This window comes from Acinetobacter sp. CAU_H_56, assembly GCF_058599425.1.
On sequence record NZ_CM178654.1, the window covers coordinates 1,498,614 to 1,613,956 of the forward strand.

Here is a 115,343-nt window from a genome sequence, read left to right on the forward strand (position 1 = left end):
TCTTGGTCATGTTTAGGTATTAGAGAAATTGGATCGTTATCAAAAAAATATTGACTTAATTTTGCTTCATAATTTTTAATTAAATCACGTTGTTCAGGTTCACCTAATAGATGAATTTTAAGTTCATGGTATAGACATTCACCTGTAATAATATTTTGGGAAGTAAATTTACTTAAATTGGTGAAATAATCTTTTTTAGCACGTTCTATGTAGGGCTGCTTATTTTCTAAGTCTGTTACAGGACGCATACCACGTAGAATAGGAATATAGAATTTTTCTTTGAAAAAACCAGAGATAATTTTTAAATCTTCATCATTAAGTTCAAATAAACTATAATTATCTAAATAATTATGTATTTTTGAATTTCTTTCTAGATGCCCCTTTATGGAAGAATTAAGATAAATCAATTGATCAACTCTTTTTTCAGAAAGATTTTTAATTAAATCTTTGTATAAAGATTTAATGTCTGAATGAGTTGTACTGTATCCCAAAACATCATCTATTTGAGGAAGTTTATTTTTTAAAATTATTAAATTCTTTAATAGTTCTTTATATTTATATATTCCACATGGATAGTTATTTACGAAAAGACTTCTAAGAAACCTACTTTTTCCAGAATTATTTTTTCCAATAAAAAAATTCAACCGTTTAACTTCTACAACTTCAGAATAATCTGCAGCATTATCAGAACTATAATTCTCTATATTTTCAGCCCAATAATATAATTTTTCTGTCATAAAAAAGCCCCCGAATTATGGAGGCTAATTTATCAGTAATAGTACACTTTTAAAACTCTTTCAAATCCTTATAGACTTACTTTTACAATTTCACCAACTCTACCCGACGATTCTTTGCCTTACCATCTTCATTCGAATTATTTGCAACAGGCTGAGTATCCCCAAAACCTTTAGCGGTTAAACGGTTGCTTTCAATACCCGCTTTGGTTAGGGCAGAAACCACACTTTGCGCACGCTGATCAGACAACTTTAAATTATGTGCTGCATCACCGGTATTGTCGGTATGACCATAAATACCCAGTTTTAAATCCGGGTTATCTTTTAATAAAGCAACAATCTGTTCAATTTGCGCTTGAGAGTCCGGTAAAATCTCAGCTCTATTCGTTGCGAAGTTAATCTGTACGCTCACTTTATTGTCTTGATCCAGACTTTGTTTTAGTGCGCTTGAAGTCAGGGCTTTGGCAGTGACATTTAAAGGTTTGGATTCAGCCACCATCAGCGAAATATAATTGCCAGATTGGGTCAGCTGGAACCATGCAGACTTATCTTCTTGGCGAAGTACATAAGTCTTGGTCGGGTAGTTAAAAATATCACCCAGGCCAGCATAATACTGCACCTGAAAATCCTTAGGAATTTTCTCAATGATATCTTTGGGAATCTGGCTATTGGCAATTTCTACACCGCCCAAATCCTTGATCACACTCTCCAGATTACGCTGAATTTCTAAAAAATTGCCTTCTTTATATTCCGGTTTCGAGGTAATGCCTGAACTGAATAATTTGCCTTCAACCCATTCCAGTTGCTGTCCTGTCCAGAATGGAACGCGCTCAAAATTGCGCTGCTCAGTATTTTGATAGATATAATCGTCTGGCAGGGAAATATAAGGAAAGTCACCGAGTGTCGCTGTGCTGAGTGGAATTTTACTGATGTCAAAAGCTTGTGCCGGTGCCGTTTCGGCAGCTTGCGTGGTATCTTCCTGCTGGATTTCGGTTTTGGAGGTTTCTGCTTGCTCGGTTTTGCTACATGCCGCAAAAATAAAAGGCATACAAAGAATGGCAGTACGAAGGAGAGTGGAAGTCTTCATTAAATTTCCTTATTGTTCGGGCATTTTTATGGAATTTATTGTATAGAAATTCACCTGTAGTGCAAATTTTAATCAAAACCTAAATCTGAGCGGCTTTAGTATTCATAATTAAAGCCAGAGAAGAGTAATTGGTGAAGATTCCATTATCAAAAACTGTACCATAAAACCCCATTTTGATATCGTTTTGGTGCAAGTTTGATCACTCTTGGCGCATAAATATTTTAGACACATTTTGTAGCATTTATTAAGTTTCAACTAACTGTTTTAAATCAATTTTTTAATAATAAAAAACTCTTTATATTTGGCATATTTTCTGCTTTTATTTATATACCGAATTAAAAGAGGAGAGCATATTACTTGAAGAACCAGACGCAATTCTCGATCAATCCATCATGTCTAAAAATAATTACAGTACATGATTAATTTAACGGCCTCTTGGTGAATTAATTCACTCATTTTGATTCCAAATAAGCCCCATAACCGTTGATGGGGCTTTTTTTGAGCTGCATTTCTGCCTTTTCTCCTCGTAATTAGCAAATTTCCCTACCTAAAACTGGCACGTTTTCTGCATTTCCCTAAGTAATACGAAATTTACATTCAGTAATACCGAGGAGATGCGCATGAATAATCAAAGCAAAAAAGCCAAGCTGCATCCATTTGCCCAATTTTTAATTGAACTTCTCAGCGTTCGCGCCGGGCTTTATGTCAAACAGGATTCACTCAAGGAAAGCAGACGTGTCTAAACCGAAATTGGCACGAATCAGTATCACCGTGCCGGAAACCACATTACAGGCCATGGATCAGAAAATTGTCGAGCAGCACTATGAAAGCCGCTCGCAGGCCATTGTCGACATGATTAACCGCCACCTGATTGATGAGCTGGTTTCTCGTGATGAAGTCATGGTCGGCACGTTGACCTTGGTCTATGACGTCAGCCTGAAACCGTTACGTTCCCAGCTGGTCGATTTGCAACAGCAATATCTGGAACAGGTAATCAGCTCGCTGCATATCCAGCTGGATGATCAGAAAGTCCTGCAAGTGATGCTGATGCAGGGTGTAAGCAGTGATTTAAAAGAAATTAGTGAGCAATTTATTGCATTAAAAGGTGTGCTGAAAGGACACCTGGAACTGATGGATGCCGTGATGCCTCCCATTCCCCAAAATACCAATAAAGGAGTATTGTCATGAATACTTTATGGACAATTCAAGACTGGCAGAACGCCTACCAACAGCAGCAGATTCAGTTACAGGATCTGATCGATTATGTAGCATCATTTCAGAATGATGATCATGCCTGGATTTCAATTGCATCTGCAGAACAATTACAAGCACAAATTGATGCCTTAACAGGAAAATCACCAGCCGAATTGCCACTCTACGGCATTCCATTCGCAGTCAAAGACAATATTGATGTTGCCGGTTTCTATACCACTGCAGCCTGTAAAGAAGCTTCTTATCTCGCAACCAGCGATGCAACGGTTGTGGCTAAATTAAAAGCTGCCGGTGCTGTTGTCGTAGGTAAAACTAACCTAGACCAGTTTGCGACTGGCCTGGTCGGTGTACGTTCACCCTACGGCGCAGTGAAAAACAGCTTTAATCCGGAATATATCAGTGGCGGTTCAAGTTCGGGTTCATCTGTAGTCGTGGCCAATGGTCAAGTGCCATTTAGCTTAGGCACGGATACCGCTGGCTCTGGCCGTGTACCGGCAGGACATAACAATATTGTTGGCTTGAAACCCACCAAAGGCTGGTTTTCCACTATGGGTTTGGTGCCAGCATGCCGCACCATTGATGTGATTTCAATTTTTGCCCTGACTGTCGATGATGCGTGGCAAGTTGCTCAAATCATGCAAGGCTATGATGCGACAGATGAATATTCACGCCAGCATCCAGCCAATGTGCCAACCCAATTTTCCAAAGGCAAAATCGCGATTCCGGCACAATTGGAATTCTATGGCGATGCTGAAACTGAAAAAGCCTTTGAATTGGCAATTGCCCGTATCAAACAGCTTGGTTATGCAGTTGAAGCGATTGATTTCAGCATTTTCAACCAGTTGGCATCCGCACTTTATAACAAGGCTTGGGTGGCTGAACGGACCAATGCTGTTGAAAAACTGGTTTCTCGTGATGTAACGCATCCGGTGATTAACCAGATTATCAGTCAGGCAGACAACTTTAATGCTGTCGATATGATGCAGGCGGAATATGAACGAGCGCAATTGGCTCGTCAGATCAATCTAGCCCTGGCTGACTTTGATGCCTTGATGGTGCCAACGGCTCCAACCATCTACAAGATTGCTGATGTGGAAGCGGATCCATTAGTCAAAAACAGCCACATGGGCGCTTATACCAACTTTGTGAATTTTGCGGATTTATCGGCTTTGGCACTGCCTAATGCAATTCGTGCTGATGGTTTGCCAAGTGGGGTGACCTTTATTGCACCCGCCTGGATGGATCAGGCACTGGCGAACTTTGGTCAGAGCTGGCAGCAGGCAACAGCTTTAACACTGGGCACTTCGCAAAAAACTTATGAACAAACAAGCCAGATTCAGTCACAGCATGCAGTAAAACTGGCAGTCGTCGGTGCGCATCTGACTGGTATGCCATTGAACTTCCAGCTCACCACACGTGGTGGCACTTTAGTGCAAAAAACCAAAACCGCAGCCAGCTACAAACTGTTTGCACTGAAAAATACCACACCACCAAAACCAGGTTTGCAGCATCACAATAAAGGTCAAGAAATCGAAGTGGAAGTCTGGGAGATTCCGTTTGCCAACTTTGGCCAGATCGTGGCGGAAGTTCCAGCACCGCTGGGCATTGGCAATGTACAGCTGGCAGATGGCAGTTGGGTTAAAGGTTTTATCTGCGAAGGCTATGCGCTTGAAGATGCAACTGACATCAGTCATTTTGGTGGCTGGCGAGACTTTATTAAATCAAAACAACTTTCAAATACACGTTTTAAATGTAATTGCATAGGGGAAATCGCACAATGATCAAGAAAGTAACTTTAGCAGCATCTGTTTGCTGCGCAATTTTTATGAGCGGTTGTGACAATACGGCGAAAGTTCCAGAATCATCTGGTCAGGCCAAAGGCAGTGTAAATACTCAGCCGATTCGTATCGGCTATAGCGACTGGCCAGGTTGGGTAGCTTGGCAAGTGGCGATTGAAAAAGGCTGGTTAAAAGAAGCAGGCGTGAATGTCGATTTTAAATGGTTTGACTATTCAGCTTCATTGTCTGCCTTTGCCGCAAATCAGCTGGATGCAGTCATGGTAACCAATGGTGATAATCTGGTGACTGGCTCTGGTGGTACTAAAGGCGTGATGATTCTGGCGACGGATTATTCAGCTGGAAATGACGTGATCATTGCCAAGAATGGAATTAACTCGATTCAGGATCTACGCGGTAAAACTGTTGCCACTGAAAAAGGTCTGGTCGATCACTTGCTGCTATCGACTGCTCTGGATGATGCAAAGGTTAAACTGAATGAAGTGAAACTGGTTAACACCATGACCAATGAACTGCCACAGGTCTTTGCAACAGCGGATATTGATGCGATTGCAGTATGGCAGCCAGTCGCGAATCAGGCCTTATCTGCGGTTGCCGGGTCAAAAATTATTTTCAGCTCTAAAGATAAAGCTGGTCTGATTTATGACACTTTAACTGTGAATCCTGCGCATTTGGAAGCCAATAAAGAGCAATGGAAAAAGGTCATTCAAGTTTGGGATAAAACCGTTAAATATATCAATGACCCGGCAACTCGTGCAGATGCTGTAGAAATCATGTCGAAACGTGTCGGTGTGGATGCAAAAGCCTATATGCAGTTTGTAGATGGCACACACTTGCTGGATCTGGAAGCCAACAAGAAAGTCTTTACCAAAGGTGATGGTTTCGATTCAATCTATGGTTCAAGCTATCACGTCAACAAGTTCAACGTCACCAACGGCATTTATAGCACTGAAATGAATGTGGATAGTGTGATTGTTCCAACGCTGGTACAAGAGCTGAAATAAGTCGTAATGCAGACAATAAAAATCCCCAGGTTCGGGGATTTTTTATTATTAGATGAGTAGATATCTTTTATAAATCGAAAAATGATCGTTAATATTCATATTCAATGGATATTGAAAGTTCCTTCTCCCTCTGGGATGAGAAGCATAGCTTCGCAAGAGGATGAGGGTATTTATTAGAAAGAACCTCTCCCTGAGGAGCATGCTTCGCAAGTCTCCTACAAGGAGAGGGAATCTACTTCTTAGTAATTAAAAATGACTGATGAAAAAACGCTAATATTAAAAAATTAAAGCTCAACACTTTTGGAAAAGACATTAATAAAAATAATTCCCACAATCATGAATGACAGACCAATCAGTGCCGGAATATCCAGATGCTGCTTGAACACCAGCAGTCCGACAGTAGAAATCAGGATAATGCCTGCACCAGACCAGATCGCATAAGCAATGCCCATTGGAATGGTTTTCATGGCCATGGAAAGAAAGAAAATGGCAATCGCATAACCAACAAATGTGGTAATTGACGGCCAGAGTACGCTAAAGCCATTGGATGCCTTTAGTGCAGAAGTCGCGATGACTTCTGCAATAATAGCAACGGATAGATATAAAAAAGCCATATTCCTCCTTATAACACCCGTTCTGTATGATGGAGCAGGTGATCCTGTTCTGCGCTCATCCACTGTGCTGCTTCTGCAGTGGTGGTAGTCGTGTGCTGAAACTCATATCCAGGTTGATAGATATCAATCTCAAAAATCAGATCAATTGCACGACCATCCAGAACCACATGCTGGACCAGACGGGTTACATCCAGAATTTCAAAATTGTCCAGGTCAAAGGCGTTGCCTGTTTCACCGGTACGGGTGCTGTAGGTTTTACTTAAACCTTGGGTGCCAATAGAGACTTCGAAGCTTTGCAGCAGATCAAATGAAGTAGTATCGGCTGACTTGATATCTAGTGCTGCAACCTGAGTTTGTATTTCTGGCAAGCGGGTCAGGGCATAAGCAATATGATCATCACAAATAATCAGACCGCCATCCATTTCCAGTTTTTCATTTGATTGAGCATCTACCGCAGATTCTAAACGTAGGCCTAAGAACAGACCTTTTTTCACTTGCTGACGCCAGTCTTCGACATAGACATTGCTCGGTGAAAATTCCAGAATACAGTTCCCGATCGCATGCAATTTTGCGGGTTCAGGCCACTGCACATGGTTCTGATAATTGGCGTAGTGTTCAACTTCCCAGGACAAGAGCTGCGGTGCCTCATCCCATATCGTATTGCCAATCCAGCCCTGACGTTCTATCACTGGCGTGTCGTTCTGACTTTTCAGGCGCAGATCAATGGTAAAGCTGCGTGACTGGAACCAGTACACAATGGTGTTTTGATCGGTCAGGCCATTAAAGAAACTGATGCTTTTTCTGCGAAATGCCCCGTATAAAAAGCTCGGAACAACTTCAGGTTGAGCAGTGGTTGGCGTTAAGGTTTTTATGGCTGCTAACAGGTTCATGATGCCGCCTCCGCTTTTTCATTCAGCCCAAAGGAAGACAGCGGAACGGCATTTTTTAGGACAAGCTCACCACTGGCAATTCGCTGTTTTAAATACTGGAACGTTTGTGCGGTCTGGTTAAACAGGTGTTCACCACCAATCAAAGGTTTATATTTGGAATCATTGGTGTGCACCACCGGTTCAATCACGGTGTCATAGTTACAGGTACAGAACAGCGGGAAGGAGTAACGCTCTTCAGAGACTTTTTTTACGCGGTGTTTGGTTGCCAAGTATTTGCCATTGGACAGGATTTCCATCATGTCCCCAATGTTCATCACTAGCGTATTTTCGATGAGTGGAATATCGATCCATTCACCAGCTTTGTTCAGCACCTGCAAACCTGGTGCGGTAGGCAGCAGCAGGGTAAAGCATTCATAGTCGGTATGTGCACCGATGCCTTCGGCATCTTTGATATCCGGATTGTAAGGATAATGAATCAAGCGCAATTGACTTGGCGCATCATTAATTTTATCGGCAAAGAAATCTTCTTTGACACCGAGAGTCAGTGCAAAAGCAGCAAAGATCTGTTCGCTGATGGTGCGCAAGTGGCCGTAATATTGGCTAACAATAGTTTTAAAATTTGGATGATCAGGCCATAAGGTTGGGCCTAGCAATGGGCAGTCTGTTCTAGAACCCTGATAATCATAATTCACATCATAGGCTTCTTTGAGGTCATAACTGTTGCCCGCGAACTGTTCTTCACCAATTGGCACATAACCGCTATGGTTACTGGATTTGCCAATATAGTGCTGCATTTTGGTGTCCAGATTCTGCTCAAAATAGGATTTGGCCAGTTCGACTAATGACTTGGCATAATCAAAATTAAACTGATCCCCTTTAAGATAAAGGAATCCGACATCTTTACAGGCCTGGTCTAAAGCTGCCGCAACTTCAAGACGATCGGCCAGATGTGGACTTTGCATTTTAGAAATATCGACGAGTGGGAGTACGTATTGGTCTTGCATTGCAATCACCTTATTGTTGGTCGTCCAACACAGCGATTAAAACCTTTGGGTCGTCCCAAAGGCTCTTTTTTAAAAGGATTATTTAATCGTGCTGACCTTGGTCAAGCGTGGAATCTCTGGAAGATCGGCTAGTGCAGGATCCAGCTCATCCTCCTGAGCATGTACCAGATGATTGACGTGCTCGCGAAGCTGTTTAAATTTCGGAGTCAGCATTAGATCTGGATGGCGTGGACGTGGTAAATCCACTTCAATAATTTCCTTAATTTCACCTGGATTGGCTTTCAACGCCACAATCCGGTCTGCCAGCAAGATCGCTTCATCCATATCGTGGGTCACGAAAATGATGGTGATGTCGATGTTTTGCCACAGATCCATCAGATGACGCTGCATTTTTTGGCGTGTATGCGGATCCAGTGCACCAAAAGGTTCATCCATCAGCAATACTTTAGGTTCATTGACCAAGGCGCGGGCAATCGCCACACGTTGTTTCATTCCGCCTGAAAGTTGATGCGGATACTGATCCTGATATTTTTCCAGGCCAATGATGTTGATCCATTCACGTGCCTGCGCTTCAGCAGAAGCATTACTTTGGCCTTTCATTTTCGGGCCAAACATGATGTTTTCTTTCACGGTCTTCCATGGGAACAGGGTATAGCCCTGAAACACCATGCCACGCTCCGGACTTGGGCCAGTAATCGGCTTGCCATCCACCAGAATTTCACCGCTGGTATAAGGATCAAGTCCAGCAACAACGCGGCTAAAGGTCGATTTACCGCAACCCGATGGACCAATCACACAGATAAACTCACGTTTATGAATTTTCAGGTCAATGCCATTTAAAATGGTGCGTTCAGTTTTGCCATGCTTGAAAGATTGGGTGAGCTGTTTGGCTTCCAGAATGACCGGACGGCTATAAATCTTGTCAAAGTATTCGCGGGTATTAAATTTAGTGTTTTGCATCAGTTGGCTCCCGGTTTCCATTTAAATAAGCGTTGTCCCAATTTCATTAAAATCACGTCACAGAGCAGACCAATTACCCCAATGATCAAGATTGCTGCAAAAACATTGTCAAAATTCTGATAACGGGCCTGCTGGGTGATAAACCAGGTAATACCGGAAGTACTGCCGATCAGTTCAGCCACGATCAGGTAAGTCCATGCCCATCCCAGTAGTACGCGTAAGTTACGATAAATTTCAGGAAGGGCTGCTGGAATGACCACATGAAACAGGCTTTTTAATTTATTAGTACCCAGGGTAAAACCGGCTTCAATCAGACTGCGATCTACCAGTCGTGTAGTATTGGCAATGATCAGGATTTGCTGGAACAGGGTTCCAATCACAATGATGGCTACTTTTGGTGCATCATTGATGCCTAAAATAGCCACCGCAAGGGCACCAAAAGCTGGGGCTGGCAGATAACGGAAAAACTCAACAAATGGCTCCGTGAGTTGGGAAATTTTGTTAGAGAAGCCACATAAAATACCGAGTGGAATACCGATCAGAGAAGAAATAAAGAAGGCAGTAAACACCAGTTTGATACTATGCCACAGGCTTTCATGAAACCATGGGGCATTGGCTTGAGCAGGTTCTGTGGTAAATGCAGTGACCAATGCGATCGCCACTTCATGCGGGGCAGGCAGATAGATCGGATTGACCAGAATACCTTGGGGCGGCGCCAGGCCTTGATCCACGGCGGATTGCGCAGCAGAGAAAAAGATATCCTTATCAATACGACTACCGGCCTGTAAATAGCTAACGCTGCCTGAATCGGCAATCTGGACTTGTGGATGCCAGATAAATGGCAAATAACTGACTGCACACCAAATCAAAATCGGTATTAAAAAAGAGCCAAAGCCAAACAGTATTTTATTTCTTTGACTGAGTTCACGTGCAACGTAACTCATAGTGTTGCCCCTCAATATTACAATTTTTATAAAACGTAATACTGATCAAGCAAAATGGATGCCATGATAAGCAGAAATATTCAAAATGATAAAATAACCTGATATTTCAAAAGAGAAATTTAAACTGATAGGCAGGATCAACAACTTACCCAAGTTAACAGTTTGCTTACATCTAGAAACATAAATAATCTTATTTTAGTCTTTATTGATCAATTTATAGTCAGAACTATTTCATATCTTTACATTAGTTTATTTAATCTCTTATTTTCCTTAAGGTATTGTTCACTTCTTAACTCATTGAATTATAAAAGGGGAGCAATGCTAGAATTTAAAAATCAAATTGTACACGGCGCAATTTTCGATATGGATGGAACCATGTTTGATACTGAACGTTTGCGCTTTCAAACCTTGCAACAAGCTTCGCGTGAGCTGATCGGTGTCGAATTTTCTGAAAACTATTTAATGCAGTGCTTGGGCTTAAGTGCCCGTAGTGCCGAGCAGCTGGCCAAAGAGCGTTATGGACAAGATGTTCCTTATGCCGAGATCCGCCAGCGTGCTGATGTACTGGAACTAGAACATGTACGCAATTATGGTGTTCCAATTAAAAAAGGTTTATTACAGGTGTTGGAACGCCTACGCAAGGCAGGCCTAAAAATGGCTGTGGCGACTTCGAGTCGACGCGCGATCGCAGAAGAATATCTGATCAATGCCAATGTCTATAAATTTTTTGATGTGCTGGTGTGTGGCGATGAGATTAAACAGGGGAAACCTCATCCAGAAATTTTTATCAGCGCAGCCGAAAAAATCAATTTAAGTCCGGCTCAATGCCTGATGTTCGAAGATTCTGAAAATGGCCTGCGATCTGCCTATGATGCAGGCGGTATGACGGTACTTTTTAAAGATATTAAAACGCCGAATGAATCAATGCTGGCACAAGCGCAGTATTATTATGAAACGATGGAAGATTTTCTGATAGATCTGAACCAGTTTGTTCCGGTGCTAGAAATGCCAGAACTTGAGACTGCATTTCCGCAAACGCTGAATCAGTTAACAGTTGGGATTCACGGCTTCGGTGCAATTGGCGGTGGTTATCTGGCTCAGGTGTTATCACACTGGGATGGCTATACGCGTCCACGCAAAATTATTGCCTCGACCCGTAATCCACTCTATCAGTCTGCCGTAAATGCATTTGGCACCTATTGCATTCGTTATGGTCAGAACTCTTTTGACCAGCGTATTGAGAATATGAGTGTGATTGATGCGCATGATCTGGAGCAAATGCAGAACATGTATATTGAATCCAGTCTGCTCGCAGTCTGTGTCCCTGAGGAAGCGCTGGTTTCTGAAGCAGAGGTGATTGCACAGGGTTTATATGCGCGATACCTGGCTTATGAGCAACAGGAGCAGCCGCTGACGCTGTTAATTATCCTGAATAAAATCGGAGCCAAACAGCTGGTGATGCAGCAGATTCTGAGCCGTCTGCAACAGATTACGGATGAACAGACAGCGCAGCACATTATGGATCAGCATTATTTCTGTGACACAGTGGTGAACCGTATGGTCTCCAAACTGTCGGACCAGAAACTGTATCGTCAGCTGCGCATCAAATACAACATGTTCAAGCAGTATCAGCTGGATGAAGATCTGTCCGTAGTGGATCTGGATGATTCTACAGCCCTGAATGCAGAGCAGGAACATCAGGCGGGCTTATATATTGAAGACCTGCGCCGTAATTTCCAGCCGAGTCATATTCTGCAGTCGATGGACCTGATTCTATTTAATGCCGAAACGGATATGCCAATCTATGTAGAAAATAACAGTCCATTATTGGCTAAAATGCGCCAAATGATTCTGGTAGATGATATTGCGAATATCCAGCTGATTAAAAATCGCTTATGGAATGGTGTGCATGCGATGATGGCCTGGTATGCCAGCCTGCGCGGTCATCAGACTATTGGCGTGGCCATGTCAGATCATGCAGTTAGAAAATTCATGCAGCAGGCTTTAGCGCAGGTGAAGCATAGTCTCTGCTACCAGATTCCTAAGCATGCTTCAGATCTGGAACGTCTGGCGCAAAGTTTCACTGAATCCTGTGCCTATGCTTATCAGGACCCATGTGCCCGTGTAGGGCGTGAACCTTTAAGAAAGCTGGAACACAATGAACGGGTTATGGGTTCATTATCGACCTTGCTTAAATATAGTTTGCCATTTGATGTGGTTTTAAAAGGCGCAGTGTTGGGCTATATCTATGCTCTGGAACAGGGTGAATGCGAACAGCAGGAACTGTTGATGCATTTACAGATCCAGTTAAGACATATGGCATTAGAACCGCAGCTATATGAGACTTTGTATGATGAAATGTCACAATTCATCAATCAGATTATCGCTGGAAAATTGTCCTTGCAAAAATTCATGCAACTGGATTTGCAGCAAGCGTTCAGCTAAATCACATAGTAAATAAAAAAGACCCAGAACAATTCTGGGTTTTTTATTGCAATAATTTTAAATCACCACTGAATCTTGCTGATAAATACACTGCTGGGCAATTTGCTGTTGGTCTTCTTGAGAAAGTTCAACATCATCCCATTTCTGGATCTGATCCAGCAGCCAGATAAAATCTGCTAATTTCGGTTCAGCACTTTCACCATGCATATTACGGATAATCTTCTGGATTTTATGGAAGTCATACACATGTTGCTGCGCAGAACATTCAAACTGGATGATCTGATAATCCATCAGCATGTCCCAAACTTCAGAAAGATTGGTAGTATGCTTTAAATCTATCTGGGCTTTTTTTACAGCAGCGACTAAGGCCTCTACAGTCAGTGGATGCAACTCGCCCCATTCCTGAGTTATTGCCAACACTTTGTCTGCCACTTTAGGAATGACATTCTGACTAGCTGCAACAATCAGGCTATAACCTTCAAGCTTGGCCTGAATATTCCATGGCTCACCCACACAAAAACCATCAAAAATCTGTGCTGCAATTCCTTTAACCATCAAAGGGGGTGGTGAGGTCTTGAGCAATATATTTTTGGCATATTGCGCATCAGTTAAAGCCAGCCATTCTCTTAAACAGTAATGATGAATGGAGTATTTATAAACATGTGCCAGGCCTACTTTGTGTTGCTGCTTTAAGGCACTGACCAGCTTTTGTGACGTGATCCGTTCATTATCTTCAGGCTGAATGCCGAGTTCATAGCAGAGATCCTGTCTTAAACTGATAAATGCCTGATTGATACTGAGTACTAATGGAGTCTGCAAAGCGACTTGTAACTGGTCTGCGCCCAAAGCAGCCGCGGGAAGCATGGCAGATAGGCAATGGGCAGCATCCAGAAAGCCATAGGCCAGACGGTCGCGTAAGCTGGACCAGGAGGCTTCACGGATCAGATTTACCTTTAAACCCTGTTCAGTAAAATAACCTTGACGCTCCGCCCAGAGAATGGCAACACAATCAAGCAGTGGAATATAGCCAATATTGAGTTCTGTTTTTTCTAATGTTGTCATTGAATGCTCCTTATTGGCCGGATAACAGTTTTTGTGCATCAAGTAAGCGCCTTGCCATATCGCCAATGGTAATCCGGTGACTCATGGCATTTTTGCGCAACAGGGCAAATGCTTCTTCTTCGCTCAGTCCATGCAGCTGGATCAGCAGGACTTTGGCTTTATCAATATCCCTGCGATCACTTAATTTTTCCTGAGTTTCCTTCAGGTCATGTAACAGTTTTTTATGTTTCTGGAATTGTTCAATCGATATTTCCAGAATATTTTCCAGTTTGGTTGGATCGATCCCGTCCACAATATATGCCGTGACTCCGGCATCAATGGCATTTCTGATGGTGTCCTTGTTGGAATTTTGGGTAAATAGAACCGTAGGTAATTCATACTGACTCACGCAGCTTTCGATAATATCGCGATGAGGATGATCCATATTTAACAGAATGACATCGGCATGCAGACTTTTGATATCAACAATATTGAGGTCATTCAGAATGACACAGGCCACCACATGAAAATCATGCGCAAGCAAAGAAGCCTGAATAAATTCAGCGCGTTCTGGATCATCATCAATCAGGGCAATTCGTAATTTAGACATGCAAGATTTTTAGCTAGTACATCGGGGAATATTCCATAAGGACTTATGCAAAAAACATACCATGCAATTTGGTGCAAAAAATTAAGAGATTAGGTTAAAAGTGTCATAAAAATAGTGCAGAGGAACTTAAAAGGCCGAATTAACCTAACTAAAATAAGGCGTTGTTGAAATAATCGCACTAAAATAAGGAGTTTTAAGGCAATAAAGAATATAAAAATTACCGCTTAGATCAATTTTAATTTCATCCAGATGATCGGGAAAAATAAAAAATCAAATATAGATAAAAATATTGGAATAATAATTGCTTATTTTTAATCCACTATAAAATAAAAAGGTGGAATAGACATGAAATTACAATTTATACCATCCCTGCTAGTAATAAGCAGTCTTTTGATGGCGGGTAATGTGATGGCAGAAGACGGTGGTTTACGCTTTACCGAGAAAACTCTGGCCAAAGTGGCAGAAATGAAAACCAAGAAAAAATCAGCCGAAACCCGGCAAGCTGCACCATTACAAGCGCAAGTAATTGAAAATGCCTCTAAATAATAATAGCCAAAATACATGAAGAAACTCTCCAGCAGGAGGGTTTCTTTTTTGGGGCTAAAATTTATAAGCCATAGTTCAAAAAGTAAGAGTTTTATTTTCTGATCATCACTTAGGTTTTAGTCTGTAAACCTGTCTATTAAACTGATCTTTATGAATCAGAATATTGTTTATATCTTCAAAATTTTTAATTTAAATCACTTTTTGCCAACTCAAATAAGATGGTTGCAAGAAAAAAATACATATCTATAAATTACAAATACTTAATAAATTAGATGTCAGAACTTGTTTAAATCTGTCTGTGATCTTGCAAAGTACTGACAGATTATTTGTATAGAATAAATTAAAAATATTGCCGCACCAGTCAGATATTTTGGCAGAAAATATCTGCTTAATTTTGCATGCTTCATTTATGCTACAGCTTAAATTTTAAGCCAAGTCCTAAAGCAGATCAGGATCACTTATACAGGATTGTATAAATTCGCCATGAATATGACAAAAATTCCTCTCAAGAAAAATCCGCTTAGCCTGATGATACTGTCGGCATTTTCAGGCCATCTTTATGCTGAAACTACGCTAGCGCAGGATAGTGTTCAGCAACTGGACACTATTGTGGTGACCACGGAGCAAAATACAAATTCCCAGCAACAGACTGTGGCCGAACTTGCCAGCGTTTCGGGAGGAACCAATTTTATTTCAGATCAGCAGTTAGAACATCAGCGTCTGGGAACCACTGCTGACGTCTTTCGTCTCCAGCCCGGTATTTATGCCCAGTCTCCGGGCAATGAAGGAGCCAAAATTTCTATCCGTGGTTCTGGCATTAACCGTACTTCTGGTGCACATGCATCCGGAACTTATGTCATGATCGATGATATTCCCTTTACCGGACCGGGTGGTACAGCTTATGAACTGCTTGAACCGTGGTGGATTGATCATGTTGGGGTGTACCGTGGTGCCAATGGTTTAAAACAGGGCGGATTGTCCTTAGGTGGAACAGTTAACTATAAAAGTAAGACTGGTGCAGAGCAGAATGGCTCTGAATTAAAATATGAAGCGGGTAGCCATGGCTATCAGAAATACCAGTTTAGTACTGGCCGACAACTCGACAAGTTAGATTATTATCTGGCAGTGACGGGTTCGCAGTTTGATGGGATTCAGGATCATGCCGAAAGTGATGGTAAAGGTCTGGCTTTTAATCTGGGTTATCAGATCAGTCCCGATATTGAGACCCGCTTTTATGCCCGTTACCGTGAAAGCAAACATTTAACGCCGGGGCGCATTACCCAGGAACAGCTCAAGAATAATCCTGGAGCAGCCAATGATTTTAATCTGGCTGTAGATGCCAAGCGGATTCAGCCGGGCAGTACCTGGCTGGCAAATACTACCACCTGGAACTTGCAGGATGATGCCAAACTGACCGGTAGTCTGGCTTATCATCATTATCCATTGGATCTACGTGAAAGTAGTTATCGTACCAATGTCGATTATGAAGATATTAGTGCACGGATTCAGTATGAAAAGCCTTATCAGTTGTTCGGTCTTGAACATCAAGGACGAGTTGCTTTTCGAAGTACCACGCACCGTCCAAACAGTGGGGTTACCGAAAGTTTAAGAACTGATCGGGTTATAAACGGGGAGGAGTATCCAGCAGGTACCGTAACACGCCGTTATACCTATCGTGGTTCAGACAATGTGCTGCAATTTGATCAGGAAACCCAGTTGAATGATCAGTTTAAGCTTGATCTAGGATTGGCAGCAGCCTATACCCACCGTGAGAGTGAAGTGACTTATCCTGTGGCTAGTCCTGAAGTTAGCCGCTATGAATGGAATTTCGCCCCGCGTATTGGCCTGACTTATCAGCCAAGTGAGATGCTGCAATGGTTTGCCAATTTAAGTCGTAGTATTGAACCGGCACATCCATGGGCAATGGCATGGTCTTCACCTTATTATTTTGATAGTGGTGTCGCTTCAGGGCGGGTACGTGAACCTATTTATCTGGACACGCAAACTGCAAATACTTTAGAACTGGGTGGCAGGGGCCAATCAGATTGGGGTGAATGGGCACTGAGCTATTATTATTCCAAAGTTAAAAACGAGTTATTAACCTCAGAGTTGATCAAAACCTATGAGGATGGATCGGAACGACCTTCTGAGCCAATTGCTGTTGAATCCAATGCAACTCCAACCCTTCATCAAGGTGTAGAACTCAGTCTGGATACACCATTGTATGTATCGCAGCAGGGTGAGCTTCGTCTACGTCAAGCTTATACCTTGAGTGATTTCCAGTATAAGAATGATCCTTTATTTGGCAAAAACCAGTTGCCGGGAATTCCAAAACATCTTTATCAGGCACAGCTCAGTTATGCCTTGAATAACGGTCTTTATGTGGGGCTAAATACTGAATATGCATCGAAGATGGCACATGACTATGCCAATAGCCGCTTCAGTGATGATTATCAGATCTGGGGTATTGATCTAGGATATGCGCCAGAAGATCAGTCATGGAGTGCCTGGGTTAACTTCAAGAACATCACCGATGAAAAATATGCAGCAGTGGTAATTCCAGGCTATGACGACAAAGGTGCAGATCGAGCACGATCTTCACCGGGTGAAGGCTTCTCGACTTATGCAGGCGTGTCGTTTAAATTTTAAAATCATCACTGCATAAAAAAGCGGGCATTTTTGCCCGCTTTTTTTATTGTCAGCTTATATAAAACTAGCCTTCCAGAATTCCACTGACACCTGTCACAATCATATCAATGGCGATGGTTCCGATTAATAGTGCTGCGACACGACCAACGATATCGACATAAAGGTCAATATAATTAGAATATTTGTGCTGCATATGATCATGCAGATACTTCATCAGGATCAGTAAGCTACAGGTTAAAAATAAAGTGAAAAAGATCACCAGAATGGTTTGCATTAAACTGAGCTGAATCCCGGTAATCACGGAAGCCGAAATGGTGCCGGGACCGATCATAAACGGCATGGCAATCGTACCCGCCAGATGACTGGGCGCTCCACGCATCACACCAATCGTATCAGCACCTTCAAAGACATAACGATAGCCAATCACCAGAAAAATAATACCGCCAAAAATCTGGAAGGACTCAAACCGTACATGCAAGACTTCATTAAAGAAGGCTTCACCGGTTTTTGCAAAAATGATGAACACAATAAAGCTGATCAGACTGCCATGAATCAATGCCATGTTGAATACTTTTGCGTCGGAATTACGGATAATTCCGAGCATATAGATACTCATCAGAAAAGGGTTGAGCAGGGAGAAAAACAGGGCAAATGCATTCAAACTTTCTGACATCATTCAGTCCTTCCGTAGTTGAGATATCCTAGATTTCACGGTCCGGGAACAGCGGACGTTTACCTGGGCTGATCCGGTTAATATGCAGATACATCATATGGCGTTCATATTTATCCAGGATGTCATTGATCACCTGTTCCTTACTATAACCGACCAGATCGTTGCCCTGAGAGCCTTCAAACAGATAACTTTCCAGACGATAGTAATAACGTTTGGTTCGTTTACCCCGTGAACTGAAATTTGGCGTGTCATAGCGTACCGGCCATATTTCATAGACAAAGTTTTCTTCTTCATCCAGCTGAATGGTGAGATCCAGATGATACAGTTCAGGTTCTTCCTCAAGCGGTTTTTCCTGAATATTTACTTGAATGCCTTTGTCAATTAACTCGGTTGCAACGGCCTCAATGGCTGGTTTGCAAACATTATCCAGCATGGTTCGGGTCTGGGATAGGCTTGGATGCAGCATGACCCGGCTCAGACGCTTCTTCCAGTTCAGGATGTCCACATTACCGACCACAGGCGCAGCATTCAGACTGGTACTGGCCTGCCGAAAATCCTCCAGACGCAAGGACTTATACAGTCCGGCCATCACAAAGAAAATCACGAAACTAAAAGGCAGACCCATAATAATCGTGGTGTTCTGTAATGCTGTCACGCCATTCGCCATGAGCATTGCCAAAGTTAGCAAACCGATAGCAATGGCCCAGAACACACTGAGCCAGCGCGGTGAATCATGCTCAATATTAGTGAATTTAGTGGTGAAGTTCCCCAATACCAATGCCCCTGAATCCGCTGAAGTCACATAGAACAGCAAACCTGTAATGGTGGCGACACCTGCGAGAAATGTGAAACCTGGATACTGTGCTAGCAGGTCATAAAAACCATGCGCTGGATTTTCTAAAACAGTTGTCGCAAGCTGAGTATTACCATCAAAAATCACGCTGTATAAAGCACTGTTACCGAAAATAGACAACCAGGTCAGGGTAAATAACAGAGGAATAACTAAAGTCCCGGTGACAAATTCACGAATAGTACGACCACGGGAAATACGTGCCAGGAACAGACCGACAAAAGGCGACCAGGCAATCCACCATGCCCAGAAGAACAGGGTCCAGCTATTCATCCATTCTTTAGGCTGCTCAAAAGGAAAACTGCTTAAAGAGAGTTTCGGGAACTGGCTGAGATAATCACCAAAATTCTGAATTAGAGCCGCTAATAAAAACTCTGTATTTCCCATAAAGAGAATAAAGAGCAGCAACCCGATTGATACATAGATATTAATTTCAGACAGAACCCGAATACCTTTATTGACACCCGCAGTGACTGAAATAATAGTAATAATGACTGCAACACCAATTAATGCAGTTTGAATCCAGATATTTTCCGGCAAGCCAAACAGGACATGCAGACCGTAATTTAGCTGAACCACACCAATACCGCAGGTTGTGGCAATACCAAAAATCGTACCGAGTACTGCAGCGGTATCTACTGTATGGCCAATTGGGCCATTAATTCTTTTTCCAAAAATAGGATAAAGCGCAGAGCGAATTGTCAGTGGTAAATTATAGCGATAACTGAAATATCCCAACGCAACCCCAATCAGCGCATACATGCTCCAGCCGGTCAGACCATAGTGAAACAGGGTCCAGACCATAGACTGGCGTGCAGCTTCAAAGGTTTCAGCTTCACCGACTGGAGGACTCATATAATGAGACAGGGGTTCAGCGACCGAGAAGAACATCAAGTCAATCCCGATCCCGGCTGAGAACAACATGGCCGACCAGCTCAGCAGGCTGAATTCGGGTTTAGAATGTTTTGGACCAAGCTTGATTTCGCCATAACGTGAGCAGGCGATAAAGACAATAAAAACCAGATACAGCGTTGCCGCCAGCAGGTAATACCAGCTAAAGGTACTACTCACCCAGTTTAAAATATTAATAATGACTAGATTGGCTTGTTCATTAAATAAAATTGTGATGATAGAAAACAGCAGAATAAGCGTCGCCGAACAATAAAAGACTACCTTATTCAGACTATCTTGCACCTCTTCGTTTTTCTTTTGCATAAATCTCTGACCATCGTTTTTGTTGCCGGATGATCTACAGTGCAGTGTGATTTAAAAGCAAAAACTGGCCCTAAAGCTTCCTTGTTTTCGTGAATTACAAACTTTTGCAAATCCAAAACAAACTGCGCTGTACATCAAGGGTGAGCTGGCACTATAATTTTTATTAATTGAACGTTCAATTAAAAAAGCGTTTATGAATTGTTACATCATTCAGCTATTTGCTTTAGCAGAATGATTTTTTATTGCTACATCCGTTATTCAGGTTAGTCCTATGCCAAAAGTTGGTATGCAACCGATCCGTCGTCAGCAACTGATCGATGCCACCTTAGCTGCAGTGAATGAGCTAGGTTTTGCAGAAGCTTCAATTAGTCAGATTGCTCAGAGGGCAGGTGTCTCAACCGGCATCATAAGTCATTATTTTCAAGGTAAAAATGGGTTAATTGAAGCCACAATGCGTTACTTATTGCAGCAATTAGGTAAATCTGTTGCTGAAATCAAGTCACAGGTGAATGACGCCCCTGAACAACGCTTACTGGCGATTGTGCGTGGCAATTTTACTGCTCCACAAACGGATAAAGCGGCCATGAAGGTGTGGTTGGCTTTTTGGGCCAGCAGTTTGCATCAGCCTGATTTACATCGTTTACAGCAAATAAACCATTACCGCTTACATTCCAATCTTAAATATGAATTCATGAAAAAGCTGAGTAAGGATCAAGCTGAGAAGGCAGCACAAGGTCTGGCTGCACTCATTGATGGATTCTGGCTAAGAGGTGCTTTAGTAAGTGGCGAAATTGATCCAGAACTGCCGATTGAACTGTGTAGTGAATATATCCGGCAACAACTCAAATAACCAATCTGCGAGGGAATTCCATTGACAACATTCAAACTGCAACGTCCTTATATCCATGGACAATATGTCGATGCAACGTCCAATAGCACGTTTCAAACTATTAACCCTGCAACAGGCGAAGTCCTGGCTGAAGTGCAGGTCTGTTCAAAAAACGATATTGATCGTGCGGTTGAATCTGCACAACAAGGGCAAAAAGTCTGGGCAGAAATGACCGCGATTCAACGTTCGCGCATCTTGAACAAGGCAGTCGCCATTTTACGCGAGCGCAACGATGAGCTGGCAAAATTAGAAAGCCTGGACAGCGGTAAAGCCTTTAGTGAAACATCGACTGTTGATATTACGACAGGTGCAGATGTACTCGAATATTATGCGGGGATTCTACCGGTTCTTGAAGGCCAGCAAATCCCGCTGAGAAGCAGTTCCTTTGTCTATACCCGCCGTGAACCTTTGGGTGTGGTTGCCGGGATTGGCGCATGGAATTATCCGATTCAGATCGCATTGTGGAAATCTGCACCGGCACTCGCTGCAGGCAATGCCATGATTTTCAAAGCCAGTGAAGTTACGCCTTTAACTGCGCTGAAACTGGCAGAAATTTATACTGAAGCTGGTGTACCGCATGGTGTCTTTAATGTGGTTACCGGCAGTGGTGAAATTGGTGGTTATCTGACTTCGCATCCTGATATTGCCAAAGTATCGTTTACTGGTGGCGTTTCAACCGGTAAAAAAGTCATGGCGCAAGCTGCTAATTCTAGTTTGAAAGAAGTCACCATGGAGCTGGGTGGTAAGTCTCCGCTGATTATCTGTGAAGATGCCGATCTGGATCTGGCGGCTGATATTGCCATGATGGCGAATTTCTATAGCTCCGGTCAGGTGTGTACTAACGGTACTCGCGTTTTTGTACCTTTGGCATTGAAAGCAGAATTTGAAGAAAAGATTTTGCAGCGTGTTGAACATATCCGTATGGGTGATCCTCTCGATCCTGAAACCAATTTCGGTCCGGTTTCCAGCTTTGAACATATGGAAAAAGTACTGGGTTATATCGAGAAAGGCAAGATAGAAGGGGCACGCCTATTATGTGGCGGCGGCCGTGCTGAGGATGAACAGTTTGCCCAAGGGGCGTATGTCCTGCCAACCGTGTTTACCGACTGCCGCGATGACATGACCATTGTACGTGAAGAAATCTTCGGTCCAGTCATGAGCATCTTGAGTTATGACACCGAGCAAGAAGCGATTCGCCGTGCCAATGATACCGATTATGGTCTGGCTGCAGGTGTCGTCACACCAGACTTAGCCCGTGCCCACCGAATTATTCATCAGGTAGAAGCGGGTATCTGCTGGATCAATACCTGGGGTGAATCGCCTGCAGAAATGCCGGTCGGTGGTTATAAGCACTCCGGTGTCGGACGTGAAAATGGGCTTGTGACCTTACAGCACTACACCCAGACCAAATCGGTTCAGGTCGAACTCAGTCCTTTCCAGTCTGTATTTAGCGCATAAGGGGGATTTGATGAATTACGACTATATTATTATCGGTGCGGGTTCTGCGGGGAATGTTCTAGCAGCGCGTTTAACTGAAGATCCAGATACTAAAGTGCTATTACTTGAGGCGGGTGGCCCGGACTATCGTCTGGATTTTAGAACCCAGATGCCGGCTGCTTTGGCTTATCCTTTACAAGGACGCCGTTATAACTGGGCCTACCTGACTGATCCAGAACCCCACATGAACAATCGCCGTATGGAATGTGGTCGTGGTAAAGGTCTGGGCGGATCTTCACTGATTAATGGCATGTGCTATATCCGTGGTAATGCTATGGATCTGGAACAGTGGGCCAGCCTTAAAGGTCTGGAACACTGGAACTATGCGCAGTGTCTACCCTATTACAAAAAAGCTGAAACCCGCGATATTGGCGGCAATGACTATCATGGCGATTCAGGTCCGGTTTCGGTGGCAACGCCTAAACAGGGCAATAATGAACTGTTTCATGCCATGATCGAAGCTGGGGTTCAAGCCGGTTATCCACGTACCGATGACTTGAATGGCTACCAACAGGAAGGCTTCGGGCCAATGGATCGTACTGTGACACCACAAGGTCGTCGCTCCAGTACGGCACGTGGTTATCTGGATATGGCCAAAGGCCGGGATAATCTCACTATTATTACCCATGCCATGACCAACCGAATTCTGTTCAATCGTAATCAGGCGATTGGCGTAGAATATTTTGAAGGTCAAAATACCTTGCAGCCGATTCAGGTCTTTGCGGATCGTGAAGTTCTACTATGTGCAGGTGCAATTGCATCTCCACAAATCCTGCAACGCTCTGGTGTAGGTCCGGCTGAGTTATTAAAAAGTCTGGATATTCCCGTGGTTCAGGATCTGCCGGGTGTGGGTGAAAACCTGCAAGACCATCTGGAAATGTACTTACAATATAAGTGCAAAAAACCGGTCAGTTTATATCCGGCATTGAAATGGTATAACCAGCCCATGATTGGCGCAGAATGGCTATTCCTGGGCAAAGGCATTGGCGCCAGCAACCAGTTTGAAGCCGGAGGCTTTATCCGTTCTTCGGATGAGTTTGAATGGCCAAACATCCAATACCACTTCCTGCCAGTGGCGATTAACTATAATGGGACCAATGCTATTCATGAGCACGGTTTCCAGGCCCATGTCGGTTCTATGCGTTCACCATCTCGTGGTCGGGTTCACCTGAAATCCAAAGATCCATTTGAACATCCAAGCATTCTGTTCAACTATATGAGCACTGAACAGGACTGGCGCGAATTCCGGGATGCTATCCGTATTACCCGTGAAATTATGCATCAGCCCGCCCTGGATCCCTATCGTGGTGAGGAAATCAGTCCGGGCAAAAATCTGCAAACTGATGCAGAAATTGATGAATTTGTTCGTAATCATGCAGAAACAGCGTATCATCCGTCCTGTAGCTGTAAAATGGGTGAGGATGATATGGCAGTTGTCGATGGTTATGGGCGTGTGCATGAGATGCAAGGCCTACGTGTCATCGATGCTTCAATTATGCCGCTTATTATTACAGGCAACCTCAATGCAACCACGATCATGATGGCTGAAAAGCTTGCAGATCATATCCGTGGCAAGCAGGCATTACCTGCTTCTACAGCGCCTTTCTACCGGGCCCCACGCGCTTAAGTCATGGCTATATTCCTGTTGCTTGTTGCATCAAGGAATATAGCGAAATTTATTTTTACCCAAAGCTGGATAGGGCTGTCATCGGTTTCAGTGTTATCCATTCTTTGCTTAATATAATTTATATTTTATGAGAATTTTCAAACAAACAGTCCTTTTCGGCTGTGCTGCTGTTTCTAGTGTTTATTGTTTTGCAGATGATGCAGAAGCAAAAAAAATTGAAACCAGTGGAAACATCAGTGTAGTTTCTAAATACATCTCCCGTGGTCTGACCAATGCGCCAGAAAATGATGACGTTGCCTTACAGGCAGCGCTGAATCTGGCTTATGGTAATTTTTATGTCGGTTACTGGGGCTCAACCTTAGGTTATTCCTATCCGGAACTGGAAGGCAAGAAGTCACATCGTCGCGATAAAGTCGAACATGATTTTATCGTGGGCTATACCTATAGCAGTGAAAACTACGACTGGAATTTTTGGGATGCGACCTACTATTATCCGGGTGGCAGCCATACCACTTCAAATGAATTAGGTTTGAATGTAAGTCGTGCACTGAATGACAAGACCAGCGTCACAGCGGGTGTATCGACCTATTTATATGATGTCGCCTATGCCAATCAAGGTGATACTTTTTATACCCTGGATTTAACCCATCAGATTAATAACAAGTTTGGTGCGCATGTCGGTGCAGCAGGTGGTTATTTTAATGATGAAGGTAAATATGAAGGTAATGAGCTAGGTAATACCACAAAACAGCATGCTTTCCGTTATGCAACTGCTGGATTAAGTTATGAAGTTGCGCCGAAATTGACCTTGTCTGGTGATTATATCTTCGGTGGTTACGACCGTTTTGGTGATAAACAGCGCGATCTCGCTGTGTTTGGTATTGGCTATGACTTTTAAGTTGGATCTTGATCTGATTTAAAAGACGCATTTCGCAGTCCATAAAATCCAGTCGGGAACAGCATGTATCAATAAAAACAGCCTGTTCCCGGCTTAAAGCCAGATTTCCTGAATATTTAATTAACAGATATTTTGATAAATCTGCAGGAAATTCGAGCAAACATTATCAATTTCATAAAATGATTCTATAATAGCGCCCATTCTTACTCGAGCTAATCCTCAAACTAACTAGTTGAAGGTTTAACCCGGGTTATTTTTATTTTTGAGTCAAATTCTCCTCCGTGATTCGGCTTGTATATTCAGATTTAGCATCTTATCTGTCCGTGGCGGCACATAAGAATATTTAGGTATCCACATGGAAATTAAGGTCAATTATCTCGATAATCTTCGTCAAGAAGCCAAGTTCGATGACTTCACGGTAATCGCCGATCAGCCGATTCGCTATAAAGGTGATGGTTCTGCGCCAGGTCCATTTGATTATTTTCTGGCTTCATCTGCGCTGTGTGCAGCTTATTTTGTTAAAGTCTATTGTGCAGCGCGTGACATTCCGACCGACAATATCCGTCTGTCCCAAAACAATATCGTCGATCCTGAAAACCGTTACAAACAGATTTTTAAAATTCAGGTTGAGTTACCAGCTGATATCTCTGAAAAAGACCGTCAGGGGATTTTGCGTTCGATTGACCGCTGTACTGTTAAAAAAGTGATTCAGACCGGTCCCGAATTTGTCATAGAAGAAGTTGAAAGTATTGATGCCGATGCGCAGGCATTATTAATGCCTAATCTGGCTTCAGACAGCCTGACCTGTATTCCGGGTAAAGACCTGCCACTTGAAGAAACCATTGCCAATATGTCTGCGATTCTGGCAGGCCTCGGCATGAAGATTGAAATTGCGTCTTGGCGTAATATCGTACCGAATGTCTGGTCACTGCATATTCGTGATGCTCAGTCACCAATGTGCTTTACCAATGGTAAAGGTTCAACCAAAGAAAGTGCGCTGGCGTCTGCACTGGGTGAATTCATTGAACGTCTGAACTGTAACTTCTTCTATAACGATCAGTTCTGGGGTGAAGATATTGCCAATGCAGAATTTGTGCATTATCCGGATGAAAAATGGTTCCAGCCAGGTCCAAATGGTGAATTGCCAGAAGAAGTTTTAGACGAACATACCCGTGAAATTTATGATCCTGAAGATGAATTACTAGGCACTCATCTTTATGATACTAACTCAGGTAATAAAGCACGCGGTATCTGTTCATTGCCATTTGTACGTCAGTCTGATGGTGAAACTGTATATTTCCCATCGAATCTGATTGAAAACCTGTATCTCAGTAATGGTATGAGCGCGGGCAATACCTTGGCTGAAGCTCAAGTACAATGTCTGTCTGAAATTTTCGAACGTGCGGTTAAGCGTGAAATTCTGGAAGGTGAACTGGCACTGCCGGATGTACCTGAACACGTACTGGCAAAATATCCGAAAATTGTTGAAGGCATTAAAGGCTTAGAAGAGCAAGGCTTTCCAGTACTGGTCAAAGATGCTTCTTTAGGCGGTCAGTTCCCGGTGATGTGCGTGACCTTGATGAACCCGCGTACGGGTGGTGTCTTTGCCTCATTTGGTGCACATCCAAACTTTGAAGTGGCTTTAGAGCGCAGTCTGACTGAACTGTTACAAGGCCGTAGTTTTGAAGGCCTGAATGATCTGCCAAAACCCACCTTTAGCTCAAATGCAGTCACTGAACCGAATAACTTTGTTGAGCACTTTATTGACTCTAGTGGTGTGGTGTCTTGGCGTTTCTTCAGTGCAAAATCTGATTATGATTTTGTCGAGTGGGATTTCACCAATAATGGTCAAAACTCAAATGCCGATGAAGCGCAGGAATTGTTTACCATTCTGGAAGAGATGGGCCACGAAGTTTATATGGCGGTCTATCAGCATTTAGGTGCAACCGCTTGTCGTATTCTGGTGCCGGGTTATTCTGAAATTTATCTGGTTGAAGATCTAGTTTGGGACAATACCAACAAGGCGTTGTTATATCGTGAAGATATCCTGAACCTGCATCGTCTGGATGATGAACAGCTGGAAGCTCTGGTTGAACGTCTGGAAGAAGCAGATGAAGATGATTACACCGAGATTCGTACCCTGATCGGGATTGAATTTGACGAAAATACCGAATGGGGTCAGCTGACCATTCTGGAACTAAAACTGCTGATCTATCTGGCTCTACAGCAATTTGAAGAAGCTAAAGATCTGGTTGAGCAGTTCCTGCAATACAATACCAACACGGTTGAACGTGGCCTGTTCTATCAATGCATGAATGTAGTGCTTGAAGTCATTCTGGATGATGAAATGGAACTGGAAGACTATGAACATAACTTCCGCCGTATGTTTGGCGATGCCCGTATGGATGCAGTCCTCGGTTCAGTAGAAGGTACAGTACGTTTCTACGGTTTAGCTGAAACCAATATGCAGCTTGAAGGTCTGGATCGTCATCTACGTTTAATTGATAGCTATAAGAAACTGCATGCAGCGCGTGCCAAGTTTGTAGCACAATAAGCTGAGAAGATCATCAGCCAAATTTGTTGATCTTTAAATCTTATAAAAAATAGCTCATCTTAGAATGGGCTATTTTTTATATTGCTCTAACATCTTACGAGTAGTCTCAAAAAGAAAAAAATAAAGGGCGATCATTGCCGCCCATTTAAATCTTAAATAACAGCTTAAATATTATTTAAAGTCAGGGAAATATTATTGACCATATGAATCAGGCGAGGACCGATTTCATTTTCCAGTTTTTCCTGATTGAGTAAATAAGTTGGGGCACCACAGTTAAAGGTCAAAATACCATGTTTAGGATGAATCAATGGCACTGCAACAGAGTTCACATCTTTGGCCCAGTCACCCAGAGATAGGCAATAGCCATAATCCTGATAATCACGGATAGCACGTTCTAAATTACGCTTAATGGTTGGCCATTGATCTTCATTTCTTTTCTTGATCGCATCAAACAGATACTCACGTTCTTTAACTTCCATCGCAGCCAGACAGGCACGGCCCATCGCACTACTATGAATAGGCAAGGTAGAGCCAACTGGACGACGCATGGTTAAAGTAGACTCTGTGTGAACGACTTCCAGATAAATCATGCTCAGACGATCACGTGTTGCCATGGCGACAGGGGCTTGGGCATAACGTGACATTTCTTCCATAAATGGATATGCCTGGGTACGGGCAGAAATATTGCTGAGCGCCGCATAACCCAAAGCCAATACGCCAACATCCAATAGGTATTTGGTCGTATTAGGTAGCTGTTTTAGATAACCTAAAGAAACCAGCGTGCTGGTGATCCGGGCAACAGTCGGTTTTGGCAGATTAGTCAGCTGTGCAATTTCCTGGTTACCCAGTAATTGATTCGTTGCAGAAAAACATCTCAGGATTTCTAAACCACGTGCAATAGACGCGATAAATTGTGGGTTATTTTCTCTATGAATATGTGAAATCGGATCTAAACGGATCTCATCAAAATTAGGTATTTCGCCAGTTTTATTTTTTGTCATGGTCAGAGCAATTAAAGGTAAATTAATAAATATGATAGCAATTAAATTTCACGATACAAAATAAAACACTTCTATTAATGATAAAAATAAATAAAAAAGTGCTCACTTTATCTGTATTTAGGTCAATTAACGCTATTTAGCTAAAAACAATGCAGAATTTATAGGTTTTTGAGACCTGTAATGATTTTTAAGTATCTTTAGAAAATTTAAAGTTCGCCAGATAAAATTTTAGGAAAATGGACCCAATCAAAACGAGAATCATCAGCACGATTTAATTGAAACATTCTTATTTCGATGCGCTTTTATAGAAGGAATTATGATCTGATTCAAATCATCTAACTCTTTTCTAAATCTATTAACAATCTAAAAATTTCGCATTGTGAAATAAAATTCTAACTATAATTTTTAAGTAAAGCCAGAAAAATTTGCTTTTTTGCTTAAAAAATAAAATTTTTAATAATTTTTCTTGCTCAAAATGAATTTTTATGATTATTTATTTCGTATTACGAAACTAAAATTAAAGGGTAAAGGAATTTACCCAGATGAACTAAATAACATGGAGATTCCTATGATTCGCGATCCGGAAATGCTTGAGCAACTTCTTTCGACTATTCGTAACTTTGTCAAAAATGAACTAGTCCCTTTAGAACATGAAGTTGAAGAAAGTAACGCGATTCCTGAGCGTATTGTCGAGCAGATGAAAGAATTGGGTCTGTTTGGCTTAACCATTCCAGAGGAGTACGGCGGTTTAGGTATCACCATGGAAGAGGAAATTCTGGTCGCAATGGAATTAGGCCGTACATCGGCTGCATTCCGTTCTTTGATCGGGACCAATAACGGGATCGGTTCAAGCGGGATCGTGATTGATGGTACAGAAGAGCAAAAACAGAAATACCTGCCACGTTATGCGACTGGTGAAATCATTGGTTCATTCTGTTTAACTGAGCCGGATTCAGGTTCAGATGCAGCATCTTTAAAAACCAGCGCAGTCAAGGATGGCGATTACTATATTTTAAACGGTACCAAACGTTTTATTACTAATGCGCCGCGTGCAACGACATTTACGGTGATGGCGCGTACCAATCCTGATATCAAAGGTGCAAGCGGCATTTCTGCATTCCTGGTAGAGGCGAATACTCCGGGTCTAAGTCTGGGCAAAATTGACAAAAAAATGGGCCAACACGGTTCATACACTTGTGATGTGATTTTTGATAACTGTAAAGTTCATAAAGATCAGCTGATCGGTGGTGTTGAAGGCATTGGCTTCAAAACTGCAATGCGTGTCCTAGATAAAGGCCGTCTGCACATTGCTGGCTATAGTGTAGGTATGGCAGAGCGTATGCTGGAAGACGCTTTAAATTATGCAGTGGAACGTAAGCAGTTCGGTCAACCGATTGCCAATTTCCAGCTCATCCAAGGCATGCTGGCAGACTCTAAAGCTGAGATTTATGCAGCGAAATGTATGGTGCTAGATGCTGCTCGTCTGCGTGACGAAGGCAAGAATGTGACCACTGAATCTTCATGCGCGAAAATGTTTGCGACTGAAATGTGTGGCCGTGTAGCGGATCGCTGTCTGCAAATTCATGGTGGCGCAGGCTATATCAGTGAATATTCAATTGAACGTTTCTACCGTGATGTGCGTTTGTTCCGTCTGTATGAAGGTACAACCCAAATCCAGCAAATCATCATCGCACGTGAAATGATTAAACAAGCGACCGCTTAAGCAGCAGATTTTAGAATATTGGAAATATTAAAATGAGCACAAGAATTAGATTTGACTGGCAAGATCCATTTTTACTGGAACAGCAACTGACTGAAGAAGAACGCATGATCCGTGACAGCGCGCATGCGTACTGTCAGGATAAGCTGATGCCACGTGTACTAGAACAGTTCCGTCATGAAAAAACCGATCCAACGATTTTCCGTGAAATGGGTGAGTTAGGTTTACTTGGTCCAACCATTCCAGAACAGTACGGCGGTGCAGGTTTAAATTATGTTAGCTATGGTCTGATTGCCCGTGAAGTAGAACGTGTGGATTCCGGTTACCGTTCAATGGCCAGTGTACAAAGCTCGCTAGTGATGGTGCCAATCAATGAATTTGGTTCTGAAGCACAGAAACAGAAATATTTGCCAAAACTGGCGACCGGTGAATACATCGGTTGTTTCGGCCTGACTGAGCCTGATCATGGTTCTGATCCGGGCAGCATGATTACACGTGCCAAAAAAGTCGATGGTGGTTACCGTCTGACTGGCGCGAAAATGTGGATTACCAACAGTCCGATTGCGGATGTCTTTGTGGTTTGGGCAAAAGAAGTGTCTCCTGAAGGCAATGTCGGTGACATTCGTGGCTTTATTCTAGAAAAAGGCTGGGAAGGGCTTTCTGCACCAGCGATTCACGGTAAAGTTGGCTTACGTGCTTCGATCACCGGTGAAATCGTGATGGACAACGTTTTTGTTCCAGAAGAAAACGCGTTCCCGGAAATTCGTGGTCTAAAAGGTCCATTTACCTGTCTGAACAGTGCGCGTTATGGTATTGCCTGGGGTGCGATGGGTGCAGCTGAATTCTGTTGGCATACAGCGCATCAATACACCATGGATCGTAAACAGTTTGGTCGTCCATTGGCTGCGAATCAGCTGGTTCAGAAAAAACTGGCGGACATGCAAACTGAAATTGCGTTGGGTCTGCAAGTGGCTTTACGTTTTGGTCGTATGAAAGATGAAGGCATTGCATCAGTTGAAGGCACTTCACTGATCAAACGTAATAACTGTGGTAAAGCTTTAGACATTGCCCGTTTAGCGCGTGACATGATGGGTGGTAACGGGATCTCTGATGAATTTGGTGTAGCTCGTCATTTGGTGAACCTGGAAGTGGTCAATACTTACGAAGGTACACACGATGTACACGCCTTGATTCTAGGTCGTGCTCAAACAGGTATTGCTGCATTCTCCAACTAAATGCAGATCAACTTCTAGCCAGCATTGCTGGCTAGTTTGTTTTGGCTGACTCTAATTGAAGTCAGCCAATCCAGTTCTGGGATGGATTTTAAAAATCTAGTCAGATTCAGAATTAAAGATCAATTCAACATTCTATATTTCATTTAATTAATTAGGTGAAACATAAACTTCTAAAGGGCACAGGAGTGCCAGCAAAGTGTAAAGGACATTATGAATACGCTTAATTCACAACAAAACCTTCCACCAGAAGAAAATATGCCTAAGAAAAAGGTCTGGATTCTGGCTTTTATCTTTTCATTTTTAGCGTTATTGGTAGATGGTGCAGATCTTGCACTATTAGCCTACAGTCTAACCAGCCTTAAACAAGAATTTTCTTTAAGTAGTATTCAGGCAGGTGCACTCGGTAGCTGGACACTTGCTGGTATGGCCATTGGTGGCTTTTTGGGTGGCTGGGCTTGTGACCGCTTCGGACGAGTGCGGGTGATTGTTGTTGCGATCGCTTTATTCTCTTCATTAACCTTCTGGCTGGGCTTCACTCAAAGCTATGAAGAATTCAAATGGTTGCGATTCTTTTCAGCGATTGGCTTAGGTGCCCTCTATATTGCCTGTAATACGCTTATGGCAGAGTATGTACCAACAAAATATCGTTCTACAGTACTTGCTGCTTTAATGACAGGTTGGACATTAGGCTCAGTGGTTGCCACTGTACTTGCAGGATGGTTACTTCCAGAACTAGGCTGGCGCTACCTTTACTATATTGCCATTGTTCCGATTGTTCTTGCCATTGGCATGTTCTTCCTGGTACCAGAACCACAAGCTTGGTTAAAGGCACGTCAAGAAAGATTGGCAGCCAAAGCCAGTGGCGTAGTGCAGGAAAAACCGAAGAATACGTTTAAAATGATCTTTGCCGATGCTTTAAGCCGTCGCATGTTCATCCTCTGGTCGTTCAGTACCGCATTTTTACAGTTTGGTTATTACGGTGTAAGTAACTGGTTACCGGCTTATCTGGAATCAGATCTCGGTATTAAATTTAAAGAAATGACCACCTATATGATTGGGACCTTCCTGATCATGATGTGTACCAAAGTGATCGCGGGCATTATTGCGGATAAAATTGGTCGTCGCGCAGTATTTGCTTTCGGTACCATGGGCACCGCCATCTTTATTCCCATCATTGTCTTTGGCAACACACCGGACAATATCTTATGGCTAATGCTGTTTTTCGGATTCCTTTACGGTATTCCATATGGCATTAACGCGACTTATATGACTGAAAGTTTCTCTACCAAAGTCCGTGGTACAGCTACAGGTGGCGCTTATAACATTGGCCGTCTAGGCGCAGTATTGGCACCTTTAACCATCGGTTATTTTGCGCAAGGTGGCTCAATTGGTACAGGTCTACTTATCATGAGTGTGGCTTATTTTATTTGTGGTTTGATCCCAGCGATTTTCATTAAAAACCGTTTATTTGACCCACAAAAAGCTGACTAATTGATGAATCAAACATTTATAAAGACAGGAAGATGCTAGGAAGCAATTAAATGAATAAAATCACACAGGATATCGAAACCATACTCAAGCAGATTCCAGATGGTGCGCATATTATGACCAGTGGCTTCGGTCTGGCAGGACAGCCAATCGAACTGATTGAAGCCCTGATCGATATTGGTCCTAAAGATCTGACCATCATCAACAATAATGCAGCTTCTGGTGATCGTGGCCTAACCAACCTGTTATTGTCTGGACTGGTAAAGAAAATGATCTGTTCATTTCCTCGTGCCAATAACTCCAAGGTGTTTGAAGAGCTGTATAAAGCTGGAAAGGTTGAACTAGAGTTGGTACCACAAGGCAACTTGGCTTGCCGTATCCAGGCAGCGGGTGCAGGTCTGGGCGCTATTTTTACGCCTACAGGTTACGGCACCAAGATTGCTGAAGGCAAAGAAACCCGTCATATCAATGGTAAGGATTATGTGCTGGAATATCCAATTCATGCGGACTATGCCTTGGTTTATGGCAATCAGGCTGATCAATGGGGCAACTTGACCTACCGTAAAGCAGCGCGAAACTTTGGCCCGTTAATGGCAAAAGCAGCCAAAACCACGATTGCTCAAGTACATGAAATTGTAGAGCTAGGCGAGCTTGATCCAGAGATTATCGTAACACCAGGTATTTTTGTGCAGCATGTGGTGAAGGTAGGAGATATTAAATAATGACAATTCAAAAACGTACACGTGAACAAATTGTAGAAAAAGTTGCACAAGATATTCCAACCGGTTCTTATGTGAATTTAGGTATTGGTTTACCAACACGCGTTGCCGGTTATTTAAAACCTGAACAGGATATTATTCTGCATTCTGAAAATGGCGTTCTGGGTTTTACCGCTTTAACTGATCCTGAACAGGCTGATGATGATCTGATTAATGCTGGTAAAGAACTGGTCAGCATGCTCGATGGCGGCAGTTTTATGAACTCTGCGGATTCCTTCGATATTATGCGTGGCGGCCATTTAGATTTCTGTATTATGGGCGCCTTTCAGGTTGCCGTTAATGGTGATCTCGCTAACTGGCATACCGGTGCATTGGATGCAGTTCCAGCAGTGGGTGGTGCCATGGATCTGGCGGTTGGTGCTCGTTGTGTCTATGTTTGCATGGAACATGTCACTAAAAATGGCGAACCACGAATTGTAGAAGAGTTGACTTATCCAATTACCGGCAAAAACTGCGTTGACCGCATTTATACCGATTTGTGCATTATTGAACTCAAAAATAATCAGGCTTGGGTGCTAGAAATGGTGGATGGCTTGAGTTTCGAAGAACTTCAGCAACAGACCGGCTGCAAATTACTTGATGGCCGTGCAGCCGCACAGTTAAAAGCATCAGTATAATGACCTAAACCATTTAAATATCGTTAAAAATCGCAGCTTAGGCTGCGATTTTTTTATGTGTTGTATTTTTTGCGCTAAGTTATGCATTCTAAAAGTGGACATTTCTATTTTGGGCTTACACTTTAGTGTTATTCACCAATTAAAATGTCTATGCGATAAACCATTTAAAATGTCCTGTTTTTAACCACAAGAGTCAAGCACAGGATTTAACTTTCTTTGTTCAATATCGGCTTTCTGAGCTTTACGGCTCGGCATACTTTTCTTGGCACGGGAACGTTTATTCTGTTTCTCCAATTCTTCATGTTGTTGCTGGATATGCGCCAGGACTGAACCTAACCGTTTATTCTCAACAATCTCATTTTGCTGCAGCCCAGCCAATTTATTGAAGATGCTGTAGTTGAGCTTTCGTCCTTCATGCATGAGGGCCACAGTGCCATCCGGATACTCCAGAAATGAAATGTATTGCCCAGCAAGCTTATGATTCAGCTCTGTCGGTTCAAGCAGATAAATACATTTGTCATAGGTAATCGTCAGGTTCTTGGTGACCTTACGCGGTTCCTGCCAGGTAAAAATATCATCCAGTTCAAGATGAGATTCGGTTAATGGCCGATGCAGGTTCTTTGAGTTTCGCGCACATTTGGCGAACTTCTGATTGAACTGCTCAATAAAGCAGGGCAACCAGGCATTTGCTTCTGCAATCGAACAGATGCCTTCCAGGCGCATCTCCTTGATCAAACGGTCCTGAAGGGTTCTATTCGCTCGCTCTACGCGACCTTTGGCCTGGGGTGAATTGGCGAAGATAATATCAATGTTTAACTCATTCAGAATCCGCCCAAATTGCGTGATCTGGCTGTCTTGCCTGGATTTCTGGTTGACTCTAAATACCGAGTGTTTATCGCTATAAAAGGCCAAGGGCTTGCCGTATTGCTCAATGTAGGCTCGGGTTGAAAGCATATAGTCAAAGGTCGTTTCAGCCTCACAAAAGCGTAGATGCAACAGCTTGCCGGTAGCATCATCGATATAAACCAGCAAACAGCATTTGGTGGCTCTTCCTTCAAACCAGTCATGATATGAGCCATCAATCTGGATCAGCTCACCGAAGCAATCACGGTTATAGCGTGGCTGGTATGGGCGTTTTAGACGTTTGGATCGCGGAATCCAAAGGTCATTTGCAGTCATCCAGCGCCGAACCGTTTCTACCGGGATATTCAGGTCAAACATGCTGCTGAGCTTCTCATGCGCCAAGGTAGGTCCAAAGCCCAGCAGATGTTCAGAAATAATGGAAAGACATTGCGATTTTAATAAATCGTCATGGCGATGATGGCCCGGTTGACCACGACTGGCATGCGTCATGCCTGAAACACCATCTTGATTGAGCTTCTGCAATAACCGGGTAATTTGACGGGTGGAAAGATTCAGGATTTCAGCAGCACGGACTTGGGTAATACGATGATCTCGAACGTCTTGCAGAACTGTAAGACGTTGAATTTCTTTGTCAGACATAGTGATCAGCATCTATATTTTATATCCAGTCCATGGTGATAAAAACCATCATAAACCAGACATTTTTATTGGTGAGAATATAGACACTTTAAATGGGTTCTAACATTTAGAGTTCGTATAACAGCCATTATGTTAAATAAAGATGTTTTTTAATGATGTAAAAGTGATTTTTTTTCATAAAAAACCCCATACGAAATTTTTTCTTTACTTTTTACTAAGCTCTTTTTTCTTATAAATGTCACTAGAGATAAAGAACATGAAAAAAATTGTAGCTGAAGTCGTTATATATACTTTACCCCTAGGGATCGGCTTAATATTTAGTAAGGTAACAAAGATGGCATATCTAGAGATATGCGGTTGGTTTGGGTGGGAACAAAGTTACTTAGTAAGTTTTGTATTAACAGTAATTTATATTGGTTTTATGGGATACGCTTTTTCTCTTGCTATTGATGAACTAAAAAAGCCAGAACAGTTAAAGAAAATACAAAAGCCTTTCAATATGGTAATAGCTATTTTGGTTAGCCTTTTCATTTTTGGAGTACAAGCTTTTGTAGATATGCATACACATCCTCTTCAATAGAGTGAAAAATCTCAAAAGAAATAAGTTAACTTTTTCTAAAATTAATATAATACACCTTACATGAACCGATTTCGTAGTTGAGATTTTTGTTAAATAACCGAAATCTAGTTTAAGCCGAAGTTTCCATAATCCAGTGCTATAGAGCATAAGAACTAGGGTTGTAAGTTTTGTGTAGTAACTCAACTGATAGCTCTAGTCCTTTTTTCAAATCACTTTATTATCCACGATTAAGGTTCAATAAAATATAATTATTCTATTTTTTAAAATAAATTTTATTACAAAAGCAAATCAGTTTTTTAAATAAAACAATATTTTTTAAATGATATATTATAGTTAAACTACAAGATAGCAATGTCACTAAAAAATAAACAATAACTAACTCATCAATTGTTTTTAAATTAATGTAATTATTAACTAAAAATATAAAAGTGTAATACATAGAAGATATAAATATTAATTGATACACATATAAGTTTTTAATAGCAATTGAAATAGCTGTAGTGCCGATCGTTATGAAAGATGATAACATTAATAAAAATAAGGATATTTTATGATTGCTTATATATAGTAAAATCTCAAAATTAAAATCTAGAAAAGATATAATTTCAAACAATAAGTAAAAAATAAAAAGTAAAACAAAACAAACTTTCACATAGATAACTAAAACTGTATAAATTTCTTCTATAAATTCATATCCCTTTTTATTAATTTTAGGCTTTGTTGCACAAAGATTTGAAATGCAAAGCGCCCCTAATTGAGCCAAATTTAAGGCGTAATTTGGGTAAGTGGTCGACCTAATTCCGTAAATCGGTTGAGGACTGCTACACGTGCATGAATTTCATTCACCTGACTAGGAAAGCTTCTTGCCATTAATTTATCGCCTAATAATTTGATGCAATGCATCTTGGTTTCCACCAAACTGCGGCGATGATAGCCTGACCATTTTTTCCATAATGTCCTGCCTAAACGTTTAACTGTTCGAAGTAATTCATTTCGCTCTAGCGAGCTACTCTTTCTATCTTTCCATGGTTTCGCATTTTTTCTAGGTGGAATCACCGCATGTGCTTGCCGATCTGCAATGACCTGACGGCATTGCTTGGTGTCATAAGCTCCATCGGTATAAACAGAGTCAATCTGCTCATCTTGTGGAATCTGATTAAGTAAATCACCAAGCACCTGTGAATCACTGACATTATTGGTTGTGAGCTGAATAGCGCGTATTTGTAGGGTTTTGGCATCTATACCAATATGTAGTTTACGCCATTGGCGACGATATTCAGCTCCATGTTTCTTGCGTTTCCATTCGCCCTCACCTAGAAACTTCATGCCTGTAGAGTCTACAAGTAGATGCAGCCCCTCGCTACTTTTTTGGTAGCTGATTGCAATATCAATATGCTTTTGTCTTCTACAAAGCGTACTGTAATCTGGTGCGGTCCAATTTAATCCGCAAAGTTCAATCAGACTTTGCACAAAGCCAGTGACCATACGTAAAGATAGACGGAATAAGGATTTAATCATTAAGCAGCATTGGATAGCTGCGTCGGAGTAGGTTTGATTTCGCCCTTGTTTGCCTTTTGATGGAGCATACCATTGCGTAGCAGGATCAAACCAAATGGCAATATTTCCGCGACTCATGAGTACTCGGTTATATGCGGGCCAATTGGTTGTGCGGTAGATTTTATGTGTAGGCTTCTTCATTTGAAAATTATATCGCTGAAAAAGCCTTTACAGATAGGTTTGTGCAACAAAGCCTAAAATAAGTAATGATAAAAATTTGATAGCATTTTTTGCGGCATCTACCTATCCTGCGTTAGAAAATCTACACCGAATTCAGAATAAAACAGCTTTTCTGCCAATAAAAATGTTAATTACACGTTAAACCGTATCAAACATTATCAAAGCGTATCAAATATAAAAATATTACTCATAAAGCGTATCAAACGTTATCAAAGCGTATCAGTGAAGCAAGATTTAGTTACCGATCTATATATTGAATATGGACAAAAATTCAGTATTTAGAATAATACATGGGATTATGGCTAGAGCTTTAGAGAACAGTTAGAAAACACTACATTTAAACCTTCTATTTCAGCCATAGTAGTTCATTTCAGCTTTCCGTACTGGGGATCACTTAAAAATGAAAAAGTCTTTGCTAAACGCAAATAGAAGCAAATTATAGAGTGTTTATCTTATGCTAGAAAATATTAATTAAGCGAGTGTCTACGAGCGACATCACCAAAATTTGCGTTTAGGTTCTCTGAAAAACCGCTTTTTTAGGCTGTAGATCTTAAAAAACTTTAGATTAGTTGCAGAAATTTGCTACTAGATCGAGCGAAGCGAGCATAAAGCTTTATGAGCGAAGCGAATTCCAAATTGTTTTTACTTAAATTCACAATGAAAATAACCAAAAAATTGCCCCTCGAATCGAGCGAAAGCGAGATTCAATAGAGTTTGAGCGAAGCGAAAACCAAGGGCAATTTTGACTAGCCTAAGCTTTTAAATACTTTTAAATACTTTTAGACCTGCTGTAGGCCTTTATAAATAAGGGATTAAAAGCTTATATCACTACGTTTATCGACCCATATCACTACGTTTATCGACCATTTGACTACTTCGATGTTTCATGTAGTAATAAGAATAATGAAAGATTTAGTTGTCAAAGATAATGCTTTAATTAATGCAAGTTATAACCTTGATTTAGTTGAGCAAAGGTTAGTTCTATTAGCAATAATTGAAGCCAGACAAACAGGTAAAGGAATCAATGCTAATGATGCGTTGGTAATTCATGCATCAAGCTATAGTACCAATCTCTATAAAGTCTGTTTCTTCCATTACCCATCCTTAATATTTTCTAAAATTAACATAATACACCTTATACGAAACGTGAAAAATTTTTCTTTGAAAAACAATTGTTTATGTTGATGTGAAAAGCCCAATCCTCACCGATTGGGCTTTTTTGTGGATTTTTCATGTTCCACGCTTTATAAATAAGCAATGTTCCGCGGTTTTATGTAGTCTCATTTAACTTTAAACGGAAAAAAATGTCCCGATGAAATAAGAATAGATATCCAAGTAATTATGGTTTAGTAACATTCTCTATTTAAGTGAAAAAAGAATTCAATACTTGGCCTAAAAATGATGCTGGCAGGAGTGAGTTCTTTTTAAACTGGGGAGCAGTCCTAAATTTCACAGTAAAGAATTCAAAATAGAAATGCAGAGATAATGTGTCATGCACTTCGCACTCAACCTCATATTTTATGAGTGCGTAGTTTTTAGTTTAGATCGATTAGGATTGGGACTGGATATTGACCAGATTGCGTTCGCGGCTTAGGTCGTAGCGGTTAATACTAAAGATTAGCAGGGCAAAGACAAAGCCTAATGCAACGCAGGCTGACCAGCCATACATTTTCCATAGGTTGAGTGATAGAAACGCACCAATCCCGGCACCTGAAAAGTAACAGGTCATATAAATGGCATTAATACGGGAACGGGCCTGCACCGAGATACGGTAAACCAGATTTTGGTTTAAGACGTGCAGTGAAGAAATCCCAAAATAGGCAGGAATTAAACCAATGATATATACCCATAAATAGCTCTGCGCAAAAAATAGGGGAATCCAGGCCAGAATTAATCCTGTGGTAGCGAGTTGTGCGACCCATTTTTCTCGGTGCCGTCCAATCATTTTACCGGTCCATTGTGATGACCAGATGCCGACTATACCAACGATGCCCATCAAGCCAATCTGGAAATCATTAAAATGATAGGGTGCTTCCGCCAGCACAAAAGTCATGGTGGTAAAAATAATACTCAGCATACCAAAGCCCAAACCACCAATGATGCTGCGTCGAATCAGCATCGGTTCGGTTTTAGCAAAGGTAAATAGTGAGCGATAAATCTGCAAGATGCTCATCTGTAGCTGACTTTTCGCCTTAGGTAACTGATACCACATGGCAATGCTGAGCAAGAGAATAGAACAGCCACTCAATAAGTATACGGCGTGCCAAGACCATAAGGTAGAAATCAGTCCTGATACAGTTCGGGCAAACAGGATACCGACCAAAACACCACTCATCAGCAGACCGACCACTTCAGCACTTTTTTCTCTTTGAGATAGGTTGGCCGCAAAAGGAATTAGAATCTGGGTGGTAATCGAACAGAAAGAGGCGAGCAGAGTAAAACCATACAGCATATGCAGATTGGTACTGGCAGAAAGTCCGATTAGCGCCAGACCGGTACACAGCATCAAACTACAAATGTAGAGACGTTTTTCAAATAAATCGCCTAGAGGCACAAACAAAAATAACCCAGTGGCATAACCAATCTGAGTTAAAACGACAGTCCAGCCAGACTCGGCTACACTGATATGCAGATCTTCTGCAATAGAATAAATTAATGGCTGGTTAAAATAGTTACAACCCGCGCAAAGTGCGCAGGTCATAGCCATCATAAACATAAACTTTCTTGAAATTTGCCCTTGGGCTGACATCCTTGTCTCCTAAGGCTTTAGAAACTATAAGTCGCTGATAAGTTCACACGAGAAACATCCGCTTCTCGATTATCAAAAGTTTCACGCTTACCGTGGTGATATTCTGCGCCCAGATTAATCTTTGGAACTGGAGAATAAATCACGTTAGCCACATAGTCGGTTAAACGTTTATTGGTTTCAGGATTCGCGCGTGCATAGTCGCTGGAATCATCAAAATCAACAACGCTGGCATTAATGCTACTACGTAGTTTTGGCGTAAATTTATGCGTAAAGCCGATATTTAAGCTATTAAATTCATTGAGTAAAAGTTCATTATTGATTGGGTCGACTGAATAATCACCACCCCAGGCAGCACCATCAGTTGTTGAACCTTGAGTCAAGAAAGCTGCAATACGCTGGTCGCCGACCATATGGAAATAGTTACCCTGGATCGAGTTTTGATCATCGAGATGATAACGACCACCAAGACCTACACCCCAACCAACTTTTTCAATATCACCTGTATCTGTTTGCGCTTGCTTTTGATTGACAAAGCCTTGAGCTAATAAATGTAGCGGTCCTGATTGATGAACATATTTAGTGGTTAAAGCAGGCAAAGCAGAAGAACGATCACCACCGGCCATATACTCCAGACCTACATTCCAGGTATTTTCCGGATCAAGTTTGAAAGCATAGCTGACTTGAGGCGTACGTAGAACTGACCCACCCAGCAATAAACTGTAATCGACAGCTTCAGTGCTAATTTCTGGTGTAGACATCAATGACCAGGCCTGACCAAATGTCCAGTTATAGTATTTTAAGTGGGCATGACGAACTCGTAATCCACCATCACCTTTACCATTATTGGTCCAGAAGTCCGCTTCTAAACGAGCAGAAACATTTGGGTTTCCACCGAGGTCTTTTGCCAGGAAACCAATTCGGCTGGCAGCTGCAGTAAAATCTGAACGGGTAGAGTCAGGTTCAGTGAAAGGGACTTTATTGATCTGGTTAATGGTACGGCCACGAGCTTCAGTGGTACTTTTGAAATCGACTGCGCCATCAAAGCGAATCAATCCATAAACATCGACATTATCCACCATCGAACTTAAAGTTTTAGAATCTTGTGCTTTGGCTTCTTCCTGCTGATTCTTTAACGCAAGTTGCGCGGCTTTTTGCTGTTCCAGTTCGGCCTGGATTTGCTTTAACTGTGATTCTAAGAACTGCATCCGGTCTTCAGATGCTTCTGCTGAAAATGTCTGTGCTGAAGCAATGCCACATAGTGTCGCTAAAACTAATTTTTTCATTTCTTAATCCCTAAAGAAATTTTCTGATATCTAAAAAGGAAAATCTTTCCTTGTCGTTGCTCTTATTGCGCAATGCAGAGTTTTTGACTTTTAAATAGTGAATACGCGATCTGTTCAACCCGACACATCCTGTTCAGGTCAAAGCATATGGATTCGATATTAAAGTTATGAAATTTGGATTCAGGAGAGCTGTTTATTTACAGCTCTCCTGAGTTAAAACTTATTCAGCTTTTTGCGGATCGTATAAACGGTCTTTAATAAACAGGGCAGGAATCAAACCGCATAAGAAGTATGCTGCACCCATCACCAATAGACCTGTACCGATCGAACCATGCATCGCAAGATAACCAATGGTAATAGGAGCAAAGATTGCACCGATACGACCAATATTGAATGCACCGCCCACTGCTGTACCACGAACACCAGTTGGGAAACTTTCAGTTAAATAGGTTGCATTAATCGCATATGGAATACCGTACAGGAAGCCGAAGATCAGCATCAGTACGCCAATGTTATCGGCATTATGCATATACACCACGACAGGAATAAATAGCGCTGTTCCCATGGTGCCGAAAGCAAACACAATACGGCGACCAATTTTGTCAGCAACATAACCTGCAATGATTTTGGCAAACATCATGGTGACAAAAGTACCCACCATGTATAGCGCCATTTCTTTAAATTTAATGCCTAATTCAGCTTCAAGATAACTTGGTAACCAGTTACTTACACCGAAATAACCGAATAGCAGAAAACCAGAGCTGAAAGACCACAAGATGAACATCTTGCCATGGGTTTTGTCTTTAAGAATGGTGATGTACGGATTACCTTTTTTGGCATCATTATCCACGATTTGACCAGTTCTTTTCATTTCACGGACACGTTTCCATGATTCTGGCTCTGGCACCATAAAGTGCATCAGGATACCCAAAGCTAATGGAGCAATTGTGATCCAGTACAGCATACGCCAGCCGAATTCAGGAATGATCCAGCCCGAAATCATGGTAATCACCAATGAACCTAAAGTGAAACCAGTCATCAATGTTGCCAGTACAGTAGTACGGTATTTGGTTGGTACGTATTCTGACATCAAGGTATTACAGGCAATATATAAACAGCCTAAACCCAAGCAAGAAAGGGTACGTAGAATTGAGAATTCAGTATAAGACTGGGCAAAACCTGAATAAGCAGACAATATCGAGAAAGCAATAGTTGCTAATACGATGACACGTACGCGACCAAACTTGTCACAAGCCCATCCACCGACAAAGCCACCAATTCCCATACCCAAAAGAGAATAACTTCCCAAGGCGCCAGCCTGTACAGAAGTCAGTCCCCATTCCGCTTTCAGACTGGTCAAACTGAAAGCCAGAATACCAATGTCTGCACCGTCACATAGTAAAATCAAAAAAGCAAAGACAAAGGCCGTCATCCACAGACGTTTAGGTGCCTGTTTAACGGTGCCGTCAGAGGAGACTCCCGTTTTGGTTTCCTCAGCTACGATGGTATCGCTTGTCATTCTTATATCCTCTATAAATTAAAAGTAGCATTTCCTCTGCTACCGCTAAATCCATTTTCTTCCTCACGGAAAAGCATTTTCCTTATCTACGGTCTAAGCGTCTGTGCGCATTCGCTCTGTTAAGATCAGGTTGGATCTGATCTTTGCGTTTTATCCGGGATGAAAAATCACTGAACAACGTAGTATCCTTATGACGGAAATTAATTCTTTTATTTTGCATTGTGGTTAATATTTGCATAAATGAATAACCAAAATTCGAATTAAATAATTAATTCCGTATTGCGAAATCAATTAATCATAAAATAGCCAACTGAACAAGAGTTTTTACTCTAATTTTTATTAAAAAATAACTTTTTTGAGTTTTTGAGAGAAAAAATCTTGATTTATGGGTTTAGAAACCGTAGTTTTATATAAAATAAAATTTCGCTATACAAAATAAATGGAGATTTTTGATGGAACAGGTAGTTCAAGTAGAGCAAATCTCGACACATGTGGCGATGGTCAAGATCCATCGTCCAGAAGCTAAAAATGCCCTGAATACAGAAGTACGTCAGAAACTGGCTGCGGCTTTTCTGCAATTGAATGATGATGAAAATATCCGCGCCATTATTCTCACTGGTGGTGAAACTGACTTCGCAGCAGGTGCTGACCTTAAAGAACTGGCAAATGCTGAAACCATCCAGATGATGCAACGTCGTACTGAGCGTTACTGGCAAGCCATTGCACAGTGTTCAAAGCCGGTGATTGCAGCAGTAAACGGTTATGCATTGGGCGGCGGTTGTGAACTGGCGATGCATGCAGACATTATTATTGCCGGAAAAAGTGCCCAGTTTGGTCAGCCTGAAGTCAAAGTAGGGGTAATGCCGGGTGCTGGTGGTACACAGCGTTTATTCCGTGCCGTGGGTAAATTCCATGCGATGCGCATCATTATGACGGGTTGTCTGGTACCAGCGCCGGAAGCGTATCAGATTGGTCTGGTGTCTCAAGTAACGGAAGACAGCGAAACCCTGGCAACCGCAATCAAAATGGCAGAAGGTCTGGCAAAAATGCCACCAATCGCACTGGAACAAATTAAGGAAGTGGCTTTATTGGCTGAAGATGTGCCGCTTAATGCCGGACTTACCCTGGAACGTAAATCCTTCCAGATGCTGTTTTCTTCAGAAGATCAAAAAGAAGGTATGCAAGCCTTTATTGAAAAACGTAAACCAAATTATCAGGGACGATAAGCATGAGCATTCAAATTCAGAAAATCGGTATTATTGGCGTAGGTACCATGGGTGCGGGCATTGCCCAGATCGCAATTCAGTCTGGCCATGATGTCATATTGTTTGATGCCAAAGCGGGTGCTGCTGAACAGGCACAGGAAAAGCTGGCTAAAACATTAAATACCCTGGCTGATAAAGGTAAATTCAGCCATGAAAAAGCTGCTGAAGATCTTGCTCATTTATCCATTGCCCAGCAGATCGAAGACCTGAAAGATTGCGATTTAATTGTTGAAGCGATTATTGAAAATCTGGAAATCAAACAAAAGCTGATGCAGCAACTGGAAGGTATCGTAAAACCGGAAGCAATTCTGGCATCCAATACATCTTCACTGTCTATCAGTGCGATTGCCGCCAATTGCAGCCAACCGGAACGTGTTGCTGGTTATCATTTCTTTAACCCGGTTCCACTGATGAAAGTGGTTGAGGTCATTGAAGGCTTTAATACCCGTGCCGATATTGTTGATGCACTTACTCAGCTATCCACGAAAATGGGACATCGCCCAGTAAAAGCCAAAGATACCCCAGGGTTTATTATCAACCATGCTGGCCGTGCTTTTGGTAGTGAAGCCTATGCGATTCTGAATGAAAATGTCACTCCATTTTATGACATTGACCGCATCTATCGTGACGGCATCGGTTTCAAGATGGGACCATTCGAGTTAGGCGATCTGACCGGGATGGATGTATCTCATCCGGTAAGTGAATCGATTTATCACCAATATTATGAAGAAACACGTTACCGCCCAAGCGTGATTACCCGCCAGCGTTTTATTGCTAAACAGCTAGGCCGTAAAACTGGTAAAGGTTTTTACGATTATACCTCGGGGAGCAAAGTAGGTGATGTGGCTCCAACCTTGGTTGAAAAGCTGGATCAATATCCATCGGTTTGGCTGGGTACAGAATATAGCGAAGACCGTCAAGCGCTTGAGCAATATCTACAGCAGTTCAACATCCAGATCGAGCAGACTGACGCACCTTCAGCAGATGCTTTAATTTTAATTGCGACTTATGGTGAAGATGCCACTTCAGCAGCAGTCCGTTATCAAGTGTCTCCGCAGCAAGTAGTCTGTATCGATCTGCTTTATGGCCTGAATAAACACCGTACTTTAATGCCAACGTTTGTGACCAAAGCTGAACTGGTAAATGCAGCACAATCGATTTTCAATCTGGATGGTGTGACTGCGAGCACAATTCAGGAAAGCGTCGGCTTTGTGGCGCAACGTGCTTTAGCAATGATTGTGAATCTTGGCTGTGATATTGCCCAGCAAGGTGTTGCCACTGTAGAAGATATCAACGTTGCCGTGAAGTTAGGCCTTGGTTATCCATACGGCCCAATTGAATGGGGCGATGTATTAGGCGCTGAAAAAATTCTGAAAATTCTAGACCGTATGACGGCGATTACCCGTGACCAGCGTTACCGTCCAAGTCCTTGGTTACGCCGCCGCGTTCAACTCGGTTTACCTCTTGTTCATACTACACATTAATTAAAAAGTTAAAGGAATAACACTCATGTTAAATGCTTATATTTATGATGGTTTACGTTCTCCAATCGGTCGCCATGCAGGAAGCCTGGCCACTGTGCGTCCAGATGATCTGGCAGCAACAGTCATTAAAAATCTGCTAGAAAAAACCGGTATTCCAGCAGCTGACGTAGAAGATGTGATCTTTGGTAGCACGAACCAAGCCGGTGAAGACAGCCGTAATGTGGCTCGATTTGCAGCATTGCTTGCTGGTATGCCAGTGACCGTTCCAGGTCAAACAGTTAACCGTCTATGTGCGTCGGGCCTGGGTGCTGTGATCGATTCAGCACGTGCCATTACCGCAGGTGAAGGCGAACTGTATATTGCAGGTGGTGTAGAGAGCATGACACGTGCACCGTTTGTAATGGCTAAAGCTGAAAGCGCGTATTCACGTGATGCCAAAATCTATGACACCACGATTGGTACACGTTTCCCGAACCGTAAATTCACCGATCAGTTTGGCGCGCACAGCATGCCGGAAACAGGTGATAACGTCGCTGAAGAGTTTGGCATTACGCGTGAACAGGCAGATACTTTTGCTGCTGCATCACAAGCGAAATATCAAGCTGCAAAAGAAGCAGGTTTCTTTGAAGGTGAAATTACCCCGATTGAAGTTTCACAAGGGCGTAAATTGCCGCCTAAATTAGTGACTGAAGATGAACATCCACGTCCATCTTCAACATTTGAAGCATTATCCAAGCTAAAACCGCTTTTCGAAGGTGGTGTAGTGACTGCGGGTAACGCATCAGGTATCAATGACGGCGCTGCAGCACTGATTATCGGCAGTGAAAAAGTTCAGGAACAGTATGGCTTAAAACCTTTAGCACGTATCCTGTCTTCTGCAGCCGCTGGCATTGAGCCACGCATCATGGGCGCGGGTCCAATCGAAGCAATCAAAAAAGCCGTAAAACGTGCAGGTTTGACGCTAGATGATATGGACATTATCGAGATCAATGAAGCATTTGCCAGCCAGGTATTATCTTGCTTGAAAGGCCTGGATGTTGCATTTGATGATCCGCGTGTGAATCCAAATGGTGGTGGTATTGCGATTGGCCATCCATTGGGCTGTTCAGGTGCTCGTTTGGCTTTAACTGTTGCGCGTCAATTACAGCGTACGGGTAAAAAATATGCCGTGATCAGCTTATGTATCGGTCTGGGTCAAGGTCTTGCGATGGTGATTGAAAACCCTGAAGCTGCATAACCACTTTAGTCATCGTATTAATGCCATGTATAGCTGATATACATGGCATTTTTTATTGGACTATTTATATAGAAATAAAAATCCCTGCATATCGCAGGGATTAATTAAATCAGCGTAAGGATTATTTGCGGCCAGTGACCAATAAAGTTGCTGAACCAAAGGCATAAATTTTACCGTCTTTGTCGATAATTCGTCCTTCTGAAGTCAGTACATTGCGCCCAATCCGGATCACTTCACCAATCGCAGTATAAGTTTCACCATTTTTCATGGCTTTGAGCATTTTGACATTCAGGTCAATAGTAGAAAAACTGACACCAGCATCAACTGTGGTATGAACCGCTGCACCTGTTACGCTGTCCAGAACAGTAGCGCAAAATCCACCATGAATGCCACCTTGTAGGTTGAAATGACGTTCATCTGGATAAACTTCATATTCCACGTAGTTTTCACGGACGACACTGAGTTTCATGGGAATCAGTTGTCCCATCGCTGAACCAGGCAATTCGCCATTTTTAATTGCAGTTAGATATTCAAGTCCATTCATTTGAGCTGTAGTCATATAACTTCCCTTTAATAAAATATTTCGCTTTATGAAATAATATTCTGTTTTTCTAAAATTATGATATAACAGATAGTGATCGAAATGCTATATTTTTCCAGGATGGAATGATGACAATAAAAAATCTCGTCACAGATGCTGAATGGCAGGCACGCTGTGAACTCGCAGCGCTTTATCGCATTATTGCGCATTATCGGATGACTGACCTGATTGATACCCACATCAGTTTAAGAGTCCCAGATCAACCAGACTGTTTTCTGATTAACCAATATGGTGTCGCATTTGAAAAAATGCGTGCCTCGACGCTGGTGAAGATTAATCATGAAGGGCAGGTGGTAGAAAGCTATGAACAAGACAAGCCAGTAAATATGGCTGGTTTCGTGATTCACTCTGCGATTCATGAAGCGCATCCTCATCTGAACTGTGTCATTCATACGCATACCGCGGATGGAATTGCTGTTTCTGCTCAGAAACACGGGCTTCTCCCAATTTCCCAGCACGCCATGAAATTTTATCAGCATGTGGCCTATCACGAATATGAAGGCGTTGCGCTTTCAACTGATGAACAAGAACGCTTAATTCAGGACTTAGGCAGTCATCGTGCCATGATTTTACGTAATCATGGCCTATTAACGGCTGGAGAGACTATTGCACGGGCTTTTCATGAAATCTATTTCCTAGAACGCGCCTGTCAGGCACAGGTCAAGGCCTTAAGTGGCGGTGCTGAATTGCATTATCCAGCAGAAGAAGTCCGAATTAAAACAGCGAAGCAGTTCGCCAGTCCTCTCATTGAACCGATATTACAGCGTGCCTGGCAGGCCGCTTTGTCCCTGATTGAGCATCAATATACGGAGTATGCATCATGATTGTTATTTCCAGTTCTGTACCAAATATTGAAGCCATTCTGGTCAAGTCTTTTCAAAAATATGCGCCTGCTGGCAGTTTCTGTACAGTGGACAGTCCTGAAGCTAAGCAGGCAACCACAGTTGCTGCCTGGTTTCCAGATCTGGAAAAAGTGCAGCAGCTACCAAAGCTTGGCCTGATTCATTCGATTGCTGCTGGGGTAGAACATTTAAACTTAAATGCTGTACGCCCCGATCAAGCCGTTTGCCGGGTGCTGGATCCGCATCATCAAAAGGGCATGTTTGATTATCTGCTTTGGGGTGTACTGTATTTTCAACGTTATTTTGACCGCATGATCCAGCAGCAAAATCAGCAGCTCTGGAAGCAGTATCGCCAGAGCTATAGCCATCATATCCAGATCGGGATTATGGGACTGGGGCATATGGGCGGATATGTAGCTGAACGTTTTGCCGACATGGGCTATCAAGTCTCTGGTTGGTCGAATTCCCCAAAAGACATTAATCAAGTTAAAAGTTATGTGGGCCAAGAACAGCTTTCCGACTTCCTGGCTCAAACTCAGATTCTAATTAACCTGCTACCCCTTACCGAAGAAAACGCCGGGATTCTTTCTTCTGAATTATTTCAGCAACTGCCTGAACAGGCAGCTTTGATTCATGTCGGGCGTGGCCAGCATTTAATCGAGCAGGATTTATTGGATGCACTGGATTCTGGCCATCTACGTGGTGCGATTGTTGATGTCTTTGAGCAGGAGCCATTACCTGCGGATCATCAGTTTTGGCAGCACGAAAAAATTGTGGTGACACCACATGTGGCCTCACATGCCCCAATGTCTGTGGTGGTAGAGCAGATACTGGAAAATGACCGTCGTTTAAATCAGGGTCTGGATTTGTGTCATCAAGTGGATGTCAATAAAGGCTATTAATTGTAGGGATACAGACAAAAAATAAGGAAATTGATGATGTGGGAAATGATTCAGACCCAGATTCAGCAAGGTGTCGCCACTTTAAGTTTTAACCGCCCAGATTCACTCAACAGTTTCAACCGGCAAATGCATGAAGAAGTCCAGCAGGTACTGAACAGTTGGAATACGAATCCAGACATTCGGGTAATTGTGATTCGTGGTAATGGCCGGGCATTTTCAGCAGGACAGGATCTAAAAGAACGTGCTGGGCAGCTCGGCAATGTGCCTTTACCACCAGAGGGTTCGCTGGCCAAATATTATAATCCTTTGATTAATCTGATCCGCAAAAGTCCCAAACCGGTGATTGCAGCGGTAAATGGTGTGGCTGCCGGTGCAGGGGCTAATATCGCGTTGGCTTGTGATCTGGTCATTGCCAAGGAAAGTGCCAAATTTATTCAAGCCTTTTCTAAAATTGGCTTGATTCCCGATGCCGGCGGTACCTGGATGTTGCCGCGTTTAATTGGTTATGCACGCGCTATGGCACTGACTTTACTCGGTGAACCTGTGTATGCCAAAGACGCGGCTGAAATGGGCATGATCTGGAAAATGATCCCTGATGCAGAATTTGATGCTTATATCGATGACCTTGCACAGCGACTAGCACAACAGCCAACTTATGCGCTGGCTTTAACTAAACAGGCGCTGCAACGCAGTGCGGAAAATAGCATAGACCAGCAACTGGAGCTGGAACAAAACCTGCAATATCTAGCCTTGAGTAGTCAGGACTACAAAGAAGGTGTACAGGCCTTTGTTGAAAAACGCCCCGCACAATTTACCGGACGCTAAGGAGAGCATTCATGAACATTCAAACGCGTATTACCGAGCTTTTAGGCATTCGCTATCCGATTATTCAAGGCGGCATGATGTGGGTCGGTACCGCAGAAATGGCCAGTGCAGTCTCCAATGCAGGTGGTTTGGGAACCCTGACAGCATTGACTCAACTGACGCCTGAAGCCTTGGTCAAGGAAATTGCACGCTGCCGAGAAATGACGGATCAGCCTTTTGCTGTGAATCTGACTTTATTGCCCGCTGTAAACCCACCGCCGTATGCCGAATATCGACAGGCCATTATTGAAAGTGGGATCAAGATAGTAGAAACGGCAGGCAACAAGCCGCATGAACATATTGAAGCCTTTAAACAGCATGGCATCATTGTGATTCATAAATGTACCTCGGTTCGTCATGCACTTTCAGCACAAAGAATCGGCGCGGATGTGATCTCGATTGATGGTTTTGAATGTGCCGGCCATCCGGGTGAAGATGATATTCCCGGACTGATTCTGATTCCAGCAGCCGCTGATCAACTCACTGTACCGATTGTAGCCAGTGGTGGTTTTGCGGATGGTCGTGGTTTGGTGGCAGCACTTGCTTTAGGTGCAGAAGGCATCAATATGGGAACACGTTTCTGTGCCACACAAGAAGCGCCGATCCATCCAAATATCAAGCAGTTTTATGTCGACAATGATGAAAGGGCAACGCATCTACTTTACCGCCAGTTCAGAAATACTGCACGTGTTGCGAAGAATGCAGTATCTGATCTCGTCGTTAAAATGGGTGAAGATCCAAATCTGGAATTTGAACAGATTCGACCTTATGTCAGTGGCTTAAAAGGTAAGCTGGCTTTGGAAAATGGCGATGTAGATGCAGGCGTACTGACAGCAGGTCAAGTGATGGGGTTGATCCATGACATTCCAACCTGTCAAACGCTGATTGACACTATCATGCAAGAAGCAGAACAGATTGTTCAGCAACGTTTGGCTCAGTTTTTCCCGCGCTAGATCGCTTTATTTTAATCATTTAATCAAAAGCCATTCATTACCGAATGGCTTTTTTATACCAAAGTTTTAATTTTTAAATGTGATTTTTTATGTCATGACTAGATTTTATCCATGAACTTATATTATATTCGATCTAAAACATAATTTCGTATTATGAAATTAATTGTCATAAATATACAAATTAGAACTCATACAAGGGAATTACGATGAGAAATTATATTGCGCCATTAAAAGACATGAAGTTTGTGCTGAAAGATCTGCTCAATGTTGAACAGAAATATGAAGGCTATGCAAAGTTCGCAGACAAAGTTTCTATGGATATTATGGAACAATATCTGGAAGTCGCTGCGGACTTTTGCCAAAACGAACTTCTACCGATTAATGCAACAGGCGACCAGCAAGGCTGCCGTTTGCAGGATGGCGTCGTAACTACACCGGATGGTTTTAAAGCGGCTTATGACAAATATGTAGAACTCGGCTTTACCTCATTAACTGGCGATGAAAAATATGGTGGCCAAGGCTTCCCGACCTTATACCGTATTGCCATTTCTGAAATTATTACGGCGACCAACTGGTCTTGGGGTATGTACCCAGGCCTGTCTCATGGTGCGATGCGTACTTTAGAACATCACGGTAGTGATGAACAAAAACAGAAATTCCTGGTGCCTTTAATTGCAGGACGCTGGACCGGAACCATGTGTTTAACTGAATCACATGCCGGTTCTGATTTGGGTCTAATCCGTACCAAAGCGGTGCCAAATGAAGATGGCAGCTACAGTATCAGCGGTGAGAAAATCTTTATTTCTGCAGGTGAACATGACCTGGCTGAAAATATCGTGCATATCGTATTGGCTCGTTTACCGGATGCGCCTGCAGGTACTAAAGGTATTTCGCTGTTTATCGTGCCTAAATTCAATCTGGATGAAGCTGGAAATGTGGCTTCACGTAATGGCGTGGTGTGTAGTGCGATTGAACACAAGATGGGTATTCATGGCAATGCGACCTGTGTACTGAATTTTGACAATGCCAAAGGTTTCCTGATCGGGCCTGAAAACCGCGGTTTGAACTGCATGTTTACCTTTATGAACTCTGCGCGTATTGGTACAGCCATTCAAGGTTTGGCTGCAGCTGAATCTTCTTATCAAGGTGCATTGGCTTATGCCAAAGACCGTCTGGCCATGCGTTCACTCGAAGGTGCGAAAGAGCCAAACCTGCCTGCGGATCCAATCATTGTGCATCCGGCAGTGCGTAATATGCTACTGACTCAGAAAGTATTTGCTGAAGGTTCACGTGCCTTGGCTTATTATCTGGCGACTTATGCTGATATTGCTGAAGCAACAGATAATCCTGAAGAGAAGAAAGCCGCAGAAGATCGTCTGGCATTATTAACCCCAATTGCTAAAGCATTAATGACCGAAACAGGTGTAGAAGCGGCCAAACATGGTATGCAGGTTTTTGGTGGACACGGCTATATTGCTGAACATGGCATGGAACAGATTGCCCGTGATGCACGTATTGCCAGCCTCTATGAAGGCACTACTGAAATTCAATCAATCGACTTACTGGCACGTAAAGTACTAGGTTCAAAACTAGGTTTGTTGACTGCCTTAACTGATGAAATCCAAGGTTTTGTGAAAGAGCATCAGCAACATGCCCAGTTTAACCAGCAAGTGGCACAAGTGAGTCAGTTGACTGAGCAATGGCTAGAATTAACCAAAACGATTCAGGCTCAGGCACAACAGTCTGCAAATGAAATCGGTGCGGCATCAGTCGATTACTTATACTTCTCTGGTTATGTGGTGTCTTCGTATTTATGGCTGAAAATGGCGATTACGGCGCAGCAAAAAATTGAAGAGGGCAATACCGATCCGTTCTATGCAGCGAAGATCAAAACCGCGCAATTCTTCTTTGCACGTATTCTGCCAAGAACTTCAACTCACGTTGCCAATATTCAGGTCGGTGGTGAGAGCCTGTTCCTGCTGACTCCTGAAGAGTTTAAATTCGATTAATCCTTTTACCCACGATCAATCTCTCGATCGTGGGTCTTTTTTTCTTACTACTTTTTTTATCCTGCACAAAACTCGATATCGATGGGTACTTTTCAGTATTACATCGGCCATAAAACAACAAGATCAGGAGTCTATATGGATTTAGACACGATTACACGACAATGTCCTTATGGTGATCAACAACTCACTTATTATGAAGTCGGACAGAAATCCTCATATCCCACCATTATTCTGATTCATGGCACAGGTGGAAATACCGACAAACATTTCAGTTATATTTTCCCCATGCTCGGTATTCATCAGCGGGTTTTATCCATTGATTTGTATACCCCGGATAAAGCCGATCTGGCAGTGACTGATTTTAGCCAGCAAGTTGAAGCACTGATCCAGCATGCAGTTGCAGAAGGTGAAACAATTACTGTGGTAGGTTATTCACTTGGTGCCGTGATTGCTGCACAAGTAGCCGCGAGTCTTAAACAACGTGTGGCACGTTTGATTCTTTTAGCTGGTTGGGCAAAAACCAGTTCAGTCCAACAACTGCGAACCACGATCTGGCAACAGTTATTTAATGATCAATCTGCAGCATTGCCGCATTTCGTGAATTATTGCCTATATAGCGATGACTATCTGTCAGCTCGTACTGAAAAACAGGTGCTTGATCTGGCACGTTTCGTCAAACCTTCTCAAGATGCAGCTAAACAGCGTGAACTGAATTATCGCATTGATATCACCGCCATTTTGCCGGACATCTCTGCTGAGACCTTGATCGTGGCCTGTCGTGAAGATCGTATGGTGCCTTTAGCGCAAGCAAAATTACTCTTTGCTTCGATTCAGAATAGCCGTTATATCGAAATTTCTTCGGGACATGCGATTCATATTGAAGCACCAGCGGAAGTGGTGCAATTGATCAACCTGTTTAGCCAGCATCCAGAGCAGTATCCGGCGAATCAAAAAATCCAGCCCATGATGCCTTAAAAAAGGAGAAAAATAATGCAAGCTCAAGGACAGCGCAGCAAGATTTTAATTGTAGGCAGCGGTTTTGGTGGCCTAGGAATGGCGATCCGTCTTAAACAGCAGGGCATTCACGATTTTAAAATCATTGAACGTGCAGCAGAAGTAGGTGGCACATGGCGGGATAATACTTATCCCGGAGTCGCCTGTGATGTACCGTCACATTTATATTCTTTCTCGTTTATTAAAAATCCCAACTGGTCACGTGTCTTTCCGCAAGGGGCAGAAATTCAGCGCTATTTGATTCAATGCTGTGATCAGGAAAATATCCGGCCACATATTGATTTTCATACACAACTGGAAAAAGCCAGCTGGAATACCGAAAAACGTAGCTGGAATATTCAGACCTCTAAAGGTGTTTATGAAGCGGAATTTTTAATTACCGCTACTGGGCATCTGGCAGATGAACATCTCCCGCAAATTCCGGGACTAGAAGAATTCCAAGGTCAGGTGATGCATTCTGCACGCTGGAATCACGAAGTTAATCTGGATAATCAGCGCGTCGTTGTCGTAGGTTCAGGGGCTTCTGCTATTCAGCTTGTACCGGAAATTGCCAAAACAGCAAAAAGTCTGACCGTATTGCAACGCAGTGCACCGTATATTTTGCCGCGACCAGACCGACCTTATTCTGAGTCAGAAAAACAGCTCTTCCGCAAAGATCCGGACAGCATGTCAGCGTTAAGACATTCCTTGTTCTGGGGTAATGAATACAATTTTGCCCAGCGCCGTAATCTGAAAAGCCAGATCGAGCGGGTCAAGAAAAATTGTCTGCAATTTTTAAAACATCAGATTTCAGATCCTGAATTACAGCAGAAACTCACACCGAATTATGAACCGGGCTGCAAGCGTTTATTGCTGTCCAATGATTATTATCCGACTTTTCTAAAACCCAATGTCACGCTTGAAAATTCAGCTTTGGCTGAAATTACGAAAGACGGTGTAATCAGTAAGTCCGGCAATGAATTCCCTGCAGATATCATCGTATTCGCCACCGGGTTTGAAGCGGCACGTCCACCCTATGCGGCAAAGGTGGTAGGTAAACAGGGTTTAAGCCTGGAGCAGCAATGGTCTAGTGGTATGCAGGGTTATCAATCTACGACCGTCCATAACTTTCCAAACTTGTTTATTCTGAATGGTCCAAATACCGGAAGTGGGCATAACTCAGCACTTTATTTCTTGGAGACCCAATTTGATCTGGTACTGGACGCCTTGCAGTTTTTTGAACAGGAACAGATTCAGGTCTTTGAAGCTGATCAAGATGCTGAAAATGCCTATATGCAGGAGTTACAGCAGCTTTCCCAAGGCAGTGTCTGGTTATCAGAAAGCTGTAAAAGCTGGTATCTGGACCCGCTGAGTCGCAAGCTGACTTTGGTCTGGCCAGATTATGCGCATTCATTCAGAGACAAAAACCAGCATTTTATTCGCAGCGGTTATCACTACCAGTACATCGAAGCAATGCAGCAGAAAGTGGTGTAAAGATCAATCAGGAATAATCGGAACTTCAGAGTTTCAACATACAAAATAGAATCAAATTAAAAGAAAGGAGTGTTGTCATGAACAGCCAGCCATGGATGGAAGAATATAAAAAATGGAACGTCAATCCGGAATTTACCCGGCCTGACCCTGATAAAACTTTGAGCACGACAATTGCTGAGAATCTACTTAAGTTCAAAGATAAGACTGCTTTCTTTTATCTGGATCGAAAGTTCAGCTATCAGGAGATTGATGTTTATAGCCAGAAGCTGGCTACTTACCTACAGAATCTAGGCTTGGCGTCCGGTAGCCGAATCGCGGTGATGTTACCGAATATTATTCAATATCCAATTGCGACTTTTGCGATTATTCGTGCGGGTTATATTCTGGTCAATGTAAACCCGATGTATACCCAACGCGAGCTGTATCATCAAGTACAGGATTCAGGGGCAGAGGCCTTGATTATTCTGGGTTCAACTTTGGAGCAATTGAATCAATTAGATGAATGTCCTGCGCTGAAATATGTGATTTCTACCCATCCACTTGATTTCATTCAGGATCAGCCGATATCAATTTATAGCCAAACGGCGCAATATCCAGAAAAACAGTTTTCTGACTTTAAGCAGGCCATTGACCAGGTACAGGTGATTGATTTTGAAGCCCCTGTACAGCAGCAGGAAGATACCGTTATTCTGCAATATACCGGTGGAACTACAGGGGTTTCCAAAGGGGCTGAGCTCAGTCATCGCAATATCTTATTTAATATCGCCCAGAACAGTACGGTGTTTATCAGTCATTTTGGGGACCGCTATGCGACTGAAGATGAATATGTGTTTTGTGCCTTGCCGCTGTATCACATTTATGGTTTTACCATCTGCCTGTTCAGTTATGGTCTGAGTCGCGGTTTTGCCAATGTCCTGATTCCAAATCCAAGAGATCTGGATGCACTGGTAGATCAATATCATAAGCATCCTCCGACGGTGTTTCCGGGCGTGAATACCATGTTTAATGCATTGGCTCATCATCCACGTTTCCGCGAGCTGGATCACTCACGCCTAAAAACCACGACAGGCGGCGGTGCATCTGTTTTAAAAAACACGGCAGAATTATGGTGCGAAGTCACAGGCTGTCATATCTATGAAGGCTACGGTCTTTCTGAAACCTCACCAACGGCAACATTTAACCCGCCTTTAAGCAAGCGCTTTAGCGGTAGTATTGGCTTGCCATTGGCAGGCACAGAAATTCAGATTCTGGATGATGAAGGAAAACCTGTAGCACTTCATCAGGCTGGAGAAATTGCTATTCGCGGCCCTCAGGTGATGAAAGGTTACTGGAAGCAACCGGAAGCAACAGCACAGGTATTTACCAAAGATGGTTTCTTCCTGACAGGTGATATCGGCTGTATGGATGAGCAGGGTTATATCACCATTCTGGACCGTAAAAAGGACATGATTCTGGTCTCGGGCTTTAATGTCTATCCAAATGAGTTGGAAGGCGTTTTATCCAAACATCCGAAAATTCTGGAATGTGCCGTCATTGGAGTGGATGATGAAAAATCTGGACAAGTTCCGAAAGCCTTTATTGTAAAACAGGATACCAGTCTGACCGAGAATGAAGTTATGACCTATCTGAGACTACAACTGACCAGTTATAAGCTGCCAAAATATATTGAATTTGTGTCTGGATTGCCGAAATCCGCAGTCGGTAAAATTCTACGTCGTGAGTTGCCTAAAACCGTGCAGCCGGATGCCAAAGCCTGTTAAGGAATGACATAGTCAAAATAAAAAAGGAATCGAAAGATTCCTTTTTTTATTGCTGAGCAGTTTAGCGCTGCTGAATGACTTTTTTGTTTTTCAATTCTTGCATTTCATCAGGGCTTAAATACTGGCTCAAGATGGCGTCGGTATCTTCACCCAGACACGGTGGTGCTTTTTTATATTCTACCGGGGTCTTGGAAAGTTTAATTGGCGAACCAATCGAGGTGTAATCGTCACGTAGAGTATGCGGCATATGAATGACCATTTCACGCGCCAGAACCTGTTCTTCTTCCAAAGCCTGTTTCAGGTTATTGATCATGCCCACTGGAACTTTGACTGCATGAATCAGATCTACCCAGTGTTTTGCCGGTTGAGAGTAGAAATGAGCCTGTAAAAGGGTGGTCAGTTCTTCACGATGTGTAACCCGGCCTGAATTCTTCAGGAAACGCGGATCTTCTGCCACTTTGGTCAAACCTACAGCCTGACACAGTGCTTGAAATTGCAGATCATTCCCGCAGGCAATAATAAATTCACCTTCCTGTGCTTTAAAAACCTGATAAGGCACGATATTGGCATGAGCATTACCGAAGCGGCCCGGGACTTTACCTGAGGTCAGATAATTCATGGCCAAAACAGAGAGGGAAGCGACTTGGGTGTCTAGCAGTGCCATATCAATGTGCTGACCTTCACCAGTTTTTTCACGGGACAATAAAGCAGCTTGGATCGCAATTGCGGCATATAAGCCAGTAGTCAGATCAGCAAAGGCCAGACCTGCTTTTTGCGGGCCACCCCCTGGCAGGTCATCACGTTCCCCCGTAACACTCATCATGCCACCCATACCCTGAACAATGAAGTCATAGCCAGGTTCTTGAGCACGAGGACCATTTTGCCCAAAGCCGGTAATGGAACAGTACACCAGCCGCGGATTTATCTGGCTCAGACTTTCATAGTCCAGACCATATCTTTTCAACGAACCCGCTTTATAGTTCTCAATAACTACATCGCTTTGTTCTGCGAGTTTCTTGATAATGCTTTGACCTTCCGGGGTAGATAAATCTACGGCAACCGAATGCTTACCACGATTGGCTGAAAGATAGTAAGCCGATTCATGGGTATCTTCCTGCTGATTATTTTTAAGCCAAGGTGGTCCCCAGATGCGTGTGTCATCTCCATGATCAGGCTTTTCAATTTTAATCACTTCTGCACCCAGATCAGCCAAAATCTGGCTACACCAAGGACCAGCCAAAATCCGGCTTAAATCCAGTACACGAAAGCCTGTTAAAGCACCCATCGTTACGCTCCTTGTTCGATGTTATTTAGATTGCATGTCATTCTAATAATCGCTTTAAAGCTATAGGAAAATGGAAAAACAATCAACTTTATGATACTTAATTTCGCCTAACAAAATAAAACATCTAAAATGATTGAAAAATCATCCTAACTTCTTTAGCCTGATGACGAGAATAAATACGATTCAAAAATAACAGGAGAGGGAAAAGTCTCGGGAATGAGACTACAAGAACAGGAGTAAGTACTGTGCTTTGAAAACGGATCGCGCTTAAAGCGCATGCATACAGAAGTGTGCATACACAAGATCAGAATGAAAAAACCTAAGGATAGGAATAGAGATTTAAATATGACGGAATTAGTAAGAGAACAAGTTTTAGAAAGAGAACTCGCAAAGATAAAACCCACCACCAAGCGAACCCAGCAGATTGCCTTTGTCTTTGCCTTTTTGGCACTCTTGGTCGATGGCGCAGACATGCTACTGCTATCCTTCAGCTTAAACAGCCTGAAAGCAGAATTTGGTTTAAGTAATTTACAAGCCGGTACCTTGGGCAGTTTTACACTGGCAGGTATGGCGATTGGCGGTTTTATTGGTGGATGGGCGTGAGACCGTTTAGGCCGGGTACGTACAGTCGTTATTTCAATTCTGATCTTTTCAGTATTAACTGCAGCCTTAGGCTTTACCCAAAACTATGAACAGTTCGCCGTACTACGTTTCCTGTCTGCGTTTGGGATCGGGTCTTTATATATTGCAGCCAGTACACTGATGGCTGAATATGTACCAACCAAATACCGGACTACAATTTTAGGCACATTACAGGCAGGTTGGACCGTTGGCTATATCGTAGCTACTGTATTGGCAGGTTGGATTATTCCTGAATATGGCTGGCGTACACTGTTTTTTGTCGCGATTATCCCATCCGTTATGGCGATTTTTATCCAGAAACTGGTTCCTGAACCAGAATCGTGGCAGCGTGCAAGATTACTGCGTTTATATGCACCCGCTGAAGTCACTACCAAACAACCTGTTAAGAAAAGTACCGTCAAAGAAATCTTTGCAGATCCTGCAAATCGCAAGATGTTTATTTTATGGATTTTCACGGCTGGTTTTCTGCAGTTTGGCTATTACGGTGTAAATAACTGGATGCCAGCTTATCTAGAATCTGAATTACATATGAACTTTAAATCAATGGCGGGCTATATGATCGGGACTTATGTCGCCATGATTTTTGGTAAAGTTCTGGCCGGTTTTGCTGCAGACCGTTTAGGTCGACGCGCCGTTTTCTCGTTTGGCGCGATTGGTACAGCGATTTTCTTACCGGTAATTGTGCTGTTCAACACCCCGGATAATATTGCCTATCTGCTGATTTTCTTTGGCTTCCTCTATGGTATTCCGTATGCAATTAATGCCACTTATATGACCGAAAGCTTTGCCACTTCGATCCGCGGTACAGCCGTCGATGGTGCTTATAATGCAGGGCGTATTGGGGCCATGTTTGCACCTGCGATTATTGGTGCAGCAGCGAGTGGTGGTTCAATTGGTTTGGGCTTCTTGATTATGGGCGGTGCCTATTTCTTGTGTGGTGCAGTATCCGGGATCTTTATCAAAGATCGTCAATACGACCCACAAAAAGCATAATGATCTTTTAAACAATGATGTTAAAAATGAGCCTCATAAGGGCTCATTTTTTTTCTATTTAATTTAAAAATAAGATGTCTATTTTTTATTGATCCGGCTCTTTTTGCAGATGAATACTTTTTAGTCCATCATTTACTTTATTGAGTAAATGAATCAGGGTAATCACATCATCAAAAGCCAGTTTATTTAAGGCCTGTCCATAAAACTCAAAAAAATCATCCTGCAGGCTATCCCAGGTCTGAAAACCTTCAGTGGTGAGCGCAACAATTTTGGCACGGCGATCCTGTTCATTGATAACACGCTCTACCAGTCCATCACGTTCCAGTCGTTTTAAGACAGCATCCAGATTTTGGCGACTCACACCCAGATATTCGGTCAGATCTGAAAAAGACATACCAGATTTAACTTTAGGACGAGACAGGGCACCCAGCACAGCCCAATGCACAGGAGATATTTTTAGCTCATTTAAGCACTTTCGATCCAGACTGTTTCCCACCTGAAACAGACGGAAAAACAGCCGGTTATGAGCGGAATATAAGGATTGATCATATTTTTTTGACAAAGTATCACTCACTATATGCAACATCCTCAAAACTGAAATAGCTAAACGGCGCAAAGTATAACCTATCGCTTTTTCGCATAATTCAATTTCTTTTATAATTTGTTTTAAAAATCATAGTGTTTTAGCAGAAATCTGCACCTTTAAATTCTGTACTAAGCAGTTGAATCATTCCAAATATCTCTCTTGATATTCACGGTCTCAGTTCGTTCCCTAGCTGAATATCAAGGCAGCCATCTAGCAATCTAAAGAAATAAAACATCCTTCATGAAACAGAAATAGCTTAGTTATAAGCTGGGGCTAGATATGGGCTACTCTAAAGAAAAAAGTTAATATAGGTCAATACATTGAATAAATAAAATTATTAAGTAGTTGTTATATATATATTTATAGAAATATAAATATTATTTTATGTAAATATATTGACATAAATCTAATCTCTTTCTATTTTAGATAAAACACACCGAATTAGAACAACAGCCGATTAAATTCGACAACAAATAGCGTAGGGATAAAACAATGAAAGGATTAAAAGATAAGGTCGTGATTGTGACAGGTGGTGCTGGCGGAATTGGTTCCGCAACCTGCCGACGTCTGGCTGAAGAAGGCGCAAAAGTTGCCATTTTTGATATGAATCTGGAAGCTGCCGAGAAGCTGGCAAATGAAATTAATCAATACGGTCAGGCGTTAGCAATTCAGTGTGATATTACCCAAAGTGACATCGTTGAACAGGCGGTTCAAAAAACAGAAGATGAATTGGGTCCGATCGATGGACTGGTGAATAATGCCGGATGGGACATTTTCAAACCTTTCATCAAAAGTACGCCTGATGAATGGCAAAAACTCATCCAGATCAATCTGGTTGGTATGCTGAATATGCACTTTGCTGTGCTGAAAGGCATGGTCGAGCGTAATGCTGGCAGCATCGTTAATATTGCCTCAGATGCGGCTCGTGTCGGCTCTTCAGGCGAAGCAGTTTATGCAGCTTGTAAGGGAGGATTGCTATCTTTCTCCAAAACTCTGGCACGCGAACATTCACGCCACAACATCAAAATTAATGTGATTTGCCCAGGACCGACGGATACGGCCTTACTGGCAGGTGTAACTGAAGGTGCATCAAATCCGGAAAAATTACGTGAAGCCTTTATTCGTGCTATTCCACTGGGCCGTTTGGGTCAACCAGATGATTTAGCCTCTGCGATTGCCTTTTTCTTGAGTGAAGATGCCAACTTTATTACCGGACAGGTGCTTAGTGTCTCTGGCGGTCTGACCATGAACGGTTAAAGCATCAAATTAATTAACACTAAATTAGATAGATAAAAACAGTACAGGACGTAATGAACATGAATTTTGAAGATATCTTATATGAAGTTAAAAACGGTGTAGCCTGGATCACGATTAACCGTCCAGAAAAAATGAATGCCTTTCGTGGTACAACCTGTGACGAACTGATTAAGGCCTTAAACAAAGCTGGTTATGACCGTAACGTTGGTGTGATTGTATTGGCTGGCGCAGGTGAAAAAGCCTTCTGTACTGGTGGTGATCAGTCTGCGCATGATGGCAATTATGACGGTCGCGGTACCATTGGTTTACCGATGGAAGAATTGCATACCGCCATTCGTGATGTTCCAAAACCGGTAATTGCGCGCGTACAAGGTTATGCTATTGGGGGGGGTAATGTACTGGCCACCATTTGTGATCTGACGATCTGTTCAGACAAAGCTATTTTCGGTCAGGTCGGACCAAAGATGGGTTCAGTTGATCCAGGCTATGGCACAGCATTTTTAGCGCGCGTCGTGGGTGAGAAGAAAGCCCGTGAAATTTGGTATATGTGCCGCCGTTATTCTGGTCAAGAAGCGGTTGAAATTGGCTTGGCCAATAAATGTGTGCCGGCAGATCAACTCGATGCAGAAGTTCAGGCATGGGGCGAAGAAATCTGTCAGCGTAGTCCGACCGCAATCGCGATTGCCAAACGCAGTTTCAATATGGATACCGCACATCAGGCAGGGATCGCTGGCATGGGCATGTATGCGCTAAAACTTTATTACGATACTGAAGAGTCTCGTGAAGGCGTGAATGCATTGAAGGAAAAACGTCAGCCTGAATTCCGTAAATATGCCAAATAAGGAGACTCATTAATGAAAAAGAATCCTTATATCACCGAAGATCTAGAATTTTTAGCTGAAACAGCAGAAAAATTTGCCCAGAAATATGTGGCTCCGGGATTTCTAGAGCGTGATCAAAGCCGAGTCTTTGATCGTGATCTGGTGAAAAAGATGGGTGAAATGGGCTTTATTGCACCAGAGCTCCCAGAACAATATGGCGGTCAGGGTATGGGTCGACTGGCAGCAGGAATTATCCATGAAGCCATTGCCAAGGCTGATTTAAGTTTTTCCTATATCAACCTGCTTGCATCGTTAAATGGTCAGATTCTGGCAGAACATGGACAGCCTGAAGTGGTGGAGCCATGGTTAAAAAAACTGACCGCTGGTGAAGCGATTTTCTCAATTGCGCTGACCGAACCGCGTGGTGGTTCAGATGCTGCCAACTTACGTTTAAAGATCGAACGTGATGGCGATGAATATGTCATTAACGGTGAAAAGACTTCGATTTCAGCAGCCGATCAGGCCGATGCTTCAGTGGTCTTCGGTCGCACTGGTTCAAATGAAAGTGGCGCACATGGCGTAACCGCCTTACTGGTGCCAATGAATTTACCGGGCATCAGCACCACACGATTTGACTGTCACGGCCAGCGTGCGATTGGTCGTGGTTCGATCTTCTTTGACAATGTCCGTGTACCGGTAAACCACCGTCTAGGGGATGAAAACAAAGGTTTCGTTCAAGTCATGCAAGGCTTTGATTTCTCGCGTGCCCTGATTGGTTTGCAAGTTTTGGCGGTTGCACGCGTCAGTCTGGATGAGGCTTGGGAATATGCGGCGCAACGCGAAGCCTTTGGTCAGCCACTCACCGCTTTCCAAGGCGTTTCGCATCCACTGGCAGAATATGAAACGCAGGTTGAAGCTGCGCGCTTACTTTGTCTGCAAACCTTATGGCTCAAAGACAATCATCTGCCACATACCTCTGAAGCTGGCATGTGTAAATGGTGGGGACCAAAGCTGGCCTATGATGTGATTCATCAATGCCTGCTGACCTTTGGTCATGCCGGTTATGACCGTGGGGTGATGGAACAGCGCATGCGTGATGTGCTGGGCTTCCAGATTGGTGATGGCACAGCACAGATCATGAAAACAATTATCGCTCGGCATAAGGCAGGACGTAAGGCTGTACCAGCTTAAGAAAAGTACGCCCCAGCCTGAATAAGACTATTATAAAAAATGAGGAGTAAGCGAATGGATTTCGATGCGGTTCTGATCCCGACAAGAAAAGAGGCCATGCTCAAACAGGGACACTGGCTCAATCAAACAATTCTCGATTTTTTACGCAGTGCGGTAGAAAAAAATCCGGACAAAACAGCTTTAGTGAGTTTTAAGGTCGAGAATCAAACTGAACAGACCTTCAGCTACCAGCAGCTTTGGGACATGACCAATAAAATTGCGTTGGGCTTGAAACAGTTGGGCGTCGGGAAAAATGATGTTGTGTCTTGTCAGTTGCCGAACTGGTGGGAATTTACTTTGCTGTATCTGGCTTGTAGTCGTATTGGCGCCGTATTGAATCCACTCATGCCGATATTCCGTGAGCGTGAACTCGAATTCATGCTTAAACATGGTGAATCTAAAGTATTTGTTGTGCCTAAGAATTTCCGCAATTTTAGCCATGAACAGTTGGCCAATCACCTACACAACAAGCTGGACACCCTAAAACACGTAGTTGTAGTGAATGGGGAAGGCGAGAATAATTTTGATCGCCTGTTACTCAATCATGGTCTGGAACAGAATGTTGCAGCCGTTTCTGCACTAGATGGGCTGGAATCTGGCCCCAATGATATTACCCAGCTGATCTTTACCTCGGGCACCACAGGTGAACCCAAAGGCGTGATGCATACGGCCAATACCTTATTTTCCAATATTGTGCCTTATGCCGAGCGACTGCATTTAACCGAAAATGATGTGGTATTAATGGCATCACCGATGGCGCACCAGACCGGTTTTATGTATGGCCTGATGATGCCGATTCAGCTCAATACCAAAGTGGTGTTACAGGATGTCTGGGATGTATCCAAAGCCGTGGATCTGATTCATCAGCATCAGGTGAATTTCACCATGGCTTCAACACCATTCCTGAATGACCTGTCCAATACTGTGGCTGAACAGCATGACAAAGTCGATTCACTGAAAATTTTCCTTTGTGCTGGTGCGCCAATTCCAGGACCACTGGTACAAAAAGCTCGGGAGATTTTAGGGGTCAAAGTGATTTCAGCTTGGGGGATGACCGAATGTGGCGCGGTCACTACTACCTGTCCAGAAGATGACGATGAACGTTCTTTTAATACTGATGGCATCGCCTTGCCGGGTGTAGACGTCAAAATTGTCGATAAAACAGGGAAGACCAAGCCGGTGAATGAGTCTGGCCGCTTGATGATTCGTGCTTGTTCTGGATTCGGTGGCTACCTCAAACGTGCTCATTTAAATGATACCGATGCAGATGGCTGGTTTGATACGGGCGATATTGCCTATCAGGATGAGAAAGGTTATATCCGGATTTGTGGCCGTAAAAAGGATGTAATCATTCGTGGCGGTGAAAATATTCCGGTCGCAGAAATTGAATCACTTTTATATAAACATCCCAATGTGGCGGTGGTCGCTTTAGTGGCTTATGCAGATGAACGGCTAGGTGAGCGTGCCTGTGCGATTATCAAGTTGAAAGATCCTTCACAGTCTTTAAGTTTTAATGATTTGGTCGATTTCCTGAAAACCCATAATCTGGCAGTGCAATATATTCCAGAACGTTTGGAAATTTGGGACGAGATTCCAATGACGCCATCGGGGAAAATCCAGAAATTTAAACTCAGAGAGTTACTGGCCCAGCATATTGCATCAACAGCAGCAGTAGCGAATTAGAATCTCGGCATAAAACGAATAAACCCTGATGTGACATGACATCAGGGTTTTTTACCAGCAAATAAGTAACTGGTCTCCAATGACTTATATCTGGATGAAATTATTTTAATAACTTTAACAGCGCCTCAGCCGTTGCAGCAGAAGATGCTGGATTTTGTCCGGTAATTAACAGGCCATCTTGCTGTACATGCACCTGCCAGTCCTCAGCCTTGGAATACTGTCCGCCTTGTTCTTTCAGCGTATCTTCAACTAAAAATGGCACGATATCAGTCAGGCCAACACCATCTTCTTCAGTGTTACTAAAACCAGTTACCGACTTACCTTCAACGATAGGTCGGCCTTCTGCATTCTTAACATCGCGAAGTACACCCGGTGCATGACAGACGAGTGCCACAGGTTTATTGGCCTGTAGAGTCTGTTCAATTAAGGAAATAGAATTCTGGTCATTTGCCAGATCCCATAACGGTCCATGGCCGCCCGGATAAAAGACCGCATCAAAATCCTGATTTAGTACTTCACTTAATTTATGTGTATTGGCAAGAGCCTGCATGGCCACTTCATCTGCTTCAAAACGTTTGGTCGTTTCGGTTTGCGCATCAGGTTCATTACTTTTTGGATCAAGTGGTGGCTGGCCACCGGCTGGAGAGGCTAACGTTACGTCTGCGCCTGCATCAATAAAAGTGTAATAAGGAGCAGCCAGTTCTTCGAGCCAGAATCCGGTTTTTTTACCCGTTTCGCCAAGTTGATCATGGGAGGTTAATACAATCAGAATTTTCATATTTTTCCTTAAAATTATCTTGAATGACTTGATGAAATAACGAAACAAAGGAAAGAATCTGACTTCCTAACGCTATCAGACTTTTTCGATTGTTTAAAAATAAAAAGAATAGAATCTAGATAGTTGGAATGATGCTAAATCAATAGCATCATTTTCTTTGAATTTTAGACAGTTCAGTCTTTCTTTTTCTTACCACCGCCGTCCTGCTTATTCACAGTCGACCAGGCAATACGTTCTGCTTCGTCTTCAGAACGGCCACGATCTTTTTCACTGTCTTCAATATGCTTAGCTTGCCGTTTTTGCTTTTCGGTATAAGCTGATTTATCACCTCTAGGCATTTTAGAATCCTCATCAGGTAGGGTCTGAAATCACTATAACAAGGGATGATTTTTACGCGGGTAATCATCTGTCAGGATTTGTTTGAATTGTTTTATAGCTTTAAGATGAATTTTATAGATATCCATCAAATTCTTTTTTTTAAAGATGTCTAAACTAAAACGTATTAAATATTTTAGAAGAAAGTAGATAACGGCTAGAAAGACCGCAATCTACTTTCAAACTTTGATTAGCCGTTAATAATACTGCCACCATTTACGTGAATGACCTGACCTGAAATATAGCTGGCTTCTTCACTGGCCAGAAATAAATAGGCAGGAGCGACTTCACTCGGTTGTCCCATACGTCCCATTGGTGTCTGTTTACCAAAATCTTCCAGTTGTTCTTCATCAAAGCTGCTTGGAATGAGTGGTGTCCAGATTGGGCCGGGTGCAACACCATTCACACGAATTCCGGTTTTATTCTTCGCCAGATTGGTAGATAAGCTGCGGGTGAATGAAGTAATTGCGCCTTTGGTGCTCGAATAGTCTATCAACGTGTCATGCCCATGATAGCTGGTGATACTGGTGGTATTGATAATACTGTCACCTGCCTGCATATGCGGAAGCACCGCCTGAGTCAGATGAAACATGGACAGGATATTGACATTGAAGGTTTTGAATAACTGATCTGGAGAAATATCAGTAATACTGTCCTGCGGATATTGCACACCTGCATTATTCACCAGAATATTAATGGTTTTAAATTCCTGAAGGGTTGGTTTGCTCAACCATTTTTTTGATTTCATCAGGATGCTGTAAATCGCATTGAATCAACAGGCAACGGCGTCCTTCTGCTTCAACCATTTTTTTGGTATCAAGCGCATCCCGGTCTTCATCCAGATAGCAAATGGCAATATCAGCACCTTCGCGGGCAAACAATACTGATACAGAGCGACCGATCCCGCTGTCACCACCTGTAATGAGTGCTACTTTGCCTTTTAATTTATCGCTACCTTTATAATTCTCTTTAATGACTTCCGGGGTAGGATCCATTTTGGTCTGATCACCGGGTTGATGAGCTTGGGTTTCAGTTGAAGCTGGAGTTTCAGGATAGTTATTCATATTTTTTCCTTGATTGCTCTTGAGGAAAAAATATATTAGGAGCTTTTAGTTGGGATTAAATTAGACTCAACATTTCATAACAGAACCTCTGCAGGATTTAGCATTTATTCATTTAGCTTAAATTGACACTTTAGAACTGCCTGTTTTAGTTATTTAAAGTCGACTTCTAGAATGAAATATCGGGTTTCTTTTTAAGGAAAAGAGCGATAAGCAGGAATATACCTTCAGTGGATTACAGAAGAGTTAAGTCGATTTAAGAACCAATCTGCAAAATAAAACCAATAACTTATTTACAACCAAATAAATCTAAAATATACAGCTAGATAAGCTACAAGTATTTCTTTACAACTGCGCTTTTAACCAGAATGGAGAAGCACATTGCGCGCTATCCGCTATAAATATATTGTCCTGATTCTTCTACTTCTGCTCGTTGCATTTGGCGTATTTCGCTGGTGGCAAGGGTCACAGGTTATACCTTGGAACCGATGCCGCTGGTGCAATCAGTCGTTGCTACCGGGCAGGTAATTACCGTTTCGCGTGCTCAAGTCGGTAGTGAAGTAACCGGCGTGGTGTTGGAACGTCGGGTCAAGGAAGGCGATCGGGTCAAACCGGGCGATTTGCTGGTTGTACTTAAATCGGATGAACTGGCAGCCCAAGTTCGTCAGGCAGAAGTCGCATTGAATGAACTGACAACCAATCGCCGTCCACAAGCCTCAGCAGAATTAGCTTCAGCAAAAGCTCAGCTGGAACAGGCCAGCCGTGAAGCGACGCGTCGTCGCAATGCCGAAGCAGGCATCCTTTCGGCAGAAGAAATTGAACAGGCTGTAGAGGCGGAAAGGGTAGCACGCAATAATTATGAAACCGTGCGTTTAAAAGCAGCTGCACTGGCACCGGGTCAGGTAGAAGAGGCTTCATTACGTGAGCAGCTTTCGGTGGCACAGGCTCAACTGGCTAAAACCAAAATCCGGGCAACTATTGCTGGAACGGTGCTGACCCGTGATGTTGAGCCTGGTGATCTGGTTCAGCCAGGACGTACCTTATTTACCATTGCAATGGATGGCAATACCGAAATCCGTGTACCACTGGATGAACGTAATCTGTCACGGCTGGCGTTGTCCCAGAAAGCGACTGCAATTGCCGATGCTTACCCGGATAAACCTTTCCCAGCCCGGATTAACTTTATTGCACCGAGTATCGATCCACAACGTGGCACGGTAGAAGTGCGTTTATCGGTTGATCCGGTACCAGATTTTCTGCGTCAGGATATGACGGTATCCGTTAATGTTGAAACAGGTCGCCGTGATCGTACTTTGGCAATTCCGAATGATGCGCTAGGGAAAGTACAGGGCGATCAGGCCACCGTATTACTGGTACGTGATAGCAAAATCCAGCGACAAAAAGTGCAACTGGGTCTGCGTGGACTTGCCATGTCCGAAGTGATTTCCGGTTTAAAAACGGGTGATCAGGTACTGTCTGATGCAACTTCAGCTTTAAAAGATGGCACACGAGTTCGATTTAAGCCCGAAGAAATTAACTATGCCAACCAGAACAATGATGCCAGCAATAAAAATGAATTACCGGTGAAATTCGAGTGAAAAAATTACTAGGGCGTCTCTGGATTGAATGGAAGATCGCAATCAGTTTTTTGCGAGAAGGCCGGATGCAGTCTCTGATGATTACAGTGGGTGTTGCTGTAGGGGTGTCTGTGATTGTTTTTATCTCGGCACTGATACAGGGCTTGCAGTCCAATATTATAGACAGGACTTTGGGGACACAGGCACATATCCGTTTACTGTCTCCCGATGAAGTGAACCAAGTTATACCAGCACCCGCAGGCACTGTGCAGCTGGTTCTGGAAGATAAACGGGCCCAGCGTCTGCGTTCTATCAATAACTGGCAAGAGGTTGTGACGACCTTGGATCAGGTGCCTTTATTGACAGCTGTTTCTCCTGTAGTTTCTGGACCTGCATTTGCACAGCGCGGTGAAGCTCAGGAATCGGTTGCGCTGGTGGGCATGGATCCAGAACGTTATCAGAAAATAATTCCACTTAAAGAATATATGATCAGTGGGCAGTTACGTGTCGGCGCGGATGATGTACTCATTGGCAGTCAGCTGGCTAAAGATCTGGGTGTACAGGTGGGTAGCAAGCTACGATTAGATACCGGTCAGGATAACAGTACTGTCGTAAATATTGCCGGGATTTTTGAACTCGGAGTACGTGAACTGGATTCGCGCTATGTCTATATGGATTTAAAACAGGCGCAGTCCTTACTCAGCCTGCCAGGTGGGATCACTGTAATCGACCTGACGGTAGAAGATATTTTTGAAGCAGAAAATATTGCAACGCAGGTCGGGCGTTTGACTTCCTTACAGGCAGAAAGCTGGATTAAAACCAATGGTCAGTTAATGAATGCCATCTCAGCACAAAGCCTTTCAACCAATATGATTATTGTCTTTGTGGCCATCTCCGTCGCTTTTGGTATCGCCAGCGTCTTGTCAGTTAGTGTCGTACAACGGACTCGTGAAATTGGCATCTTAAGGGCAACAGGGGCTACACAAAGACAAATCCTGCGCGTTTTCCTGTTTCAAGGCGCAATTTTTGGCTTGTTGGGGTCTATTATCGGCAGTGCAGTCAGTTATTTACTGGTCTGGATCTTTAATGAATTTGGCCCAGGTTTGTTCTATATCCCAATTTCAATCAATCTGCTATTGCTGGCTTTATTGCTGGCCACATTGACTGGTGTAGTGGCAGCGGCTATACCATCCCGTCGTGCTGCGGCACTGGATCCTGTGGAGGCAATTCGTCATGTCTGATTTATCGAATGAGGTTCTGCGGCTGGAAGCACTACGTAAATCCTATAATATTGGTCAGCCCAATGAGGTTGAAGTTCTGCATGGCATTGATTTGTGTATTGAACGTAATGACTTTGCAGCACTGATTGGCCCTTCAGGCTCAGGTAAAAGTACGCTGTTGAATATTCTGGGTCTATTGGACCAGCCGACTAGCGGTGAACTGTATCTGCTTGGTCAACCCGCCAGCCGTATGGATGACGCTGCACGTACCGCATTACGCGGCAGCAGCATTGGTTTTGTATTTCAGTTTCACCATCTGATTCAAGCTTTTAATGCATTAGACAATGTCCTAATGCCGTTAATGATGGCACATGGCAAGCCAGATCAAAAAGCTCTAGATCGTGCCCATGAACTGCTGGCTGCAGTCGGACTGGAAAAATATGCACATCGAAAACCGAATGAGCTTTCCGGTGGACAACAGCAGCGTGTTGCAATCGCTCGAGCACTCATTACAGAACCCGCCTTGTTACTGGCTGATGAACCGACCGGGAACCTGGATACCCAGACCGCATCTGAAGTTTTTGAACTGTTCCGTAAAGTAAATAAGGAACAGGGCTGTGCCATTTTGCTGGTGACTCATGATCCGCGCTTGTCTGTTAGTTGTGATCGCACCATCAAGTTAGTTGACGGCCTGATTCAAAGTGATACCAGAACAGCTCCAGCAGATATTCCTGAAAATACTTAATCTTTAAATATTTTAATAGTTGTATTCTGCAATTATGGATAAATGAAGAGTTTTCTTATCACTTAAGCCTTGCAATAAAGCTGATATAAGGTTTGCATCAGGGTGAGTAATTTGGGGTCGGAAAGCTGATAGAAAATCTGCTTGCCTTCCCGACGCGTGCTGACCATTTCGGCTTTTCGCAGTACGGTAAGTTGTTGCGAGAGTGTAGGTTGGTGAATATCAGTTTGTAGCTCAATCTGTTGCACATTCATTTCACTATCGACTAGTACACATAGAATTTTCAGACGGTCAGAATTCGACAACACTTTTAAGCGTTCGCTCACCACATGAGCCTGAGAAAAATCAATACGTGTCTGAGATTCATCTGCTGTCATATAAAAAACCTGTATTAGTCACGCAATATTCAAAAACTGTCTTGATTAATATTTTTAATTATATATTATAAAATTATATATTGTAAGTGGGATATGCTCATGCATGACTTTTTGGCAGCGTTTCTCGGTGGATTACTGCTTGGTCTTTCAGTGGTCGGCTATCTGTATGTCAATGGCCACATTGCGGGCGTGAGTGGGTTGGTTGGGCAGGTACTCAATCGAAAGACGATTTTCAAAACTCCTGCGGTCTGGTTTTTAGCAGGACTATTTATAGTTCCATTTATCTATGGCGTTTTGTTTCAGCCAGAAATTGAGCTGAATGCCAGCCCATGGTTGATGGTCATTGCCGGTTTGCTGGTCGGTTTTGGTACACGTTTAGGTTCAGGTTGTACCAGTGGGCATGGCATCTGTGGGATTAGCCGTCTGTCAAATCGCTCCTTTGTTGCGACCGGGTCTTTTATGCTGGCGGGATTTATCACGGTTTATGTGGTTCGTCATCTGGTTGGAGCTATCTAAATGAAAAATCTATTCGCTTTTCTATTTGGTGGCCTGTTTTCAGTCGGCTTGATGCTCTCAGGTATGTCTAATCCTGAAAAAGTTCTGGATTTTCTGGATCTGTTTGGGGATTGGGATGCGAGCCTTGCCTTTGTCATGATGGGGGCAATTCTGGTGGCTTTTATTCCTTTCCAGAAAGCTAAACATAATCCAAATCCGACCACTTTATTTAATGAACCCATTGATTTACCAAAGAATCAAAAGATTGACCCTAAACTGCTGTCGGGTAGTTTATTATTTGGTATCGGTTGGGGAATTGCAGGCATTTGTCCGGCACCCAGTTTTACCCTGATTGGTTTGGGACATTATCAAGCCTTGTATTTTATTGCAGCTATGCTGCTTGGGGTCTGGATTCACCGTAAATGGGCAGGAGTATAAATATGACACAGCAGCCAAACGTCAAAGCATTTTTTGATAAAAATACCAATACTTTTAGTTATGTAGTGAGCGATCCTCAAACTGCCCGATGTGCCATTATTGATAGCGTGCTGGATTACGATGCTGCGTCTGCCACCACATCGACCGAGCATGCCGATCAGATGATTGCCTATGTAAAATCACAAGGTTTGACCGTGGAATGGATTCTGGAAACTCATGTACATGCTGATCATCTGACAGCTGCCCCATATCTAAAACAGCAATTAGGTGGCAAGATTGCAATCAGTAAGAAAATTGCGCTGGTGCAGGAAACGTTTGCCGAAATTTATCATCTAGACATGAAACAGATTAATGCGCATCAGCCTTTTGACTATCTGTTTGAAGATGGTGAGCATTTCAAAATTGGCGAACTGGAAGTTTATAATATTCCTACACCAGGCCATACACCTGCCTGTTTAAGCTATGTGATTGGTGACGCCGTCTTTGTAGGAGATACACTGTTTATGCCAGACTATGGCACGGCTCGTTGTGATTTTCCAAATGGCAGTGCACCGGTTTTATATGACTCTGTTCAAAAGCTGTTTCAGCTCCCGGAAAGTACCCGAGTATTTCTGTGTCATGACTATTTGCCAGAGTCACGTCATGAATATCAATGTGAAACGACGATCCATCAGCAAAAACAGCAAAACGTTCATATCCGTGAAGGGATTAGCAAATCTGAATTTGTACAGATGCGTCAGCAGCGTGATGCAGGTCTAAGTATGCCTAAACTGATTTTGCCTGCCATCCAGATCAATATGAATGGAGGACAGTTTCCAATGCCAGAAAACAATGGTGTGTCTTATTTGAAGCTGCCGCTAAATTATTTTAAGAAGTGATCAATTTATCAAGAACGAAATATTAATCTTTAAATTAAGCGCTTATAAAGTTTGCGAATTTTAATATTCCACCCTATGCTATTTGGGTTAACTCATTTTTATATTTTCAGGGTGCATCGTGCTCAGACAGTTCTTTAAACAGATCTGGTTTGTGATGCTTATGGTCTTCGCCGTAGGCTGGAGCAGCATGTCTGTTGCTTCATCAAAAACGATGCATCTGGAAACGTCAGCCAAGCAGATGAGTTCCCATTGTCAGGAAATGGCAGAAATAGAGAAGTTACATAGCCAGCATCAAACTATGCATGGTTCTGCTCATGATATGAGTCAGGACATGGATTGCCACTCCGACTTAAATGACCATAAAGATGACTGTCCAGAGTGTATTTATAGCTCTTGCCATAACTTGAGTAGCTGGATCGATGTGGAAATCTCGAAGTTAAATCTCCCTGTGATTCATGCCTTAGAAACCACTTTTATCTCTAATTATCAAGCCAAGCACCTTGCCGGATATTGGCAGGAAATACTGCGCCCACCTAAAGCTTAATCCTCGTTATTAATATTCCAAAAAAAATCAAGGATTAAGTTATGTCGATTAAAATTAGTCAAAGCCTGTTATTGGGCTTAAGTTTAGTGATTTCGTCTTCATTATTGGCTGCTGTAAAAGAATATCAGCTGGTTATTGAAGAAGGACCTGTTAATCTCACCGGTAAAACCGTACAGCGTATTACAGTGAATGGAAAATTTCCTGCACCTTTACTGGAATTTGAGGAAGGTGATGAAGCTGTTATTCGCGTCAAAAACAAGCTAAAGAATAAAGAAAGCTCTCTGCATTGGCATGGTTTATTGCTACCCGGTTTGATGGACGGCGTCCCCGGTTTTAACGGGTTTCAGGGCATTGCACCTGATCAGGAATTTGTCTATCGCTTTAAAATTCGTCAGAGTGGAACCTACTGGTATCATGCCCATTCCAAGGGGCAGGAACAGGACGGCCTTTACGGCGCCTTTGTAATCTATCCCAAGAACCCGGTGGAAGTTCCTGCACATGAGCAGACCGAGCGTGATTATGTGGTCATGCTTTCAGAATTTCATGAGCAGTCCGGCCAGCAGATCATGAATAATTTAAAAAAATCTGCCGAGTATTATCAAAATCAGCGTGAAACTCTGAGCGATGTTTTTCAGCAAATCAAACGGGAAGGGCTTAAAGCCACCTGGAATGATCGCAAAATGTGGAATCAGATGCGCATGCTGAAAACTGATCTGTCTGATGTAACCGGCTATACCTTTCTGGTGAATGGAAAAACGCCTGAACAGAACTGGATGGGACAGTTTAAACCGAATGAAAAAGTGCGACTGCGTTTTATCAATGCCTCTGCCATGTCATTCTTCGATGTGCGTATTCCACAGTTAAAAATGACAGTCGTCAGTGCAGACGGGCAGCCTATCAAACCTGTAGTTGTCGATGAATTCCGCATTGGTGCCGCAGAAACCTATGATGTGATTGTGGAACCCACTGCGGAACATTATCAGATTGAAGCTGAATCGATTGACCGTTCCGGTTTTGCGATTGGTAGCCTACAGAATGAGTTAAAACCAGTTCATCATGCCATACACAAACCTATATCCCGCCCTCGTGCCTTATTGACCATGGAAGATATGGGACATGGCAATATGCAGGGTGAAGCACACGAGCAGATGAATCATCAGAATCATGCTAGTCATGACATAAATGTTAAAAGGGATACTGAACATTCAATGATAGGGCATAAGCAGCATGCATCGGCCAAAGTGATCGAGCAAGGAGAGGGCAATCATACTGAGCATTCAGATACTCCATCCGCTATAGATCATGTGAATCACACAAATATGACCGGGCATATGCAACATAAAAAAGATGCCAAAACTTCTACGCAGCCACTAGTTTACGGCTGGGCCAATGCCTCTACACTGGTAGGGCATAAAGCTTTGCAATATAGCGATCTTAAATCTTTGACTCCGCAAAAAGATATTCGCGACGCAGAAAGTGAATTGGTGATTCGTTTAGGCGGCACCATGGAACGGTATATCTGGACCATGAACGGCAAGAAATTTAATGAAGCAGAGCCGCTCAAAGTGAAATTTGGGGAACGGATCAGGCTGAAATTTATCAATGACAGTATGATGGCGCATCCGATGCATTTACATGGCATGTTCATGCAGCTCGAAAATGGCCAGTCTGCAATAGATTTGCCGAATAAACATACAGTGATTGTCCCACCTGGAAAAACCGTTACGACTTTGCTGACTGCAGATGAACTAGGTGAATGGGCGATTCATTGTCATCTGCTGTATCACATGACTGCCGGCATGATGAATAAACTGATTGTAGCGAATGTTCAGGAAAATAACGTTTCAACTCAGGATACTGTGCAGGAAAATCATTCCAATCATCACATGCCAAAACTAGCAGAAAAACAAGGAGATGCTCATGCGCACCATTAATCTTTGTTTGAAGCCGGTTTTGGCTAGTGTATTGGCGTTGGGAAATATGGCTGTTTTGGCCGAAGATATATCTCAACAGCATGCTGATCATTCGATGCATCATCAACAATCACTCCAATCTTCAGAGCATCATTTAACTTCAGTATCACTGGAAGTTACTGAAAATTTAATTCCAGATTCAGCTTCAACCTATTCCATTGAACATGATCATCGCAAGGAACATGGAGGGCAAATTTATACGTGGGTCAAACTGGACAATAAATGGATCAAAAATTCAGAAGGTGAGGGAGGCTTACAGTCCGAGAATGAGCTTCGGATTGGCACCGATGAAAATAAACTGTTCATTAAACTCAAAGCTGACAAGCAGGAATCCAGAGCAACAGAATATGCAGTCCAAGCTCTGTATAGCCGGAATATTTCAGATTTCTGGGATGCTCAGGCGGGTCTTCGCTACCATCAGGAAAATTTGGGGCAGCCTAATACTGGGCAAGATATTGAACATGTAGATGCAGTGTTTGGATTCCATGGACTGGCGCCGTATTTCTTTGAAACCAATACACATCTGTATCTTGGTGAAGATGATTTTATCGGGCTTGAGCTAGAAACAGAACGTGATCTGCTACTCACACAAAAACTGATTTTGCAGCCTTATTTTGAAGTTGACCTCATTCTAAAGGATAAGGCAGTCAATGCCAAAAAGACTGGAATAAGTCATGCGGCATTCGGTCTGGAAACTCGTTATGAAATCAATAAAAAGATCATGCCTTACCTTAATATTGCTTATGAATATTCCAAGGGCAACGAGAAAACTTCATGGCAGGACGCATCTGATTCTGAACAGGGCGGGCGTTATGGAATCGGTTTAAGAGTGATGTTCTAAACAGATATCTATATAAGCAATATTTATGAGGCGGAAAAATCATTTTCTCGCCTCATCTATGCTTAGCTAGATCTTATTTTTCACAGACTTTCATAAGACTGTAATCATGCTTTTGTTTGTTTTAAATTATTCATCTTCAGAATAAATATAAATACGATTGGACTTATAAAAACCCAAAGTGCCATAAAGCTAATACTACTACTGAATTGAGTTCGTAAAAGCAACAATACCAACAGTAAAAGACTGCTTGAGATCAATTTAACGATGACCGGATAACTCACCAGAAAAGAATATCGAGATTGTCTGGTTTTTAAAATCTGTTTTTCACTCACTGCATAAAAACCAAAACAGGCCATCCAGATCAGTCCTACTATTGCCATCCATATCATGAAGAAGACTCCTGCTGTGCAGTTTTAAGCTTGGCCTGAATTTTATGAACAGCTTTTTGCTGGATAGGTGTAATTTTCTGATGTAGGAAGTAAGCGAGAAGTGCCAAGATCCAGAGCATCAGATCGATACGCAAAAACAGCCAATAGTTCGCAAAAGAATCCAGATAATGCTGGGACCACAAATAATACAGGTCGATGAGTGGAAGCATAAAAGCGGCACAGATGAGAATTTTAAGCTGCGTTTTCCATAAGTGCTGTTGTGGCGTTAAACAGGCCAAGATCAAACTGCTCAGCCAAATACTAAAGAAGATATAGATTTCATAATTTGTGGTGCCTACAGGAATGGGAATCAAACGGTTTGCATAAAGATAAGCCAGCATGGCAATAGGTAAACCAATTATCATGGTGATATTCAGACGATTCACCAGATAATGTCCAAAGTGAAAACGATCCGATTTTTTCTGCATCTGCCGTTTCAGGCTCCAGAGTAATAATCCGGAAGCGATCATGGCACAGCCTAATATGCCTGAGAAAAATAGGGCAAAACGTAAAACAGGTTCGGCAAAACGTGCCATATGCAAACCATATACTCCAGCATTCAGGGTAGCAATTGCACTGTCATTACGGGTGTTTTCAAGCAATTTGCCTGTCGTCGCATTGAATACGAGTTGTGCCTGATTGCGGGTAATAGAATGATCTTTCAATTCGGTTAAGGTAATCTTTGCCAGCTGGGTATTCGGCTGCTTCACGGTAATATTTTCAAATTCTGATTTTCCCCAGTGCTGCTGCGCCGTAGTGATAAAATGTTGAATCGGTAACATCTCCGTTTTAATGGGCACAGCAGAGGGAGCAAGCACATTTTTGGTTCGGATTTCTTCAAAATATTGAAATGGATTTTCTGGATATAGCTGCTTCATGCCAGAAGGCAAAACAATATAAAAGAAAATAGCCAGTCCAGTAAAAGTCATAGTTAAAAAGAACGGTAGTGCAATGACGGAACTGACATTATGAAAATCCAGATAGGAACGTTGTCCTTTAAAAGCTCTCAGGGTAAAGAAGTCAGTCAGAATTTTTTTATGGGTAATGATTCCGGAAATCAGGGTCATTAACATGATGAATGCAGCAATGGTTACAATCAGACGACCAATGGTATAAGGTACGCCATATAGCTGAAAATGAAAGTTATAGAAAAAATCTCCGCCCTGTGTAGCCGAAAGCGTTAATTCCTTACCTGTCATAGCATCCAAGGTTTTAAGTTGATAAGCACCCTCTGCAGTTTGCCAATAAATTTTATTAACCGGTAAATCCTGATTCGCTACCCCGATATACCAGTTCTGTGCATCAGGTGCATGTTGCTGTAAATAGCTATAAGCAGTTTTTAAAGCAATTTCCTGGTTAACCTGCATCGTGGCAAATTGTGGCTGCATCCACATTGTAATTTCATGGCGATAATAAGTGACCGCACCTGTTAAAAAGATCGCGAAGAGGAGCCAGCCAAAACTTAAACCTAGCCATGAATGTAGCCATGCCATAGATTGACGGACAGATTTATGCATGGTTTAACCTATGAAGCGGGAAATGACAAATAAAACAATGAGAGGAATCAAGCTATAGACTGAAAGTGTTTTAAGACTTTGGATACAGAAGATTCCAATCACAAAACAGACATAAAAAATCAGGGCAATAAAGGCAGCCAGATAAACCGATTCAGCTTTAGGTAAACTCGCCTGTAAAAAATAGGCCAGATCGAGAGCAATCAGATAACTACATAAATAACCAATACCAAAGCTCATGCTTAATCGATACAGGATAGCAAGGGGCTGAAAGGTAGAAATCATGGAAAGGCCTTTATATGAATCTGTATAAATAAATATTGAGGCAACTTAATGCACGAAGCTTAAAGTAGTGACCAGGTACTGTTTCTTATACACTTGCTGATTCAATTTTCCTTTCTTGTCTACTTCTTGACTCACCTCTAGTACATATTGACCCTTCCATGGTGTAGCAATATTAATTTGGCCATGCTTGTTGGTCGTATAGTTTTTAAGCCAGTGCTGTGGGGAATAGACAGTCACTTTGACATCCGCAGCGGGTTTACCCTGATACATGACTGTAAAAGTATTACTGTTCGGTTGAACCGGTACGATATCCAGCTCTGAGTCTGCTTTTAGGTTTTGTCTGCCGGATTTCGCGTGATAGCTGAGTAAGGATTCCCCATAGATCAGTTCATGATGGAGCTCTACATCTGCTTGATCTTTTGTAGAGTAGACCAGATGATCCTGGTGTAGTTGGGGACTAAATTGTTTTTTAGTCTGAATCGCTTTTGCTTGGCTGAATGACTTTAAGGCACCTTCTTGAGTCTCTTTGAGCTGTTCACTATATTCACCAAAGAATGCATGTGTTTTTGCATCTGAAGCACGTTCTAGCCAAAGCATATGGGCCTGAGTAGAAAGGGTCATTGACAGTCCAATTGTCAAAGTAATGATTTTTTTCATGAATTCTGCCTGATTATTGTTTGCATATAAGAAAATGAGCTCCGAATATTCTTTCAAAGCTCAAGCGAAAAATTAATATTTGAATTTTACGGCCACACTGTAATTTGCCGGTGCACCATAGAAGCCTTGCTGATTCGGGAAATTAAATAAGTATTTTTCATTGGTCAGATTATTCCCGTTGGCCTGCAAAGTAATGTGATCATTGAGTTCATAACTGGCCATCAGATTCACAAGCGCATATGCATCCTGTTTGATAATGCCTGCTTGTTGGGTAACAACACCCTTTGTAGCAGCTTCAGGAACTTCTAGATAAGTTTTATCCTGCCATTGCACACCAAGGCCCAGTTTCAGTTTTGGAATCTGTGGCACCTGATAGGTGGTCAGAAGATTAAAAGACTGATTAGGATTAAAGGTACGGGCATCACCACCGTTGATCAGATCTTTAAGACTAAACTGAGTATAGCCAAAGCTTAGATTTAAATGATCCGTTAACTGACCAGCCAAACCAAATTCATAACCTTGTGAACGTAGATCACTCACCTGGGTTTTACGTAAAGTCGGGATACCGTCAGAATCTCGTAACGGATAATTGCTTTGCTCTGTTCTGAATACGGCCATGCTGGCGGTGAGCTTATCATCTAGCCAGGAACTTTTAATCCCAGCTTCATAACTTTCACCTTCAACCGGTTTATTAATACTGCCATCCAGAGCTTTGGTTGTTTGTGGACGGAAAATTGAGGTATAGCTTAGATAACCTGTATATTCAGGACTAAATTCATAAGTCAGGCCTGCATAAGGTAATAGCTTATTCTCATCATAAATCGTGTCTGTTCCATAACTACTGCCTGTACTTTCAGCCTGAACATAGTTGGCACCTAAAAGCAGTTTCAGATCATCATTCAGATGCAGTCGGGTCGCAGCATAAAGGCTCTGGTTCTTCTGCCGGATATGCATTTCACCACTGGTTTTCGACATATCCCAGCTTGGTTCTTCGGGTGTAAAGCTGGCTAAATCTGTGGTCAGCGGATTGACAAAGCTGCCAGCATAACCCAATTCATCCAGACGATTTTTGGCCCAGACATAGCCCAATGAGGCTTCATGGCGTTGTCCCCAAAGCGGATAGGTGCCGCTAAAACTCAGGCTGGCTTGTTGTTCTTTATTGTCATCAATATACATACCTGGATATAAGAAAATACCTGAAGTACCGTCAGTACCAGGTTTACCGGACAGGAATAAAAGTTTTGAATCCCGGTCAGTCTGTTTTTCCTCATAACTAAGTTTAGCTTTCCAATCAGCACCAAGTTGTTGTTCGATCTCGGCAAAATAGTTTTTAATATTACTGTCCCAGTAGGCCCAGTCCGGACTGTAATTATAATTTCTTGAATAGCTTAACTGTTCACCTTCAGTATTGATTAAAGGATTGGAACCCCAATTGACACCATTGGGATTATGATTCGTTTCGGTATAACCAGCAGTTATTAAGGTCGAATCAGTCAGGTCAGCCTCAACAACTGCACCAATGCCATTTTTTTCGAGTTCATAGTGATCCAGATAACTATCACCTGTCTGCTGATAGCCAAATACTCGGCCTCTGATTTTTCCATCCTGTGTCAGGGGAGAGGAAACATCCGCTTCATAACGTTGGGTATTCCATGAACCATAACTGGTGTTAAACGCGGCTTGAAGCTCCTGAGTAGGGCGTTTTCGAATCATATTAATGGTAGCGCCCGGATCGCCAATACCATTATTTAAGGCATTTGCACCTTTAACGATCTCTATACGGTCAAATAAAAAGCTGTCTGGATTGTCATTATTGTAGTTATAGCCTTCAAGCGGAATCCCAACGCCGTCTACCAATAGGTTTGAGATTTCAAAACCACGTGATAGATAGGAAGTTCGTTCGGTCTCCTGGTTACTTACAATGATCCCCGGTGAGTTGCGGAGTACATCACGGGTATTATCCAGTGCAAAGTCATCTAATTGTTGACGCGTCACTACATTCACTGTTTGTGGCGTTTCCTTAAGAGGAATATTTAGTTTAGAAGCTGTTGCAGAATTTTGAATAATATAGCTTTTAGTCTGTTCAGAGCTTTCTGTTGTTTGTGCTGCATCAGTGACTATCGTGATGGTAGGAAGTTGCTGACTATTTTCTGCAAAACTTTGCTGTGTCATCAATATGGCAAAACTGAGCAAAGATAGCTTGAAAGTTGGATGATTGGTATAAAACATTTTAATGAATGTAAATGATAATAATTATCGCTAATGTTATTTATTAGATATTTTTAAATCAATCTAAATACAATAGGAAATTTAAATTAAAAATTACTCATTGATAGAGGAATACTTTGCAGTTAAAGCAGATTAAAAGAAGAAGGGGTTAAGATTTTGCTTAAAATAAAAACGATTTATTTTAGTAAAATAATATGTAAATTATTGACTTCATATTAATTTTTTAAATTTATAAAGTATATTCGCTAAATTTTTTTCATGTAGAGAATGAGATTAATGCTCAAATATAAAAAGAAAAATGAAATAAAAAAAAGCCATCACATTGATGGCTTTTTATAAATGATATTGATCAATAAGTTTTATAAGGCAAGAACTTGCCAGACAATACGACATTGACACGGTCGCCATTCGGATTTTCTTCGCGTTGAATATCCATACTAAAATCAATCGCGCTCATTATACCGTCACCAAATTCTTCATGAATCAGTTCTTTAATGGTAGAACCATATACATTCACCACTTCATACCAACGATAAATTAAAGGATCGGTCGGTACGCTGGTTGGCAGGGAACCTTTATATGGCACGATCTGTAGCCATGCAACGGCTTCATCACTTAAGCCAAAAATCTGACCAATCTTTTCTGCTTGCTCTTTATTAAACGCCATCTGACCTAAACATGCAGCGGTTACCCATTCTTTAGAAAGACCAATCTCTTTGGCAACATCTGACCACTTAATTGACTTTAAAACTTTCGCTGAAATGATCATGTCAGTTACTTGTTGACGATGGGTAATCATAATCCTCTCCAAATTATTCTCAAATGAATGTATGCAGAACGGATAAAGCAGATATCATGCCAACCGCATTTTTGAATTCATACTAAATAAAAAATGAATATTTAAGCGATTGTTAATTATTTGTGGCACAGCTTTTGCATCTGTTTCGATATACATGGCAACGACGCCATTCATCATTACCTGTTCTAATATTCAAGGCAACGGCGCCTAAGGTCTTCAGTGATCTTAGGCGTCTTTTTTTCGAAAAACAGGTCCGTATATTGAAAAAGAGGACGACAACATGGCATATCTTGCTCCTGCGGAGTTTGCAAAAAAAGTAGTAGATGCGGGTGAATCCAAGCTTCATATGGCAACCCGTGATGTTTTGATTCGTGCCTTTATGGCAGGTGCGATTCTGGCCTTGGCAGCCGTATTTGCAATTACGATTGCAGTGCAAACTGGTGTGCCACTGATTGGCGCATTACTGTTTCCTGTCGGCTTCTGCATGTTGTATTTATTGGGCTATGACTTGCTAACTGGGGTATTTGTATTGACACCGCTGGCATGGCTGGATAAACGTCCTGGCGTAACTTGGGCACGCATTTTAAAAAACTGGGGACTGGTATTTTTAGGTAACTTTACTGGGTGTTTAGTCGTTGCAGTACTGATGGCCGTTGTTTATACCATGGGCTTTGCGACTGATCCGAATCCAGTCGGTGAAAAGATTTCTCATATTGGTGAAGACCGTACCTTAGGTTATGCGGCTTATGGTTTCTCAGGTTGGATGACTATTTTTATTCGCGGCATGCTGTGTAACTGGATGGTGTCTTTAGGTGTGATTGGCGCAATGATGTCTACTACAGTGAGTGGGAAATTCATCGCAATGTGGATGCCAGTGATGCTGTTCTTTGCCATGGGCTTTGAACACTCAGTAGTAAACATGTTCCTGTTCCCATTTGCCATGATGATGGGTGGTGACTTCTCGATTGCAGATTATTTTCTGTGGAATGAATTACCGGTTGCTTTAGGTAATCTGGTCGGTGGTTTAGCCTTAACAGGTCTGGCACTTTACACCACACATGTACGTACTGGCGCGAAAAAAGAATTCTAATAATGAATCATTTTTAAAGGGATCAATATGATCCCTTTTTTGAGTTTTCAATATGAAAAAAACATTAAAAGTCGCTATTGGACAATATTCTACGGCTGGTATTAAAGATCAGAATCAGGATTTTTATGGCATCTTTTTACCAGAAGGTCATGTACTGAAGCAAAAAGGTATAGCTTGTGCGATTGCCGACGGGATCGGTAGTAGCAATGTTAGTCACATTGCCGCAGAAACAGCCGTTAGCAGTTTTCTCTCTGATTATTATTCGACTTCGGATGCCTGGAGCACTCAGACTTCAGCAGCACGGGTGATTCGTGCCACTAATTCATGGTTATATGCACAAACCCAACAAAGTCAGGGACGTTTCGATAAAGATCGGGGCTATGTCTGTACCTTATCCGCACTTATTTTAAAGCAGCATCAGGCGCATATTTTTCACGTCGGTGATAGTCGTATTTATCGAATCAGGAACGGTGAAATTGAATTATTAACCCATGATCATCGTGTCTGTCTATCTTCGACAGAACATTATCTCAGTCGTGCCTTAGGCGTGGATTATCGTATTGAAATTGATTATCAAAGCCTTGAACTAAAAGAAAAAGATGTCTTTCTACTCATGACTGATGGGGTTTATGAATTTGTTACAGACCAACAATTATTAGATTTCACTTTGGTTGCAGATCACTTAAATCAGCTTGCCAAATTCTTGGTTGAACAGGCTTTAAAACAGGGCAGTAATGATAATTTAAGTCTTCAAGTGCTCCGTATTGATCAGTTGCCTGAACCAGATCAGTTTTATATGCACCAGGATTATGTGTTTCCACCGCAGCTCAGCAAAGATGAAGTATTCGAAGGCTATGTTATTGATAAAATCCTGCACCAAAATCACCGCAGTTGCCTGTATTTGGCACATGATCATGATCGGCAAACGCTAGTGATTAAAACTCTGGCAGTAGATTTACAGCAAGATGAACAGGCTGTTGAACAGTTTCAACTTGAAGACTGGGTTTCAAAGCGTCTTAAACATGAGAATTTGCTGCAATGTTATCCGCATCAATCAGAGAAAAAATATTTATTCCAAAGTTATGAATATTTGCAGGGAGAAACCTTAGATTGCTGGCTACATCAACAGAAAAAGCCTTTGCAACTGGAAGATATTCTCCCTATTTTGCAGCAAACGGCATTGGCCTTAAATGCAATGCACCGACTGGAAATGTTGCATCAGGATATACGTCCGGAAAATATCATGGTCTTAAACGTCGATAATACACTTAAAGTCAAACTGATTGATTATGGTTCAACTGCTGTACGAGGTTTAGTTGAAATTAATCCTAAACATGCAAATCGGCCACTTGGTACCTTGGCATTTATGGCGCCTGAATATTTCATTGAACATTCACCATCCGTTCAGTCTGATCAATTTTCTTTGGCGGCAATGGCTTATTATTTACTAACTAAACAGCTTCCTTATGGTACAGATTTGGCTCGTTGTAAAACGCTGAAGCAGCTTAAGAAAGTTCAATATCATGCCATCCAGAAATATCGGCCAGATTTACCACTCTGGTTAGACCGGATTCTAAAAAAGGCACTGAATATTGAGTCAATGTATCGTTATGAGGCATTGACTGAATTGATTCATGATCTGGAACATCCATCTAAAGAATTATTAAAATCCAAAGCTCCTACCTTCATTGAACGTGATCCTTTACGCTTTTGGCAAATCAGTAGTGCTGTATTAGGACTTTTACTTTTATTAAGTATTGCATGGCCATTTATTTAAGAAGGTCGGAGTGAATATAAGTAAAAAATTAGACCGTGTTCTATGCTTTGGGCAGCTTGTGTCACTAGTAAATTTATGGCAATCAATCCATAACCAGAAACTACAAGAACTATATCATTACGATTTCAATCACCTTTTAAAATGGGAGAGATAAAAACAAAAAGCAGGGAAATACCATGGTGGCTCAATTTCTCCTATCAGCCTTAAGTACCGTAATCATATTGGCATTTACCGGCTGTACAGTTTCATCCAAAACACCTGTAACAGATAGTTATGGCTCCCAGCCGTCTTTACCTGAACCAAAATCAAGACTGTTTCCGGTCGTCAACATTGCCCCTGCAAAAGGTTGGCCTGAAGGCCTCATGCCGACGCCAGCACCGGGTTTAAAGGTGCAAGCATTTGCACAGGGCCTTCAACATCCGCGCTGGTTATATGTATTGCCGAATGGAGATGTACTGGTGGCTGAAACCGATGCTCCGGCTAAGCCCGAAGACAGTAAAGGGATTAAAGGCAAAATCATGAAAATGGTGATGAGAAGAGCAGGATCATCCTATCCAAGCGCCAACCGTATTAGCCTGCTACGTGACAGTAATCAAGACGGCGTTGCTGATCAGAAAACGGTATTTCTGCAAAATTTAAACTCGCCGTTTGGAATGACTTTGGTAGGTAATGTGCTTTATGTCGCAAATACCGATGCTTTAGTGCGATTCTCTTATCAGCCAGGTATGACCCAGATCAAGGAAAAAGGCACTAAAGTATTGGACTTACCCGCTGGCCCCTTAAATCATCACTGGACAAAAAATGTTATTGCCAATCCTGCAGGGACGAAGCTCTACATTACGGTAGGTTCCAATAGTAATGTGGCGGAAAATGGCATAGCTCAAGAAGAAGGGCGCGCCCTGATCATGGAGTTTGATTTTTCTACAGGTCAAGCCCGGCCGTTTGCTACAGGCCTGCGTAATCCCAATGGCATGGGCTGGCAGCCTCAGAGTGGAGCTTTATGGACCGTAGTGAATGAGCGTGATGAGCTGGGTAATGATCTGGTTCCTGATTATATGACTTCGGTTAAAGATGGTGCTTTTTATGGCTGGCCTTATAGTTATTATGGCCAGCATGTAGATTCCCGGGTAAAACCGCAAAAGCCTGAACTGGTTGCACAGGCAATTAAGCCAGATTATGCCATAGGAAATCATACTGCATCACTGGGGCTGACATTTTATAAAGCCAATTTAATGCCGCAATATCGTGATGGAGCATTCATTGGTCAGCATGGTTCCTGGAACAGAAAACCTCATAGTGGCTATAAAGTTATTTTCGTACCATTTCAAAATGGTCAACCTTCTGGTCAGCCTCAAGATGTTCTGACCGGATTTTTAAGCAAAAATGGAGATGCATTTGGCCGACCTGTGGGTGTAGCTACAGATGCTCAAGGCGCAATATTGGTTGCTGATGATGTAGGGAACGTGATTTGGCGAGTATCACCGAATCAATAAATAAGTAGATGCTAATAAAATAAAAGCCTTATAGTCTCTCCCAAAACTATAAGGCTTAGCGGCTGTAGTCTCTACTTTTATCACTTACCATCCCAGTAAGTTCGCTGTCTTTCGACTTTATTATCGTTGTAATGCGATTATTATCAGCTTTCCTTGCTGACTCTTTATGTGAAACATAATGTCAAAAATTGAGGAATCAAGATATAGAGTATTTGCTCCAATCTATGTAAGCCAAAACTTACAAAAAATAATATATTTATACAAAAGTTAACATTATGTGAATATTCTTATATTTTACAAAGGTTTTTGAAGATAAAAATCATTCAATTGTAGTGTATAAATAACTACTTTCCAGTTATAAACAGCATTAAAATTAAAAGATATGATTTAAGAATCATCTTTTGCTTCAGGTTTGGAAGACAGGATTCCATATTATAGAAGATATTTATGAACACTTTAACGAAGGTAATTGATGGATCTGATTTCTCTGCCATATATGTGGTCGGGGATCTGCATGGGTGTTATAGCTTGCTCATGCAAGAATTAGAGAAAGTTCATTTTAATTTTGAGAAAGATCTACTGATTTGTACCGGAGATCTGGTCGATCGTGGTAATGAAAATTTGGAATGCGTTTCATTGCTAAGTCAGCCCTGGTTTTATTGTGTTCGCGGCAATCATGAGGAAATATGTATCAAAGGCCGTGACGATGCATGGATTCAAGATATGCATGCACAGAATGGCGGTGAGTGGTTCTATCTTTTATCAACCGAAAAACAGGATGAACTCAGTGAAATTTTTTCGGCACTTCCTTTGGCCATTGAACTAAACCTAAAACATAAAAAGATTGGCATTTTGCACGCAGATATTGCGCTTAATGACTGGAATATATTTAAAAAGAAAATTGCAAAAGGTGAAAGTAGAATTCCTGGCCTAACTTCAGCATATACCAATGCACTTTGGGGTAGAGGGAGAATTCGCAATCATTCTTATCGCTATGGAACCGTTAAAAATATCGATGAGATCTATCTGGGTCATACGATTGTGAAGGAACATACTCAAATTAATAATTGCCACTATATCGATGTTGGCTCTTCTTATACGCAGAAGTTGTGTGTCGTTAAAATAAAAAATGCAAACTAAGTGCTATTGCTAAGAACCAACTGCAAAACATATCAATAACTTCTACCTTAACTTCTGCCTTAACTTCTGCCTTTAAAATTAACTTGATAGCTTATTTTTACAAAAGGTGATCTACATTAATTTTTGAATAAGAAACTGTATTTCGTCCAATTTAATTTTGAATAGGTATTCATACAATTAATTTTGCTATAGTGAATTTTTCTCATCTTTTAATGAATTTATATCGTTTTACTCATCTTTAGATTCACGTTTAAATGAAGTTATACAGAAATTTGGCTTTATTTAAAAATTAGGATAGTGAATCCCCATGGGTAATCAATTTACATGCTCAATCAAGCGCATTCGTTTCGATGAAAATTATCAACCAGCAGACAACACACGTTTAACAACCAACTTTGCCAATCTGGCACGTGGTGAAAGTCGACAGGAAAATCTGCGCAGAACTCTGGCCATGATTAATCAGCGTTTTAATTCATTAGCGACAAGTGATAATCCCAAAGGCGACCGTTATTCCCTTGAAATTGATATTATCTCTGCTGAACTTGATGTCGAAGGCAATGGTCAAACTTTCCCCTTTATCGAGATGCTAAAAAGTACCGTCATTGATCATCAAACCAATGAGCGCATTGAAGGCATGATTGGCAATAGCTTTTCATCTTATGTACGTGATTATGACTTTAGCGTTGTATTGCCATCCATCAGCGATAAAACTGATGCAAAGCTTGACGACTTTGGCGATTTGCACGGTAAACTTTATCAGCATTTAATTCATTCAGATGTGTTTAAAGCCGAGTTTAAGAAACAGCCGGTGATTTGTCTGAGTGTATCTACCACGAAAACCTATTACCGTACTGCACATGTGCATCCTGTACTCGGTGTGGAATATAAAAATGATGATTATTCACGTACAGATGCATACTTCAAGAAGATGGGCTTAAGCGTTCGCTATTTCAAACCTGAACATGGCAATGCGCCGTTGGCATTCTATTTTGCCGGTGACTTATTGCGTGATTACACGGACTTCGAACTTATCAGTGCGATCAGTACCATGGAAAGTTTCCAGAAGATTTATCGTCCTGAAATTTACAACACCAATTCGCCTGCAGGTTTGATCTATCAACCAAGCCTGAATTATCAGGATTATTCGTTGACACAAATCGTTTACGACCGTGTGGAGCGTAGTCAATTAGCAGTTAAGCAGGGCAAATGGACAGAAGAAAATTTTATTAAGCCGTATAAAGACATTCTTGAAAAGTGGGCCGCAAATTTTACTGTAGATAATGCTCATCAAGTCCATGCTGCCTGAATGAAGAAATAAATTAACGAATATAGAGATAGAAGATTAGACATGAGCATTTTACTCCCAACATCTACAGCTGGCAGCTTACCGAAACCATCTTGGCTTGCCGAACCTGAGCAACTTTGGTCACCCTGGAAACTGGAAGGCGAGCAGCTTCTTGAAGCCAAGCGAGATGCTTTGCGCTTGTCCCTGCATGAGCAACTACAGGCAGGCATTGATATCGTCAGTGATGGCGAACAAACCCGTCAACACTTTGTGACCACCTTTATTGAACATCTGGAAGGTGTGGATTTCGAAAAGCGTGAGACGGTGCGTATTCGAAATCGCTATGATGCGAGTGTGCCATCCGTCGTGGGTGCTGTCGCTCGCAAGAAACCTGTATTTGTAGATGATGCCAAGTTCTTGCGTAGTCAAACTAAGCAGCCAATCAAATGGGCGTTGCCGGGTCCAATGACCATGATCGATACGCTTTATGATGCTCATTATAAGAGTCGTGAAAAACTGGCTTGGGAATTTGCAAAAATCCTGAATCAGGAAGCACTTGAACTCGAAGCAGCAGGTGTAGATATCATCCAGTTTGATGAGCCTGCATTTAATGTATTCTTTGATGAAGTAAATGACTGGGGCATTGCCACATTAGAACGTGCGCTTGAAGGTCTGAAATGTGAAACAGCAGTACATATCTGCTATGGCTATGGTATTAAAGCGAATACGGACTGGAAAAAGACTCTAGGTTCAGAGTGGCGCCAATACGAAGCAATTTTTCCGAAACTGCAAAAGTCTAAGATCGACATTGTTTCACTTGAATGCCAAAACTCTCATGTACCAATGGATCTGATTGAATTGATTCGTGGCAAAAAAGTCATGGTCGGCGCCATAGATGTCGCAACCAATCAAATTGAAACACCAGAACAGGTTGCAGATACTTTACGAAAGGCGCTTCAGTTCGTGGATGCTGACAAGCTGTATCCTTCAACCAACTGTGGTATGGCACCTTTATCGCGTCAAGTCGCACAAGGCAAACTGAATGCTTTAAGTGCTGGCGCAGCTATTGTTCGTCAAGAACTGACAGCCTGAGTATTCATTTGTCTTAAGAGCTGTATAAGGAATACATGTACTTTTACCGCTCTTCATCAAAGCGATAGTCAATTAGGGATTTAAGAGATGATTGAAGCGACTGACTTTAGAAATGCAATGTCCTTACTCACCACAGCAGTGAATGTCATTACAACCTCGGGTGAGACGGGAATGCATGGTTTTACGGCATCTGCCGTATGCAGCGTAACCGATACGCCACCGACATTGCTGGTCTGTATGAATCAGTCATCTCGATCACATGTGCATTTTATTGAGAACAAAATTTTGTCAGTGAACGTCTTGGGTCCACAACACGAACAGATTTCCAATGCATTTGCATCCAGCAAATTCAGTTCTGAACGAAGATTTCAATTAGGTTCTTGGACAATACTAAAAACAGGCTCACCTGTACTAGGCGATGCATTAGTGAGTTTTGACTGTGAAATCGAGAATATCCAGCAAGTAGGGACACATAGTATCTTTATGTGTCGAGTGGTTGCGATTCAACGGAGCGAACAAGATCAGAGCCTGGTGTATTTTAATCGTACTTACCATTCGGTTGGACAGTTAGAATTTGCTTGAATGAAAATGAGAAAAATGACAATAAGATAATGTGGATTTTCTCATTTTTAAGATTTGTATCGAATTTAACAAATCAAAAGCAATCGATATTCACCCTCATTTTCAACCGGAGCCCGATGTACACAAGGTAGGGCTCTTTGGGCTGGATGATCGACTGCCAATCGCCAAAGATGTCCCTGACCTAAATTTACAGGTTTTGCATCAGGCTTAGGTTGATAATGCAGATCAAAGAAATACTCTTCCAGAAAATCTTTAAATCCGGCTTCTGGGCCATCATATAATTCTTTCAGCTTTGCCCTGATTTCTGGAATCAGAATCTTTTGTTCCACCTGATCATTGGGCAAGATATCGCTTGCAGCGCCATGATAGGTACATAAGAAAGTATCTGTTTCAATCGGTGAGCGATCGACATGAAATGAATAGACATCTGTAGTAATGAAATCGAGCTCATCATCCCGTTCATAGCACTTAAGTAAATTGAGTGAAGGGGAAGCGCCGTAGTCAGTCAGTCGCTGTATATCTTCTAAGATAATCTTTCTTGCCAGATGACCGCTTTCTGACAGCTGGAGTTTCATAAGATCATCAATTGAAACTTCAGTCATATTTTCCTGTAAATGAAGCTTATTCACGATCTCGGCAAAATCACCCGCTAAATTTCTAGACCAGCAAATCGCATTCATCGCACCCTTAAAATCCGAATTAACGAGTTCTGAAAAGTTTGAGACTACACGAATTTGTTTATTGCCTGAAAATTGATTATGCATGCTTAAGTGAAATGACTTATGAACTATGCCTAATATTACCCTTAGATTCCTCAAAATAACTTTATGAGCTCATAAAAAAAGAGATTTTAAAACCTAAAATCTCTTTCCTTTCACAGTATCTTAATTTTCAGCTTGTGCTTTGGCTGCAATATTACTTTTATAGATAAAAAATAGTGCAACAGCTAATAGGGCAATTGCTGCTAGTCTGGATCCATCTAAATGAATCACCGGATTATTCAACCATCCAAAATGATCGATGAGCAGACTCATTAATAACTGGCCACTAATGACGGCGACAGTGGTGGCAGCAGCGCCCAGTCTAGGCATAGCAAATACAATCGTAAGCATATAGGCCACGCCAAAAAATGCACCTGTTAATTGCCATCTTGGTGCGGTGAATAAATTCAATGCATGGTTGGGTTCAAGAAAGAAAGCGATTAGAAAACTGACTAGAGCACCTAAGACAAAGGTCAGCCAAGAACTTTCTAATACACCTACTTTAGCACCCAAACGACCATTAATTGAAGATTGAGTACATAAAACTGCTCCGCCAAAAATAACGACTAATAACATTATATAAATCATGGAGAAGCTTCCTTATTGAATAAGCCATAATGCAGCTAAAATAGCTACCAGCGCGCCAATACGATATTTGTCTACAGCCCGTTTATGGCTACCTAACAAACCCCAGTGATCAATAATAAGACTGGTTGCAACCTGGCCAAACAGGATGCCCACCATGGTCAGGCCAACGCCAATATGAGGTGTCGCTACAGTTAAAGCCACTACATATATAGGGCCTAATATACCGCCAGTCAGTTGCCACCGTGGCTGCTTGAACATGAGAGAAAGCTTTGGACGGTTGAAGATCAACCCCAAGGTTAAGAGCAGTGATCCGATCGCGAAAATTCCTAAGGTCGCCCAGAAATGGCCAATTTCTTCCCCGAGTGGACCCAGTAAACCCGCTTCAACAGATAACCCCATACCTGCAAGAACGACTAATGGGAAAATCCACAACTGTTTCATATATGCTTTCCAAAGGAAGAAAGCACCGAATTATATTCTCTTATTTAAAAGCTACAATTCCACAATTTTTCAAAACATAATTGCTATTATGACAATAATAAAATGATTGAATTAAATTCAGGGACAGATCAATTATGCAACTCAATGCATTACGCTATTTTGTGATGGTGTCAACGACAGGCAGTTTTTCAGCTACAGCAAAGCATTTTCAGGTTCCATCTTCCTCAGTATCTCGTTTTATTTCCAAACTTGAACAGGAAATTGGACAGCAACTTTTTTATCGTAATACACGCTCTGTTCGCCTGACTGAGATAGGTGAAAAGTACTTTGTGCAAATTAAGGAAGTACTGGATACGCTAGATCTGGCCAATGAAGAAATTTCTGGTAAAAACGCGATCAGAGGGTTAATTCGTATCAATACAGCGGTTGCGCTGGGGAGGCTACATATATCGCGTATAGTGAATAAATTGCATGATAGCTTTCCAGATCTTTCAGTCGAGCTAATCTTGACGGATACTTTTATTGATCCTGTACAAGAAGGCGTAGACATTGCGATAAGGATTGGCTCATTACAGGATTCAGCATTAATTGCACGCAAGGTCTGTGATCAACAGTATGTGCTGTGTGCGAGTCCTGCATATCTTGAAAAATATGGAACTCCACATTCTCCACACGAGATTCAGAATCATCAATGTCTGGTGTATAAGGGCGTTTCCGGAAGCCAACGCTGGTATTTCCGTCAGCAAGAGCATGACACTCCGGTTTTAATTGAGCCACAAGGGCCTTTAAGAAGTAATAATGCAGAAGTCCTGGTAGATGCGGCATTGGAAGGACGGGGGATTGTATTATTTCCAACCTGGATTTTTACGGAAGACTATTTCAAAACACATAAACTGGTTCAACTCCTTCCTAACTGGATCAGTACAGTAGAGCCTTATTCTATAGGGATTCATCTGGTTTCTCCCGAAAACAGAATTCGTTCACAAAAAGTCAGAACTGTGCTTGATTTCATTTTAAAAGAAATTGGAGATCCGCCGTACTGGGATAATATTCTTAAATTATAAAATTTTTATGATCTAATTAGAGAAAGCTTCAATGGTTTTTTAGTTATCCCTTTTTTGATCAACAAGGATTCTAAGGAAGAGCTAAGATTAAAAGCATCAAATGGATGAATTTATACGATTTCAAATTTCTAACTTTAGATTTTATCTACACATCGCAATTGCGAAACTCTTAACTATCGTTAAATGTATCTGCATTATTGCGATAAATCCAAAATTAAAATAAAAAAGCCTATCTCATTCGAAATAGGCTTTTTTACCTCTGAGGAATCTTCTCGTCATTTAATTCAGTAAGAATGCTATGGCTTAAAGACTGATAATCATATTATGAGAATATGAATAGTTTTTCAAACATAATTTAAATTTTATTTGGTTAAATTATTACGAATGTCACTGGTGCTTTCAGGATGGTAGAGGAACTTATTTTCAATAATCTGTGCTTTCTCCTGAAGAATTTGTACTAATTTTTCCAGATTTACAAAATCAAATCTATTTTTTGAGGCTAATAAAGTAAGCGCTAAGGGCGGTTCTTTAAGAGAGAATTTAACTGGGACAGACAAAGCTGCAACTTGAGGATCAAGTTCACCACTAGAATAATAATACCCCTGTTTTTTGATCTTTCTCATTTGTTCCAGAAAAGCGGTTTCATTCTGCACAAATCCTACTTCTGCAAATGCATCTTCATAACGTTGGTAATAATCAAGCAACGCTTGTTTCGATAAATGTGCCATGATGACTTTTGAAGATGAACCTACATAGACCGGACGTGGACAACCGCGTCCAAATGAAAGCAGATGTGCATTTTTAAAGACTTCGTCATGTAAGTCGATACACGAATCATAATTGAGATGAGTCAATATACAAGAGAACTCAGTCCGTTCGACGATTTCCTGCATAAAGGGAATGCTGATCTGTACCAAAGGATCAGTTTTTCTTGAAATATAATCCAGAACAGCAATTTTTGAACCCAATGTATAGTCACCGGATGTGCCACTTATTCGCTGTAAAAGTTCAGCCGATACCAATTCTTTTAAATAGCGATAACTGGTGGGTTTGGAGAGGTTTAATTCTTCACTGATGATATCTACATTAATCACTGAACGTGATAACGAAAATAGATCGAGAACCGTAAGAATTTTTCCAAAACTTGCTTGCGCCATAAAAAAACCTGAAGTGCTGACCATTGAAAAAGGTGATGACTCACTTTAGCTTAAAAGAGGGCAGTAGAGGCAACTATTTACCTGAAATTCTCGAATCATGAGGATATAGGAAGAAAAGAGATAAATATTCAGCTTAACGGCCTATGCAATGATAAAAAAACCATACTTATTCTCATATAGAGATATTTTTATTGACATTAATGCGTTTATTTGAAAAAATTAATTACGCAAATATCCAATGATGATTAATTAAGCAAATTGTTCTCTTTTGCTTTTTATATTTTCATCAACCAGTTTCAGTTCAATCAACTGAATATTCTAATTTTATAGACTTTCAACAAGTAAAAATTTTGTCACTGAGTTCTTTGGGCTTGGTGAGCAGGTTATTTGCTTTAGAAAATAAAATAAGCTCTTAGAGAGAAACGATGCTGCTTATAAAATCTTTACTCGCATTTCGTCCAAATAAAATGGACTGGATTTTTGCGACTAAAACGTTTGTGGCTGGTATTTTGGCGCTCTACGTTGCGTTGAGTTTGGATCTTGCTTATCCGATTTGGGCTATTGGCACAGTTTTCGTTATTGCCAATCCTTATACGGGAATGACCGCTTCAAAAAGTATCTATCGTGTACTAGGTACTTTATTAGGCGCAATTGTGGCAGTTGCAGTTACTCCTTGGCTAATCAATACGCCGTGGTTGTTTACGCTGTTTTTATCCTGTTGGGTTGGTCTTTGCTTATATTTCTCTCTGCTTGATCGTACACCGCGCAGTTATATATTGATGCTGGCTGGATATACGACTGTCATTATCTGCTTCAATATCATTTACTTTATTGATACTGCCTCATTATTTGATATGGCGGTAGGACGCTTTCTGGAAATTACTATTGGCGTCGTTTGCAGCGCGATTGTGACGACGACCATATTTCCAATGCATATTGGCCCCGCAGTGAAAAGTCGTGTCAGTAAAACCTTAGCGGATACTCAGCAGATTTTTAATAAAATTCTATTGGAACCACGTCAAGACCAGAACTACACAAAAGCTTTGAGTCAATTGGCTGGAGATATTGCAGATATTCATGTCATGGCTGTGCATTTAAGCTATGAAAAGTCAGCTCTACAAGGAATGACCAAACCACTGCAGGAAATGCTGAACCAGATCACAATGCTGGTGAGTAATTTGGTGGCGATGTCTGAACGCATGCAACAGTTAGACTTCATTGATACAGGATATCGCCAGTCATTGGCAGATTTACATTCTAAAATTAATACATATCTAACTGATGAACATACATTACAAGAGTCTGAACTGAATCATCTTCCTGCTGATTTTGAAACAGATTTCCTGAAAATTTTTGAACATTCAAAAGATGATCAAATTGTGATATTGAAAAGCTTGAAAATGGATATCCGCCATTTCATTCAGAATATCCATGCGATTAAGTTGATCTGGCAGCGAATTCAGCAAGGGGATACTTCACTGCCTGAAATGATTGTTCCACTTACTACAAACTATCCAACTCTGCATCGTGATCATGGCGTAGCAGTGCGGGGCGGGGTTTCTGCATGCCTCACTGTTTTTATTGCTACTGCCTTTTGGATCTTAAGCGGCTGGAAAGCAGGATTTATGCTGGCTGAAATGGCGGCAATCAGTGCTTGTATCTTAACGGCGCTGGATAATCCGGTGCCTGCATTGAAGCTGTTTATTCGTAGTAGCTTATATGCTTCGATCGTGATCTTCATATATGCCTATGGAATTTTTCCAAATATTATAGAATTCTGGCAGTTAGCACTTGTACTTGCACCATTCTGCATATATTGCCTGATGCTTTTTTTGCATCCACCCTTGGTTGGAATTGGTTTGCCTTTGTTGATGGGGACGATCATGGGGCTGAATTTTCAGAACCGTTATACCCTGGATCAAATTTCTTTCTTCGATGCAGCGATTGGTACAGTCATTGGGCCAATCATCGCTGTATTTATTATCCATATGATCCGTGCAATGTCGCCAGATATAACCGTACAGCGCATTTTGGCCATTCATAACCGAGCCATTCGTCAGGCACTTTATATCCCTTATGGGGTACGGTTCCGTAGCCATTTACGTATGATGATTGACCGCATCGGGGTATTGAACACTAAAGCAGTAGAATCAGAAGATCTGAAAAATAAAATCAATCAAGCACTCATTGAATCCAGCGCCATCGTGGATCTGGCACGGTTACAGGAACTCATACTCAAGTTACCTGAACAGCAGCCTTTGACCCAGCAACTCGAAGATCTTCAAATACAGCTGGATGAATATTTTCGTGCCAAAGAAATTGGACAAAATTATGATGCTGCCTTCACACAGTTAATTAACAAGATACAGGCTTTGGAAGCAGATCTCATCATGCAGGAACATACAGATGTTGTAGAACGGCTGCATATTTCACTCAACAATATTCGTAGCAGCTTATGTCATATCAAGACACCGCCAAGATATGCAGGCGCAGGAGATTAATACATGGGAGAACTGAATATTTATGGTGTGTATGTGCCGATTTTATTGATTCAAGCTGTGATTGCCTATGTACTGCTCAGAATCTTGATGAAGTGGCTAGATAAACTAGTCGCAAATGACTGGATCATCATGCCGAATATTTTCTATTTATGCACTTACGTACTTTTGCTGGGCGCCGTCCATTGGGCAGGCTTATTACTATGAGGTCTGATATTAAAATGATTGAGGAAAACCGTATATGACATCTGTCAATTTACGCAAATATTTGCGACCTGTACTTTTGACGGTAGTGGCTGTTCTCGCCATTTTAGTGATTCGACATATCTGGAATTATTATAATTCTGAGCCATGGACGAGGGACGGGCGTGTACGTGGTGATGTTATTCAGGTGTCATCAGATATTTCAGGCTTGGTCACAGAAGTGCTGGTGCAAGATAACCAGACCATCAAAAAAGGGCAGTCTCTATTTAAAATTGATGTTGAACGTCAAGAACTGGATGTTGAAGAGGCCCGTGCGGATCTTGCGAAAGCAAAAGCAGGTTTAGCGCAAGCTGAGGCTGAACTGGCAAATGCTAAAGCTAATGTCGTGAAATCCCAGGCGAGTATTCATCTGGCAGACAAAAATGCAAGCCGTTATTCAAGCTTAATGGATGGTGCTATTTCAAAACAGGAACAGGATCAGATTTTTGCTGCACGGGATGAATCACATGCCGAGCATGAGCAATCCTTAGCTGCAATCGAACAGGCCAAAGCGAATATTGAGCAGCAAAAAGCATTAATACAAGTCGCCGAGAATAACCTTAATCTTGCGCAACTTAATTTACATCGTTCAGAAGTTGTTGCTCCGGCAAATGGGACATTATCAAATTTTGAATTAAAAGAAGGGAACTATGTCAAAGTTGGCCAAGCGGTTGCAGCATTACTAGATCGCAAACAGCTCTATGTAGTGGGTTATTTTGAAGAAACTAAACTAGATAAAATTTACGTGGGAGCACCTGCCATCATTCAGCTGATGGGTGATTCGCAAAAACTTAAGGGCCATGTGCAAGGTATTGCCTCGGGGATCGAAGATCGCGAACGTACTGCTGGTTCAGGACTTTTAGCGAATGTGAATCCAACCTTTAGCTGGGTACGTTTAGCCCAACGTGTCCCTGTTAAGATTATTCTGGATGAGTTACCAAAGAATGAACTTGCCTTCGTTGCAGGACGAACAGCAACAGTGCATATAGAAAAGCAAGAAAAATAAACTGACCTGTAATTCAATAACACAAGGTTCTTGAGGAAAAGAGAACCTTGTCATGAATCCTGATTTAAAAGATCAAACAGCTATATGAAAACCCCAATAATAAGAAGTATATAATTCAATCAATAAATTACCTTGTCATTACATTTTTATTGACCATTCGTTCAATTTTTATATTTTCATATGAACTTTTTTAAACAGGAGGAATTTTTTATTATGAATGACGTAAGGCTTTTATATGTAAGTAAGTTCAAAGATGAGAGATATTCTACTTCTGAACTTTATAATATTTTAACAGAAGCCTTAGACTTTAATGAGTTACACAAAATCTTTGGCGCACTCTATTTCGGAAATAATTATTTTGTCCAGTGTTTGGAAGGCACTGAAGAAGGTGTAAAAGACCTTTTCTATAATCGAATAGTCAAAGATCCACGCCATAAGAACTGTGAAATTCTCTCTTATGAAATAATCGACTCATATCTTTTCTCTAGTTGGCACATGAAGTATGCCAATGTTCATAATGATCTCATTGAGTTCTTTATCAAGAATCATCATGATGGATTTAATCCTTATCTCCTGGATCCAGATACTATTCCTGCTTTTATAGAATTACTCAGACAGCACGAAGATGATTTATACAAAGCCCAGGTGATGGCTTAGTCAGCTTAAGATGTAACATGTGAAAAACTAATACTTACAAGCTTAACCAAGTCATAGGGTTCAACATCATGAGTCAAGATAATATTATAAAAGTGATCTGAGCGTACGTAAGATATAAGCATTTGATGAATAGCTACTTGTTCATCGCTACTTAACTCACTATATTTACTTAGTTCAGGTAAATCATGTTGTCTGTTCACTTTAGTCCTTATCAATCTTCAAGTTTTTATAGAGGACCAGAATTTTATCAATTTAGACAGGGCAGCACTTAGTTGTTTTGTATAAATAATTGAACTTTTTATGAATGATGCTGTACTACAACGCCGGCCAGATTAAAGCGCTAACTATAATTAAAACTGTAACTATAAGAGCGTAGAATACAATGTCTCAAATAAAAATTTATGCTTTAAATGAAACAATCGAAGTACATAGAATAGAACTGAGTAAAGCTATTCATCAAGCTTTAGTCAAAGAGCTAAGTGATGCCGAGGAAAAGATTTTTCAACGATTTATACCGTTAGAGTCTGAAAATGTTATTTACCAAAGGATCGATCTAGATCTTAGATCATTATCGAGATTTCAATGTTTGAAGGAAGAACAAAAGAGACCAAAAGAGTATTTATTTAGGCTTTATTTAAAAATATAAGTCATTTATTTGAGGTTAAATCTAATGATATTGAAATAATCATATTTAAAACTCCTAAAGAAAACTGGGGTATTCGAGGGAAAATTGCGGATGAGCTTCATCTAGGTTATGAGGTAAATATTTAATTGATTTATATAAAGAAAACCTTAAGACCAATCTTAATATCTACGTTCAACACGAATAAGAGGAAAAGAGATATTAACTAATTAGTGAGTGCTACATACAGGAATAGGCTATATGCATAATATCTTATTTAACATAATATACATTATACGAAATACATTTGTAAGCCCCAAGTAGAAATGTCCGGTTTCTCCAAAGTAAAAATGTCCGCCTTAGATTCGCACTTATTGCTGATCTTGGCGGACATACACATGTGAACATGGATCTTGAATAAATTGAGAAAGCTTAAGTCACATTTAAATTAAAACTCTTTTGTCACGCTTAATCCAGCACTCCAGTTACGACCTTCTGCAGGTTCATAGAAACGACCATTGCTTTCATTGACAATGACTGAGCCTGAATAATCCTTATCAAACAGATTATCTACGCGTGCAAACGTTTTTACAGACAAATCTTTGACATTCCAGTTATAGCCTACATTAGCCCCAGCCACTGTATAACTTGGTGCATATTGTGAGTTAATGTCGTTAACATAAATTCGGTCTGAGTAACGTACATCTATTCCACCATGTAAACCATTTTCAGGTTTCCATCCCAAACTAAAGAATGCCTGATTCTTAGCAATTCCAGGAATATAGTTACCTGACGAAACTGCAGCTACTGTACCAATTGCTGGAATATCGGCATCAAATGTTGCATCAATATAGCTATAGCTGGCTTGAGCTGTTAGATCACGCCAAAGATCTTTATTCCAAGATAGCTCTAATCCTTTTCTTAGAGTTTTATCTGCATTACGAAACGTTGAGCGCCCGCCATCACTTCCCGCAGAAACAATGTCATTTTTGGTTTGAGTCTGAAATGCTGCTAAGGTCATATCACCAAAGCGATTCGCAGATTTTAATCCTAGCTCATAAGTTTCACTTTCAGCCGCTTTTAAGCTTAATACATCGTTGCTACCATCAGCCGGATAAGCCATTTCGGTAAATGTAGGTGTTTCAAAACCTTGTGCATAGCTTGCATAAGTCATTAAATCAGGAAGAATTTTCCAACTGAATGCAACTGAAGGCAGTAATTTCTCATAAGTCGTTTTACCTGAATTATCGCCATTGCTTAGGTAACGGTCTTCAGATTTGAAATGCACATTACTATAACGTAAGCCTGCGTCTATATTTACAGTATCAGTGACGGCATAAGAGGCTTGCAGATAAGGATCTAGATTCCACAAAGTGTTATCTTCATCACGGCGTAGCTCGCCCTTAACCCCATATTGCGTGTCACCGATAAAATTTTGAAAACCTTTACGTTCTTCGGTCATGGCATCGATCTCAACACCGGCAATTAATTTTAAGTTTGGTAGTACTTTTTTGCCTGTCCAACGAACGTCAGTACCGTAAAAATTACGATCAAAATCAATCACACCACCCGCATGCTTTTTACCTAGCTGAATTGTATTAGGTATACAAACATCTGTGTCATCAACGTAAGCACATTTAGGCGTTGATTGATACTGGATTACAGAACGCTGTCCAGCATATGCCATAGCGTACAGTTCATGCTGATCATTGATCGGCTTATTCCATGTTAAGCCAGTTTGCACCTGCTCAATTTCTTTACGAGCATTGTATTTGGTGACATTACCAACCACTTGCTTCGGATTGGCTTCCCATTGTGGACGAGTCAAACCACCCGGATCATCTGCATCAATTTTGACATAGTTACTCACCCAGTTAATTTTAGAACCATCATCCAGGTCCCAAGTTAGCTTGGCATTATTCAGGACTTTATGCGCACTACTGTGGTCTCGGTAGCCATCAGTATCAAAATAAGATGAACTGATGACATAGCTAGGCTCAGAAGCATTGTCTGAGCCACCTTGTAACACCAGATTGGCTTGCCCTTTATTCTGACTGCCACCTGAATATCCAAAAGTGACTGAATCCGGACCTTGCCCTTCTCGGCTTTGAGTCAAGATGGTTCCACCAGAGGAATTGCCATATAGCGATGAAAATGGCCCGCTCAATACTTCAATATGATCCAAACTATTCAGGTCAATATTGGAGGTCTGTCCTTGTCCATCTGGCATGGTGGCAGGAATACCATCCACATATAAACGTACCCCGCGCACACCAAAAGTCGATCGAGCGCCAAAACCGCGCATGGAAATTTGCAGATCCTGGGCATAGTTTTCCCGGTTATTCAGCTGCAAACCTGGCACACCTTTTAAGGTTTCAGACAGGTTTACATTTAAGCTATTTTGTTGTTCCTGATTCAGATAATAGGCAGATGCCGGGGTTTCCAGAATGGCACGATCTGTACGGGTTGCTTCAACCACAATGGGAGCCAGTCGCTGTACCTCTGTAACCGGTTCTTCCGCATAAATTCCTTGACTGATACAAGCAATCAGACAGGATAAAGTCGATTTCATCGGCAACCGCGTGGTATGAAGATGCATAGCTAATATTCCTGATATCTGGCATTCACTCATGCCATGGGAGTTCAAACGTTTTAAAAGTGTCTTATTAATTTTGAAGACTCAGCATCTGCAAAAGATCAAACTGAATACTTGCAGGAAAGCCGAGCTAAAGGTTCATGATTTTATAATCAAGCTTTATTGTCATAACAGCCTGTATTTTGCATAAAAAAGCCTGACGAATCAGGCTTTTTTACTTAACTATAAAACTTCATTATTTATTGTCAGGTAGTGCATAGGCAACCAAAGAGTCACCCATTTTGGTACCGAAGGAACCATGGCCACCCGCCATAATCACAACATACTGCTTACCATTGGCTTCATAAGTCATTGGCGTCGCTTGACCACCTGCAGGTAGACGACCTTTCCACAGCTCATCACCATTAGTCACGTTGATCGCACGGATGTAATTGTCTTGAGTTGCACCGACAAACATCACATTACCTGCAGTCGAGATTGGACCACCTAACATTGGTACACCCATTTTAAATGGAGGCAATGGAATGCCCGGCATACTGTCACGAATCGTACCGATACGACGTTTCCAAGCGATTTCATGATTGGTCAGATCAACACCAGCGACATAACCCCATGCAGGTTGCTTACATGGCAAGCCGAATGGAGACAGGAAGGCACTGATTTCAACACCATAAGGCACGCCATACATTGGTTGTACGCCCGCTTCAGTTCCTGCACCTTTGGCAGTTTTCTCACGGTTAGGATCCGCAGGAATCAAGCGAGTCACAAATGGCAAACCAATCGGATTGGTCAATGCAATTTGACGGTCTGGGTTGACTGACATGCCGCCCCATTCGAATACACCGAGGTTACCTGGGAATACTAACGTGCCATTTTCAGATGGAGGTGTATAAATACCGTCATAGTTTAATTTCTTGAACGATACACGACACATCAACTGGTCAAACATAGTGGCACCCCACATGTCTTTATCCGTCAATTTATCTTTAGGTGCCAGGTTAAAGTCAGAGAATGGTTGAGTTTTTGAATACCACTCGCCCTTAGTTTGCGGACCACGTTTTACTGACTGAGGTACTGGTTTTTCAGTAATCGGAACGATCGCTTCACCTGTACGACGGTCTAACACAAAGGCATTACCGGTTTTGGTCAGCACATAGATCGCTGGAACCATGTTCCCGTTTTTGTCTTTGATATCAGTTAATGTCGGTTGAGCTGGTACATCCATATCCCAAAGGTCATGATGGGTCGTCTGGAAGTTCCAGATCAATTTACCAGTTGACGCATTCAGTGCCAGCATTGAGTTCGCATAACGCTCATCTAGCTCAGTACGGTGACCACCGTAGATATCCGGTGTACCTACACCTGTTGGTACATAGACAATATCCAACTGTGCATCATAAGCCAATGGTGCCCATGCATTTGGCGAATTGTTTACAAATTTTTGTCCTGGAGCTGGAATCGCGTTTGGATCTTCTGCGCCAGTATCAAATACCCATAATAATTCACCGGTATTTACGTCATAACCACGGATCACACCTGAAGGTTCTTCAGTTGAGTAATTATCAGTGGTTGAACCCGCGATAATGATGGTTGTACCTGTAATTACTGGAGGTGAAGTCGGGTTATAACCGCCTGGATATGGGAATGGCATATCTTTTTGCAGATCAACTTCACCATTGTTACCAAAGTCAGAACATACTTTACCCGTAGTCGCATTCACTGCAACCAGGCGTCCATCATTGACTGGTAAGATCACTTTTTGAGGACATTCAGCAGAAGTTGTTGAGCGTGCAGCCAGACTGCTTTCAAAACCTGCAGTATTGTTCGCATCATAATAAGATACGCCACGACAAGTTAAATGCTGGAAGGTATTGTCCGCTTTCAGTTTAGGGTCGAAACGCCATTTTTCCTTACCAGTTGCAGGATCGAGTGCAATCAGATATTGGTGAGTTGAACACATGAACAGGTTGTTCCCCACTTTAATTGGAGTCACCTGATTGGTCGTTTCACCAGAGTCTTTATCTGTTTTAGTATCGCCAGTACGGAATTCCCAAGCCAGTTCAAGATCTTTTACGTTTTCAGAATTGATCTGTTTTAATGGAGAATAACGTAAACCTGACTGAGTACGACCATAAGCAGGCCAGTCTTCATCGGCAATACCCGGAATGGCTTGATGGACTACAGGTTGTTGTGATTTTAATTCGCCACGGATTTCTTGCGGGTCATTAAATACAGAATAAATCATGACAGCAATCGTAATTGCCAGAGAGCCTGTCAGCGCCATTTTTGCCGCTTTGCTGTCACCAAAACCGCGAGTCACTGCAGGAATCAGCAGAGCCAGACCAAACAGGCCTAAAATATCTAGACGTGGTGCCAGTGCAAAGAAGTCTGAACCCACTTCCCAAAGACCCCATACCACTGTACCAAGGACCAATACTGCATAAACAATAAGGGCTGTGCTTTTACGTTTTTGTAATAACACGGCTGTCGCCAGGAAGAACAGACCGGCAATGATGTAGTACCAAGACCCACCAAGTGTTGCCAGATATATTCCTCCAAATAGCAGAACCAAACCGAAAATGGCAGCAATAGCTGCCAGAATCGTTTTCAGTACTGAACCTGAAGACGAAGTATTCATATTGAACACCTTTTTTTTGATTTCTTGAACGTCTAAGCACTTAAGCGGCATAGACACCATATTGTTAAGTTCTTAGTTATAAATACATGAATACTTGGAGTATCAGTTCATCAATGCCCCAAAGTAATGGAAGAATCAATTGTGTATTTGCAACTAAAAACTCCGATTAGAACGACGTATTAAACTTAATTCCACCCACCCAGACATTTTCACCGTCTTTATATGCACCGACATGATGGACATATTGCAGGTTTGGACGGATGGTCAGCCAGTTAGTTGCATGAATGCCGTAATAGATTTCCGCATCGACTTCTTCACTACGGTTACCCAATACATCATTGTTCATATTGATACGGGCAACACCCAAAGCGATTTCATCCTGTGGACGGGCATCCATCGCACCTTTGTAGACAAGACCGATATTTTGCATATCACTAACTTGGTTGGTTTTAGAGTCATGAACAGTGACGTTCACGAAACCGCTTAAACCACGTGATGTATCCCCTTGATGTGAAGTCAGCTGTTGCTTAGCTACAATCCAGCCCCCGTGATGATGACCTTTAGCATCTGAATTTGTATCAATGACATCTACATCAGCGGTGCTGTAGTAATAACCAGCACGATATTCACCTGGCAGTTTTTGCTCACCCAGTTTCGGTGTCCAGACCACTTCTGCAGGAATGATCGCGCCTTTAGAGCCGTCTGTGCTCAGGTTAAAGCCTTTGCCACGATTCTCAGCATTTTCAGGATTGTATTCATAAACCCCTACCTGAGTATAAACTTCCGGGGTAACGTTATATTTAACCCGCGCAGCCCATTGAGAAACTGGCCAGTTATACCATTGATCTCCTACCCAGTTACCCACTTGTGAACCACACAATGCCAGATTCTGGAAATCACAATCGAAACTGTTAAAGTCTTCACCTTCACCAAAACGACCGACTTTCACATCGAGTTTTTGATCCAGGAATTGTTTCTTGATCCAGAAATCTGTAAGACGCCAGGTTTGACCACGGCCCCATACTTCCTGTACTGAACTTAAATGACCATTTGCTTGATCAAGTGACTGACCATTTAATGCTTCAGAAGTATTGGAAAGGTTACGGCCATCGCGATGCGTCACGGTAATTTGAGCTTCAGTGTCCTTCCAGCCGGCAATTTTTTCCAAGTCTAGATGAGCACCCAGGTTTAACTGACCGGTATATTCTGTGCCATGGCTATTTGAGCGTTTCGCGTCAAGTAAAGTCGCCATTTCACCTGTATATCCAAAGCTAAAATCATAGCCCTGCTCTTGAAGCTGGATACGTTGACCATTCCAGTCACCCAACATCCACGGACTTTCTGCACTAAATGCATCAGCGGCCTGGGTAGTTGTATTTGCCAATAGCAATCCAACTAAGGATGTATAGACAGCCTTAGATAAGGGAGAAATAGACATTAAATGCTTCACCTTAATCACGTTTTTACTAAATATAGTACACTAATTTAATTTTTTAGTTTCAAATAATGAAGGAAAAGTATTAATAATGTTATGAAGTTTAGCTAATCTAATCCTTTTGTTAATTTTAATTTAAGAAAATTTTAAATTTTAAATTCAATAATTTAAGAGAAAATAAATATAATATTAATAAAAATAATACCACCTATAAATAATTCTTCTACATCAGTTCTTTTGTACAAAAAATTACTAATTCGAATTGCGTAACAAAAAAACATTTAGTCTTTTGTGCATTTTTCATACTGAAACTTGATGGTCATCGCCTTTCTATTCTTGAGTTTCTTAGCGAGGAAAATTGAAAAAATCTGGTTTTATAAAGGTATCTATAATCATTAAATGAGATAAAGAGTGATCTATACTAAATAAATAAAGTTTAAATATATGTAAAAATTAAAATTATTGGCTCTTTATAGTTGATTATAGATGTATATCTTGTTTAATCTCTTCTATCAAGATTCTTATTGACCACCTTATATAGGCTTTATCTTTTAATGGGTGATATTGAGTAAATCAAGTAATGATCATTAACTTTATTGAATCGCTACAAAATATGTAATGATTCGAGTTTAAAACTAAATAAAAAAATATTTTAATAATAAATATTAAATTTAAAAACAATAATTTGTATCAATATAAATATATTATTTATTTTAGAGTCTACCGAAATATCTTCCTTTATTCCTACTTGCAATTAAAGCTTTTCAGTCACATGATTAAGTGATCAAGGCTGCATATCAAGTGAGTAAAATCATGACGCCTGAACAACGCTTCCAGGCCATTTTGGCCCAATCCAAGCAGCATGATGAAGAAAAATCCCAGCGCTCAAAGCTGGAAAATAATCTGATCGTGCTCAGTCATGAACTGAAGGAACTCGCAGAACGCATTGAGGAACAAGTCACTGATCTCATCTTCGCTGAAATGGATCATTTTCTAGAATCTCAAGGCTGGAATTCAGAATTTATTAATACCAGAAATAAAAGATATACCCTGAATGAAAAAAATATTTATCTCAGCGCGCTTAAGCCAGCGATTGGAAAATTTTTATTTGTGATTAAGCATGACCTGTTTGAAAATACTGAACATCAGGTGGAAGCCTGCTTTAAGGATAGTACGACCTTGAGTCATTTTAAAACTGCCATGCAAGGTGGAGATCTTAAAAATGATATCCCGATCAAGGCGCTTGAAGAATGGTTAAAAGGCTTGCAGTTGACACTGCAAAAATTAAAAGCTGAAAGTAACAACCTTCAGGCTGATGGTCTGACCTATGAAGTGATCAAGGTCGGTCAGATCCATCATAAAAGACTGCCTAACTTTATCGAAGCCTTTTTATCCATTCTGGAGCATAGATAAGTCTGTTTAAAGTTAGGGTTGGTTTTTAAACTTTATTTACAGGCGCTGTAATTCATTGACCGCACTTCCCTGTTCTGCGAGCCATTTCGTGCGTCGCTGGAACAAGGCTGGAGCAGCCTGATTGACCTGATCAATTAAGATTTGCAGATCAGCACGTACCAGTTTCCGGTTTTCTACTACCACTTGGCCATTCACCATCGTCATATGTACATCCTGTCCTTGTACTGCATGCACTAGGTTGGTATGTAAATTAAATAACGGGCCTTGATCGATCAAGGGGGTCATTCTTGGAGTTGCAATATCTACTGCAATAATATCGGCAAGTTTTCCAGCTTCTAACGAACCAATCTGATCCTGCATACCTAAGGCTTTGGCACCTGTCCGAGTTGCCATCTGACAGACTGACCATGAATCGAGTGCTGCGGCATCCAAACCGGAAAACTTCGCCAGTAAAGAAGCAGTTTTCATTTCTTCAAACATGTCTAAATTATTATTTTCTTTCTCTCCATCAGTACCCAATCCTACAGCAATGCCATGTTTAAGCATTTCTGTAATGGGTGCAGCCCCAGAGGCCAATTTCATATTCGAGATCGGATTATGTGCGACACCAACATTATAGTGTTTTAAGATTTCGATCTCTGCTGAATTGGTCCAGACACAATGCGCTAACAGGCATTGAGGCACATCCAGCATACCCATTTGCTCCAGCGTCTGGATCGGGCGCACGCCATAACGTCGAAGGTTTTCTTCGACATCAAACTTGCTTTCATTGCTATGCGTGTGAAAGCCAGTCTGATATTCATGACACATTTTCTGAATACGTGCCAAGGCTTTTTCTTCAGCATAAAACAGATGTTCCAAGCCCACCCAGACCTGAATTCGCCCATTTGCGGCTTGATGCCATTTTTGAATTAAAGCTTCATTGCTATTGATGGTTTCAAAATAGTTGTGATCTGGATGTTCAGCCACATAGGGCACCAGCACTGCACGTATACCTAATTGCTGTGCAGCCTCGGCACTACCTTCCATATAACGCCACATATCCACAATGGTAGTCGTGCCGGATAGCAGCGCTTCGGCATAACAGAGATAAGAGGCAATTTTGGCATCTTCCGGAGTTACTACCCGATGCATCGGGTCAATAAACTGTTGTAACCAATCCCAGACCGGCAGACCCTCGGCTGTACCGCGCAGTAAACCTGAGTGACAGTGGGTATTGATCAAACCCGGCATCAATAAACTTTTGGGATACTGAGTAACTGCAGCTTCAGGATATTGCTGAGTTAATTCCTGTAATGTTCCTACCTGTTTAATGAGAGCACCATCAATCAGGATGGCACCATCTTTAATACAGTCCAGGTTGGAATTCATGGTCAGGACATAATCTGCGCTTATAATTTTCATAAAGTAATTCCTGAGATTTGTCCGATTAAAGGCTAAAGGTTTTGCCGAGTGACGCTGGTAAATTGAGTTTCAATAACTTCTTGTCACGTGAAATGAGGACTAAGACGACAATCGTTGCAATGTATGGCAATGCCGATAACAGTTCATTCGGTACTTCTAGACCCAGAGCCTGGGCATGAAACTGTAAAATCGTTACACCACCAAACAGATAGGCACCCAACATCAAACGCGTTGGTTTCCATGCAGCAAAAACGACTAAAGCAATTGCAATCCAGCCGCGTCCTGCAACCATATTTTCAATCCACATCGGCGTATAAACCGTAGATAAAAAAGCACCACCAATACCTGCCATCGCACCGCCAAACATGACTGCACCATAGCGAATCGCCAGCACGTTATAGCCCATGGCATGTGCGCTTTCCGGAGATTCTCCTACTGCTTTCAATAACAAACCTAAACGGGTTTTACTCAGTACCCACCACACCAGCACAAAAGCAAGAATGGACAGATACACCACATAGTTTTGCTGGAACAGGACTGGCCCTATGAATGGAATATCAGCGAGTCCCGGAATTTTTAGGTTTTCCAGACCCGGTAAGGCCGTACTGACATAATTCTGTCCTAGAAAGGCTGAAATCCCGATCCCAAAAATAGTGAGTGCCAGACCACAGGCGGATTGATTGGTGCTTAAAGATAAGGTAAAAAATGCAAAAATCAGTGCCATCAATGTGCCTGCCAATCCGCCCATAAATAAGGCGCTGGCGACACTGGCTTCATACTGGCTAGCGAAAGCAAATCCAGCAATGGCACCGACCAGCATCATGCCTTCTACCCCAAGATTGATGACACCGGTACGCTCTGCTACCAGCTCACCCAGCCCGGCAAAGATCAATGGCGTTGCCGCAGCGACAGTTCCGGCAACAATTGCGGTTAATTCAATACTCATGTTGTTATCCTTCTTCTGTCTGGTTCAGGCTGCTTGCGCAGTGGTCATGGTTTTTTTGACTTTCTTTTTGGCAAAACGGTAGCGGTTTTCAATCAGGGCATCTGAAGCCAGCAGGAAAAATAAAAGCAGGCCCTGGAAAATTCCGGTAATCGCGACTGGGAGCTGCAATTGCATTTGTGCCAGTTCACCACCTAAATAGATCAGCGCCATCAGGAAACCTGAAAGTACGATTCCAATTGGATTTAATCGGCCAAGATAAGCCACAATAATGGCTGCATAACCATAACCTGGTGAGATATTCGGATTGAGCTGGCCGATTGGACCTGCTACTTCACAGATTCCGGCAATCCCCGCCATCAGGCCTGAAATTCCCAAACTTAACCAGATAGCTTTTTTAGCTGAAAATCCTGCATATTGAGCTGCCAAAGGTGCCTGACCACTGACTTCCAGTTTATAAGCCATCAGACTCTTACGGATAAAAACCCAGAACAGCACCACTGCGATGATTGTGATAAAAATGGAGGCGTTAATCCGTGTGCCTTCCATAATCAGCGGCAGGGTCGCGCTTTCCGAGAACATTACGGATTGTGGAAAGTTCATGCCATCTGGATCACGCCATGGGCCATTAACCAGATACATCAGTAGAAAAAATGCCACATAGTTCATCATTAAGGTGGTCAGGGTTTCTTGTGCATTAAAATGGGTTTTTAGCAGCGCTGGAATCAGACCCCAAATTGCACCACCAATCGCACCCATAATCACCATTAAAGGTAAAATCCACCAGCCGATCTGCTCATGAAACAGGATGGCAATACCACCGCCAAAGATGGCCCCCATAGCCAACTGCCCCTCGGCACCAATATTAAACAGACGGGCACGAAACCCAACAGCCAGACCCAAGGCAATTAAAATCAGCGGACTGGCTTTAATTATCAGTTCACTCAGATTATAGACTGAAGTCAATGGCTCAATAAAAAAGATATATAAAGCCTGAGCAGGATTCACCCCAAGCATTAAAAACAATAGGCTACCTACTACCAGCATGGCGAGTAATGCAAGCACGGGTGAAAGCCATTTCATCAATTGAGAAGGATGTTCTCTAGGTTCTAATAAATGCATATTTACACCTCTTCTCTACGCATGTACTTCATGGACAGGCTCGGACTCAGCTAATATTGCTGGATCTGCCTGAATACCTGACATGAGCAGGCCAATCTGTTCTGCATTGGTATTTTTAGCCGGAACAGGTGCTGACAGCTTTCCACCAGCCAGAACACAAATCTGGTCGCTAATTTCAAACAGTTCTTCCAGCTCTTCTGAAATCACTAAAATCGCAACACCTTGACGAGAAAGATCAATCAGGGTTTGACGGATAAACATCGATGCGCCGACATCAACGCCCCAGGTTGGCTGGGAAATAATCAGCACTTTGGGCTGTTGCAGGATTTCACGCCCTACAATAAATTTTTGCAGATTCCCACCCGAAAGGCTGCGGGCTTCAGCTTGTGGTCCTGCAGCTTTTACCCCGAATTTTTCGATACATTGCTGGGCAAAAGCGACAGTTTTCTCAAACTGGATAAAGCCCCATTTGTTTAAACCCTGACGAAAGGCAGTTAACAGGGTGTTTTGTGCCAGCGTCATATTCGGCACAGCACCGCGACCTAAACGCTCTTCCGGGACAAAACCCAAGCCTAGATCACGCCGCTGGCCTGCACTGAGTTCAGAAATGTCATGATCTAGTAGAAAAACCTGACCTCTTTTCGCCGTTTGCTCACCGGAAAGCAGAGCCAGTAATTCAGATTGACCATTACCCGAAATACCGGCAATGCCTAGAATTTCACCCGAATTCAGGTTAAGTTGAATATTGGATAAGGACACGCCAAAAGGATCATCAGTTTCGTAATTCAGGTTTTTCACCTGAAACAGCGTGTGATGTTCGCCTGTATATGCAGCATGCGCATAAGTCGGCAATTCCCGGCCAATCATTAATTTGGCCAGTTCACTGGTACTGTTTTCAGAAGGCAGTACATAGCCGGTGACTCTACCATTACGCAGAATCGTCGCTTCATCACAGAGTTCTTTGATTTCATGCAATTTATGGCTGATATAAAGAATTGAGACACCTTGCGAAGCCACCAGTCGCAAAGTTTTAAATAACTGACGTACCGCTTGTGGAGTTAAGACTGAAGTCGGTTCATCTAAAATGAGTAAGGACGGATTTTGGAGTAGACAGCGGATAATTTCGACCCGTTGTCGCTCACCAACCGATAAAGAAAAAACTTCACGCCGTGGATCTACCGGCAAGCCATATTGTTCTGATACTTCGGTAATTTTAGCCGCTAAGCTTTTTAAATCTATTTTCTCATCCAGACCTAATAAAATATTTTCAGCCACGGTCATGGTTTCAAATAGGGAAAAATGCTGGTACACCATGCCGATGCCCAGTTTTCTGGCCATCGACGGACTTTCTATCTGTACTTCTTTGCCATTCCAGACGATATGACCGCTATCCGCTTTGGTCGCGCCGTAGATGATTTTCATCAAGGTACTTTTACCAGCACCGTTTTCACCCAGGATGGCATAAATTTGCCCAGGTTGGACTTTTAGATTAATACTGTCATTTGCTTTCAATGAGTTATAGCTTTTGCTGATATTAATCAGCTCCAGTCGTGGAATTTGCTGCTCATTGAGCGATGACGTTTCGATGTCATTTGACATGTGAGGCAGATCGCTCATAACTCAGTCTCCACTCATTTTGGCCCAGTCCATAAAGTGATTCATGGACTGGGGGATGATTTTTCAGGATTTACTTTCTTTTATTTTTAAGTCATACACATAGTGAAAGAATTATTTAGGTAATGAACCTTCAACCCCTTTCACATAGAAGTTCATTTTTCCAAGCGCTTCATCTGTCATTTTGCTGCCTTTGGTAATCACCAAAGTTCCATCCTGTTTATAGATTGGACCCTGGAATGGATGTAATGTGCCTTTATGAATCGCACTTTGTGCATTTAAAGCGGACTGTTTCACCTTGGCAGGAACAGCAGGCCCGAAGTTTTCAATTTTCACTGCATCCTGTTTTACGCCATACCAGAGAGCGGCAGGTTTCCAGGTTTTATTAGCCACTTGCTGCATGGCTGGGGTATAAATTTTTTCCCAGTGCAATACTGAAGCAGCCAGATGTGCTTTAGGACCAAATTTGCTCATGTCTGAATCCCAGCCGAAGGCATACACCCCTTTTTGCTGCGCGGCTTGCACAACTGCTGGCGAATCTGTGTTTTGCATCAGCACATCAGCTTTTTGAGAAATCAGCGCCAAAGCCGCATCACGTTCTTTACCCGGGTTAAACCATG

Annotated in this window: 95 protein-coding genes and 6 pseudogenes (2 of these 101 cut by a window edge); 58 read left to right on the forward strand and 43 right to left on the reverse strand. The window is 42.0% G+C overall.

Translation table 11 applies throughout. The features are described from left to right. Positions 1–737, reverse strand: the 5' portion of a protein-coding gene (locus AC4MCC_RS07295) for an AAA family ATPase (RefSeq protein ID WP_491885820.1). The gene continues 1,138 nt to the left of window position 1, outside the view; the window shows 737 of its 1,875 coding nt (coding positions 1–737); the start codon lies at positions 735–737; the stop codon falls past the left edge of the window. Positions 738–819: 82 nt separating this feature from the next. Next, positions 820–1,821, reverse strand: a complete 1,002-nt coding sequence (locus AC4MCC_RS07300; RefSeq protein WP_491885821.1) for an OmpA family protein — start codon at positions 1,819–1,821, stop codon at positions 820–822. 620 nt (positions 1,822–2,441) lie between these two features. On the opposite strand from AC4MCC_RS07300, the gene AC4MCC_RS07305 reads away from it, so the two are divergent. From AC4MCC_RS07305 to AC4MCC_RS07320, 4 genes are read left to right on the forward strand one after another with little or no spacing between them, the layout of a single operon-like run. After that, a complete protein-coding gene (locus tag AC4MCC_RS07305) occupies positions 2,442–2,564 on the forward strand; it encodes a hypothetical protein (RefSeq protein ID WP_257225439.1) in 123 nt (40 codons plus the stop codon). Further along, complete coding sequence (locus tag AC4MCC_RS07310; protein ID WP_099339103.1) at positions 2,557–3,009, forward strand: CopG family ribbon-helix-helix protein; 453 nt, start codon at positions 2,557–2,559, stop codon at positions 3,007–3,009. Before AC4MCC_RS07305 ends, AC4MCC_RS07310 begins: the two co-directional genes overlap by 8 nt. Beyond that, on the forward strand, positions 3,006–4,814 hold the full coding sequence (atzF, locus tag AC4MCC_RS07315) for an allophanate hydrolase (protein WP_491885822.1): 1,809 nt from the start codon (positions 3,006–3,008) through the stop codon (positions 4,812–4,814). Before AC4MCC_RS07310 ends, atzF begins: the two co-directional genes overlap by 4 nt. Next, positions 4,811–5,833, forward strand: a complete 1,023-nt coding sequence (locus AC4MCC_RS07320) for an ABC transporter substrate-binding protein (RefSeq protein ID WP_347473648.1) — start codon at positions 4,811–4,813, stop codon at positions 5,831–5,833. Before atzF ends, AC4MCC_RS07320 begins: the two co-directional genes overlap by 4 nt. A gap of 284 nt (positions 5,834–6,117) precedes the next feature. Here AC4MCC_RS07320 and AC4MCC_RS07325 read toward each other — a convergent pair whose 3' ends face one another. The 5 genes from AC4MCC_RS07325 to AC4MCC_RS07345 form a co-directional block, all read right to left on the reverse strand. After that, positions 6,118–6,447: a DMT family transporter gene (locus tag AC4MCC_RS07325; protein WP_491885823.1), complete on the reverse strand. Its 330-nt coding sequence runs from the start codon at positions 6,445–6,447 to the stop codon at positions 6,118–6,120. 8 nt (positions 6,448–6,455) lie between these two features. After that, positions 6,456–7,337: a hypothetical protein gene (locus AC4MCC_RS07330; protein WP_491885824.1), complete on the reverse strand. Its 882-nt coding sequence runs from the start codon at positions 7,335–7,337 to the stop codon at positions 6,456–6,458. Then, the gene (locus AC4MCC_RS07335) at positions 7,334–8,341 is read right to left on the reverse strand and encodes an isopenicillin N synthase family dioxygenase (protein ID WP_491885825.1); all 1,008 of its coding nucleotides are present in this window, start codon (positions 8,339–8,341) and stop codon (positions 7,334–7,336) included. The genes AC4MCC_RS07330 and AC4MCC_RS07335 overlap by 4 nt, the downstream gene beginning before the upstream one ends. 78 nt (positions 8,342–8,419) lie before the next feature. Further along, a complete protein-coding gene (locus AC4MCC_RS07340) occupies positions 8,420–9,301 on the reverse strand; it encodes an ABC transporter ATP-binding protein (RefSeq protein ID WP_491885826.1) in 882 nt (293 codons plus the stop codon). Continuing rightward, positions 9,301–10,245: an ABC transporter permease gene (locus AC4MCC_RS07345; protein WP_034587150.1), complete on the reverse strand. Its 945-nt coding sequence runs from the start codon at positions 10,243–10,245 to the stop codon at positions 9,301–9,303. Before AC4MCC_RS07345 ends, AC4MCC_RS07340 begins: the two co-directional genes overlap by 1 nt. Positions 10,246–10,563: 318 nt before the next feature. Here AC4MCC_RS07345 and mtlD point away from each other — a divergent pair, with 318 nt between their 5' ends. Continuing rightward, positions 10,564–12,690, forward strand: coding sequence for a bifunctional mannitol-1-phosphate dehydrogenase/phosphatase (mtlD, locus tag AC4MCC_RS07350; protein ID WP_491885827.1), 2,127 nt, complete (start codon positions 10,564–10,566; stop codon positions 12,688–12,690). Between the two features lie 57 nt (positions 12,691–12,747). Here mtlD and AC4MCC_RS07355 read toward each other — a convergent pair whose 3' ends face one another. Both AC4MCC_RS07355 and AC4MCC_RS07360 read right to left on the reverse strand, forming a co-directional pair. Next, the gene (locus AC4MCC_RS07355; RefSeq protein WP_491885828.1) at positions 12,748–13,752 is read right to left on the reverse strand and encodes an ABC transporter substrate-binding protein; all 1,005 of its coding nucleotides are present in this window, start codon (positions 13,750–13,752) and stop codon (positions 12,748–12,750) included. A gap of 10 nt (positions 13,753–13,762) precedes the next feature. Next, the gene (locus tag AC4MCC_RS07360) at positions 13,763–14,341 is read right to left on the reverse strand and encodes an ANTAR domain-containing response regulator (RefSeq protein ID WP_004785667.1); all 579 of its coding nucleotides are present in this window, start codon (positions 14,339–14,341) and stop codon (positions 13,763–13,765) included. Positions 14,342–14,734: 393 nt separating this feature from the next. On the opposite strand from AC4MCC_RS07360, the gene AC4MCC_RS07365 reads away from it, so the two are divergent. Then, positions 14,735–14,887: a hypothetical protein gene (locus AC4MCC_RS07365; RefSeq protein ID WP_491885829.1), complete on the forward strand. Its 153-nt coding sequence runs from the start codon at positions 14,735–14,737 to the stop codon at positions 14,885–14,887. Between the two features lie 483 nt (positions 14,888–15,370). Then, positions 15,371–17,536, forward strand: a complete 2,166-nt coding sequence (locus AC4MCC_RS07370; protein WP_491885830.1) for a TonB-dependent receptor family protein — start codon at positions 15,371–15,373, stop codon at positions 17,534–17,536. Between the two features lie 64 nt (positions 17,537–17,600). Here the strand turns inward: AC4MCC_RS07370 and AC4MCC_RS07375 are convergent, their stop codons facing one another. Continuing rightward, positions 17,601–18,209 (reverse strand): MarC family protein, encoded by a 609-nt coding sequence (locus AC4MCC_RS07375; RefSeq protein WP_491885831.1) that lies wholly within the window; start codon positions 18,207–18,209, stop codon positions 17,601–17,603. 28 nt (positions 18,210–18,237) lie between these two features. After that, positions 18,238–20,274, reverse strand: a complete 2,037-nt coding sequence (locus AC4MCC_RS07380; RefSeq protein ID WP_160255607.1) for a choline transporter — start codon at positions 20,272–20,274, stop codon at positions 18,238–18,240. Between the two features lie 271 nt (positions 20,275–20,545). Between AC4MCC_RS07380 and betI the strand changes: the two genes are divergently transcribed. The 5 genes from betI (at position 20,546) to AC4MCC_RS07405 (ending at position 27,739) form a co-directional block, all read left to right on the forward strand. Beyond that, positions 20,546–21,124, forward strand: coding sequence for a transcriptional regulator BetI (gene betI / locus AC4MCC_RS07385; protein ID WP_005235723.1), 579 nt, complete (start codon positions 20,546–20,548; stop codon positions 21,122–21,124). A gap of 21 nt (positions 21,125–21,145) precedes the next feature. Then, positions 21,146–22,621 (forward strand): betaine-aldehyde dehydrogenase, encoded by a 1,476-nt coding sequence (betB, locus tag AC4MCC_RS07390; protein ID WP_159122946.1) that lies wholly within the window; start codon positions 21,146–21,148, stop codon positions 22,619–22,621. Between the two features lie 10 nt (positions 22,622–22,631). Then, positions 22,632–24,287 carry a choline dehydrogenase gene (betA, locus tag AC4MCC_RS07395; protein WP_491885832.1) on the forward strand — a complete coding sequence of 552 codons (1,656 nt, stop codon included), beginning with the start codon at positions 22,632–22,634 and terminating at the stop codon, positions 24,285–24,287. A gap of 127 nt (positions 24,288–24,414) precedes the next feature. After that, the gene (locus AC4MCC_RS07400) at positions 24,415–25,185 is read left to right on the forward strand and encodes a TorF family putative porin (RefSeq protein ID WP_491880047.1); all 771 of its coding nucleotides are present in this window, start codon (positions 24,415–24,417) and stop codon (positions 25,183–25,185) included. Between the two features lie 355 nt (positions 25,186–25,540). Then, the gene (locus AC4MCC_RS07405; RefSeq protein WP_491885045.1) at positions 25,541–27,739 is read left to right on the forward strand and encodes an OsmC domain/YcaO domain-containing protein; all 2,199 of its coding nucleotides are present in this window, start codon (positions 25,541–25,543) and stop codon (positions 27,737–27,739) included. Positions 27,740–27,903: 164 nt separating this feature from the next. On the opposite strand, the gene AC4MCC_RS07410 is transcribed toward AC4MCC_RS07405, so the two are convergent. Beyond that, positions 27,904–28,740 (reverse strand): IclR family transcriptional regulator, encoded by an 837-nt coding sequence (locus AC4MCC_RS07410; protein WP_004785687.1) that lies wholly within the window; start codon positions 28,738–28,740, stop codon positions 27,904–27,906. A 568-nt stretch (positions 28,741–29,308) separates the two neighbouring features. Here AC4MCC_RS07410 and AC4MCC_RS07415 point away from each other — a divergent pair. The 5 genes from AC4MCC_RS07415 (at position 29,309) to AC4MCC_RS07435 (ending at position 34,579) form a co-directional block, all read left to right on the forward strand. Continuing rightward, complete coding sequence (locus AC4MCC_RS07415; protein ID WP_034171043.1) at positions 29,309–30,463, forward strand: acyl-CoA dehydrogenase family protein; 1,155 nt, start codon at positions 29,309–29,311, stop codon at positions 30,461–30,463. A 32-nt stretch (positions 30,464–30,495) separates the two neighbouring features. Then, on the forward strand, positions 30,496–31,695 hold the full coding sequence (locus AC4MCC_RS07420; protein WP_419364335.1) for an acyl-CoA dehydrogenase: 1,200 nt from the start codon (positions 30,496–30,498) through the stop codon (positions 31,693–31,695). Between the two features lie 210 nt (positions 31,696–31,905). Next, positions 31,906–33,186, forward strand: a complete 1,281-nt coding sequence (locus AC4MCC_RS07425) for an MFS transporter (protein WP_491885046.1) — start codon at positions 31,906–31,908, stop codon at positions 33,184–33,186. A 50-nt stretch (positions 33,187–33,236) separates the two neighbouring features. After that, positions 33,237–33,905 carry a 3-oxoacid CoA-transferase subunit A gene (locus AC4MCC_RS07430; RefSeq protein ID WP_005235708.1) on the forward strand — a complete coding sequence of 223 codons (669 nt, stop codon included), beginning with the start codon at positions 33,237–33,239 and terminating at the stop codon, positions 33,903–33,905. After that, on the forward strand, positions 33,905–34,579 hold the full coding sequence (locus AC4MCC_RS07435) for a 3-oxoacid CoA-transferase subunit B (protein ID WP_491885047.1): 675 nt from the start codon (positions 33,905–33,907) through the stop codon (positions 34,577–34,579). The genes AC4MCC_RS07430 and AC4MCC_RS07435 overlap by 1 nt, the downstream gene beginning before the upstream one ends. 180 nt (positions 34,580–34,759) lie before the next feature. Here AC4MCC_RS07435 and AC4MCC_RS07440 read toward each other — a convergent pair whose 3' ends face one another. Next, the gene (locus AC4MCC_RS07440; protein ID WP_491885048.1) at positions 34,760–36,094 is read right to left on the reverse strand and encodes an ISNCY family transposase; all 1,335 of its coding nucleotides are present in this window, start codon (positions 36,092–36,094) and stop codon (positions 34,760–34,762) included. Between the two features lie 244 nt (positions 36,095–36,338). Here AC4MCC_RS07440 and AC4MCC_RS07445 point away from each other — a divergent pair, with 244 nt between their 5' ends. After that, positions 36,339–36,662 (forward strand): hypothetical protein, encoded by a 324-nt coding sequence (locus tag AC4MCC_RS07445; protein WP_491885049.1) that lies wholly within the window; start codon positions 36,339–36,341, stop codon positions 36,660–36,662. 765 nt (positions 36,663–37,427) lie between these two features. On the opposite strand, the gene AC4MCC_RS07450 is transcribed toward AC4MCC_RS07445, so the two are convergent. Then, positions 37,428–38,360 carry an IS5-like element IS17 family transposase gene (locus AC4MCC_RS07450; RefSeq protein WP_419365521.1) on the reverse strand — a complete coding sequence of 311 codons (933 nt, stop codon included), beginning with the start codon at positions 38,358–38,360 and terminating at the stop codon, positions 37,428–37,430. 942 nt (positions 38,361–39,302) lie between these two features. Between AC4MCC_RS07450 and AC4MCC_RS07455 the strand changes: the two are divergent. Further along, positions 39,303–39,461: pseudogene (locus AC4MCC_RS07455) on the forward strand (RepB family plasmid replication initiator protein); the annotation flags it as partial. A 487-nt stretch (positions 39,462–39,948) separates the two neighbouring features. On the opposite strand, the gene AC4MCC_RS07460 reads toward AC4MCC_RS07455, so the two are convergent. The 3 genes from AC4MCC_RS07460 to AC4MCC_RS07470 all read right to left on the reverse strand — a co-directional run bounded on the left by AC4MCC_RS07460 (position 39,949) and on the right by AC4MCC_RS07470 (position 43,950). Further along, on the reverse strand, positions 39,949–41,148 hold the full coding sequence (locus AC4MCC_RS07460) for an MFS transporter (protein WP_159123598.1): 1,200 nt from the start codon (positions 41,146–41,148) through the stop codon (positions 39,949–39,951). A gap of 17 nt (positions 41,149–41,165) precedes the next feature. Further along, positions 41,166–42,431, reverse strand: coding sequence for a DcaP family trimeric outer membrane transporter (locus AC4MCC_RS07465; RefSeq protein WP_491885050.1), 1,266 nt, complete (start codon positions 42,429–42,431; stop codon positions 41,166–41,168). 220 nt (positions 42,432–42,651) lie between these two features. Further along, positions 42,652–43,950: an MFS transporter gene (locus AC4MCC_RS07470; protein WP_491885051.1), complete on the reverse strand. Its 1,299-nt coding sequence runs from the start codon at positions 43,948–43,950 to the stop codon at positions 42,652–42,654. A 452-nt stretch (positions 43,951–44,402) separates the two neighbouring features. Between AC4MCC_RS07470 and AC4MCC_RS07475 the strand changes: the two genes are divergently transcribed. The 3 genes from AC4MCC_RS07475 to AC4MCC_RS07485 are packed head-to-tail and all read left to right on the forward strand — an operon-like array spanning position 44,403 to position 47,936. After that, positions 44,403–45,176: an enoyl-CoA hydratase gene (locus tag AC4MCC_RS07475; RefSeq protein WP_491885052.1), complete on the forward strand. Its 774-nt coding sequence runs from the start codon at positions 44,403–44,405 to the stop codon at positions 45,174–45,176. Between the two features lie 2 nt (positions 45,177–45,178). Beyond that, positions 45,179–46,699 carry a 3-hydroxyacyl-CoA dehydrogenase gene (locus AC4MCC_RS07480; RefSeq protein WP_491885053.1) on the forward strand — a complete coding sequence of 507 codons (1,521 nt, stop codon included), beginning with the start codon at positions 45,179–45,181 and terminating at the stop codon, positions 46,697–46,699. 25 nt (positions 46,700–46,724) lie between these two features. Then, positions 46,725–47,936: a 3-oxoadipyl-CoA thiolase gene (locus AC4MCC_RS07485; RefSeq protein ID WP_104473213.1), complete on the forward strand. Its 1,212-nt coding sequence runs from the start codon at positions 46,725–46,727 to the stop codon at positions 47,934–47,936. 121 nt (positions 47,937–48,057) lie between these two features. Here AC4MCC_RS07485 and AC4MCC_RS07490 read toward each other — a convergent pair whose 3' ends face one another. After that, positions 48,058–48,495, reverse strand: a complete 438-nt coding sequence (locus AC4MCC_RS07490; protein ID WP_180130536.1) for a PaaI family thioesterase — start codon at positions 48,493–48,495, stop codon at positions 48,058–48,060. A 110-nt stretch (positions 48,496–48,605) separates the two neighbouring features. On the opposite strand from AC4MCC_RS07490, the gene AC4MCC_RS07495 reads away from it, so the two are divergent. The 8 genes from AC4MCC_RS07495 (at position 48,606) to AC4MCC_RS07530 (ending at position 58,354) form a co-directional block, all read left to right on the forward strand. Further along, positions 48,606–49,361 carry a class II aldolase/adducin family protein gene (locus AC4MCC_RS07495; RefSeq protein WP_491885054.1) on the forward strand — a complete coding sequence of 252 codons (756 nt, stop codon included), beginning with the start codon at positions 48,606–48,608 and terminating at the stop codon, positions 49,359–49,361. Beyond that, entirely contained in the window at positions 49,358–50,281 is a 924-nt protein-coding gene (locus AC4MCC_RS07500) for a 2-hydroxyacid dehydrogenase (RefSeq protein WP_491885055.1), read from the forward strand. Before AC4MCC_RS07495 ends, AC4MCC_RS07500 begins: the two co-directional genes overlap by 4 nt. A gap of 33 nt (positions 50,282–50,314) precedes the next feature. After that, on the forward strand, positions 50,315–51,106 hold the full coding sequence (locus AC4MCC_RS07505; protein WP_491885056.1) for an enoyl-CoA hydratase-related protein: 792 nt from the start codon (positions 50,315–50,317) through the stop codon (positions 51,104–51,106). An 11-nt stretch (positions 51,107–51,117) separates the two neighbouring features. Beyond that, complete coding sequence (locus AC4MCC_RS07510; protein ID WP_491885057.1) at positions 51,118–52,098, forward strand: NAD(P)H-dependent flavin oxidoreductase; 981 nt, start codon at positions 51,118–51,120, stop codon at positions 52,096–52,098. A 206-nt stretch (positions 52,099–52,304) separates the two neighbouring features. After that, positions 52,305–54,107, forward strand: a complete 1,803-nt coding sequence (locus AC4MCC_RS07515) for an acyl-CoA dehydrogenase C-terminal domain-containing protein (RefSeq protein WP_491885058.1) — start codon at positions 52,305–52,307, stop codon at positions 54,105–54,107. Positions 54,108–54,242: 135 nt separating this feature from the next. Continuing rightward, on the forward strand, positions 54,243–55,082 hold the full coding sequence (locus AC4MCC_RS07520) for an alpha/beta fold hydrolase (protein WP_491885059.1): 840 nt from the start codon (positions 54,243–54,245) through the stop codon (positions 55,080–55,082). Positions 55,083–55,097: 15 nt separating this feature from the next. After that, positions 55,098–56,594 (forward strand): flavin-containing monooxygenase, encoded by a 1,497-nt coding sequence (locus AC4MCC_RS07525; protein WP_491885060.1) that lies wholly within the window; start codon positions 55,098–55,100, stop codon positions 56,592–56,594. A gap of 77 nt (positions 56,595–56,671) precedes the next feature. Further along, on the forward strand, positions 56,672–58,354 hold the full coding sequence (locus AC4MCC_RS07530) for an AMP-binding protein (RefSeq protein WP_491885061.1): 1,683 nt from the start codon (positions 56,672–56,674) through the stop codon (positions 58,352–58,354). Between the two features lie 61 nt (positions 58,355–58,415). Here AC4MCC_RS07530 and AC4MCC_RS07535 read toward each other — a convergent pair whose 3' ends face one another. After that, entirely contained in the window at positions 58,416–59,639 is a 1,224-nt protein-coding gene (locus AC4MCC_RS07535) for a CaiB/BaiF CoA transferase family protein (RefSeq protein WP_491885062.1), read from the reverse strand. 345 nt (positions 59,640–59,984) lie between these two features. On the opposite strand from AC4MCC_RS07535, the pseudogene AC4MCC_RS07540 reads away from it, so the two are divergent. Then, positions 59,985–61,274 (forward strand): annotated as a pseudogene (locus AC4MCC_RS07540) (MFS transporter). 85 nt (positions 61,275–61,359) lie between these two features. Here AC4MCC_RS07540 and AC4MCC_RS07545 read toward each other — a convergent pair. After that, on the reverse strand, positions 61,360–61,848 hold the full coding sequence (locus AC4MCC_RS07545; RefSeq protein ID WP_180192242.1) for a MarR family winged helix-turn-helix transcriptional regulator: 489 nt from the start codon (positions 61,846–61,848) through the stop codon (positions 61,360–61,362). Positions 61,849–62,352: 504 nt separating this feature from the next. Between AC4MCC_RS07545 and AC4MCC_RS07550 the strand changes: the two genes are divergently transcribed. Genes AC4MCC_RS07550 through aliA form a run of 4 tightly spaced genes read left to right on the forward strand, consistent with a single transcriptional unit; the run spans position 62,353 to position 66,851 of the window. Further along, on the forward strand, positions 62,353–63,117 hold the full coding sequence (locus AC4MCC_RS07550) for a glucose 1-dehydrogenase (protein WP_180192243.1): 765 nt from the start codon (positions 62,353–62,355) through the stop codon (positions 63,115–63,117). A gap of 59 nt (positions 63,118–63,176) precedes the next feature. After that, the gene (gene badI / locus AC4MCC_RS07555) at positions 63,177–63,959 is read left to right on the forward strand and encodes a 2-ketocyclohexanecarboxyl-CoA hydrolase (RefSeq protein WP_180192244.1); all 783 of its coding nucleotides are present in this window, start codon (positions 63,177–63,179) and stop codon (positions 63,957–63,959) included. Positions 63,960–63,971: 12 nt separating this feature from the next. After that, positions 63,972–65,129: a cyclohexanecarboxyl-CoA dehydrogenase gene (gene aliB / locus AC4MCC_RS07560; RefSeq protein WP_034706207.1), complete on the forward strand. Its 1,158-nt coding sequence runs from the start codon at positions 63,972–63,974 to the stop codon at positions 65,127–65,129. Between the two features lie 54 nt (positions 65,130–65,183). Continuing rightward, entirely contained in the window at positions 65,184–66,851 is a 1,668-nt protein-coding gene (gene aliA / locus AC4MCC_RS07565; protein WP_491885063.1) for a cyclohexanecarboxylate-CoA ligase, read from the forward strand. Positions 66,852–66,951: 100 nt separating this feature from the next. Here aliA and AC4MCC_RS07570 read toward each other — a convergent pair whose 3' ends face one another. The 3 genes and pseudogenes from AC4MCC_RS07570 to AC4MCC_RS07580 all read right to left on the reverse strand — a co-directional run bounded on the left by AC4MCC_RS07570 (position 66,952) and on the right by AC4MCC_RS07580 (position 69,068). Next, a complete protein-coding gene (locus tag AC4MCC_RS07570) occupies positions 66,952–67,629 on the reverse strand; it encodes a type 1 glutamine amidotransferase domain-containing protein (RefSeq protein WP_491885064.1) in 678 nt (225 codons plus the stop codon). Positions 67,630–67,802: 173 nt separating this feature from the next. Next, the gene (locus tag AC4MCC_RS07575; protein WP_180013705.1) at positions 67,803–67,967 is read right to left on the reverse strand and encodes a hypothetical protein; all 165 of its coding nucleotides are present in this window, start codon (positions 67,965–67,967) and stop codon (positions 67,803–67,805) included. A 227-nt stretch (positions 67,968–68,194) separates the two neighbouring features. Continuing rightward, positions 68,195–69,068, reverse strand: a pseudogene (locus AC4MCC_RS07580) (SDR family oxidoreductase). A gap of 378 nt (positions 69,069–69,446) precedes the next feature. Here AC4MCC_RS07580 and AC4MCC_RS07585 point away from each other — a divergent pair. The 3 genes and pseudogenes from AC4MCC_RS07585 to AC4MCC_RS07595 all read left to right on the forward strand — a co-directional run bounded on the left by AC4MCC_RS07585 (position 69,447) and on the right by AC4MCC_RS07595 (position 72,607). Next, positions 69,447–70,663 (forward strand): annotated as a pseudogene (locus AC4MCC_RS07585) (efflux RND transporter periplasmic adaptor subunit). Beyond that, on the forward strand, positions 70,660–71,883 hold the full coding sequence (locus tag AC4MCC_RS07590; RefSeq protein WP_491885065.1) for an ABC transporter permease: 1,224 nt from the start codon (positions 70,660–70,662) through the stop codon (positions 71,881–71,883). Before AC4MCC_RS07585 ends, AC4MCC_RS07590 begins: the two are co-directional and overlap by 4 nt. Then, complete coding sequence (locus tag AC4MCC_RS07595; RefSeq protein WP_491885066.1) at positions 71,876–72,607, forward strand: ABC transporter ATP-binding protein; 732 nt, start codon at positions 71,876–71,878, stop codon at positions 72,605–72,607. Before AC4MCC_RS07590 ends, AC4MCC_RS07595 begins: the two co-directional genes overlap by 8 nt. 62 nt (positions 72,608–72,669) lie before the next feature. On the opposite strand, the gene AC4MCC_RS07600 is transcribed toward AC4MCC_RS07595, so the two are convergent. Then, complete coding sequence (locus AC4MCC_RS07600; protein WP_005235664.1) at positions 72,670–72,981, reverse strand: ArsR/SmtB family transcription factor; 312 nt, start codon at positions 72,979–72,981, stop codon at positions 72,670–72,672. 99 nt (positions 72,982–73,080) lie between these two features. Between AC4MCC_RS07600 and AC4MCC_RS07605 the strand changes: the two genes are divergently transcribed. The 6 genes from AC4MCC_RS07605 (at position 73,081) to AC4MCC_RS07630 (ending at position 78,150) form a co-directional block, all read left to right on the forward strand. Next, complete coding sequence (locus AC4MCC_RS07605) at positions 73,081–73,497, forward strand: YeeE/YedE family protein (protein WP_491885067.1); 417 nt, start codon at positions 73,081–73,083, stop codon at positions 73,495–73,497. Then, a complete protein-coding gene (locus AC4MCC_RS07610; protein WP_419364280.1) occupies positions 73,498–73,914 on the forward strand; it encodes a DUF6691 family protein in 417 nt (138 codons plus the stop codon). It begins immediately after the preceding gene. Between the two features lie 2 nt (positions 73,915–73,916). Beyond that, complete coding sequence (locus AC4MCC_RS07615) at positions 73,917–74,792, forward strand: MBL fold metallo-hydrolase (RefSeq protein ID WP_491885068.1); 876 nt, start codon at positions 73,917–73,919, stop codon at positions 74,790–74,792. 118 nt (positions 74,793–74,910) lie between these two features. Next, entirely contained in the window at positions 74,911–75,336 is a 426-nt protein-coding gene (locus tag AC4MCC_RS07620; protein WP_491885069.1) for a hypothetical protein, read from the forward strand. A gap of 41 nt (positions 75,337–75,377) precedes the next feature. Continuing rightward, positions 75,378–77,270 (forward strand): copper resistance system multicopper oxidase, encoded by a 1,893-nt coding sequence (locus AC4MCC_RS07625; RefSeq protein ID WP_491885070.1) that lies wholly within the window; start codon positions 75,378–75,380, stop codon positions 77,268–77,270. Further along, on the forward strand, positions 77,257–78,150 hold the full coding sequence (locus AC4MCC_RS07630; protein WP_491885071.1) for a copper resistance protein B: 894 nt from the start codon (positions 77,257–77,259) through the stop codon (positions 78,148–78,150). The genes AC4MCC_RS07625 and AC4MCC_RS07630 overlap by 14 nt, the downstream gene beginning before the upstream one ends. A 104-nt stretch (positions 78,151–78,254) precedes the next feature. On the opposite strand, the gene AC4MCC_RS07635 is transcribed toward AC4MCC_RS07630, so the two are convergent. The 6 genes from AC4MCC_RS07635 to cynS all read right to left on the reverse strand — a co-directional run bounded on the left by AC4MCC_RS07635 (position 78,255) and on the right by cynS (position 84,062). Continuing rightward, complete coding sequence (locus AC4MCC_RS07635) at positions 78,255–78,539, reverse strand: hypothetical protein (RefSeq protein ID WP_491880919.1); 285 nt, start codon at positions 78,537–78,539, stop codon at positions 78,255–78,257. Next, a complete protein-coding gene (locus AC4MCC_RS07640; protein ID WP_491885072.1) occupies positions 78,536–80,095 on the reverse strand; it encodes a PepSY-associated TM helix domain-containing protein in 1,560 nt (519 codons plus the stop codon). The genes AC4MCC_RS07635 and AC4MCC_RS07640 overlap by 4 nt, the downstream gene beginning before the upstream one ends. Before the next feature lie 3 nt (positions 80,096–80,098). Further along, the gene (locus tag AC4MCC_RS07645) at positions 80,099–80,377 is read right to left on the reverse strand and encodes a hypothetical protein (RefSeq protein ID WP_034170888.1); all 279 of its coding nucleotides are present in this window, start codon (positions 80,375–80,377) and stop codon (positions 80,099–80,101) included. A gap of 45 nt (positions 80,378–80,422) precedes the next feature. Further along, positions 80,423–81,034: a DUF4198 domain-containing protein gene (locus AC4MCC_RS07650; protein WP_491885073.1), complete on the reverse strand. Its 612-nt coding sequence runs from the start codon at positions 81,032–81,034 to the stop codon at positions 80,423–80,425. 72 nt (positions 81,035–81,106) lie between these two features. Then, positions 81,107–83,263 (reverse strand): TonB-dependent siderophore receptor, encoded by a 2,157-nt coding sequence (locus AC4MCC_RS07655; protein ID WP_491885074.1) that lies wholly within the window; start codon positions 83,261–83,263, stop codon positions 81,107–81,109. Between the two features lie 349 nt (positions 83,264–83,612). Continuing rightward, positions 83,613–84,062, reverse strand: coding sequence for a cyanase (gene cynS, locus AC4MCC_RS07660; RefSeq protein WP_004785763.1), 450 nt, complete (start codon positions 84,060–84,062; stop codon positions 83,613–83,615). Positions 84,063–84,342: 280 nt separating this feature from the next. Here cynS and AC4MCC_RS07665 point away from each other — a divergent pair, with 280 nt between their 5' ends. The 7 genes from AC4MCC_RS07665 to AC4MCC_RS07695 all read left to right on the forward strand — a co-directional run bounded on the left by AC4MCC_RS07665 (position 84,343) and on the right by AC4MCC_RS07695 (position 92,521). Then, positions 84,343–85,152: a formate/nitrite transporter family protein gene (locus AC4MCC_RS07665; protein ID WP_004785766.1), complete on the forward strand. Its 810-nt coding sequence runs from the start codon at positions 84,343–84,345 to the stop codon at positions 85,150–85,152. A 52-nt stretch (positions 85,153–85,204) separates the two neighbouring features. Next, positions 85,205–86,929, forward strand: a complete 1,725-nt coding sequence (locus AC4MCC_RS07670; protein ID WP_491885075.1) for a bifunctional protein-serine/threonine kinase/phosphatase — start codon at positions 85,205–85,207, stop codon at positions 86,927–86,929. Between the two features lie 176 nt (positions 86,930–87,105). After that, positions 87,106–88,422, forward strand: coding sequence for a PQQ-dependent sugar dehydrogenase (locus AC4MCC_RS07675; protein WP_491885076.1), 1,317 nt, complete (start codon positions 87,106–87,108; stop codon positions 88,420–88,422). A 447-nt stretch (positions 88,423–88,869) separates the two neighbouring features. Continuing rightward, entirely contained in the window at positions 88,870–89,562 is a 693-nt protein-coding gene (locus AC4MCC_RS07680) for a metallophosphoesterase (protein WP_491885077.1), read from the forward strand. A 307-nt stretch (positions 89,563–89,869) separates the two neighbouring features. Beyond that, a complete protein-coding gene (locus AC4MCC_RS07685; protein ID WP_491875834.1) occupies positions 89,870–90,868 on the forward strand; it encodes a putative oxygenase MesX in 999 nt (332 codons plus the stop codon). 42 nt (positions 90,869–90,910) lie between these two features. Next, the gene (locus AC4MCC_RS07690) at positions 90,911–91,939 is read left to right on the forward strand and encodes a methionine synthase (protein WP_491885078.1); all 1,029 of its coding nucleotides are present in this window, start codon (positions 90,911–90,913) and stop codon (positions 91,937–91,939) included. Positions 91,940–92,026: 87 nt separating this feature from the next. After that, the gene (locus tag AC4MCC_RS07695; protein WP_159123555.1) at positions 92,027–92,521 is read left to right on the forward strand and encodes a flavin reductase; all 495 of its coding nucleotides are present in this window, start codon (positions 92,027–92,029) and stop codon (positions 92,519–92,521) included. 65 nt (positions 92,522–92,586) lie between these two features. Here AC4MCC_RS07695 and AC4MCC_RS07700 read toward each other — a convergent pair whose 3' ends face one another. The 3 genes from AC4MCC_RS07700 to AC4MCC_RS07710 all read right to left on the reverse strand — a co-directional run bounded on the left by AC4MCC_RS07700 (position 92,587) and on the right by AC4MCC_RS07710 (position 94,311). Next, positions 92,587–93,285 carry a DUF1826 domain-containing protein gene (locus tag AC4MCC_RS07700; protein ID WP_491880910.1) on the reverse strand — a complete coding sequence of 233 codons (699 nt, stop codon included), beginning with the start codon at positions 93,283–93,285 and terminating at the stop codon, positions 92,587–92,589. 120 nt (positions 93,286–93,405) lie between these two features. Next, entirely contained in the window at positions 93,406–93,870 is a 465-nt protein-coding gene (locus AC4MCC_RS07705) for a DMT family transporter (RefSeq protein WP_491880909.1), read from the reverse strand. 12 nt (positions 93,871–93,882) lie between these two features. Next, positions 93,883–94,311, reverse strand: a complete 429-nt coding sequence (locus tag AC4MCC_RS07710) for a DMT family transporter (RefSeq protein WP_180012210.1) — start codon at positions 94,309–94,311, stop codon at positions 93,883–93,885. A gap of 134 nt (positions 94,312–94,445) precedes the next feature. Between AC4MCC_RS07710 and AC4MCC_RS07715 the strand changes: the two genes are divergently transcribed. Next, complete coding sequence (locus AC4MCC_RS07715) at positions 94,446–95,375, forward strand: LysR family transcriptional regulator (protein WP_419364246.1); 930 nt, start codon at positions 94,446–94,448, stop codon at positions 95,373–95,375. Between the two features lie 362 nt (positions 95,376–95,737). Here AC4MCC_RS07715 and AC4MCC_RS07720 read toward each other — a convergent pair whose 3' ends face one another. Then, the gene (locus AC4MCC_RS07720) at positions 95,738–96,532 is read right to left on the reverse strand and encodes an IclR family transcriptional regulator (RefSeq protein ID WP_491885079.1); all 795 of its coding nucleotides are present in this window, start codon (positions 96,530–96,532) and stop codon (positions 95,738–95,740) included. Between the two features lie 425 nt (positions 96,533–96,957). On the opposite strand from AC4MCC_RS07720, the gene AC4MCC_RS07725 reads away from it, so the two are divergent. The 4 genes from AC4MCC_RS07725 (at position 96,958) to AC4MCC_RS07740 (ending at position 100,936) form a co-directional block, all read left to right on the forward strand. Then, positions 96,958–99,033: an FUSC family protein gene (locus AC4MCC_RS07725; RefSeq protein WP_491885080.1), complete on the forward strand. Its 2,076-nt coding sequence runs from the start codon at positions 96,958–96,960 to the stop codon at positions 99,031–99,033. Positions 99,034–99,036: 3 nt separating this feature from the next. After that, positions 99,037–99,237: a DUF1656 domain-containing protein gene (locus AC4MCC_RS07730; protein ID WP_034706223.1), complete on the forward strand. Its 201-nt coding sequence runs from the start codon at positions 99,037–99,039 to the stop codon at positions 99,235–99,237. Positions 99,238–99,271: 34 nt separating this feature from the next. Then, positions 99,272–100,279 carry an HlyD family secretion protein gene (locus tag AC4MCC_RS07735; protein ID WP_491885081.1) on the forward strand — a complete coding sequence of 336 codons (1,008 nt, stop codon included), beginning with the start codon at positions 99,272–99,274 and terminating at the stop codon, positions 100,277–100,279. Between the two features lie 213 nt (positions 100,280–100,492). Then, positions 100,493–100,936 carry a BLUF domain-containing protein gene (locus tag AC4MCC_RS07740; protein ID WP_491885082.1) on the forward strand — a complete coding sequence of 148 codons (444 nt, stop codon included), beginning with the start codon at positions 100,493–100,495 and terminating at the stop codon, positions 100,934–100,936. A 17-nt stretch (positions 100,937–100,953) separates the two neighbouring features. Here the strand turns inward: AC4MCC_RS07740 and AC4MCC_RS07745 are convergent. Beyond that, positions 100,954–101,136, reverse strand: a pseudogene (locus AC4MCC_RS07745) (hypothetical protein); the annotation flags it as partial. Between the two features lie 182 nt (positions 101,137–101,318). Here AC4MCC_RS07745 and AC4MCC_RS07750 point away from each other — a divergent pair. Further along, positions 101,319–101,707 (forward strand): annotated as a pseudogene (locus AC4MCC_RS07750) (tautomerase family protein). 299 nt (positions 101,708–102,006) lie between these two features. Here the strand turns inward: AC4MCC_RS07750 and AC4MCC_RS07755 are convergent. The 3 genes from AC4MCC_RS07755 to AC4MCC_RS07765 all read right to left on the reverse strand — a co-directional run bounded on the left by AC4MCC_RS07755 (position 102,007) and on the right by AC4MCC_RS07765 (position 108,230). Then, entirely contained in the window at positions 102,007–104,157 is a 2,151-nt protein-coding gene (locus tag AC4MCC_RS07755) for a TonB-dependent receptor domain-containing protein (RefSeq protein WP_491880903.1), read from the reverse strand. A 232-nt stretch (positions 104,158–104,389) separates the two neighbouring features. Then, on the reverse strand, positions 104,390–106,792 hold the full coding sequence (locus AC4MCC_RS07760; protein WP_491885083.1) for a glucose/quinate/shikimate family membrane-bound PQQ-dependent dehydrogenase: 2,403 nt from the start codon (positions 106,790–106,792) through the stop codon (positions 104,390–104,392). A 166-nt stretch (positions 106,793–106,958) separates the two neighbouring features. Beyond that, on the reverse strand, positions 106,959–108,230 hold the full coding sequence (locus tag AC4MCC_RS07765) for a carbohydrate porin (protein ID WP_491880901.1): 1,272 nt from the start codon (positions 108,228–108,230) through the stop codon (positions 106,959–106,961). A gap of 810 nt (positions 108,231–109,040) precedes the next feature. Between AC4MCC_RS07765 and AC4MCC_RS07770 the strand changes: the two genes are divergently transcribed. After that, positions 109,041–109,640: a hypothetical protein gene (locus tag AC4MCC_RS07770; protein WP_034706654.1), complete on the forward strand. Its 600-nt coding sequence runs from the start codon at positions 109,041–109,043 to the stop codon at positions 109,638–109,640. A 36-nt stretch (positions 109,641–109,676) separates the two neighbouring features. Here the strand turns inward: AC4MCC_RS07770 and AC4MCC_RS07775 are convergent, their stop codons facing one another. The 5 genes from AC4MCC_RS07775 to AC4MCC_RS07795 all read right to left on the reverse strand — a co-directional run. Further along, on the reverse strand, positions 109,677–111,044 hold the full coding sequence (locus AC4MCC_RS07775) for an amidohydrolase family protein (protein ID WP_491885084.1): 1,368 nt from the start codon (positions 111,042–111,044) through the stop codon (positions 109,677–109,679). A gap of 25 nt (positions 111,045–111,069) precedes the next feature. After that, positions 111,070–111,990, reverse strand: coding sequence for an ABC transporter permease (locus AC4MCC_RS07780; RefSeq protein ID WP_491880899.1), 921 nt, complete (start codon positions 111,988–111,990; stop codon positions 111,070–111,072). 24 nt (positions 111,991–112,014) lie between these two features. Further along, the gene (locus AC4MCC_RS07785) at positions 112,015–113,109 is read right to left on the reverse strand and encodes an ABC transporter permease (protein WP_491880898.1); all 1,095 of its coding nucleotides are present in this window, start codon (positions 113,107–113,109) and stop codon (positions 112,015–112,017) included. A 15-nt stretch (positions 113,110–113,124) separates the two neighbouring features. After that, complete coding sequence (locus AC4MCC_RS07790) at positions 113,125–114,726, reverse strand: ABC transporter ATP-binding protein (RefSeq protein WP_491885085.1); 1,602 nt, start codon at positions 114,724–114,726, stop codon at positions 113,125–113,127. Positions 114,727–114,837: 111 nt separating this feature from the next. Beyond that, positions 114,838–115,343: the end of a BMP family ABC transporter substrate-binding protein gene (locus AC4MCC_RS07795; RefSeq protein ID WP_228761304.1), read on the reverse strand. Its footprint extends 526 nt past the window's final position; only the last 506 of its 1,032 coding nucleotides appear in the window; the start codon falls outside the window, past its right edge; the stop codon is at positions 114,838–114,840.

Bases quoted from the DNA above. Each gene is read 5' to 3' on its own strand.
- AC4MCC_RS07300 (WP_491885821.1), bottom strand. From the start codon at position 1,821: ATGAAGACTTCCACTCTCCTTCGTACTGCCATTCTTTGTATGCCTTTT.
- AC4MCC_RS07305 (WP_257225439.1), top strand. From the start codon at position 2,442: ATGAATAATCAAAGCAAAAAAGCCAAGCTGCATCCATTTGCCCAATTT.
- atzF (WP_491885822.1), top strand. From the start codon at position 3,006: ATGAATACTTTATGGACAATTCAAGACTGGCAGAACGCCTACCAACAG.
- AC4MCC_RS07320 (WP_347473648.1), top strand. From the start codon at position 4,811: ATGATCAAGAAAGTAACTTTAGCAGCATCTGTTTGCTGCGCAATTTTT.
- AC4MCC_RS07325 (WP_491885823.1), bottom strand. From the start codon at position 6,447: ATGGCTTTTTTATATCTATCCGTTGCTATTATTGCAGAAGTCATCGCG.
- AC4MCC_RS07330 (WP_491885824.1), bottom strand. From the start codon at position 7,337: ATGAACCTGTTAGCAGCCATAAAAACCTTAACGCCAACCACTGCTCAA.
- AC4MCC_RS07335 (WP_491885825.1), bottom strand. From the start codon at position 8,341: ATGCAAGACCAATACGTACTCCCACTCGTCGATATTTCTAAAATGCAA.
- AC4MCC_RS07340 (WP_491885826.1), bottom strand. From the start codon at position 9,301: ATGCAAAACACTAAATTTAATACCCGCGAATACTTTGACAAGATTTAT.
- AC4MCC_RS07345 (WP_034587150.1), bottom strand. From the start codon at position 10,245: ATGAGTTACGTTGCACGTGAACTCAGTCAAAGAAATAAAATACTGTTT.
- mtlD (WP_491885827.1), top strand. From the start codon at position 10,564: ATGCTAGAATTTAAAAATCAAATTGTACACGGCGCAATTTTCGATATG.
- AC4MCC_RS07355 (WP_491885828.1), bottom strand. From the start codon at position 13,752: ATGACAACATTAGAAAAAACAGAACTCAATATTGGCTATATTCCACTG.
- AC4MCC_RS07360 (WP_004785667.1), bottom strand. From the start codon at position 14,341: ATGTCTAAATTACGAATTGCCCTGATTGATGATGATCCAGAACGCGCT.
- AC4MCC_RS07365 (WP_491885829.1), top strand. From the start codon at position 14,735: ATGGCGGGTAATGTGATGGCAGAAGACGGTGGTTTACGCTTTACCGAG.
- AC4MCC_RS07370 (WP_491885830.1), top strand. From the start codon at position 15,371: ATGAATATGACAAAAATTCCTCTCAAGAAAAATCCGCTTAGCCTGATG.
- AC4MCC_RS07375 (WP_491885831.1), bottom strand. From the start codon at position 18,209: ATGTCAGAAAGTTTGAATGCATTTGCCCTGTTTTTCTCCCTGCTCAAC.
- AC4MCC_RS07380 (WP_160255607.1), bottom strand. From the start codon at position 20,274: ATGCAAAAGAAAAACGAAGAGGTGCAAGATAGTCTGAATAAGGTAGTC.
- betI (WP_005235723.1), top strand. From the start codon at position 20,546: ATGCCAAAAGTTGGTATGCAACCGATCCGTCGTCAGCAACTGATCGAT.
- betA (WP_491885832.1), top strand. From the start codon at position 22,632: ATGAATTACGACTATATTATTATCGGTGCGGGTTCTGCGGGGAATGTT.
- AC4MCC_RS07400 (WP_491880047.1), top strand. From the start codon at position 24,415: ATGAGAATTTTCAAACAAACAGTCCTTTTCGGCTGTGCTGCTGTTTCT.
- AC4MCC_RS07405 (WP_491885045.1), top strand. From the start codon at position 25,541: ATGGAAATTAAGGTCAATTATCTCGATAATCTTCGTCAAGAAGCCAAG.
- AC4MCC_RS07410 (WP_004785687.1), bottom strand. From the start codon at position 28,740: ATGACAAAAAATAAAACTGGCGAAATACCTAATTTTGATGAGATCCGT.
- AC4MCC_RS07415 (WP_034171043.1), top strand. From the start codon at position 29,309: ATGATTCGCGATCCGGAAATGCTTGAGCAACTTCTTTCGACTATTCGT.
- AC4MCC_RS07420 (WP_419364335.1), top strand. From the start codon at position 30,496: ATGAGCACAAGAATTAGATTTGACTGGCAAGATCCATTTTTACTGGAA.
- AC4MCC_RS07425 (WP_491885046.1), top strand. From the start codon at position 31,906: ATGAATACGCTTAATTCACAACAAAACCTTCCACCAGAAGAAAATATG.
- AC4MCC_RS07430 (WP_005235708.1), top strand. From the start codon at position 33,237: ATGAATAAAATCACACAGGATATCGAAACCATACTCAAGCAGATTCCA.
- AC4MCC_RS07435 (WP_491885047.1), top strand. From the start codon at position 33,905: ATGACAATTCAAAAACGTACACGTGAACAAATTGTAGAAAAAGTTGCA.
- AC4MCC_RS07440 (WP_491885048.1), bottom strand. From the start codon at position 36,094: ATGCTGATCACTATGTCTGACAAAGAAATTCAACGTCTTACAGTTCTG.
- AC4MCC_RS07445 (WP_491885049.1), top strand. From the start codon at position 36,339: ATGAAAAAAATTGTAGCTGAAGTCGTTATATATACTTTACCCCTAGGG.
- AC4MCC_RS07450 (WP_419365521.1), bottom strand. From the start codon at position 38,360: ATGAAGAAGCCTACACATAAAATCTACCGCACAACCAATTGGCCCGCA.
- AC4MCC_RS07460 (WP_159123598.1), bottom strand. From the start codon at position 41,148: ATGTCAGCCCAAGGGCAAATTTCAAGAAAGTTTATGTTTATGATGGCT.
- AC4MCC_RS07465 (WP_491885050.1), bottom strand. From the start codon at position 42,431: ATGAAAAAATTAGTTTTAGCGACACTATGTGGCATTGCTTCAGCACAG.
- AC4MCC_RS07470 (WP_491885051.1), bottom strand. From the start codon at position 43,950: ATGACAAGCGATACCATCGTAGCTGAGGAAACCAAAACGGGAGTCTCC.
- AC4MCC_RS07475 (WP_491885052.1), top strand. From the start codon at position 44,403: ATGGAACAGGTAGTTCAAGTAGAGCAAATCTCGACACATGTGGCGATG.
- AC4MCC_RS07480 (WP_491885053.1), top strand. From the start codon at position 45,179: ATGAGCATTCAAATTCAGAAAATCGGTATTATTGGCGTAGGTACCATG.
- AC4MCC_RS07485 (WP_104473213.1), top strand. From the start codon at position 46,725: ATGTTAAATGCTTATATTTATGATGGTTTACGTTCTCCAATCGGTCGC.
- AC4MCC_RS07490 (WP_180130536.1), bottom strand. From the start codon at position 48,495: ATGACTACAGCTCAAATGAATGGACTTGAATATCTAACTGCAATTAAA.
- AC4MCC_RS07495 (WP_491885054.1), top strand. From the start codon at position 48,606: ATGACAATAAAAAATCTCGTCACAGATGCTGAATGGCAGGCACGCTGT.
- AC4MCC_RS07500 (WP_491885055.1), top strand. From the start codon at position 49,358: ATGATTGTTATTTCCAGTTCTGTACCAAATATTGAAGCCATTCTGGTC.
- AC4MCC_RS07505 (WP_491885056.1), top strand. From the start codon at position 50,315: ATGATGTGGGAAATGATTCAGACCCAGATTCAGCAAGGTGTCGCCACT.
- AC4MCC_RS07510 (WP_491885057.1), top strand. From the start codon at position 51,118: ATGAACATTCAAACGCGTATTACCGAGCTTTTAGGCATTCGCTATCCG.
- AC4MCC_RS07515 (WP_491885058.1), top strand. From the start codon at position 52,305: ATGAGAAATTATATTGCGCCATTAAAAGACATGAAGTTTGTGCTGAAA.
- AC4MCC_RS07520 (WP_491885059.1), top strand. From the start codon at position 54,243: ATGGATTTAGACACGATTACACGACAATGTCCTTATGGTGATCAACAA.
- AC4MCC_RS07525 (WP_491885060.1), top strand. From the start codon at position 55,098: ATGCAAGCTCAAGGACAGCGCAGCAAGATTTTAATTGTAGGCAGCGGT.
- AC4MCC_RS07530 (WP_491885061.1), top strand. From the start codon at position 56,672: ATGAACAGCCAGCCATGGATGGAAGAATATAAAAAATGGAACGTCAAT.
- AC4MCC_RS07535 (WP_491885062.1), bottom strand. From the start codon at position 59,639: ATGGGTGCTTTAACAGGCTTTCGTGTACTGGATTTAAGCCGGATTTTG.
- AC4MCC_RS07550 (WP_180192243.1), top strand. From the start codon at position 62,353: ATGAAAGGATTAAAAGATAAGGTCGTGATTGTGACAGGTGGTGCTGGC.
- badI (WP_180192244.1), top strand. From the start codon at position 63,177: ATGAATTTTGAAGATATCTTATATGAAGTTAAAAACGGTGTAGCCTGG.
- aliB (WP_034706207.1), top strand. From the start codon at position 63,972: ATGAAAAAGAATCCTTATATCACCGAAGATCTAGAATTTTTAGCTGAA.
- aliA (WP_491885063.1), top strand. From the start codon at position 65,184: ATGGATTTCGATGCGGTTCTGATCCCGACAAGAAAAGAGGCCATGCTC.
- AC4MCC_RS07570 (WP_491885064.1), bottom strand. From the start codon at position 67,629: ATGAAAATTCTGATTGTATTAACCTCCCATGATCAACTTGGCGAAACG.
- AC4MCC_RS07575 (WP_180013705.1), bottom strand. From the start codon at position 67,967: ATGCCTAGAGGTGATAAATCAGCTTATACCGAAAAGCAAAAACGGCAA.
- AC4MCC_RS07595 (WP_491885066.1), top strand. From the start codon at position 71,876: ATGTCTGATTTATCGAATGAGGTTCTGCGGCTGGAAGCACTACGTAAA.
- AC4MCC_RS07600 (WP_005235664.1), bottom strand. From the start codon at position 72,981: ATGACAGCAGATGAATCTCAGACACGTATTGATTTTTCTCAGGCTCAT.
- AC4MCC_RS07605 (WP_491885067.1), top strand. From the start codon at position 73,081: ATGCATGACTTTTTGGCAGCGTTTCTCGGTGGATTACTGCTTGGTCTT.
- AC4MCC_RS07610 (WP_419364280.1), top strand. From the start codon at position 73,498: ATGAAAAATCTATTCGCTTTTCTATTTGGTGGCCTGTTTTCAGTCGGC.
- AC4MCC_RS07615 (WP_491885068.1), top strand. From the start codon at position 73,917: ATGACACAGCAGCCAAACGTCAAAGCATTTTTTGATAAAAATACCAAT.
- AC4MCC_RS07625 (WP_491885070.1), top strand. From the start codon at position 75,378: ATGTCGATTAAAATTAGTCAAAGCCTGTTATTGGGCTTAAGTTTAGTG.
- AC4MCC_RS07630 (WP_491885071.1), top strand. From the start codon at position 77,257: ATGCGCACCATTAATCTTTGTTTGAAGCCGGTTTTGGCTAGTGTATTG.
- AC4MCC_RS07635 (WP_491880919.1), bottom strand. From the start codon at position 78,539: ATGATATGGATGGCAATAGTAGGACTGATCTGGATGGCCTGTTTTGGT.
- AC4MCC_RS07640 (WP_491885072.1), bottom strand. From the start codon at position 80,095: ATGCATAAATCTGTCCGTCAATCTATGGCATGGCTACATTCATGGCTA.
- AC4MCC_RS07645 (WP_034170888.1), bottom strand. From the start codon at position 80,377: ATGATTTCTACCTTTCAGCCCCTTGCTATCCTGTATCGATTAAGCATG.
- AC4MCC_RS07650 (WP_491885073.1), bottom strand. From the start codon at position 81,034: ATGAAAAAAATCATTACTTTGACAATTGGACTGTCAATGACCCTTTCT.
- AC4MCC_RS07655 (WP_491885074.1), bottom strand. From the start codon at position 83,263: ATGTTTTATACCAATCATCCAACTTTCAAGCTATCTTTGCTCAGTTTT.
- cynS (WP_004785763.1), bottom strand. From the start codon at position 84,062: ATGATTACCCATCGTCAACAAGTAACTGACATGATCATTTCAGCGAAA.
- AC4MCC_RS07665 (WP_004785766.1), top strand. From the start codon at position 84,343: ATGGCATATCTTGCTCCTGCGGAGTTTGCAAAAAAAGTAGTAGATGCG.
- AC4MCC_RS07670 (WP_491885075.1), top strand. From the start codon at position 85,205: ATGAAAAAAACATTAAAAGTCGCTATTGGACAATATTCTACGGCTGGT.
- AC4MCC_RS07675 (WP_491885076.1), top strand. From the start codon at position 87,106: ATGGTGGCTCAATTTCTCCTATCAGCCTTAAGTACCGTAATCATATTG.
- AC4MCC_RS07680 (WP_491885077.1), top strand. From the start codon at position 88,870: ATGAACACTTTAACGAAGGTAATTGATGGATCTGATTTCTCTGCCATA.
- AC4MCC_RS07685 (WP_491875834.1), top strand. From the start codon at position 89,870: ATGGGTAATCAATTTACATGCTCAATCAAGCGCATTCGTTTCGATGAA.
- AC4MCC_RS07690 (WP_491885078.1), top strand. From the start codon at position 90,911: ATGAGCATTTTACTCCCAACATCTACAGCTGGCAGCTTACCGAAACCA.
- AC4MCC_RS07695 (WP_159123555.1), top strand. From the start codon at position 92,027: ATGATTGAAGCGACTGACTTTAGAAATGCAATGTCCTTACTCACCACA.
- AC4MCC_RS07700 (WP_491880910.1), bottom strand. From the start codon at position 93,285: ATGCATAATCAATTTTCAGGCAATAAACAAATTCGTGTAGTCTCAAAC.
- AC4MCC_RS07705 (WP_491880909.1), bottom strand. From the start codon at position 93,870: ATGATTTATATAATGTTATTAGTCGTTATTTTTGGCGGAGCAGTTTTA.
- AC4MCC_RS07710 (WP_180012210.1), bottom strand. From the start codon at position 94,311: ATGAAACAGTTGTGGATTTTCCCATTAGTCGTTCTTGCAGGTATGGGG.
- AC4MCC_RS07715 (WP_419364246.1), top strand. From the start codon at position 94,446: ATGCAACTCAATGCATTACGCTATTTTGTGATGGTGTCAACGACAGGC.
- AC4MCC_RS07720 (WP_491885079.1), bottom strand. From the start codon at position 96,532: ATGGCGCAAGCAAGTTTTGGAAAAATTCTTACGGTTCTCGATCTATTT.
- AC4MCC_RS07725 (WP_491885080.1), top strand. From the start codon at position 96,958: ATGCTGCTTATAAAATCTTTACTCGCATTTCGTCCAAATAAAATGGAC.
- AC4MCC_RS07730 (WP_034706223.1), top strand. From the start codon at position 99,037: ATGGGAGAACTGAATATTTATGGTGTGTATGTGCCGATTTTATTGATT.
- AC4MCC_RS07735 (WP_491885081.1), top strand. From the start codon at position 99,272: ATGACATCTGTCAATTTACGCAAATATTTGCGACCTGTACTTTTGACG.
- AC4MCC_RS07740 (WP_491885082.1), top strand. From the start codon at position 100,493: ATGAATGACGTAAGGCTTTTATATGTAAGTAAGTTCAAAGATGAGAGA.
- AC4MCC_RS07755 (WP_491880903.1), bottom strand. From the start codon at position 104,157: ATGCATCTTCATACCACGCGGTTGCCGATGAAATCGACTTTATCCTGT.
- AC4MCC_RS07760 (WP_491885083.1), bottom strand. From the start codon at position 106,792: ATGAATACTTCGTCTTCAGGTTCAGTACTGAAAACGATTCTGGCAGCT.
- AC4MCC_RS07765 (WP_491880901.1), bottom strand. From the start codon at position 108,230: ATGTCTATTTCTCCCTTATCTAAGGCTGTCTATACATCCTTAGTTGGA.
- AC4MCC_RS07770 (WP_034706654.1), top strand. From the start codon at position 109,041: ATGACGCCTGAACAACGCTTCCAGGCCATTTTGGCCCAATCCAAGCAG.
- AC4MCC_RS07775 (WP_491885084.1), bottom strand. From the start codon at position 111,044: ATGAAAATTATAAGCGCAGATTATGTCCTGACCATGAATTCCAACCTG.
- AC4MCC_RS07780 (WP_491880899.1), bottom strand. From the start codon at position 111,990: ATGAGTATTGAATTAACCGCAATTGTTGCCGGAACTGTCGCTGCGGCA.
- AC4MCC_RS07785 (WP_491880898.1), bottom strand. From the start codon at position 113,109: ATGCATTTATTAGAACCTAGAGAACATCCTTCTCAATTGATGAAATGG.
- AC4MCC_RS07790 (WP_491885085.1), bottom strand. From the start codon at position 114,726: ATGAGCGATCTGCCTCACATGTCAAATGACATCGAAACGTCATCGCTC.